This is a genomic window from Ensifer sp. LBL, from assembly GCF_050435225.1.
Lineage (GTDB): Bacteria > Pseudomonadota > Alphaproteobacteria > Rhizobiales > Rhizobiaceae > Ensifer.
In genome coordinates this window covers 625,415-706,983 of the sequence record NZ_JBNDJY010000005.1, presented here as the reverse complement: position 1 = coordinate 706,983, position 81,569 = coordinate 625,415, and the positions used below count along the sequence as shown (strand labels likewise).

65 protein-coding genes and 1 riboswitch (1 of these 66 cut by a window edge) are annotated in these 81,569 nt (G+C 62.7%); of the genes, 40 read left to right on the top strand and 25 right to left on the bottom strand.

Annotated elements, in window-relative coordinates:
* From OKW20_RS23180 to OKW20_RS23170, 3 genes are all read left to right on the top strand, one after another.
* Positions 1-3,722 (top strand): VCBS domain-containing protein (locus OKW20_RS23180; protein ID WP_429175776.1); only part of this gene is annotated, 3,722 nt, incomplete at its 5' end.
* Positions 3,723-3,794: 72 nt separating this feature from the next.
* Positions 3,795-4,160, top strand: coding sequence for a hypothetical protein (locus tag OKW20_RS23175; RefSeq protein WP_043612139.1), 366 nt, complete (start codon positions 3,795-3,797; stop codon positions 4,158-4,160).
* Positions 4,161-4,170: 10 nt separating this feature from the next.
* Entirely contained in the window at positions 4,171-5,388 is a 1,218-nt protein-coding gene (locus tag OKW20_RS23170; protein ID WP_429175773.1) for an ABC transporter substrate-binding protein, read from the top strand.
* Positions 5,389-5,480: 92 nt separating this feature from the next.
* Here the strand turns inward: OKW20_RS23170 and OKW20_RS23165 are convergent, their stop codons facing one another.
* The gene (locus OKW20_RS23165) at positions 5,481-6,227 is read right to left on the bottom strand and encodes a GNAT family N-acetyltransferase (RefSeq protein ID WP_429175770.1); all 747 of its coding nucleotides are present in this window, start codon (positions 6,225-6,227) and stop codon (positions 5,481-5,483) included.
* 186 nt (positions 6,228-6,413) lie between these two features.
* Here OKW20_RS23165 and OKW20_RS23160 point away from each other — a divergent pair, with 186 nt between their 5' ends.
* The 10 genes from OKW20_RS23160 (at position 6,414) to OKW20_RS23115 (ending at position 20,015) form a co-directional block, all read left to right on the top strand.
* A complete protein-coding gene (locus OKW20_RS23160; RefSeq protein WP_429175767.1) occupies positions 6,414-7,463 on the top strand; it encodes a LacI family DNA-binding transcriptional regulator in 1,050 nt (349 codons plus the stop codon).
* A 2-nt stretch (positions 7,464-7,465) separates the two neighbouring features.
* A complete protein-coding gene (locus tag OKW20_RS23155) occupies positions 7,466-8,431 on the top strand; it encodes an ABC transporter permease (RefSeq protein WP_429115093.1) in 966 nt (321 codons plus the stop codon).
* On the top strand, positions 8,431-9,333 hold the full coding sequence (locus OKW20_RS23150) for a carbohydrate ABC transporter permease (protein WP_291151043.1): 903 nt from the start codon (positions 8,431-8,433) through the stop codon (positions 9,331-9,333). The genes OKW20_RS23155 and OKW20_RS23150 overlap by 1 nt, the downstream gene beginning before the upstream one ends.
* Positions 9,334-9,382: 49 nt before the next feature.
* Positions 9,383-10,804, top strand: a complete 1,422-nt coding sequence (locus tag OKW20_RS23145; RefSeq protein ID WP_429175762.1) for an extracellular solute-binding protein — start codon at positions 9,383-9,385, stop codon at positions 10,802-10,804.
* Positions 10,794-11,999: an ADP-ribosylglycohydrolase family protein gene (locus OKW20_RS23140; protein ID WP_429175759.1), complete on the top strand. Its 1,206-nt coding sequence runs from the start codon at positions 10,794-10,796 to the stop codon at positions 11,997-11,999. Before OKW20_RS23145 ends, OKW20_RS23140 begins: the two co-directional genes overlap by 11 nt.
* 16 nt (positions 12,000-12,015) lie before the next feature.
* Positions 12,016-14,115 (top strand): ADP-ribosylglycohydrolase family protein, encoded by a 2,100-nt coding sequence (locus OKW20_RS23135; RefSeq protein ID WP_429175757.1) that lies wholly within the window; start codon positions 12,016-12,018, stop codon positions 14,113-14,115.
* Between the two features lie 27 nt (positions 14,116-14,142).
* Positions 14,143-15,192: an ABC transporter ATP-binding protein gene (locus OKW20_RS23130; protein WP_429175754.1), complete on the top strand. Its 1,050-nt coding sequence runs from the start codon at positions 14,143-14,145 to the stop codon at positions 15,190-15,192.
* Positions 15,189-16,406, top strand: coding sequence for a CaiB/BaiF CoA transferase family protein (locus OKW20_RS23125; RefSeq protein WP_429175751.1), 1,218 nt, complete (start codon positions 15,189-15,191; stop codon positions 16,404-16,406). Before OKW20_RS23130 ends, OKW20_RS23125 begins: the two co-directional genes overlap by 4 nt.
* Positions 16,403-17,248 carry an HpcH/HpaI aldolase/citrate lyase family protein gene (locus OKW20_RS23120; protein ID WP_429175747.1) on the top strand — a complete coding sequence of 282 codons (846 nt, stop codon included), beginning with the start codon at positions 16,403-16,405 and terminating at the stop codon, positions 17,246-17,248. The genes OKW20_RS23125 and OKW20_RS23120 overlap by 4 nt, the downstream gene beginning before the upstream one ends.
* Before the next feature lie 205 nt (positions 17,249-17,453).
* Entirely contained in the window at positions 17,454-20,015 is a 2,562-nt protein-coding gene (locus OKW20_RS23115; RefSeq protein WP_429175744.1) for an SH3 domain-containing protein, read from the top strand.
* A 188-nt stretch (positions 20,016-20,203) separates the two neighbouring features.
* Here OKW20_RS23115 and OKW20_RS23110 read toward each other — a convergent pair whose 3' ends face one another.
* On the bottom strand, positions 20,204-21,394 hold the full coding sequence (locus OKW20_RS23110) for a DUF882 domain-containing protein (RefSeq protein ID WP_429175742.1): 1,191 nt from the start codon (positions 21,392-21,394) through the stop codon (positions 20,204-20,206).
* A gap of 408 nt (positions 21,395-21,802) precedes the next feature.
* Here OKW20_RS23110 and OKW20_RS23105 point away from each other — a divergent pair, with 408 nt between their 5' ends.
* The gene (locus OKW20_RS23105; RefSeq protein ID WP_429175740.1) at positions 21,803-22,135 is read left to right on the top strand and encodes a hypothetical protein; all 333 of its coding nucleotides are present in this window, start codon (positions 21,803-21,805) and stop codon (positions 22,133-22,135) included.
* An 82-nt stretch (positions 22,136-22,217) separates the two neighbouring features.
* On the opposite strand, the gene OKW20_RS23100 is transcribed toward OKW20_RS23105, so the two are convergent.
* Complete coding sequence (locus OKW20_RS23100) at positions 22,218-22,340, bottom strand: hypothetical protein (RefSeq protein WP_256364273.1); 123 nt, start codon at positions 22,338-22,340, stop codon at positions 22,218-22,220.
* 262 nt (positions 22,341-22,602) lie between these two features.
* Between OKW20_RS23100 and OKW20_RS23095 the strand changes: the two genes are divergently transcribed.
* The 3 genes from OKW20_RS23095 to OKW20_RS23085 all read left to right on the top strand — a co-directional run bounded on the left by OKW20_RS23095 (position 22,603) and on the right by OKW20_RS23085 (position 25,674).
* Entirely contained in the window at positions 22,603-23,274 is a 672-nt protein-coding gene (locus OKW20_RS23095; RefSeq protein WP_043612112.1) for a response regulator transcription factor, read from the top strand.
* Positions 23,274-24,614 carry a sensor histidine kinase gene (locus OKW20_RS23090; protein ID WP_429175737.1) on the top strand — a complete coding sequence of 447 codons (1,341 nt, stop codon included), beginning with the start codon at positions 23,274-23,276 and terminating at the stop codon, positions 24,612-24,614. Before OKW20_RS23095 ends, OKW20_RS23090 begins: the two co-directional genes overlap by 1 nt.
* A gap of 220 nt (positions 24,615-24,834) precedes the next feature.
* Positions 24,835-25,674, top strand: coding sequence for a DUF3313 domain-containing protein (locus tag OKW20_RS23085; protein ID WP_429175834.1), 840 nt, complete (start codon positions 24,835-24,837; stop codon positions 25,672-25,674).
* A gap of 17 nt (positions 25,675-25,691) precedes the next feature.
* On the opposite strand, the gene OKW20_RS23080 is transcribed toward OKW20_RS23085, so the two are convergent.
* The 5 genes from OKW20_RS23080 to OKW20_RS23060 form a co-directional block, all read right to left on the bottom strand.
* A complete protein-coding gene (locus OKW20_RS23080; RefSeq protein ID WP_429175734.1) occupies positions 25,692-26,507 on the bottom strand; it encodes a carbohydrate ABC transporter permease in 816 nt (271 codons plus the stop codon).
* Complete coding sequence (locus tag OKW20_RS23075) at positions 26,504-27,448, bottom strand: carbohydrate ABC transporter permease (protein ID WP_429175730.1); 945 nt, start codon at positions 27,446-27,448, stop codon at positions 26,504-26,506. The genes OKW20_RS23080 and OKW20_RS23075 overlap by 4 nt, the downstream gene beginning before the upstream one ends.
* The gene (locus tag OKW20_RS23070; protein WP_429175728.1) at positions 27,445-28,476 is read right to left on the bottom strand and encodes an aldo/keto reductase; all 1,032 of its coding nucleotides are present in this window, start codon (positions 28,474-28,476) and stop codon (positions 27,445-27,447) included. The genes OKW20_RS23075 and OKW20_RS23070 overlap by 4 nt, the downstream gene beginning before the upstream one ends.
* Before the next feature lie 66 nt (positions 28,477-28,542).
* Entirely contained in the window at positions 28,543-29,883 is a 1,341-nt protein-coding gene (locus OKW20_RS23065) for an ABC transporter substrate-binding protein (RefSeq protein WP_429175725.1), read from the bottom strand.
* Positions 29,884-30,167: 284 nt separating this feature from the next.
* Positions 30,168-31,370: an MFS transporter gene (locus tag OKW20_RS23060; RefSeq protein ID WP_429175722.1), complete on the bottom strand. Its 1,203-nt coding sequence runs from the start codon at positions 31,368-31,370 to the stop codon at positions 30,168-30,170.
* 164 nt (positions 31,371-31,534) lie between these two features.
* On the opposite strand from OKW20_RS23060, the gene OKW20_RS23055 reads away from it, so the two are divergent.
* Both OKW20_RS23055 and OKW20_RS23050 read left to right on the top strand, forming a co-directional pair.
* Entirely contained in the window at positions 31,535-32,437 is a 903-nt protein-coding gene (locus OKW20_RS23055; protein ID WP_043612101.1) for a LysR family transcriptional regulator, read from the top strand.
* Positions 32,438-32,550: 113 nt separating this feature from the next.
* Positions 32,551-32,988, top strand: coding sequence for a winged helix-turn-helix transcriptional regulator (locus OKW20_RS23050; protein ID WP_429175718.1), 438 nt, complete (start codon positions 32,551-32,553; stop codon positions 32,986-32,988).
* 31 nt (positions 32,989-33,019) lie between these two features.
* On the opposite strand, the gene OKW20_RS23045 is transcribed toward OKW20_RS23050, so the two are convergent.
* From OKW20_RS23045 to OKW20_RS23020, 6 genes are all read right to left on the bottom strand, one after another.
* Complete coding sequence (locus OKW20_RS23045) at positions 33,020-33,649, bottom strand: flavodoxin family protein (RefSeq protein ID WP_429175716.1); 630 nt, start codon at positions 33,647-33,649, stop codon at positions 33,020-33,022.
* Between the two features lie 154 nt (positions 33,650-33,803).
* Entirely contained in the window at positions 33,804-34,286 is a 483-nt protein-coding gene (locus OKW20_RS23040; RefSeq protein WP_429175713.1) for a Rid family hydrolase, read from the bottom strand.
* A 50-nt stretch (positions 34,287-34,336) separates the two neighbouring features.
* Positions 34,337-34,927 (bottom strand): TetR/AcrR family transcriptional regulator, encoded by a 591-nt coding sequence (locus tag OKW20_RS23035; protein ID WP_429175710.1) that lies wholly within the window; start codon positions 34,925-34,927, stop codon positions 34,337-34,339.
* 168 nt (positions 34,928-35,095) lie between these two features.
* The gene (locus tag OKW20_RS23030) at positions 35,096-35,899 is read right to left on the bottom strand and encodes a GntR family transcriptional regulator (protein ID WP_429175708.1); all 804 of its coding nucleotides are present in this window, start codon (positions 35,897-35,899) and stop codon (positions 35,096-35,098) included.
* Positions 35,900-36,096: 197 nt separating this feature from the next.
* Positions 36,097-37,185, bottom strand: a complete 1,089-nt coding sequence (locus tag OKW20_RS23025; protein WP_429175705.1) for a porin — start codon at positions 37,183-37,185, stop codon at positions 36,097-36,099.
* 683 nt (positions 37,186-37,868) lie between these two features.
* Entirely contained in the window at positions 37,869-38,333 is a 465-nt protein-coding gene (locus OKW20_RS23020; protein WP_429175704.1) for a hypothetical protein, read from the bottom strand.
* A 306-nt stretch (positions 38,334-38,639) separates the two neighbouring features.
* On the opposite strand from OKW20_RS23020, the gene OKW20_RS23015 reads away from it, so the two are divergent.
* The gene (locus OKW20_RS23015) at positions 38,640-39,140 is read left to right on the top strand and encodes a DUF1801 domain-containing protein (protein WP_429175701.1); all 501 of its coding nucleotides are present in this window, start codon (positions 38,640-38,642) and stop codon (positions 39,138-39,140) included.
* Positions 39,141-39,212: 72 nt separating this feature from the next.
* Here the strand turns inward: OKW20_RS23015 and OKW20_RS23010 are convergent, their stop codons facing one another.
* Together OKW20_RS23010 and OKW20_RS23005 are read right to left on the bottom strand one after the other, a co-directional pair.
* Positions 39,213-40,601: a hypothetical protein gene (locus OKW20_RS23010; RefSeq protein ID WP_429175699.1), complete on the bottom strand. Its 1,389-nt coding sequence runs from the start codon at positions 40,599-40,601 to the stop codon at positions 39,213-39,215.
* Between the two features lie 285 nt (positions 40,602-40,886).
* Positions 40,887-41,588 (bottom strand): DUF899 domain-containing protein, encoded by a 702-nt coding sequence (locus OKW20_RS23005; RefSeq protein ID WP_429175696.1) that lies wholly within the window; start codon positions 41,586-41,588, stop codon positions 40,887-40,889.
* A gap of 173 nt (positions 41,589-41,761) precedes the next feature.
* On the opposite strand from OKW20_RS23005, the gene OKW20_RS23000 reads away from it, so the two are divergent.
* From OKW20_RS23000 to OKW20_RS22975, 6 genes are all read left to right on the top strand, one after another.
* On the top strand, positions 41,762-42,085 hold the full coding sequence (locus tag OKW20_RS23000; RefSeq protein WP_429115065.1) for an ArsR/SmtB family transcription factor: 324 nt from the start codon (positions 41,762-41,764) through the stop codon (positions 42,083-42,085).
* A gap of 192 nt (positions 42,086-42,277) precedes the next feature.
* A riboswitch (cobalamin riboswitch) is annotated at positions 42,278-42,470 on the top strand.
* A gap of 150 nt (positions 42,471-42,620) precedes the next feature.
* Complete coding sequence (locus OKW20_RS22995; protein ID WP_429175690.1) at positions 42,621-43,637, top strand: ABC transporter substrate-binding protein; 1,017 nt, start codon at positions 42,621-42,623, stop codon at positions 43,635-43,637.
* Positions 43,634-44,686, top strand: coding sequence for a FecCD family ABC transporter permease (locus OKW20_RS22990; RefSeq protein ID WP_429175684.1), 1,053 nt, complete (start codon positions 43,634-43,636; stop codon positions 44,684-44,686). The genes OKW20_RS22995 and OKW20_RS22990 overlap by 4 nt, the downstream gene beginning before the upstream one ends.
* Positions 44,683-45,444 carry an ABC transporter ATP-binding protein gene (locus OKW20_RS22985; RefSeq protein ID WP_043612076.1) on the top strand — a complete coding sequence of 254 codons (762 nt, stop codon included), beginning with the start codon at positions 44,683-44,685 and terminating at the stop codon, positions 45,442-45,444. Before OKW20_RS22990 ends, OKW20_RS22985 begins: the two co-directional genes overlap by 4 nt.
* 11 nt (positions 45,445-45,455) lie before the next feature.
* Positions 45,456-45,893 (top strand): pseudoazurin, encoded by a 438-nt coding sequence (locus OKW20_RS22980; RefSeq protein ID WP_429175681.1) that lies wholly within the window; start codon positions 45,456-45,458, stop codon positions 45,891-45,893.
* Positions 45,890-46,711 (top strand): class I SAM-dependent methyltransferase, encoded by an 822-nt coding sequence (locus OKW20_RS22975; RefSeq protein WP_429175674.1) that lies wholly within the window; start codon positions 45,890-45,892, stop codon positions 46,709-46,711. The genes OKW20_RS22980 and OKW20_RS22975 overlap by 4 nt, the downstream gene beginning before the upstream one ends.
* A 16-nt stretch (positions 46,712-46,727) precedes the next feature.
* Here the strand turns inward: OKW20_RS22975 and OKW20_RS22970 are convergent, their stop codons facing one another.
* The 3 genes from OKW20_RS22970 to OKW20_RS22960 all read right to left on the bottom strand — a co-directional run bounded on the left by OKW20_RS22970 (position 46,728) and on the right by OKW20_RS22960 (position 53,953).
* Positions 46,728-47,345 (bottom strand): ParB-like protein, encoded by a 618-nt coding sequence (locus OKW20_RS22970; RefSeq protein WP_043612072.1) that lies wholly within the window; start codon positions 47,343-47,345, stop codon positions 46,728-46,730.
* On the bottom strand, positions 47,342-48,967 hold the full coding sequence (locus OKW20_RS22965) for a SulP family inorganic anion transporter (RefSeq protein ID WP_429175671.1): 1,626 nt from the start codon (positions 48,965-48,967) through the stop codon (positions 47,342-47,344). The genes OKW20_RS22970 and OKW20_RS22965 overlap by 4 nt, the downstream gene beginning before the upstream one ends.
* 90 nt (positions 48,968-49,057) lie before the next feature.
* Positions 49,058-53,953 (bottom strand): putative Ig domain-containing protein, encoded by a 4,896-nt coding sequence (locus OKW20_RS22960; RefSeq protein WP_429175668.1) that lies wholly within the window; start codon positions 53,951-53,953, stop codon positions 49,058-49,060.
* A 709-nt stretch (positions 53,954-54,662) separates the two neighbouring features.
* On the opposite strand from OKW20_RS22960, the gene OKW20_RS22955 reads away from it, so the two are divergent.
* The 7 genes from OKW20_RS22955 (at position 54,663) to OKW20_RS22925 (ending at position 63,254) form a co-directional block, all read left to right on the top strand.
* Positions 54,663-55,556, top strand: coding sequence for a helix-turn-helix transcriptional regulator (locus OKW20_RS22955; RefSeq protein ID WP_429175832.1), 894 nt, complete (start codon positions 54,663-54,665; stop codon positions 55,554-55,556).
* A gap of 128 nt (positions 55,557-55,684) precedes the next feature.
* Complete coding sequence (locus OKW20_RS22950) at positions 55,685-57,799, top strand: carboxy terminal-processing peptidase (protein WP_429175666.1); 2,115 nt, start codon at positions 55,685-55,687, stop codon at positions 57,797-57,799.
* Positions 57,800-58,142: 343 nt separating this feature from the next.
* Positions 58,143-58,994 (top strand): AraC family transcriptional regulator, encoded by an 852-nt coding sequence (locus OKW20_RS22945; RefSeq protein ID WP_429175663.1) that lies wholly within the window; start codon positions 58,143-58,145, stop codon positions 58,992-58,994.
* Positions 58,991-59,413 carry a DUF1801 domain-containing protein gene (locus OKW20_RS22940; protein WP_429175660.1) on the top strand — a complete coding sequence of 141 codons (423 nt, stop codon included), beginning with the start codon at positions 58,991-58,993 and terminating at the stop codon, positions 59,411-59,413. Before OKW20_RS22945 ends, OKW20_RS22940 begins: the two co-directional genes overlap by 4 nt.
* 507 nt (positions 59,414-59,920) lie before the next feature.
* Positions 59,921-60,766 (top strand): DUF3313 domain-containing protein, encoded by an 846-nt coding sequence (locus tag OKW20_RS22935; RefSeq protein WP_429175829.1) that lies wholly within the window; start codon positions 59,921-59,923, stop codon positions 60,764-60,766.
* A 434-nt stretch (positions 60,767-61,200) separates the two neighbouring features.
* Positions 61,201-61,872, top strand: coding sequence for a response regulator transcription factor (locus tag OKW20_RS22930; protein ID WP_043612064.1), 672 nt, complete (start codon positions 61,201-61,203; stop codon positions 61,870-61,872).
* A complete protein-coding gene (locus OKW20_RS22925) occupies positions 61,869-63,254 on the top strand; it encodes a sensor histidine kinase (RefSeq protein ID WP_429175656.1) in 1,386 nt (461 codons plus the stop codon). Before OKW20_RS22930 ends, OKW20_RS22925 begins: the two co-directional genes overlap by 4 nt.
* Positions 63,255-63,301: 47 nt before the next feature.
* Here the strand turns inward: OKW20_RS22925 and OKW20_RS22920 are convergent, their stop codons facing one another.
* Positions 63,302-63,820: an RNA polymerase sigma factor gene (locus OKW20_RS22920; protein WP_429115052.1), complete on the bottom strand. Its 519-nt coding sequence runs from the start codon at positions 63,818-63,820 to the stop codon at positions 63,302-63,304.
* Entirely contained in the window at positions 63,817-64,026 is a 210-nt protein-coding gene (locus tag OKW20_RS22915; RefSeq protein ID WP_205239610.1) for a YgaP family membrane protein, read from the bottom strand. The genes OKW20_RS22920 and OKW20_RS22915 overlap by 4 nt, the downstream gene beginning before the upstream one ends.
* A gap of 177 nt (positions 64,027-64,203) precedes the next feature.
* On the opposite strand from OKW20_RS22915, the gene OKW20_RS22910 reads away from it, so the two are divergent.
* The gene (locus tag OKW20_RS22910; protein ID WP_429175652.1) at positions 64,204-65,595 is read left to right on the top strand and encodes a TolC family outer membrane protein; all 1,392 of its coding nucleotides are present in this window, start codon (positions 64,204-64,206) and stop codon (positions 65,593-65,595) included.
* 72 nt (positions 65,596-65,667) lie between these two features.
* Here OKW20_RS22910 and OKW20_RS22905 read toward each other — a convergent pair whose 3' ends face one another.
* Positions 65,668-66,117 carry a GFA family protein gene (locus OKW20_RS22905; RefSeq protein WP_429175650.1) on the bottom strand — a complete coding sequence of 150 codons (450 nt, stop codon included), beginning with the start codon at positions 66,115-66,117 and terminating at the stop codon, positions 65,668-65,670.
* A gap of 215 nt (positions 66,118-66,332) precedes the next feature.
* On the opposite strand from OKW20_RS22905, the gene OKW20_RS22900 reads away from it, so the two are divergent.
* Positions 66,333-66,725: a winged helix-turn-helix transcriptional regulator gene (locus OKW20_RS22900; protein WP_429175647.1), complete on the top strand. Its 393-nt coding sequence runs from the start codon at positions 66,333-66,335 to the stop codon at positions 66,723-66,725.
* Positions 66,726-66,882: 157 nt separating this feature from the next.
* Here the strand turns inward: OKW20_RS22900 and OKW20_RS22895 are convergent, their stop codons facing one another.
* Both OKW20_RS22895 and OKW20_RS22890 read right to left on the bottom strand, forming a co-directional pair.
* A complete protein-coding gene (locus tag OKW20_RS22895; RefSeq protein WP_043612058.1) occupies positions 66,883-67,182 on the bottom strand; it encodes a PRC-barrel domain-containing protein in 300 nt (99 codons plus the stop codon).
* Between the two features lie 138 nt (positions 67,183-67,320).
* Positions 67,321-68,343, bottom strand: a complete 1,023-nt coding sequence (locus OKW20_RS22890) for a LacI family DNA-binding transcriptional regulator (RefSeq protein ID WP_043612055.1) — start codon at positions 68,341-68,343, stop codon at positions 67,321-67,323.
* Between the two features lie 161 nt (positions 68,344-68,504).
* On the opposite strand from OKW20_RS22890, the gene OKW20_RS22885 reads away from it, so the two are divergent.
* From OKW20_RS22885 to OKW20_RS22870, 4 genes are all read left to right on the top strand, one after another.
* Positions 68,505-70,031 carry a sugar ABC transporter ATP-binding protein gene (locus OKW20_RS22885; RefSeq protein ID WP_429175642.1) on the top strand — a complete coding sequence of 509 codons (1,527 nt, stop codon included), beginning with the start codon at positions 68,505-68,507 and terminating at the stop codon, positions 70,029-70,031.
* Positions 70,032-70,104: 73 nt separating this feature from the next.
* Positions 70,105-71,115, top strand: a complete 1,011-nt coding sequence (locus OKW20_RS22880; protein WP_043612051.1) for an ABC transporter permease — start codon at positions 70,105-70,107, stop codon at positions 71,113-71,115.
* 63 nt (positions 71,116-71,178) lie between these two features.
* Positions 71,179-72,132 (top strand): substrate-binding domain-containing protein, encoded by a 954-nt coding sequence (locus tag OKW20_RS22875; RefSeq protein ID WP_043612049.1) that lies wholly within the window; start codon positions 71,179-71,181, stop codon positions 72,130-72,132.
* Between the two features lie 220 nt (positions 72,133-72,352).
* On the top strand, positions 72,353-72,838 hold the full coding sequence (locus OKW20_RS22870) for an NUDIX hydrolase (protein WP_429175638.1): 486 nt from the start codon (positions 72,353-72,355) through the stop codon (positions 72,836-72,838).
* Here OKW20_RS22870 and OKW20_RS22865 read toward each other — a convergent pair whose 3' ends face one another.
* Positions 72,839-76,849 carry an AAA family ATPase gene (locus OKW20_RS22865; RefSeq protein WP_429175635.1) on the bottom strand — a complete coding sequence of 1,337 codons (4,011 nt, stop codon included), beginning with the start codon at positions 76,847-76,849 and terminating at the stop codon, positions 72,839-72,841.
* Between the two features lie 315 nt (positions 76,850-77,164).
* Between OKW20_RS22865 and OKW20_RS22860 the strand changes: the two genes are divergently transcribed.
* Positions 77,165-81,569: the 5' portion of an alpha/beta fold hydrolase gene (locus OKW20_RS22860; RefSeq protein ID WP_429175632.1), read on the top strand. 1,352 nt of this gene lie beyond the right edge of the window; 4,405 of the gene's 5,757 nt are visible here — the first part of the coding sequence; the start codon lies at positions 77,165-77,167; the stop codon falls past the right edge of the window.

Below are 81,569 nucleotides of genomic sequence, written 5' to 3'. Positions count from 1 at the left end.
TCGATACGCTCGACACCCACAGCGCCAGCTTCAAGGCGAACGGCAACGGTTATCTCGGCAAGTTCTCGCTCGACCCGGTGAACCAGACGGCCAATACTGTCGCCTGGACCTTCAAGGTCGCCGACGGCGTCATCGACTCGCTGCAGGCCGGGCAAACACTGACGCAGACCTATGACGTCACCGTCGATGACGGTCATGGCGGCACGGCGACGCAGACGGTGACGATCGTGATCACCGGCACCAACGATGCGCCGATCATTACCTCGGGCGTGCAGAACGTGACGGTGACCGAGCGTGCTGACGGCGCGGACGGCGAGAATGCGGTGGTGCATGTTCAGGGCGGCACGGTGGCTTTTGCCGACGTCGATACGCTGGATGAGCATAGCGCCAGCTTCAAGGCGAACGGCGACGGCTATCTCGGCAAGTTCGCGCTCGACCCGGTGAACCAGGCCGGCAATTCGGTCGGTTGGACCTTCAAGGTCGCTGACGGTGTGATCGACTCACTCCAAGCTGGTCAGACGCTCACGCAGACCTATGAGGTGACCATCAACGATGGCCATGGCGGCACGGCAAAACAGACCGTGACGGTGGTGATCACCGGCACGAACGATGCCCCGGTCATTACCTCGGGTATTCAGAGCGGTGCGGTGACAGAGATCGCCGACAAGGCGACGGGTGAGAATACTGTGACGCATACACAGGGCGGCACGATCGGCTTTTCCGACGTCGACACACTGGATCAGCACAGCGCCAGCTTCAAGGCGAACGGCAACGGCTATCTCGGTACCTTCTCGCTCGGTTCGCTGAACCAGACAACCGACAAGGTCGGCTGGAACTTCCAGGTTGCCGACAACGTGCTGGACTCGCTGCAGGCCGGCCAGACGCTGACGCAGACCTATGACGTCACCGTCGACGACGGCAAGGGCGGTACCGCGACGCAGACGGTGACGATCACGATCACCGGTACCAACGATGCCCCGGTCATTACCTCGGGTATTCAGAGCGGTGCGGTGACGGAGATCGCCGACAAGGCGACGGGCGAGAATACGGCCACGCACACGCAGGGCGGCACGATCGGCTTTTCCGACGTCGATACGCTGGATGAGCACAGCGCCAGCTTCAAGGCGAACGGCAACGGTTACCTCGGCACTTTCGCGCTCGACCCGGTCAACCAGGCGGGCGACAAGATCAACTGGAGTTTTAATGTCGCCGACAGCGTGCTCGACTCGCTGCAGGTCGGTCAGACGCTGACGCAGACCTATGACGTCACCGTCGACGACGGCCAGGGCGGCAAGGCGACCCAGACCGTGACGATCACGATCACCGGCACCAACGACGCTCCGGTAATCACCTCGGTCGCACAAGGCGGTGCGGTGACCGAGATCGCCGACGGGGCGACAGGCGAGAATACGGCCACGCACACGCTGGGCGGCGCGGTAACTTTTGCCGATGTCGATACGCTGGACACGCACAACGCCAGCTTCACGGCGCAGGGCAACGGCTATCTAGGCACTTTCTCGCTCGGCTCGCTGAACCAGTCGAACGACTCGGTCGGCTGGAGTTTCAATGTCGCTGACAGCGTGCTGGACTCGCTGAATGCCGGCGAGACGCTGACGCAGAAGTACGATGTGACGATCGCTGACGGCCATGGTGGCACGGCGATACAGACGGTAACGATCACGATCACTGGCACTGATGATGGCGTCAGCGTCAACGGGCTGTCGTCCAGCGCCGAAGAGACGGTTTACGAGAAAAATCTCTCGGATGGCTCTTCGCCGAATGTGGCTGCACTCACGCAGACCGGCAGCTTCTCCGTGACGACGCCCGACGGGCTCGCCGGCCTGAAGATAAATGGAACTGCGGTCGTGACGGGGGGCGCCTACGCCGTGGGCTCTACGGTAGACACGGCACTCGGACTTCTGACGATCACCGGCTACACGCCGACGACGGTCAATGGCACGGTGACGGGCGCAACCTTCACCTATAGCTATCTGCTGCAGGACAACAGCTTGGGACATACTGCGGCTGGAGCCGACAGCGGGGTCTTCGATAACTTCGTCGTCGCGGTGACCGATGAAGATGGCTCGACGAGCAATGCCACGCTCAACATCCGGATCGTCGACGATGTCCCGACCATCCAATCCATCAGCAGTGCCTACATGGGCAACGGTACCGGCGCGCTGGAAGGTGTCATCAATGCGACGCCAGGCGCCGACGGCATCAAAATCTACAAGATCGACAGCGTCGGTGGGCTGCCGGCCGGCTGGACCACGACAGGAACGGGCACCGGACAGGTGCTGGTCAAGGACAGCCTTGGCGCCAGCATCTTCCGCCTGACGACCAATCCCGACGGCACCTATCAGCTGGAGCAATTGAAGGATCGCCCCGGGGAGGAAAAGACCGTCGACGGCAACAGCGAGATTTCCAATAAACCGCAGGAAGAATATGACTTCGGCTTTGCGGAATTCGAGGCACTCGCAAGGTCCGGAGGCTCCGATCCGAAGTTCAATGCCTATTCCGTCAAAGACGGAAACGAGTTTGGCATCGGCAACACCTCATTCACGGCCAACGAGAAATTCAGCATCACTCTGGAAGCCGACGTCACATCGTTTACACTTCAGCTCGGAAAGGTTCAGAGCGCCGGGACCATTGAGATCAAGGTCAGGGACGGCAACGGTGCGCTGATTGCCCTTCCCGATCCCATAACCGTGGCCAAGGGCCAGGAAAGTATAACGATAACCTCAAGCGTGCTTGGCAAGTTCGACTATATCGAGCTCGTCGGCAAGGGTGACATCGATCTCGCCTTCAAGCCGGTGTTCAGCTACGTCGAGTCGGCCACCAAGTCGGATTTGACACTCACCTTTGGAATTACCGGGCAAGACAAGGATGGGGATCTGTCGAACTCCTCAACGCTCACCTTTGTGTCCGATGGCTCTGGCAGCATCACGGGCAGCGCCGGGAACGATGTCATCCATGGCGGTGCCGGCGATGACAAGCTTTACGGCCTGGCGGGCAACGACATCATCTATGCAAGCGCCGGCGACGACGACATCGATGGCGGTGCAGGCACCGACCTGCTCAATTTCTCCGACGCGACGGGACCCGTCACGTTTACCCTGGTGCAAAGCAGTGGAGAGACCGACGCAGATCTGTCCAGTGTCGGTCTGGGCGAAGAAGACTACCGCAACATGGAAGGTGTCATCGGCTCGGACTTCAACGACAGGCTCTACGGAAGCGCCTATGGCGACATTCTGGCCGGCGGCGCGGGGAACGACACGCTTTCGGGCAATGGCGGGAATGACACGCTCTATGGCGATGCCGGCAACGACACGCTGATTGGCGGTTCGGGTGACGATATCCTCTATGGTGGCATGGGCGTCGACAGGCTGACCGGCGGGTCGGGCGACGATACCTTCGTGCTCGATGCAAGAGACCTTCAGCTCGACATCGCCGACGTCATCACAGACTACGACAGCAAGGACGATTTCGTCGATCTGTCCGCGCTGCTCGGCAATCTTCCGGCAAACACACAGCTGGATGGCGACTATGCCCAGGTGGTTCAGGACGGAAAGAACGCCAACCTGCAGGTGGATACCGACGGCAATGGCGGCAGCGACGGCTGGCATACGGTTGCCGTGCTGGAGAACTTCAATGTCTCGACGGACGTGGTGAAGGTCCTGTTCAACGATAACGGGACGAAAACGTCTCAAGACGTCCACTAACGCAAGGTCGATCTCGACAGTTCAGCGGTTCTCGGCAATCATCCGGGAACCGCACATTCAGGGGGAGCTTTCATGAGCAGAAGCATGCTGGCGGGGATAATGCTCGCACTGTTGCCCGTATCCAGTTTCGCGGCGGACCTTATCGGCGACTATGCGCCGGTGGCCCGGCAGTGCACCGAGATCAGCCAGTCCGCGCTGACGGTCGATCAGGACGTGGCGACGCTGACCAGGGAGGTCGTGTCGCGCATGGACGAGGCGATCGCTGTTGCTGACGATCCGCGCTGGATCGCCTCGACGCGACCGGCCTTCGTCTGGGCGTCGGAAACCAAGGTCGCCTGCGGCAAGGCCTACGGCTACCTGCAATCCAGCTGGCGCGACGAGGACTACATTGCCAAGTGCGATTGCTTCTACGCCAAAATGCGGCACTTCATGAATTGAGACAGCCTGTATGATCGACATGCCCCACGTTGTGGTTTCCCCGGCACGGCGCGTGTCGTCGTGCCGGCAATGGCTGGCACTCGGCGTGCTGGTGCTTAGCGTCCTTTCCGGCTGCCAGGGAGCTCCCTCCGCTCCTGAAGTGCTCGACGTCGAATCTCCACAGGCAAGGCATGCCCGGCGCGCGGCCGAGCATGCGGTGAAGCCGCAGGAGAGCTTCGGAAGCGGCGCAACACGCATCGGGCTCATCACGGCACTGATGGCGCCGTCGGGCGAAACGGTGCGCGAACGCGACATTCGCGACGGTGCGTCGCTCGCGGTGGACGAGGTGGGCGGTGGTCAACTTTCGCTGCTGGTCGAAAATACCGACGGCTCGCCGCAGCAAGTCCAGGACGCCGCCAAGCGTCTCGCCGGCCAGAATGCGGCGTTGATTGCGCTAACGGTTGCGGACGTGCCTGTCGGCACCGTCCGCCAGGGGCTTGGCGCTTCGCGCGCGCCGTTGCTGGCGTTGCGCGGCAACGGCGCCGAACGGCCGGCCGGCACCTTCGCCTTCGTTTCCGACCGCATCGACAGTGCTGTCGAGGGCGCGTCCTATGCTTTCGCCTCCGGCCGCAAGCGGCTGGTGGTGCTCTTGCCCGGCGATGTCTCGGCCGCCGAGCGGCAAAGGCTGGACCGCGGCCTGGCGGGCTATGGCATCAAGCCGACGCTCGTCGCCGCAACCGGTACGACCACATTTTCGAATGACGCCGCCGCCAAGGCGAAACTCAAGGACATCGATGCCGTTCTCCTGCTCGGGTCGGAAGGCGGCGAGGTCGCTGCGCTGTCGCAGCTCAAGGCCAACGGCTATCTGAAGCCGAACGCGATGGTCGTCGGAACGTCCGGTTGGACGAATACCGCCTACAAGCGACCCGAATTTGCCGGGAGCCACCTTTGTCTGTTCGGCCCGGAGAACGGCTCGCGGATGACGTCGCGCTTCCTCGATCGCTACGAGCGCGCGGCAAGTGCGGACGCGGCCTATGGGTTCGACGTCATCGCCCTTGCAGCCGGTCTCGTGCGGTCCCAGGGGGAGGGTGCCATCAACCAGGAAAGTATCCGCGCGCCGAACGGCTTTGTCGGTGCGGCCGCCACGTTCCGGTTCACACGCGACGGCTCGGTGCAGCGAACCTGCGCGATATATCAGGTGACCGCCGGCAGCGTGAAGCTTCTGGATCCTGCACCCCGCTCGTTCTGACGGGTCTTGCTCACTGAAAACGAATGCGGCGACGGTCGTGGTTGGCGTGGCGTCCTGGGGTAAGAGGCAGACGGGAGCGTAGCACTTAAGCTTCAGGATATCCGCAAGCTGGCGCCGCGTAGCCGCAGGCCGAGGCGGGCGGCGACGCGTTGCGATGAGACGTTGTCTCGATCGGTGCTGTAAAACAGGGTGCGGGAGCGAAGTGTCGGCAGCTGTGACCAGCCGGCCGTCGCAGCGGCGCCGAAACCCTGTCCCCGAAACGCCTTGGCGGTCACAAGTCCGAGTTCGGCCCCGGTATCGGCGAGCCGTGCCGCAAATGCCAGCGAGGCAACCTCGCCGTCGACGATGGCAGCGCACCAGGGCGTCCAGAAGTCGGCCACCTCGCGGAAGCCAAGGTCGAACCAGGCCTTGGGAATCCCGTCCGTCGCCCAGCTTCGCATCATCCCTGCGCCTTCTTCGGAGTCGCTGCCAGCGAGCCGTGCGTCGCCTCGATAAGGGGTGTCGTGCGGCAGCTCGAAGACAAGGCCGAAACTATGTTCGGCGGGTCCGTCACCACCAAGCAGCGACAGATAGCGCTCAAGGTGCACCGGCGTTTTGGGATGGACGAAGGGCGGTTCGGATGCGGCGAGCCCTTCGAGTTCCGCGACCAGACCGTCCGGCAGGTCCGCGCGTGTTGCGCACAGGTTTGTCTCCGCGCACCCGGCGAGCCAGAAGCGCGGGCCCGGCGTCTGATCCGGATCGTTCTCGCACACGATCCGCCCGTCGGGGCGTGTTCGAAACAATGTGTGGAAGTCTGTTTTCAGCCAATGGCTTGCTGGAATCATGAGGCGATTGTTCAATAGTTTCCCGCATCCGTCGAGCCTGTTCCAGAGAGCCCTGCAGGATGGATGCGCCGATCGGTGACGGCGGACCTTCAGTCCAGGCGGGATATTTCATGTCTTGCCAAAGTCCAAAATCTCATGGTAACGTTCCCACGAGCTTGAGGCCTGTCACATTTGATGATGGCTTCGGGCCCGGGAGGAAACATGAAGAACGGACCCCGGCAGCGGGCCACCATTATCGACGTCGCGGAACGGGCGGGGGTCTCGAAGAGCACGGTTGCGCGGGTTCTGGCCGGTTCTGCCAGCATTTCCGACGAGGCCCGCGATCGCGTGCTGAAGGCCGTTGCGGCCACCGGCTACGAGCGCAATCATCTGGCCGTCGGCATGCGCTCGGGGCGCAGCGGTCTGCTCGGCCTGGTCATTCCCGATATCACCAACCCCTTCTGGGCCGAAGTCGCCCGCGGCGCCCAGGATCGCGCCGCCAAGGACGACATTTCGCTCCTCGTCTTCTCGTCGGATTGGGACGCCGGCAAGGAAGCGACGCATCTGCGCGCCCTGCGTCGCGCCCGCGTCGATGGCGCGATCATCAACCCGGTCGCCGACAATTTCGATGATCTCGATCGCTTCGGCTTGCCCTTCGTCTTCATCGGGTCGAGCGCCGAGCGTTTCCCCGACACCTTGAGCGTCGGTTCGGACATTGCCCAGGCAGTCCGCCTCGGCATGGACATTCTCGTCGAGCGTGGACACTCGGCGCCGGCTCTGATGCTCGGTCCGCGGTCGCGTCTTGCACGCGCGCGGTTTCTGCGCGCCGTGCACGAGCATTGCGTGGCGCGCGACCTCGATCCCGACATCCTGCAGGTCGAAGAATCCGACTACACGGTCGAAGGCGGACGAAAGGCCATGGGGCGCTTGCTTGCCGGGCCGTGGAGAGGCAGCCGCGCCGTCTTCGTCGCCAACGATCTGATGGCGCTCGGCGCCATGATCGCCGTTCGCGAGGCAGGGCTTCGGTGTCCGGAGGATATTTCCATTCTCGGCTTCGATGGCATTCCGGCGGGAGCCTTCTCCTGGCCGGGGCTGACGACGATCGAAAAGCCTGGTCGGCAGATCGGCATTCGCGCGGTCGAATGCCTGCTCGATCAGATTGCCGGTCGCCCGGAGCACGGCCGGATTTTTCTGCCGTGCCGACTGGTCGAGCGCGGTTCGCTTGCCGATGTCTCGGCCTTGGCACCCGTGCGCGCGGCGGCAGGGAGGTAACAATGACCGTAAGCAACGATCTTGTAGCGGATGCAGCCATGCCACAAAGTGGGAACGTTCCCAAAGTCCACCGGCAAAGCTTCACGAAAAGCGTGCGGCAATGGTGGCCCTATTACCTGATGATGGCGCCGGGCCTGATCTTCTTCGTGATCTTCCATTACTTCCCGATCTGGGAAGCCAAGATCGCCTTCGAGCAGCTGCGCATCATTCCGCCGAACATCTGGGTCGGGATCAAGCATTTCCAGACGCTGTTCTCCTCGCCGATCTTCTGGCAGGTGCTGGCGAACACGCTGATCATCTCGACGATGAAGATCGTCTTCTTCTTCCCGATCCCGATCATCGTTGCGCTTTTGCTCAACGAGATTCGGGGCGGCGCTTTTCGCAAGTTCATCCAGTCGGCGATCTACCTGCCGCACTTCCTGTCCTGGGTCGTCATCGCCGGCGTGTTCATTGCCGTGCTCTCGCCAAGCGACGGTGCGGTCAACGATGTCATTGGTTTCTTCGGCCTGCAGCCCGTCTCCTTCATGACCGATACCGGTTCGATCCGCTGGGTCCTGGTCTTCTCGGAGATCTGGCGCTCCGCCGGCTGGGACAGCCTGCTTTATCTCGCCGCCATCATCGCCATCGACCAGGAACTCTATGACGCGGCCGAGATCGACGGTGCCAACCGCTGGCAGAAGATCCGCTACGTCACCATTCCGGGCATCGTGCCGACCATTGCGACACTCTTCATCCTGAATGCCGGCATGTTCCTGAACGCCGACCTCAATCAGGTGATCAACTTCTCCAACGACGTGGTGCGCGCCAAGATCGATATCATCGACACCTATGTCTACCGCATCGGCCTGCAGACCGGCGAATACTCGCTGGCAACGGCCGCGGGTCTCTTCAAGGCCCTGCTCGGCATGCTGATGATCGTCGCCGCCCACCTTCTCTCGAAACGTCTTACTGGCAAGGGGGTATGGTGATGGCCGCCCACAACGTTCGCAGAACGCCGCTCGAGCGGCTCGAATATGCGATCATCGTCTCGACGCTCATGTTCCTTGTCGTCCTGACGGTCCAGCCGCTCTTGAACCTGCTCGCCATCTCCTTTTCGGATCCGGGCAAGGTTGCCGGCATGAGCGGCTTGACGGTCGTCCCGAATGGTTTCTCGACCGAAGTCTGGAACCTGCTGATCAACAACTCCGCGGTCCAGCGTGGTCTCTTCAACTCGATCTTCATCACGCTGGTCAGCACCTTTCTTGGTGTCGTGCTGACGGCGCTGATGGCCTGGGCGCTTTCGCGTCCCGGTCTGCCCGGCCGGCGCATCATCTTCGTCTTCGTGCTCGTCACGATCGTCTTTGAGCCCGGCATCATCCCGGACTACTTCATCAACAAGCGCCTCGGTCTGCTCGACAGCTACTGGTCGCTGATCCTCTTCAAGGTCGTCAACGCCTGGTACCTGATCATTCTTGTACGCTTCTTCGAGGAAGTGCCGAAGGAACTGATCGAGGCGTCCGAACTCGATGGCGCCAATCCCTTCCAGATCTTCTGGTACGTGGCGCTGCCGCTCGCCAAGTCGGCGCTCGCGACCATCGCGCTCTTCTACTTCGTCTTCCATTGGAACGAGTTCTTCCGGGCGATGATCTACCTCAACGACCAGTCGAAGTGGCCGCTGCAGGTGGTGCTGCGCCAGTTCGTGGTCGAGGGCGACAAGCTCGCCATGGTCGGGGTCGTCGACAGCAACAACTACACCGGTGCGAGCCAGATCAATATTCGCGCGCTGAAGGCCGGCATGATCCTGCTGACCATCGCGCCGATCCTCGCGATCTACCCACTCATTCTGAAGTTCTTCACCAAGGGCACCATGAGCGGTGCGCTGAAGGGCTGATGATGCAGAACCCAGAGATAAAAGCCAAAGCATATTGGGAGGAACAAACATGCTTGGAAAACTGATCCTTGGCGCAACCACCGCCATGGCATTGATGGCGAGCGTTGCCATGCCCGCCTTCGCCGATCCGGTGACGATCCGGGTCGTCTCGAAAGACCTGACGACGAGCAATCCGGACGACGTCAAGCTGATGAAGGCTTATGAGGAAGCGCTGAAGGCCAAGGGCACGGACATCCATATCCAGGTCATCGACCTGCCGTCTTCGGGCTATGCCGACAAGCTCAGCGCCATGCTTTTGTCCGGCGATATCCCCGACCTCATCTATTTCCAGGGTGGCGACACCAAGATGGCCGAGCAGGGCGTGCTCGAGGACTGGAACAACTGGCTGCCGAAGACGACCTATCTGAAGGACGCGCTCTTCCCGCACAATGTCGAGCGGCTGAAGAACTACCCCTATCTGCTCTATGTCTACCCGCCGCGCATGCCACAGCCGGTGATCCGCACCGATTGGCTGGAAAAGTCTGGCGTTGCGGCGCCGAAGACGACCGACGACTACGTCTCGCTCTTCAAGGCGATCAAGGACGGTGACTTCGACGGCAATGGCAAGGCCGACAGCTACGGCGTGACCACCGCCGACAATACCCAGGAACTCGATGCCATCTTCAACCAGGCCTTCGGCGTGACCGGCACCTGGATGAAGAACGAGGCCGGCGAGTGGATCCATGCCCGCGTTTCAGCTGCGGAAAAGGCAAAGATCGGCTTCTACGCGTCGCTGCGTGAGCAGGGCCTCTACGATCCGGAATTCATCACCACCAAGTGGGACGTGAAGGAAGACAAGTTCTACTCCGGCCGTGCCGGCGTGATCTTCGGTTCCTCCGCGGAAGTCATCGACATCTATGGCGGCAAGATGCGCCAGGCCCATCCCGGTGTGAACCTGAGCCTGCTTTCGCCACCGAAGGGTCCTGGCGGCCAGGGCCTGATGGCGCTCGACGTCTCCAAGGAAGCGCGCGGTCTCGCGATCGCGACGACCTCCGAACACAAGGAAGAGGTCGTCAAGCTGCTCGACTTCATCGCCAGCCCCGAGGGCCAGGCGATCGAGCGGCTCGGCTTCGAGGGTGAGCAGTACACAAAGGACGGCGAAACCATCAAGCCGACCGACAAGCTCGCCACCTGGTATGCCCGTTTCCTCGTTGCCGCCAACTGGCAGCCACCGGTTCAGTGGCTCAGCGAAGCCGCGCAGCAATCGCTGAAGACGATCTCAGCCGACTTCAAGCCGGACAACGCGTTCGTCTGGCCTGCTGAATACGCCACCGACATCGACGCCACCGAAAACGTCTACCGGGCCTGGGTTTACAAGTTCGTTTCCGGCGAAGCCAAGATGGACCAGTGGGACCAGTTCGTTTCCGAGTGGAACGCCGCCGGCGGCGAGAAAATGACCGAATATGCAAGGACGGTTCTCAATGACAAATGATGCTCAAGGGCTCTCCCTCAAGGGACGGGTTCGGGCGCTTCTCTTTGGCGTCGCTTACGGCGACGCCATCGGGGCGCCGGTCGAAAAACTCTCCGCCGCGGAAATCCGCGAGCGCTATGGCCGGGTGGCGTCACTCGATACCGAGTGGCACCGCATGAAGCAGAGCGAGGCGGCCCGTAACGGCCGTGTGCGTGGCGGTGGCATCGTCACCGACGATACGCTGATGACCCTTTGCGTCATGTCGATCTACGACGACGTCAAGCGCCACCTCGATGCCTGGGACATGGCGTCGGGCATGGTGCGCGAGATCGCCTGGACGCCGCGCTGGGTGCCGGAACTGCAGCGCGAAACGATGCTGATCGAGCGTCTGTTCTACCCGGAGAAGTGGATCTTCCAGCGCCATCAGCTTTCGGGCTGCGACCCGCGCCAGGGCGGCGTCGGCAACATGGTGAACTGTGGTGCTGCGATGTATATCGCGCCGATCGGCGTCGCCAATGCCTGTGATCCGAAGGCGGCCTATGACGAGGCAATCGCCTTTGCCTCCGGCCACCAGCAGAGTTTCGGCCTGGAGGCTGCCGGCGTACTGGCAGCAGCAGTCGCTGCCGCTTTCGTGCCGGGCACCACGCTCGATGCGGTCATCGAAGAAACGCTGGCCGTGGCCAAGGACGGAACGCGTGACGCGATCGCCGATATCGTCGAGGCTGCGCGCTCATTGAAGGGTGCTGATCACGCCACTGTCGTCGCCGAATTCCACCGCATCATCGCGCGCTATTCGCCGATGGGCGACGACGTGCAGCACACGCCACAGAAGGCCGGCATTGCCACCGACGCCTACCAGCCGTCGCGTCTGCACGCGATCGAGGAACTGCCACTGGCGCTCGGCTTTGCCGTCGTCAATGACGGTGACTTCTACAAGTCGATCATCGACGGCATCAACTCCGGCCGCGACACGGACTCGATCGGCGTCATGGCCGGCGCGATCCTCGGCGCCATGTACGGCGAAAGCATTATCGACCGGGCCATGGTCTCCCAGCTCGACCGCGTCAACAAGCTCGATCTCTACCGATCGGCCGATGCCTTTACCGCAACGGTGACCGCAATCCAGGCAGCCGACCACAAACGCGAAACGGCGCGGGCCGCGGCGCGCGCGGACCTCTTTGCCGCTCCCGAGTTCACCCAGGTTTCCAGTCTCTAGAATTCGAAAGTATCCGATGCTCAGCACCACAGAAATCTTCGAGCGTATCTATTCCGGCTTTATCGGCAAGGCGATCGGCGTGCGCTTGGGCGCACCCGTCGAGCCGACGATCTGGAGCTATGAACGCATCCGGGACACCTATGGCGAGGTGACGGAATATCTGCGCGATTTCAAGAATTTCGCTGCCGACGACGACACCAACGGCCCGGTCTATTTCATCCGGGCGCTGCGCGACTACGGCCTCGGCGCCACCGCCGAAGAGGTCGGCAAGACCTGGCTGAACTATGCAGCCGAAGAACACGGCATGTACTGGTGGGGCGGCTTCGGCAACTCGACCGAGCATACCGCCTATCAGAACCTGCGTGCCGGCATCCCGGCGCCGCAATCCGGCTCGATCGCCCAGAACGGCACGACGGTTGCCGAACAGATCGGCGGCCAGATCTTCATCGATAGCTGGGGCTGGGTGCATCCGGCCGACCCGAAGAAGGCGGCCGAAGCCTCGGCGCTTGCGGCAAGTGTCGCCCATGACGGCGAGGGCTTGCATGGCGCCCGCTTCTGCGCCGCAGCCATCGCCCAGGCGTTTGTTGCCAAGAACATCGAGGACGTCATCGACACGGGTCTCGCGACAATCCCGGCCGACTCCCTCTATGCCAAGGTTTCCCGCGCGGTGCTTCGCTTCCACGAAGCCAACCGGAACGACTGGCGCGCCTGCCGTGACATGCTGACGGCGGATTGGGGCTATGACCGCTATCCCGGCGTCTGCCACATCATTCCGAATGCCGGCGTTTTGATCATGAGCCTGATCTACGGCCAGGGCGACCTGCCGCGCACCGTCGAGATCGCGACGATGGCCGGCTGGGACACGGACTGCAACGCCGGCAATGCCGGTGCGATCGTCGGCACTCTGCAGCAGGTGCAACCGGGCTGGGACAAGTACCGCAAGCCGATCAACGACTTCGTCGTCGCTTCGGGCGTGACGGGTACAGTCAACGTCGTCGACATTCCCTCCTTTGCCCGCGAGTTGACTGTGCTGGCGTTGCGCCTGCAGGGGCGGGAAGCTCCAGCACTCTGGGTCGAGGATTTCGAGCGCCGCGGCGTTCGCTTCGATTTCGACGCTCCGGGCGCCACCCATGGTTTCCGCACCGAGCCGTTCAACCAGATCGCCGTCAAGGCATCGGCGGAACGCCATACGGACAATGCCAAGGGATCGCTGGAGATCCTGCTCGACCGCCTCGAGCGCGGGCATGGTGGTCGCATCTTCTGGAAGCCCTTCTATCGCCGTTCCGACTTCGACGATGAACGCTACCGCCCGATGTTCACGCCGCTTGCCGATGACGGCCAGACGGTGTCGTTCAAACTCTGGCTCGACCCGTGGAACGGTGACGGCAACCTGCGCGTGGCCCCCTATGTCCGCCGCGCCATGAGCGGCACCATCCAGGAAACCGGCGCCTGGCACGTGCCGTCGGCGAGCGGCTGGCAGGACTACGCCTTCACCATCCCCGACGGCAATGGCGAGGCGGTCGACGAGGTCGGCATCCTGGTCGAGTATTTCGGCCGACTGAAGTTCCTCGGCCGGCTGTTCCTTGCGGACTTCTCCGTCTCCGGCAAGGGCCGCGCCGTCATCGACCCGGCGAAGGAAGCGCATGAATGGGGCGGCATCACCCGCTTCACCTGGAACCGCGGCCATTGGAGCCTGCAACAGGGTCGCATCCATGCCCATACGGCTACCGACGCGGACGCCTGGACGGGCAACGCCTATCTCCGCGACGTCAGCGTCAAGGCCGAGCTTCAGCCGCACTCAGGCGCTTCGCATCTGGTGGTGGCGCGGGCTCAGGGTACGAGCCGCTTTTATGCCGCCGGTTTTGAGAACGGCGAAGCCGTGATCCTGCTCGAAGACCACGGCACGAAAGTCCTCGCCCACGCCCCGTTCCGTATCGAATACGGCCGGAGCTATGCGATCGATCTCACGGTCGTTGGCGGCAAGCTGACGCTCACCATTGATGGCGAGCGGGTGCTTCAGGCTGATGATGCGACGCTACGCTACGGCATGGCTGGCCTTCGCATGGCGTCTGCTGGGCGCATGTCGATCGGCCGGCTCGAGGTTGCCGAGCGCTAACTGCGGGCGGAAAGAAAGGGAGGAAACATGTCCGAGATAGAGCTTAGAAGTGTCGGCAAGAGCTACGGCAGTGTTGCCGTGCTCAACGACATCTCGCTGGAAATGGGCGACGGTGAATTCGTCGTGCTCGTCGGCCCCTCGGGCTGCGGCAAGTCTACGCTGTTGCGCATGATCGCCGGGCTGGAGGATATTTCAGCCGGCGAGATCACCATCGGCGGCAAGGTCGTCAACGACATGCCGGCCAAGGAGCGCGACATCGCCATGGTCTTCCAGTCCTATGCGCTCTATCCGCACATGAAGGTCGCGGAGAACATGAGCTTCGCCTTGAAGCTCGCCGGCGCGCCGAAGGCGGAGATCGAGAAGCGGGTGACCCAGGCGGCCGAAATCCTCGGTCTGGAAAAGCTGCTCGACCGCCTGCCGCGCGAACTCTCCGGCGGCCAGCGTCAGCGTGTCGCCATGGGTCGCGCCATCGTGCGCGACCCGCGCGCCTTCCTCTTCGACGAACCTCTGTCGAACCTCGATGCCAAGCTGCGCGTGAAGATGCGCAGCGAAATCAAGAAGCTGCATCAGCGGCTGCGCCGCACGATGGTCTATGTCACCCACGACCAGACCGAGGCCATGACCATGGCCGACAAGATCGTGGTCATGAACGGCGGAAAGATCGAGCAGGCGGGCGCCCCGCTCGACCTCTACAACGATCCCGCCAACCTCTTCGTCGCCGGCTTCATCGGCTCGCCGGAGATCAACCTGATCGAGGCGATCTCCGAGGGTAAGACGGCCTTGACCCGGGATGGCGTCTCCTTGCCGCTCGGGCGAAAGGTGGAGGCGGGCAAGCGGGTCGTCTGCGGCATTCGCCCGCAACACATCACGCTTGGAACAACGGGCGTGCCGGGCCGCATCAGCCTGGTCGAGCCGACCGGCGAGGACCAGGAAATCGTCGTCGACATGGGCGGCCAGGATATCACGGTCGTCGTCCACGGCGGCAAGCTGCTTGCAGCCGGTCAGGACGTGACGCTGACGATCGATGCAGACAAGGTTCTGCTCTTCGACAAGGACACCGGGGAGCGCCTTCGATGAGCGGATTTGCGAAGCGACAGTTCGATCCCGATGCCAAGGGACCGCTTGCAGGCACGAGGGTCCTTGATCTTTCCCGGCTCGTTGCCGGCAACATGCTGTCGTTGCAACTGGCCGATGCCGGCGCCGACGTCATCAAGATCGAGCCGCCGGCAGGCGATCCGCTCCGCGACTGGAAGGACGATGGCCACTCGCTCTATTGGAAGACCTATAGCCGCAACAAGCGCTCCGTCGTTCTGAACCTCCGGCAGGAGGCGGCGATGACGGCGCTCTGGGCGCTGATCGATACGGCCGACGTCTTCATCGAGAACTTTCGGCCGGGAACGCTTGAGCGCATGGGGCTTTCGCCGGAAGCGCTGCACGACCGCAATCCCAACCTGATCATCGTGCGCATTTCCGGTTTCGGCCAGACGGGGCCTTACGCGCAGTTTCCGGGCTTTGGAACCATCATCGAAGGCATGAGCGGTTTTGCTTACCGTACCGGCTTTCCCGATCGCGAGCCCGTGCTGCCGCCGCTGGCGCTTGCCGACATGATCGCCGGTGTTTATGGCAGCTCGGCCACCGTGACCGCGCTGCTTGCGCGCGATCGCGGCTACGCAAAAGGGCAGGTTATCGACCTGTCGCTGCTGGAACCGATGTTCTCGGTGCTCGGGCCGGAGGCGGCGATCTATCAGACGACCGGCAAGATCAAGGAGCGCGTCGGAAGCGCCTCCAACACGGCCGCCCCACGCAACGTCTACCGCTGCCGCGACGGAAAGTATGTGGCACTGTCCGGATCGACGCCCCAGGTCGCACGGCGGATCTTCGAGATCATCGGCCGCGCCGACATGAACCAGGACCCGCGCTTTGCCACCAATTCGGAGCGCGTCAAAAACCGCGACCTGGTCGACGAGGCCGTTGGCGGTTGGTTTGCCCGGCATGACCATGACGAGGCGCTGAAGATCATGCGCGACGCCGGTGCGACGGTCGGGCCGATCTACAACATTGCAGACGCCGCGTCCGACCCCCATTTCGCCGAGCGCGAAATCATCGTCGATGTCGAGGACGCCGAGTTCGGCAGCCTGCCAATGCACAACATCGTTCCGCGGCTTTCCGAGACGCCGGGTGTCTGGCGGAGGCCTGCACCAGCGCTTGGGGAGCACACGGCCGAAGTTCTGGCTGAGGCGGGACTGGATAGCGGCGCGATCGCGACGATTGTCCAAGGGGAGGCCGCGTGAGGCTTCGCTCCCTTCTCTACGTCCCGGCCTCGTCCGAGACGTTCATCGCCAAGGCGCACGAGCGCGGCGCGGATGCGATCATCCTCGACCTGGAGGATTCCGTCGCCCTGGAGCAGAAGCAGGCCGCTAGGGATGGGCTGAAGGGCGCCGTGGCGCAGGTGGGACGCGGTGGCGCGACCGTCTTCGTCCGCATCAATTCGGCGCCGGAACTGCGCATGGCGGATGCAGAGGCCGCCTGCCTTGCCGGCGCCTTCGGCCTCTATGTCGCGAAAGCCCGGTCGCCGCAGGAGCTAGAGGATATTGCAGCGCATCTGGAGCCGATTGAGCAGCGGATCGGCCGGCCGCCGGTCGCCTTCGTGCCGCTCCTTGAGGATGCAGGCGCCGTTCTCGATGCGCGCGCGATTGCGCGCGTCAGCCGTGTGATCGGCCTTGCTGCCGGTGGCGAAGACATCGCGACCAGCATGGGCGCAGAACCCCTGCCAGACGTCTTGCGCCTTCCGAAACTGATGGTCCACCTTGCTGCCAAGGCGGAAGGAAAGCTCTCCTTCGGGATGCTTCTGACGGTTGCCGATTACAGGCGGCTGGATGCCTTGAAGGCAGCCGCTCGTGAGGCGAAGGCCCACGGATTTGACGGCGCGAGCTGTGTCCACCCGTCCGTGGTCCCAGTGCTGAACGAGGCCTACGCGCCGAGCCCAGAACGGATCGCCTGGGCAAAGACCGTGATCGACGCAGCGAAGACGGCTCAGGCAGACGGTCGTGGCGCCTTTGCGCTCAACGGCGTCATGGTCGATGCGCCGATCATCGAGCGCGCGCGTCATATTCTGCAACAGGCAGGTGGCTGAGTCCGGCCTGGCGGAAACGCAGCCACGATCGTGTGGTCTGCTGTCTTGCGGTTGCACCTGTCGCCGAATGTGCAATGATCCTGAAATTGTACGACTTTAACCGGCTGAAAACGCGGGACGCCTTTGTCGTCAAGGCCCGTTTTCAGTGGCACTCCGGCATGCAGGGATTTCGAACAGCTTAGACACCCAGGAAGGGAATGTGATCATGCGTAGACTTCTTGCGTACCTGACGATCGCTTCGTTCTTCTCAACTTCAGCCTTTGCAGATCCTGCCATCCTGACTGCAAACGTGAATTTCAGGGTGGGGCCGGGAACCGGATTTGACGCGATGCGCGTGATCCCCCAGGGCGAGGAAGTCGACATCAAGGAATGCGACGCAGAAGCCTCCTGGTGCGCCGTGAGTTATGTCGGGGCAAACGGCTTCGTGGCCGGCAAGTATCTCAACCAGTCCGATGCCACCGCGCCGGCCTGGCCAAGGATGTTCACCACCGAAAAGGGCGCGACGATCACGCTCTTCCAGCCGCAGATCACGTCCTGGAAGGATTTCAAGGAGCTCGAAGCCCTTGTCGCCACCGAGCTCAAACCATCCGCCGACGCCAAGCCGATCTATGGCATCATCGGGCTTTCGGCCAAGACCGTGGCCGACGAGGCAACGGAAAACGTCACGCTGACGGATGTGCGCACCACGCGGCTCGATTTTTCCGCCCTGGACCGGCAACAGCTTGCGGACCTTGCGCTCGACATCGGCAAGCTTGTCCCGACCGATCCGATCGTCGTGTCGCAGCAACGCCTGGCGGCAAGCCTTGCGGACTTCCAGCGCCTCGCCGATATCCCCGATATCAAGGCCGATCCGCCGCCGATCTTTGTCAGTGAAACGCCGGCCATCCTGGTGCAGACGGACGGCAAGCCGGTGATGGCTCCGGTCAAGGGTGTCGAGGGCCTCTCCTTCGTGGTCAACACGAACTGGGATCTCTTCAAGCTGGATCAGTCGGCAGACTACTATCTGCGGAGCGAAAAGAACTGGCTGACGTCGAAGGCCCTGGAGAGCGGTTGGGTTGCGGCGGCATCGGTGCCGGACGTCTTTTCCAAGCTGCCGGAGATCGACAACTGGAAAGGGGTAAAGGCTGCCCTTCCGCCCACGCCCTTCAGCGATAATCAGCTTCCGAAGGTCTTCTATTCGGAGAAGCCGGCGGAGCTTCTGATCTTTGAGGGAAAACCGGCCCTCGAACCGATCGCGGGTACGGGGCTGGATTGGGTATCCAACACGACCAGCTCGGTGTTTTTCCATCGGGCCAGCAAGACGTGGTACACGCTTCTGTCCGGACGGTGGTTTTCATCAACGTCGCTCGAAGGTCCCTGGACCTTTGCCACGCCTGATCTGCCAGATGATTTCGTGAACCTGCCCGACGACGCCTCCTACTCGGCCGTGCGCGCGTCGGTCCCCGGCACGTCCGAAAGCGCAATGGCGCGTCTGCGGGCGAGCATTCCGAAGCTCGCACGGGTTTCGACCGATGGATCGCTGAAGGTGGATGTGCACTACAATGGCGAGCCGAAGTTCGAGCCGATCGAAGGCACGTCGATGTTCTATGCCGTCAACGCCAACGAGCAGGTCATTAAGGTTGCGGACAAGTACTACGTTCTGAAAGACGGTATCTGGTTCGTCGGTGATACGCCGACCGGGCCCTTTGCCGTTGCCCGCGCCGTTGCCGATGAGATCTACACGATCCCATCGTCGTCTCCGGTCTATAACGCGACCTATGTCCGCATCTACGACACGGAGCCGGATGCCATCTGGTACGGCTACACGCTCGGCTATCTCTACACCTACCTTGCCTGGGACACCGTCGTCTGGGGCTCGGGCTGGTATTATCCGCCCTATTGGGACTATTACGACGACGATTGGCCCTATTATCCGCCGCCGATCAGCTACGGGTTCGGCGCCTCATACAACCCGGCCTACGGTACGTTCGGGCGCTATGGCTACGCCTATGGCCCGGAAAGGGGCCTGGTCTTCGGCGCCGCCTATAACCCAGTCACGGGCACACGGTTCCGCGGCGGTGCGGTGGCGGGTCCCGGCGGCGAGCGCGGTTTCATTTCTGCCTACAATCCACGCACGGGCAACGCGATGGTCGCGCGGGGCGGGCAGAATGTCTACGGCTCGTGGGGCAGTGTAGCCGTCAAGCACGGTGGTGAGTTCGCGCGCATCAGCGGCGGATCGACCGGCAGTGCCGGCGGCCTGCGCTGGCGAAATTCGGAAGGCGACAAGGGCTTCATCGTCGGCAGCAAGGGCGGTGACGTCTATGCCGGCCGAGATGGCAGCGTCTATCGCCGTCAGGACGGCCAATGGCAGAAGCACACGCCGGATGGCTGGCAACCGGTTCAGCGGCCGAACGGGGAAAACCTGCGCAATGCCGCCCAAGGCGCGATATCCAACCGGCCCCAAGCCGCACAGCGTATCCAGAACCGGGCCGAGACGAGAACGACACCGCGCCGCAGCCCGCAGGTTCGCCAACGGGCGCCGGATCATCTGTCCTTCGATCGTGCCGGACGGCAATTCGGCAACCAGAACGAACTCAGCCGCAATTATGGGCGGCTCTATCAGGAGTCCGGCCGGAACTTCCAGAGCTTTGACCGTGGTGGCGGTTACAGCGGCGGCGGTTTCCAGGGTGGCAACCGCGGCAGCTTCCACGGAGGAGGCGGGCGCGGCGGTGGAGCTGCCTTCCGCGGCGGCGGTGGCGGACGTGGCGGCGGCGGTCGCGGTCGCTGAGGAAACACGGCCGTTCCGACACGTTTTCCCGAGCGGCCGCGTTAGGCGCGGCAATGGCGGGTGCGGGGTCGCGCCTGCTCAGGCGAAGAACAGCGGCGTGATCATCGGATCGGCTGCCGGTGTGGCGCAGGCTTGGTGGTACGGCGGACCCGACCATCGAGCCTTGAGCGCTGACGATCGGTCCGGTATCAGCCGTCCGACCAGAAGCGCTCCTTGTTGAAGCTCTTGTCTTCCTTGCCGGCCGGGGACGTGCGCTTCGGAACGCGCGGCGTATCGTCGGCGCTTGCCACCGAAAGCTCCAGGTTTGCCGGAAGGGCCAGTCGCTCAAGCTCCTTGGCCGGTGCCAGTGCCCATTTGAAGAGCGCGGCGTCGCGAATTGTCCATTCGGCTTTTGCAGACGCCGGGCCGGTGAGGCTGCTTTCGCCTGCAGCCGGATGGCGCATCATGCCCACGCCAAGCGCGACCTTGAACGACGAGGAGGGAACGAAAGCCGAGACGTTCGTGGGAAGCGCGCGCTCAGGCGTGGGGGTGGGCGTAACGGTCGCGGCGGTCGCCGTGGCGCGCAGCGTCGGCAGCGGGACGCTGATCGCCGCAAGGTCGAAGAATGGCGACTTTTCGGCAGCTTCCTTCCGCATCGTCTGAAGCTCGAGGGCTTCTTCTCCGCGGCTCTTGCGGGTTGGAAGCATCGCGGTCAGTAGTGTGTTGTCGGAGGTTTCTCTGCCTTTGACTTTTGCCGGACCGGCGCTGTTTGCAGCGACGATCGAGGTTGCCTTGACCCGTCGCTTGTAGTCGGCCATCGCCTGGTCATAACCTGGCAAAGCCCCGCCGCTGGCGGGAAGATGGAGGGTTTTTCCGTTCGGGAAGACGCGGGCGAGTTCCTGGCGCGACATCCGCGGCCACGCGCGCACGTTTCCGACGTCGAGATGCACGAAGGGTGATCCTGACGTGGGGTAGTAGCCCACGCCGCCGACCTGCATCTGCATGGCGATTTCCCGCAGCCGGGTAAGCTTCACGCCCGGGATATAGAAATCCATCGCCTTACCCAGCATGTGCTGGCTGTTCTTGGCGACCCCGGTGCTGCGCGAGCGGCCGCGCAGCATGCTGTTGGTGGCCGGGGAACGGTAGGCCGAGACGACGTTGATGTAGTCCTTGCCGCCGGCGCGCTGATAGACCTCCCAGACGAGATCGAGGAGACGCGGGTCCATGCGGGCAGGCTCGTTCCTGCGCCAGTCGCGCAGGAAACGGTTGATCTGCGCCAGCCCCTTCTGGTCGTATTTGCCGTCCCGTTTGAAGGTGATCGTCGCGCGCTCGCCGGTGTGCGTGAAGAATAGCTTAAGCGACCGGACTTCTGCCGACGCCGCCGTGCTGGTGAACGCCATGGCGGACGCTGCAAGGGAGGTGACTGCGGCCGCTCGTGCGGCCCACCGGGCGATACGCTTGACGCCTCTGACGACGGCAGGCGAGGCAGGCTCTGGATACGCAGTTACAGGATACTCAGACACAGCGGCTTCCGATTCAAACGAGGTACAATCCACCGGCGGTCACGACCGGCGGCTCGGCTCTTCAACGGAGATTATGGTCAACAAAGGATTAAGAAGCGGTTGATGCGATTGGACGTGTTTCCCGGTGACGCATTTTTGGGATGCGACCGGATTTCAGGGCCTCGGCTTGCCCATGCCAGAACGGTCGCGTGAGGGTGTTGGGCCTTGTTTTCCGCAATCTATACATTAGTTACTATGAATGGATGAGTTGGTTGCACCGCGGTACTTGCATCGCCAAGGTGTCTCATGAAAAGCACGAAAGACGTCATTGCCGAACTGACCCGCGCCGCGCGCGATGTTCACATGCTGACGGAGGGCGAAAAGCTCCGTCTTGTCTCCCGGGCCTATGTCACGATCAAGGAAGGTTGGGAGCTGCTGGGGCAGCCCAATCGCATCGTGGAGTCAGCCGAAACGATGGACGTCATCCGCGCCGGGGGCATGCCGGTGCATCTCTACGACGACGAGATGCGGGCAATCCTCCAGGAGGCCGTCAAGGTCATCAAGCAGATCGAAGCGGCGATGGAAGCCAAGAATGCTCCGGCACCCGCGTCCGGCGAAGATACCAGCCAAGAGTCGTGAACGAGCCCGAAGCAATTCGTGCGGCGACGTTCTAATTGGCGAGTTCGGTCAAATGGCCGTCGGGGATCTGATCCGTGGCGCGCTACATCGCAATTCGATCGGACGTGAGGATCAGAATAATCGCCGGGCCCGCCAGGAAGGCGGCGAGAAAAAGGGCCGACAGGAACGAGCGCAGGAGGAAGCGCAGCAGGGGTCTGCGGGTCATCGGGCGGCCCGATACGCATTCCGCCGATTGACCGTTTGCAATTCCGTTGCGGAAGCGCACTCCGCTTTTGACGCCGTCATGCTTCCTGTTCCTTTCCGGTTCGTTGAAGGCCGCCCCTCTCGTGCAGATCTCGCGAGGGCGGCTCGACGCGTTTGCTAGGTCCCAACAATTGCAACAATGTTACGCTCGGCCGCCCCGTGGTTTCCGTAATGCTGCTGTAATTCTTGCGGCAGATTCGGAAGGCCGAAGCCATGGGGTGCCGATGCGGATATTGCTGATCGAAGACGAGAGGGAACTGGCGGCGGCGCTGGCTGTGGCGCTCAGCAAATATGGCATCGTCATCGACCATACGACCCATCTCGCCGACGCAGCCGAGCTTGCCCGTCAGAACGACTACGGCGCTATTCTTCTCGACCGCCGCTTGCCCGACGGCGAAGGGCTCAGCTTCATCCCGCAATTGCGGCGCATTGGCCAGGACGCGCCGATCATCGTCTTGACGGCGCGCAACGAGCCGATGGAGCGGGTTGAAGGCCTCGACATCGGGGCGGACGACTATCTCGGCAAGCCCTTTCTCGTCGAGGAACTGATGGCACGCCTGCGCGCCGTGTTGCGCCGTCCCGCGGCACTCGCTGAACTTGAGATCAAGGTCGGGCGCATGGCGCTCGATCCGCTGAACCTCACCGTGACCGTCGATGACGTGAAGCTCGACGTCCCGAGGCGCGAACTCTTCGTGCTCCAGGCGCTTGCCAGGCGCCGCGACAAGACCGTTCTTCGCTCGACGCTCGAAGCTGCCGTCTACAACTACGAAGAAGAGATCCAGTCGAACGCGATCGACGCCCACATTTCAAGGCTGCGCAAGCGGCTGGCCGATGCTGGCGCCGGCGTCTCGATCCACAACATCCGTGGGGTCGGCTACCTCCTGAAGGAAGAGTGATGATGGGCCAGGCGGCAAGACGCAATCCATCGCTCTGGTGGCGGCTCAGCTGGCAATTGAGCCTCGTGATCATCGCCGTCGTCGCCTCGGTGATCATTGGGCTCTGTATCTGGGCAACCACGGCCATGTCGCCGAACACGGCGATGGAAGGGACGGTCGTCTCGGTCGTGTCCGGTGCCGTAGGCCGGGGCAGCGATGGTGCAATGCAGCTTTCCGAAACCGAAGACCTGGCGGCGCTCAAGGCACAAAACGGTGCCTTGTGGTTCGTGGTCGCGACCACCAGCGGTGCCTTCGCCTCCCATGGGTCTATTCCGCCCGCCTATGCCGCACTGCCACAGGTAATCCACCTGTTCGACGAAGCCGATATCAGGGGAGCCGCAACCACCCGCGAGATTGCGACGATCGAAAACGCGAAGACGCCGGCTGGCGAAGTGCGGATCCTGTTTGGCGGCGTAGCGGACAAGGGCTGGGGCGCCCTGGCTCTCTTGGCCAAGGCCTACCCGATCTACCTGTCTTTGATCGCCAGTGCTCTCCCGGCGATTTTTCTTGCCGTTCCTCATATCGTCGGGCGTGCTCTCGCGACGGTGAGCGAGGTTGCCGACGAAGCATCGCGGATCGATCCTCGCCGCCACGGAACGCGCCTTCCGCTCGCGGGCATCCCGAACGAGGTCGCCCCGGTTCTGATCGCATTCAACGGCGCGCTTGAGCGCCTTGAGGACGAGTCCAAAAAGCGGCGGCGCTTCCTGATCGATGCGGCCCACGAACTGCGAACCCCCATTGCGATCATGCAGACGCGCATCGATGGCATGCCTGAGGGCCGGGAGAGAACACGCCTGATGGATGATGTCGCCCGGCTCGCCGAAACGGCAGAGCAGCTTCTGGACTTCGAGCGCAACGACCAGGCGCTCGTTCTGGACGAGCCGATGGATCTGGTCGATATCGCGCGATCGGCCGTCGCCGATCTCGCCCCGCTGGCGATCGCGGGAGGTTATCAGGTGTCATTCCACAGTGACGTGGAGACGCTTGCGCGAAAGGGCAACCCACCTGCCGTCTTGCGCGCGGTCAACAACCTCGTCCGAAACGCCATCGATCACGGCGGCAATGCCGGCCTGATTGCCGTCTCCGTCTCAAGCGATGGGCGCGTCGAGGTTTCCGACGAAGGACCTGGCATACCTGCCGAGCATCAGGAACTCGTTTTCGAGCCGTTTTACAGGGTTTCTCCCAAAGAAACGGGCGCGGGTCTTGGTTTGAGCCTCGTGAAGCAGGTGGTTTCCAACCACGGGGGCCGCGTCAGCCTCACGAGTACAGCGAACGGAACCAAGGTTGCCGTCCACCTCTGATCGGCGACAGGCTTCCACACTGCGTCAGCGTCACCCTTGCGCCCGGGCCCTCGCCACGACAGCTTTTCCCGGTGACAGCTCGAACCAGCTTGTAATTCTGTAGCAATTGTCCATCCCCAAGGTCGCCGTTGCATGCCAACGGAGATCATGGAAAGTGCTAAAAGTTTTTTTAATTCAATCGCTTAATAGGGTTTTCTCATCACTCGTCCCGGCCCGCGCGGTGGGCCTGGCAGGACTACTCTCGGTGGCCCTGGCCGGATGCCAATCGGTTCCGCTGAAGGAGGCGGGGACGCTGACCTCCTATAGCAAGCTCGGCCCGTCGAAAGGCATGGTGGCGAAGAAACGCCTCTACGTCGAGGGACAACGCCTGGCCGGCGTAAGAACCATCCGCATCGCGCCGACGATGTTTTCCCTTGCCGCCGCCTCCAAGATCAAGTCCGGTGCCGATCGCGACCTGGTCTCGAACGCTCTCGACCGCGCGCTCTGCGTCGCGCTCAGCGACAGATATCAGATGGTTTCCGCCGATCAGCCTGCTGATCTGACGGTTCGCTCCGTGGTCGCCGATATTGTTCCGACAGACAAGGCGCTCGCAGGGGTTTCGACGGCCGTGACCGTCGGCACCGGGTTCGTGCTCCCCGTCAGCGTGCCGCGATTGCCTGTAGGCCTCGGGGGCCTGGCCGTCGAGGCCGAAGCTGTCGATGCCGGTGGCGCGCAAATCGCTGCGATGCTTTGGGCGAGGGGCGCGAATTCGATCCTCGACAAGCCCCGTGTTTCCGAAGTCGGCGACGCCTATAGCTTTGCGACGAAATTCGCCAACGAATTTTCGCAGGTGCTGATTTCCGGCAAGGAACCGAAGGCCTTGGATATCTCGCTGCCAACCCGGCAGCGCGTGCAGTCCTGGTTGGGCGGCAAACCCAAATATGCCGCATGCGATGCCTTCGGGCGGGCGCCGGGTCTGGTCGGCGCGATCGCAGCCAAATACGGCGCACCGCCTCAATGGACCGACAAGAAGCCGAAAGCCGGGGCCGAGCAGGCGCTCAACCCTCCCATTGCCCGGTAGCTTGCCGCCGGCGCTCCCTACTTCACGCCGCCATGGGCAAGCCCGCTCACGAGGTAGCGTTGCATGAACAGCGCGACCAGATAAACCGGCGCGATGCCCGCCAGGGAAGCGGCTGCCATCTGGCCGAAATTCACCAGCCGGTCGCCCTGGAAGAGCGAGATGCCGACCGGCAAGGTCCGCGTGGCGTCGGAGAAGGTGAAGGCGGAAGCAAACAGGAACTCGTTGTAGGACAAGACCGTGACGATGATGAAGGTTGCGACGATCCCCGGCGCGATGATCGGCACGACGATCTGTAGCAGCGTGCGCAACGGACCGGCGCCGTCCATCGCCGCTGCCTGCTCGATTTCGATCGGCATGCGACGCAGGAACGGCATCAGCAACCAGAAGGCGACGGGCACGTTGGCGAAACCGTAGATGAGAACAAGCCCGGCGCGCGTATCGAGCAGTCCGGTTGTCTTCAGCAGGAAAAACAGCGGGATCAACGCCACGATCGGCGGGGCCATGTAGCTCGAGAGCGTAACGTCCGACAGCCACTTCCCACCGATCTTCAGCCGGAGGACGGCATAGGCCGACGGCAGCGCCAGTGCGATGGTGACCAGGCCCGAGACCAGCGACACGATCACGGAATTCAGAATGAACCGGAGGATGTTGGCCGCTTCGAAGGCCGCCGGCCAGTTCGTGAGCGTCGGCGCCGTCGGCCAGAAGCGGCCGTTGAGCACGTCGTCCTTCGTCTTCAAGGAAACCGCGATGAGATAGAGGAAGGGCAGGGCAAAGAAGCTGACGACCGGCGCTGCCGCAAGCCCGAGCCATAGATGTCGCGCGGCGGGTTTCATAGTTCGCGCCTTTCGAAGTGCTGGTGCAGTCGCACGACGGGCAAGGTCACAAGTCCGATGATCAACGCGTAGATCATCGTCTCGGCTGCGGCGCGGCCGACGTCGAACTGTTCGATCGCCCGCCGATAGATGGCAAAGCCGGCCGATGTCGTCGCAAAGCCGGGCCCGCCGAAGGTCAGGATGTAGACGAGGTCGAAGAGCTTGAACGACAAAATAAGTTTCAGCAGATAGATCGACGAAAGCGGTGCGGCGACCAGCGGCAGGGTGATGTGCCAGAAACGCTGCCAGCCATTGGCCCCGTCCACCATCGCCGCCTCGTGAACGCTCTCAGGCACCGTGGAAAGGGCCGCAAAACAGAGAATGACGATGAAGGGCGTCCATTGCCAGAGATCCGCTACGCCGATTGCCAGCCAGGCGAGCGTCGGGTGGCCGAGAAAGGAAATCGGCTCGGAGATCACGCCGTAGGTAATCAGGGTGCCGTTCAAGAGCCCGCCTGCCGGCGCGAAGATCAGCTTCCAGGCGATGCCGACCATGACGGGCGGGGTCATCAGCGGCAACAGCACGAGGCTCATCAGGAAGCGGCCGGCCTTCAACAGGGACGTGAAAAGCAGCGCGATCAGGAAGCCAAGCGCAAGCTGCACCAGCGAGGTCGCAAGCGCATAGGCGACGCTTCTGCCGATGGCTGCAAGGAAGATCGGATCCTGAAGCGCCGTTGCAAAGTGCTTGATTCCGACGAAGCCGCGGAACGGCTTTCCGAGCGTGCTCTTGCTGAAGGCGAGCGCCAGCAGAAAGACGGTCGGGTAAAGCGTCGTGACGACCAGCGCGACGAGGACCGGCGCGATCCAGGCGAGCCGACCGAGACGCGCCCGAAGGGCGTGGCTGCGCGCGGCGACACCGGCCGCACCGGCGGGTCCCAGCACCTCGACGGCAAAGGCGGTCATGCGGCCTCGGCCAGATCCGGGCGCGTCGGCCCGCTGCCGGCCCGGGTGGCAAGCAACATGTCCTCGATATCGTCGAGGTCGCGGGGGGTGAGCTCAAGGGTTGCCGCATCGATCCAGCCATCGATCTGCAGCGGTTCGCGCGCGCCGATGATGGCTCCGGTAACGCCGGGCCAGGAAATCGCCCAGGCGGCGGCGACCGCAGCGACCGTCGTTTCGTGCCGCGCGGCAATCGGCCTCAAGCCTTCGGTAAAAGCGAGGTTCCGGTGAAGCGCTTCGCCTGAAAATTCCTCGTCGCGCGATCGCCAGTCGTCCTGCGGAAGGGCTCGGGCGCGCGCCGGCGTAAAGGCGCCGGTGAGCAGGCCCGATTGCAGCGGGCTGTAGGCGATGACGCCGCTGCCATGCGCCTGCACCCAGGGCAGCTCTGCTCTGGCGAACTGGCGCTTGATCGCCGAAAAGGGCGGTTGCACGACATCGACGGGCGCGACCGTTGCCGCGCGCTCGAGAAGCGCCCGATCGTGGTTCGAAAGCCCGATGGCCCTAACCTTGCCCTCTTTCTTCAATTCGGCAAACGTCGCCCAATAGTCCTCGACCGGCGTGCCGTCATTGGCAGGCCAGTGCACCTGGTAGAGGTCGATGACGTCAACGCCGAGCCGCTTCAGGGAAGCCTCCAACTCGCGGCGAATGGACTGGGCATTGCCGATGCGGGCTGGAAGAGCGTTGCGGTTGTCCGGGTCCCAGATCAGCCCGGCCTTGGTGAAGATCAACGGACGTTCGGATCGCGGGATGGTCGAGAGCGCCTCGCGCACGATCTGTTCGGAATGGCCGAGGCCATAGACGGGTGCCGTGTCGATCCAGTTGATGCCGCGCTCGACCGCATGGCGGATGGCGGCGATCGACCGGGTATCGTCCTGGCTTCCCCATCCCCATCCCCAATCGGGGCCACCGATGGCCCAGGCGCCAAAGCCAACGGGCGTGATGTCGAAATCGGTTCGGCCGAGCCTGCGCTTCGGCAAGGATCTTGCACTCATGGTCTTTTGCCTCGTTGAAAGAAAGTGGCGGGGCGGCGCCGGGAGGAAGCGCCACCCCGCAAGCAATCAGCCGTTGGTCTCGATGATTTCGGTCCAGGCCTGGTGGGCGTCGGCGATCGCCTGTTCCGCGCTTTTGGTGCCGGCGAGCACCAGGGCCAGTTCGTCGGTCAATGCATTTTCGAGTTTCGGCGCGTAGACGGCGGTTGGCCAGGCCAGGCTGTTTTCCAATGCGCCATCATCGAGTAGCGGTTGCACCAGCGGCTGGAAGTCCTTGAACTTCTGCGATTTCAGCCCCGATTGGCGGTCCGGGTCGATGCCCGATCCGGTGAGCGCCAGAAGCTCCTGGTGGTAGTCCTTGCCGGTCGCAAACTTGATCAGATCCCAGGCGACATCCTTGTTCTTCGATCCGCTGGTGATCGCAAAGCCAAAGCCGGCATTGAAGGCGAGGCGGGGTGTCTTGTTGCTGCCGCCGACGGGAATGCGCGCCACGCCCCACTTGTCCACGATCTTCGAGCCCTTGGGATCCTGCGCATAGCCGCCGAGATCGGTCCAGAAGTCGATCTGCGCCGCCTTGCCGTTGAGAAAGGCTGGCAGCCCCTCTTCGAAGCGGGTTTCGAGTGGGGTCGGCAGCGCGTGGGGTGCCGACGCAAGAAGCGACTTCAGAGCCTCGACCGCCTCCGTGCTGTCGAGCGCCGAGGTGCCGTCCGCTTTCAGGAAGTTGCCGCCGAAGCCGGTGAGCCGGTTGGCGTAGGTGGACAGAATGATGACCGGGATCTTCGCGCCCAGAACCGCCGCACCATAGATCCCGTTCTTCGATTCCGCCTCGGTAATCACCCGAGCGTTCTCGTTGTATTCGTCCCAGGTGGCCGGCGCCTTCAGGCCGTAGCGGTCAAACAGCTCGCGGTTATAGAAAAGCAGATGGCTGTCACCGTCATAGGGCAAGCCATAACGGCGGCCGTCATGCAGCGTGTACTGGTCGTAGATGGTCGGGATGAAGTCTTCCGGCTGGATCTCGGCCTTGTCGCGCTCGATGAGATCGGTGACGTCCTCGATCACGCCATCGTCGGCCAGCTGCCCCTTGTAGGTATAGAAATAGTCGATGACGTCGAACTGGTTGGCGCCCGACTGCACGTCCAGCGTTGCCTTGACGCTGACCTGGTCGTAGGGCACCGCCGTGACGTTGACCTTGGCTCCGGTCAGTTTTTCGAAATCCTCGGCGATCTTCTTGCCCGTCACGACGTGCGGCTGGATGATCAGGAGATTGACCGTGCGGCCGGCATATTTGGTTCCGGATGCAAGCGCCGTCGAGGAGGCAAGCGGCGCGACGAAGGGCAGGGCGCCGGCAGCGGTGAGCGTTTTCAGCACACTGCGGCGGCGATACGCCTGGCTGAAAATGGAACTGTGCATGGGATCCTCCGTCGAAATCTGGGCTTAGCCAGCGTTGTCATCCTCGCGGGCGGAGCGGGTCCGGCTCACGTGTTGCCAGCATCATGGGCGAGAAGTCCCGATCATTACACATATAGTCTATGTGTTTTATGTATTATTGTGGAATGATTTTGCTGCTCTCTCCCCGTAGCTGGAGTAGGAATTTCTTCGAGAGATTGTCCGGCCCGCTGGAGCCGGGACGACAGCCGTCCCGGTCCACGCCGGCGGAAAGAATGCGATCCGCTCGCCAAGCCTCCGATGGTCCATCAGCCTTGGCCAGTGGCTGGACGTTTCGCTTTCAACACGAGCAGAATCCCGAGGGACGGCAGTATGCCCGCCAGGAGCAGGTTGGTGCCGAGATCGAACTGATCGACAATGCGCCCACCGGCAAAGGATCCGACGGCAATGGCGATGTTGAAGATCGCGACGAACAGCGCCGTTGCGACTTCGACGTCGGAGGGTGCCGACTTCATCATCCAGGTTTGCAAGGCGACCGAGACGCCGCCATAGGCGATGCCCCACAAGATGAGGACGATGATACCGCCAAGAGGCGAGTGTCCGAAAAGGGCAAAACCGACGAGGACGGCGGCAAGAGCTGTGGCAATGCATAGCAAGGTCGCGCCGGTGCGCCTGGCGGCGACGGGGCCGGCAACAAAGTTTCCGCCGATCCCGGCTGCTCCATAGGCAAACAGCATGAGCCCGACCCATTCTGTGCCGATGCCGGAAACAACTTCCAGAAGCGGACGTATGAAGGTGTAGGCCATGAAATGCCCTGCAACGAACAGGAACGTGATGGCCAGACCAAGCTGGATCCGGCGGTTCGAGAGCTGATTGCCGAACTGGCCGAGCCGGATGGCCTGATGGACAGGCAGAGCAGGCAAGGCGCAGAGATTGACCACGAGCACGATCCCGCAAAAGACCGCCATTGCGGCAAACGCGAAGCGCCAGCCCGCCGCATCACCTATCATGGCCCCGACCGGGACGCCAAGAACCGAAGCTGCCGCAACGCCGCCGAAAATGATCGCTGTCGCAACCCCAATCGATCGGCCCGACACCAGCCGTGGCGCAAGGCCTCCGGCAACGGCCCAGATGCCGCCCATGCAAAAGCCGACAAGGATGCGCGCTGCCAGAAGCAAGCCGATGGTGTTGGCGAGCGCCGAAACGATGTTCGCAACAGCTAGCAGCAGCAGAAGCGTGGTCAGGATGCGCCTTCTGTCGATCCTGCCGGCCACGAGCACGACGGTGGGCGCAAAGAGTGCGGCAAGCAGTGCCGGCAGCGAGAGCATCAGGCCGGCGGTCCCCATCGACGTTTGAAGGTCGTCTGCGATCGGCGTCATCAATCCGACGGGCAGCATCTCGGTCGTCACGACGCAGAAGGTCGCCAGGCCGGCGTTATAGACCGGCAGCCAATTTTCCCTCTTTGTGCCTCCCTTTGATTGCAGACCGTCGGTTTCTTCCTGGAGTTTCATTCGCTTGCCTCGTTCATTCGGGCGCGGGCCGCGATGTGGCGCCGCGCCCATCCCATGTCCCGTTGCCGGGACGTTGCGAGGCATTGTTTACTGTTTCCGAAAGTTGGATAAACTGTCGTGTCATGGAAACAAAAGGGACGATTCGTCCCCAATAGGATCTTGCGATGCTGGACCATCTCGGCGATGTGCGCGCCTTTGTTCGTGTCGCCGACGACCAGAGCTTCACCTTGGCGGCCGAGCGGCTCGGTCTTTCCCGTTCGGCGGTCGGCAAATGCGTCGCGCGTCTTGAAGACAATATGGCGACGCGGCTCATTCATAGGACGACCCGCAGCGTCAGCCTCACCGAAGAGGGCCGACTCTTCTACGAACATGCGATCAGGATCCTGTCGGAAGTGGACGACGCGGAGTCCGCCCTGGCACAGCGGCACCAGGCGCCAACAGGGCGCCTTCGCATCGACGTGCCGATCGCCCTCGGCAGGCTGCATATCCTGCCCGTTCTCCAGCGCTTCCTGAACAGCTGGCCCGAGGTGGACGCGGAGGTCTCGTTTTCGGATGAGTATCGCGACATCGTCGGCGACGGCATCGACGTTGCCGTTCGTATCGGCGGGCCGACCGACAGTCGCCTCGTGCGGCGGGTCCTGGCGTCGCACCGGCTCATAACCTGCGCTGCGCCTGACTATTTGCAGCAACGCGGAACGCCGCGCACGATCGACGAGCTGACGCGCCACGACAGGATCGGCTTCAAGCACGCAAGCGGACCAGTGCCGTGGCACTACAAGGTGGGCGGCGAAGACCGGGACGTCGGCGTTCAGGGAAACTTGCGTCTCGGAAACACCGAAGCCATTCGCGATGCTTGCCTCGCCGGAATGGGTGTTGCGCAACTGGGCGCATTCCTGGTGGGCCGCGACATCAGGGAAGGAAGGCTTGTGCCCTTACTCGAAGAATTCGAGCGCGACGAGCCGCCGGTTTGCGTCGTCTATCCGACGCGAAAGCATGTTTCTCCAAAAGTCCGCCTTTTCATCGAGGCCATTCGGGCGGAATGGGCGGCCGGTGCGCCCTGGGCATAACTCCGGACGCCGTCCTGCCTTCGGCTTTGCGGCTCGCAACTTGTGAGCCGCAATCGCGCGCACTACCTGTGAGGCGTGAAATGCGGCCGCCGCAACGGCATGTCCTTGAGGTGATGATGAAACTGCCCCCGCAAGCCGGCGCTCCGTCTGCAAGCAATCCCGACGTGTTCGACGCCTCCTGCTCGGCCCGGCACGCGCTCGAACTGATATCGACGAAATGGGCGATCCTCATCATGTCTGCGCTTGCGGCGGGTCCGATGCGCAATGGTGCGTTGCTGCGCAAGGTCGAAGGCATTTCGCAGAAGATGCTGACCCAGACGCTGAAGGACCTCGAGCGCAACGGGTTGGTGCAGCGTCACGATCAGCAGACGAACCCGCCGCATGTGGAATACAGCCTGAGCGCAGTCGGCCTGTCTCTCAGCGAAACGCTGATCAGCCTCGACCTATGGGCGGAGCGGAATTTTCCGGAGCTGGACCGCTTCCGGGAAAAATACGATACGGCCGCGAGCGAGGCAAAGGCAGCCAGGCGGCGCAAGATGCGCTTGCCGTAGCGAAAGGATATTGCGCGCCGCGCAAGGCGGCTCACGCCCAGACGCGGCCTGATCGCGGCGTGTCGATCTGGTAGTCGGAGGTGTGAGCGCTGAAGAAGGTCCGGCCGAAGTGGCGCGCTCGCGCGACCGGGTCGCTCGGATCGCGGTGTATGTCGCTGCGTGCGTTGCCATGGCCGTGCACCACGCCAACGAAGGTCGAGCGCGTGTAGCGGCTGAATTCCTGGAACTGATGCTGCGGACTGGACGAAACGGTGGGGTAGGTCTCTTCCGAGCTGAGGACGAGACCGATCCGTTTTCCGGTCATCTGCGCGACCACGGACGCCGATTGCGGATGCGACGCAGCGACGTAGCAGAACATTCGATCGAAGAAAGCCTTCAGTTGCGCAGAGACGCCATACCAGTAGATCGGGCTTGCGGCGATGAAGCCGTCAGCGGGTAGGTAGCAACCGAAGAACGCGCGCCGGAAACCGTCGTCGATCCCGCACTCGCCGTCGGGCATGCGACACTGGCGACAGTCTCGAAGCAGCCCCGACAGGATGTCGTCGGCCCGCACCGTCTCGACTTCGTGGCCCGCCTCGCGCAGGCCTTCGGCGACGGCATTCGCCATTGTCGCCGAGTTTCCGTCGCGTCGTGGGCTGGAGCAGAGAACCATTGCCTTCATCGATATCATCCTCAAACAGCGGGTAACCTGGAAAGTGAAACTCCAGGGCTTTGCTGCAGGCGTATCGGGCGCAGGGGCCGCCTTACAAGTACGCACCTTAGGGTGCCTATGTCGCGGGCACTCCCGCTCTTCCGCTATTCGGTTCGTGCCGATGCTAGGCCCGGCCTCCGCGTGAAAGCGGGGCAAAGGCGGTCGCCTTGATTTCCACCAAGCCGCCCTCCGGGTTCAATTCCGCGACGGCCAGCTCGACACATGCCGGGTAGGGCGCCGGGAAAAATTCGTCCCGGACCTCGGCGATCGTGGCGAGCTGCCCGCCCTTGTCGAGCGCCAGCCGATCGCTGCCGAACACATGGAACATCTGCAATTCCACAACATCGCCAAGACCCGCCTGAGACGCTTCCAACAGTTGCTCCATGAGCGTGAACACATGGCGCAGTTCGGTGCGGAATTGCTCGGCATCCATCGGCGTCGGCTGCCGGTTGCAGGCGACAATGCCCGACAGAAAAACAAAATCTCCGGCGCGCCGCGCCGGGGCGTAGTGGAATTGATCGACATCGTCCTTGAGCACGGCAGGCACGATGACCTGGCCTGTTGTTGTCGCATGGGTGTGAACGGTGACGATGTTTTGATCCTTCATGGTTTTCTCTTTCAGGATTGTTTGTGGCGTGCGCGCCTTACGGTCGTCCGTTATGAGAGCGCGACCATCGATGGGGCGATGAGGGCCTGCAATTCGTCCCTTGTGGCGCCGTCGCGCGCCTGCATCGAGAGGCCCTGCATGATCGTGGCGTAGTACCTGGCCAAAGCCTGGACGTCGGCCGATGGCGGTAGATCACCCTCGGCGACGCCGCGCCGCAGCCGGACAAGAATATGGTTTTCGGTCTCCTTGCGAATCTGTCTGAGAAGGTCGCGCAGCGGCAGGGAGTCGGTCTGGCAATTGACCACGCCGAGGATCAGCAGGCAGCCCGCCGATTGTGGCGCGCCGAGAGCCGCGTCGATGCTGGCCGATAGCATCGCAACGATCGCCTCGCGGGCCGTCTTACCAGCATCGAGTGCGCGCCGGGTGCCCGAACCGACGGTTTCGACATAAAGATCGACCGCCTCGCGAAAGGCTGCGTCCTTTGAGCCGAACGCGGCATAGAAGCTCGGAGGCGTAATCCCGAGCGCGGCAGTCAGGTCGTTGAGCTGGGTCGCCTCATAGCCCTTCGACCAGAACACTTCCATGATCAGGCGAAGCGCGTGATCGCGGTCAAAACTTCGCGGTCGTCCGCGGCTCGCCATGATGTCCGTCCGTCGTGATTTATGTAGTGATATTTATATAAATAGCGCTGCGCGGAAACAAGCGGACGCACGGATTTTATGTAGTCAGGATTATAGAATTTAGGCTCGAGCAAATGGCACGAAGGGGCCGCGGATGCGAGCGGGGTCGCCGCGTTCGCCCCATGGGGCTCAATTCAGGCCCAGGATCTCGCGCAGGTTCACATTCTCGCCATCGGACTGGGTGTCCAGCGAGGCTTTCAGTTGGCCTATCCGCTCGCGGACAAGGACAAGTGCGCCTGCCGCATCTCCATCCGTCAGGCGCGCGAGGATCTGCCGGGAGTAATCCGACTGCCTGCCTGCCGGTTGCACGCTCTGGTGAAGCGAAAGTGCGAGCGCGAGGCAGGAGGCGTTTCGTTCCCATTCTCGGGCAAGCGTCCCGTTGCCATGAACCAGGCAAAGCAGGCTTCCAAACTCGATGTCGAACCGGCGCAGAAGCCGGAAATCATGGGCTGCCTCGGCCTTTTCTTCCGCCTTGGCGTGTTGCGCGATCCGGTCGAACTGGGAGGCGGCGATGGATGCGTGGTTCGTCGCGATTTTCTGGACGACGAATGTCTGCAGCGCCTCGCTCATTTCAAGCATCTCGAAAGCCGATTGCAGCGATGGGGATGCGACGTAGGCGCCCTTGTTGGGCGGCAGGAACACCAGCCCGTCCTGTTCCATGATCATGAGAACCTTGCGCATGACCGTGCGGCTGATCCCGTAGATGTCACACATCACGAGCTCTTCCAGCTTGACCCCAGGCTTCAGCTTGCGGTCGATGATGGCGTTCCAAAGGTCAACGTGGATCTTCGCCTCGATGCCACTCAAGGATGCACTTTGCATCAATGCGGCATCTTCGCTCTGCAAGGCGGGAGAGAGGTAGTTGAACTTTGGCATCCGGGACCCGATTTCCGTAAGGCGTTCGATAAGCTTTACATGGTTCAGCAGCAGCAAATCAATCGCTGTCGGATGTATTGCGCCAAACTGTATCGATGGATTCCGATTGCGAGATGGGAGGAAGACTATCCCGGTGGCGTGGTTTCGGATCGAGAGAACGGGCCAAACACAGGAAGCCTTGCTGAAAGGTCCACGAAAATATGCCCGCAACCGATACAGATTGCGGGCATATTGTCGTCAGTTAATCTCTTCCGTTAGAAGCTACGCTGCAGGCGGACGAAGCCCGACACGTAGTCGTCGTTCTTGGACTTGCTGCCCTTGAAGGTGTCGTTGTAGTCGACCTTGACGTAATTTACGGTTGTACGGATATCAAGACCTTCGGTGATCTTGTAGTCTGCCGTGACGCCGACCTTCCAGGCATTGCCGTTGCCAAAGCTTTCGTTGGGCGATGCAGCGCCTCTCCAGGCCGCGTTGAAGAGAACGTTCCGGCGCAGATCGCCGAAATACTGAGCGCCGGGTGTGATCGCCAGCCTGTCGGTGACGTTGAGGCGATAGGAGGCCGCAACGCTCCACTTGGACGTGGACCAGTAGGAGTTCGGGTCCGACGACCAGACGGCAAAGCCCTGGAGCACGCCCGGGCCGAGATCCGCCGACACCAGGCCGCGGATGGCGCCCTGCTTCACCTCGGTGTCGTAACCGCCGAGCAGGTCGAAGGATGCGCCGCCGAGCGAGACCGAAACGATGCCTTCGACGCCAACCCCGTTGTTCTTCGAGGTTAGGCCTTCGAGCTCGTCGATGGCGATACCTGCCTGGAACGCGCCGGCGTCATAGGTGTAGGAGATCGAGTTGAAGACGGTCGTGTCGTTGCCGCTGATGTCGGTTTCGCCGTTCAGACCCTTGTCCCACCAGCTGGCGAAGTGGCCAGCACGCAAGCCCGCGAGCTGGATGTAGGCTTCGTCGAGCTTGAAGTTGTTGTGGGCGTCGTTGTCGGTATCGGCCTGAATGGCGATGTAGCTGGTGAGCGCGCCGTATTCCGTATCGTTCTTCGCCTCGAGGATCAGCTGCGCGCGGGCAAAAGCATCCCAGTCTGAAGTCGACTGCTTGCCTTCCCAGCGACCAGCGCTTTCGCGCGGACCGAAGTTCGTCTGGAAGCGTACATAACCGCCGATGCGCAGGCAGGTTTCGGTTCCGGGAATGTAGAAGAAGCCGGTGCCGAATGCGTCGCAGACACGGACATATTCCGTCGGCTCCGGTTCGGCCGCGATGATTGCGTCTGCCGCCTGGACGCTGGACGTCGCCGCGATCGCGGCAGCCGATCCCAAAAGTATGCTTTTCATCGTCATGGGAAAATCCCTCTCATTGTTCGATCAGGCAAGATGGCCGCATCACCCGATGTGGATCCGCGACCTACTTGCTTCGCGCTGTGGTTGTTGGCGCCACCCGATCTTCGGCTGGCCAGCGCATGCAATCGGGTATCACGATTTTACCAAAAGTGAATTCGTAAAGTTTATAATCTCAATTCAAAATTACAGCATGATCGATCCATATTGCAAAATTGCTACATATTAGCATTTCACCAGGCTGAATTCCGTTGGCGAGACGTTTGCTTTCATGATGGCTATGATCTCAATTGAGATTAATATTTTTATGTATTGACTTTGAATCGTGCGGTGTTAGAAAAACGCTGCCTTGAGAAGAAGGCGATCTCCAAGTGGTCAACGCCGCCAGTCCATCCCTGCGACTGGCGGCGTTCGCTTTTGGCTCCGCGGCAACGCGAATCGTCTCGCCTCGGCACGTTGCTGGAGCGGCGCAAGCGGGCGGCAGGGGACGGGCTCTGGCCATCGCCCGACGCTGCAGATCGACGAGGGCAGGCAGCAAGCGCTGCCGGAAAGATGGCGTCCGGTTTCCGCAACGGTTGTGCCGGTTCTAATCGGAGAGCTTCGGGATCGGGCAGGCGTTGTGCTGGTGGAGCGCGAACGCGCGGACACGACTGCAACCGCAGCCGTGTGGGCGGAAGCCGCCTTTTTCAGCCCAGGCGGGCTACGGCCATTCGGGCATGCTCATAAGGACTGTAGCACTCGGATCCCTGCAGGCGCGCGACGATGGCTATGGGATCCCAGATCGGCTTCGTTTGCGCCGTGAAAAGATCGGCAGACAGATGATGATCCTGTGCCTTGAAGTGGCCGTCGCGGACGCCGTTCTCGATGATACCTCCGACGATGCCCTGAAGCCGTCGGAGATGTTTGCGGGGGACCGGTCGATCGATGGCGAGAAGCAGGGCTTCGCGGCGAGGCGATGCGGCCGTCAACACGTGCAGGCTCAGGAAGTGCAGGCTGAGGCGGTGCTGGTCGAGAAGGTGGTCGACGAGCTTGTCCGGCGCTTCGACCGGTCGGCGCGCGTTCGCCGTTGCAACGGCAATCCGTTCTTTCAGCACCCTGAGAATGACGGCATCAAGGTGGTGTCCGGCGGTCAAGGTGTTGATGGAGAGCACGCTCGAGATCCCGAATGGTGGCTCGTGACGAGCCGCTGCTGCACATGTCCGGGATCGCAGGGATCCCGACCGTCTGCATGCCATGACCCTACGGCGATGGAGAGATGCCGTGCCGATTGCCAATACTTGGCGAAGCGTCTTGCGGATCGAGTTGCAGTCCGCAACGCAGCTGAAGCTGGAGGTTCATCCTTGACCAATGCATAGCTGGATGGCTATGTGTCGTGCATAGCCATTCGGGTATGGACTCCGTGACCGTGTCGGAGGATCCGACCCGCGACGAACTGACGGAAAAGTCGAGGTCCGCGCATGTCTGAGAAGAAAATCGGAAAGAACGCATCGAAAGCTGCTTCCGCTGCGCCAAGGGCAACGAGCGGACGCAAGACTCCGCCGACAAAGTCGGCCGATGGCGTAGTCCTCCTGACCGGCGGCAACCCGCAGATCGCCAAGGGCTATGGAGACGCCCCGATACAGCAATACATCGCTGCGATGCCGGGATGGAAAAGCGATCTGGGCAAACGTCTTGACCGGCTGATCGTTGAGGCCGTTCCCGGTGTCGAAAAGGCGGTCAAATGGAACTCTCCCTTTTATGGCATGGAAAAGGATGTCTGGTTCCTCGGCTTTCACTGCATGACGAAATACGTGAAGGTCGCTTTCTTCCGCGGCGCGCAGTTCAGCCCCATGCCGCCCGGCACGTCGAAACAGCCGGATGTGCGCTATCTCGACATCTATGAGGCCGACGAACTCGACGAGGCGCAGTTCCTGGACTGGGTCAAACAAGCCAGCGAGCTGCCGGGCGAAAACATGTAAAGCGTCGCCGCAGCGCGAATCCGCCGCCGCCCGGAATGGCCGGGCCCGGCTTGCTTCCCCACAAGCGGCACCTTAATCGGCGTTGCCCACCATGAGGACCTGCATGACTGTGGCCATTGCAGGGTCGGTGCCGGTGGCATAGTCGGCAAAGCTCGTCGAGCGCGGGATGTCCGGCTGAAGCGGGCCTGCCGGAACGTCATAGGCGTAATTCAGGAGGAAACAGGTCCTGATCTCCGACAGGCTGCATCCATGCTCCCAGTCGTGATAGGCCGTCGAATAGCGGATGGTGATCTTCGAGTTCGGCAAAACCGTGCGGCCGCCTTCACCCCAGAACTGCAGCCGGTCTCCCATCGGCTCGCCGACAAGAACTGTGCGCGTCCCGCCGAAATGCCTCAGGCGCGCCGCCGTGCTGATCGCCGCCGAAAAGGTGTTTGCGCTGGTCAGCACAAACAGCCGTCCGTCAGGCGGCAGGATGGCCGGGAGCCTTTGCGAGAAATCGGCGGTCAATTCGTAGTTACCGCCATTGTTGAACCGCAGATCGACGACTGCATTGCGTATGGGCTTTTTCTCCGCTTCATCCAGCATCTTGGCGAGCCCCTGCGACAGGCCTTCCGGCGCTCCATCCCTGATGCGGTTGATCTGGACATAGAGCAGATCGGGCAAGGGATAGTGGTGCCAATAATTGGCGTCGGGGCGCGTGAGATAGGCCGGCAGCGTGACGTCGTCGAGCACGTGCTGCCACCCGGCGTCGCGACCGGTCTGCGACAGGGGACTGAAATCGCGTCGAGGCCAGACATGGGCGTTCAACGGTTCCGGCGCGCCGGGCGTGGCAAGAAGAGGGATCTGCGCGACGTTTCCATCCTTTAGGCGGATGAGATAGGCGCTTTCCCGCGGGCTTTCGGCAAGGCCGGCTGCATGGAGCAATTCCGGCGAAATCGCGACATTCGGGACGAATTCCCTGGCGAGATTGGCGGGTCCGCCGAAATGGGGCCGCAGCGCATCGACAAAAGCCTCCGTCGCCCGTCCATTCACTTCAAGGATCTCTCCGCCCAGAAGGTGCGATTGGTCGCCTGTCGCTGCGATCACGAACAGGCCTTCGGCAAACCAGCCGAGCCGGATCGGAACCGCATTGAAACTGTGGCCACCGACGAGGCCGACGACGCTGGTGTGCCCATTGTCTGCGATGGCGACCGCCTTTGCTGCCGCCATCGCCAGGCCGGCGCGGTCGAGATCGTCGGCCCGTTGTTCGATCGCATCAAGGGAGCCCGTAAACGCTGCCTGGGCGGCTGGCGAGAAGCTTCGGTCAACCTCGATCAGGCGCCGCAGATGGGCAAGGTCCTGCCTGTTGCGTTCCAGTTGCGAGGCTGCGGCCGGAAAGTCGCTCCGGGGATAGGTCTTCAGCGTTGGGTAGAGAATGACGGCAAGCGGCGCGACCACCAGGAGAAGCAGGGCGGCCAACATGATCGATGCAATCCGAACGCGTCGCCGCCAAAACCTCTTGCCGCTCGGTGCCGGACCGTCCTTGCGGTTTTGCGTCGCGTTTCCCATCGATTGCCGCCCCCATCGGCGCGCCTCTTAGAAGCGCGATCCATCCCCACGTTCGGCGCTCCGTGCCGGGCCGGTGGCATCCCTTCACCATTGCCGCGATCCCTGTTCGGGTTCGCGGCAATGACGCAGGTCTGGCGATCGGCCAGACAAGACGTAGGAGCGGTGGCTCGACAATTCCATGTTCGCCGCCGCGGAAAATCAGAAGGCCGGTTCGGTCCCGTATTCGTCGTGCCGCCGGTTCCAGACATAGGGTTCTGTCTGCGGCCATCCCGCAGGAGAGGCTTCCCATGTTTCCTGTCGACCGTAGGGCGTCAGATCCAGATAGGTCCACATGCTGCCGAGATACTCCACGCCACGCGCACCGTTGAAATAGGTGCGGTAGATATGATCGCCGTCCCTGAGGAAGACGCTGACGCCATGGCGCTCGCTGGTCCTTGTCGGGTCATCCGGATCGGCGACCGTGGCTCCCATGTCGTGGTTGAAGTCGCTCGCCATGGAAGAGTACCAGACCGGGTGCTGCCACTGCATCCGGGCCTGGTATTTCTGCAGCGTCTCCAGCGGCGCGCGCGAAATCAGCACGATGGACGTATCGCGTGCGTTGAGATGCGCCGGATGGGTCATCGCGTCCACGACCCAGGAGCAGCCGTCGCAGCCCGCCTTCCATCCGGGCGCGAACATGAAGTGATAGACGATCAGTTGCCGCCGTCCGTCGAAGAGGTCGGCGAGGCTTACCGTGCCTTCGGGCCCCTCGAACGAATAGTCCTTGTCGATCCTGACCATCGGCAAGCGCCGGCGCTCGGCACTCACTTCATCGCGTGCGCGGGTGAGTGCCTTCTCCCTGGCAATCTGTTTTTCGAGTGCGGCTTGCCACTCGTCCATTGAAGCGATTTTAGGCAGCATTCTCAATCATCTCCCTTTGGGGCGGTTTGCTTGGAGGTGTCGGCGCAAGGCTGAACTCCGACCGACGGAGTCCAGCCATCAGGCTCGGTTGGAGTGCTCGCGAAAGCTCGCAAACCCGTCTCATCGGCGCCGTCTCCGTTGCGTCCGCTTTCAATATGTTGTAAAAACATAACGTGTCAAGCAAGCAGGACGAAGATCTGGTTTTCAAGGCATTGGCTCACCCGCGCAGGCGGGCGATGCTTGATCGTCTCAAGGGCGAGGCGCAGACCACGGGCATGCTCTGCGCGGCCTTTTCAGACATGGATCGCTGCACCGTGATGCAGCATCTGAACGTGCTGGAGGACGCCGACTTGATCATCGTCAGGCGGGCAGGACGCGAGCGCTGGAACTATCTCAATGCGCTGCCGATCAAGCACATTCACGACCGCTGGATCAGCGACTATGCCGCCCATGCCGTGGCCATTCTCGACAGGCTGAAGACTGGCCTCGAAGGGTAAGTCTGAAGATGGTGTGAATTACGGATCACTTAAACAGTATTCATTTGCGTATAGTTTTCGACAATCGGCAATGTTCTCCCTATTTGCGGGGAGTGATATTTAGTGAAATTACGAGACGCGAAAGAATTTCTACCTTTCTTGGCAAGTGGTTTCGAAAGCGCCGCTTTCATGCTTGCGCTCCACTCGTTCGTTGAGTAGTGAATTCTCGTCGGTTTCCGAAAGGAAATAACAGGGAATTCGCCGCGGCTCGCCGCGAAACGAAACTGCCCCCGCAACTGTAGGCGGCCAGTCCTCTCTCGAAAATGCCACTGGACGATGGTCCGGGAAGGCCGAGAGGGAGCCAAGACCCGTCAGTCAGGAGACCTACCGACACCTGTAACTGAACAAGCCGGGCGGGGTGTCCGGGGAGGTTGTCGATGTCGTTGGTCGCGCCACAAGTGCCGGCTGTCGATGTTCTCTTGAACATCGGTTCGATCATTGCGTCCTGGCTCGTCCCCTCCGATCCGCGCGATCAAAAGATCGGAGACAATGTGCCATGACCGCTTCGCGTTTCCTGCTTGCCGCCTCTGGCTTCGCCTTCTTCGCCACCGCCGCTGCTGCCGAACCCACCGCCTATCCGCTGACCCTGGACAATTGCGGCGAGGCGATCACCTTCGACAAGGCGCCGGCGACTTCGGCGACCGTCGGGCAGGCGGCAACCGAGGTTCTCTACTCGCTCGGCCTCGGCGACAAGGTTACGGGCACGTCGGTCTGGTTCAATGACGTGCTGCCGGAATTTGCCGAGGTCAATGCCAAGGTTCCGCGCCTGGCGGACAACGACCCGAGCTTTGAAAGCGTCGTCGCCAAGAAACCGGGGCTCGTCGCCGTGCAGTTCGTCTGGCACGTCGGCCCCGAAGGGATCGTTGCGACCCGAACCCAGTTCCACGAAGTGGGAATTCCGACCTATGTCCTTCCGGCCGACTGCGTCGCCAAGGACAACTCGGTGGGTGTGGACGGCACGCGCAGCGCGCTCTTCTCGACTGCCAGCATCCATCAGGGCGTGCGTGAACTCGCGCAGATCTTCGATGTTCAGGACAAAGGCGAGGCATTCGTCGCGGAACTCGCCAAGCGTGAGGCCAACGCCATCGAGCAGGCCAAGGCGCTCAATTTGAAGGATGTGTCCGCGGCCTTCTGGTTCTCCAGCGCGGAGATGGACATCGATCCCTATGTGGCCGGCCGGAAGGGAGCGCCTGCCTACATGATGGACAAGCTCGGCATCCGCAACGTGGTCGGCTCCGACGAGGAATGGCCGGTCGTCGGTTGGGAAACGATCGCCAAGGCCAACCCCACCATGATCGTCATCGCCAAGATGGATCGCCGGCGCTTTCCGGCCGACGACTACCTGAAGAAGATCGAGTTCCTGAAGACCGATCCGGTTGCCAGCCAGATGGACGCGGTGAAGAACAACCGCATCGTCGTCATGGATGCGCACGCGATGGACGCCACGATCAGAACGGTCGCCGGCATCGAAGTTCTCTCCGCTGCGCTTAAGGATTTCGGGTTGGCGAAGTGAAGACCGGCCTCTCGCGGCGCGCCCCTGCTTCCCGGCTTGGCCGGGCAGCCACGGGGACATTGGCTCTGTTTGCCGCCGTTCTTTCCGGAACCTGCATCGGCGAAACGCCGATACCCGTCTTGACGGTTCTCCAGACCTTGGCGAACAAGATTTTCGGCGCGACCTATGGGCTCGATCCCATCGATGTCGGGATCATCTGGAACTACCGCCTGCCGCGGGCGATCGTTGCCGCCTGCTGTGGGGCGGGCCTCGCGGTTTCGGGCATGGTGCTCCAGTCCCTCCTGCGCAACGCCCTGGCGGATCCCTATCTTCTCGGCATCTCCGCCGGCGCCTCGACCGGCGCAGTGGCCGTCACTGTCGCAGGCCTCGGCGCCGGCGCGGTCTCCATGTCGCTCGGCGCCTTTGTCGGTGCCGTGACAGCTTTCCTGATGGTGGCGATCCTCGCTCGTGCCGCCGGTGGCGGGGTCACCCTGCGCGGAACAGGGCAGATCGTGCTTGCCGGCATCGCCGGATCGCAACTCTTCAACGCGCTGACCTCTTTCATCATCACCAAGTCGGCCAATGCGGAGCAGGCGCGGGGCATCATGTTTTGGCTGCTCGGCAACCTCAGCGGTGCGCGGTGGCCGGACGTCTGGCTGGCCGTGCCCGTGGCCCTTGTCGGGCTCGGCGCCTGCATCTGGTATGCCCGTGCGCTCGACGCCTTTTCCTTCGGGGCGGAATCCGCCGCCTCGCTCGGCGTGCCCGTGCGGGTCGTCCAGGTGGTGCTGATCGGCCTTACCGCGCTGGTGACGGCCGTGATGGTCAGCATTGTCGGCTCCATCGGCTTCGTCGGGCTCGTGATACCGCATGCGGCCCGTTTCCTGGTTGGTGTGCGTCATGGCCGGCTCGGCCCGGCAACCGCCCTCATGGGGGCGGTCTTTCTGATCGCGGCGGATATCCTGTCGCGGACGATCGTTCCTGGCCAGGTGCTGCCGATCGGCGTGATCACCGCCCTGGTTGGGGCACCGGCCTTTGCCCTGATCCTTATCCGCGGGAGGCGCCGATCATGATCCTGGAAGCACGCGATCTCGGCTGGTCCGTCCGCGGCAAGGCGATCGTTTCCCATGTAGATCTCGCCGTGCGGCAGGGAGAGACACTCGGCCTTGTCGGCCCCAACGGCTCCGGCAAATCGACCTTGATGCGGCTGCTGGCCGGCATCGTCCGGTCGACGTCGGGCGAGGTGCGGATCAACGGGCAGATGCTGCACGCCATGCCACGCCGCCAGGCTGCCCAGTTGATCGCCTTCCTCGAGCAGCAAGCCGAGACGACGGAAGCGATCTCGGTTCGCGATGCGGTCGAACTTGGCCGCACGCCCTGGCTCACGCCGCTGCAGCCCTGGTCGGCCGAAGACGACCGGATTGTCAGGCAAGCGCTCGACGATACCGATATGGCGGGCTTCGAAAACCGTTCGTGGGCAACACTTTCCGGCGGGGAACGCCAGCGGGTTCACCTGGCGCGGGCCTTGGCGCAACAGCCGCAGGTCCTGTTGCTCGACGAGCCGACAAATCACCTGGATATCCAGCACCAGCTTTCGATCCTGAAGCTGGTGGCTGACCTGCCGATAACCTCCGTGGTCGCCTTGCACGATCTCAACCAGGCCTTTGGCTGCGACCGCGTCGGCATGATGTCCGCCGGCCGGCTGGTGGCGCTGGGGCCGCCGCGTGAAGTCCTGACCGTCGAACGGATCGCCGCCGTCTTCGGTGTTCGTGCGAGCATCGTCGTCGACCCCGAGGACGGAACCTCCATCTTCCGCTTTCATTCAGCCTAGCAAGGATTTACATGCGCGCGCTTCTCCTCGGATTGTCCCTGTTTCTCACCGCTTTCCAGTTCGCCCAAGCCGAAATGCACGAGGTGAAGATGCTCAACCGTAACGTTTCGGGACCGATGGTCTATGAGCCGGACTTCCTCCAGATCGCCCCCGGCGACACGGTGAAATTCATCGCTGCCACCAGCGGCCACAACGCGGCGACGGTCGACGGCATGGTTCCCGAAGGTACCGCTGGTTTCAAGGGCGGGATCAACGAGGAGATCGAGGTCACGCTCGACGCGGAGGGGTTCTACGGGATCAAGTGCTCGCCCCATTTTGCGATGGGAATGGTGATGGTGATCCGTGTCGGCGACGCGAAGGTCGACACAGGCTTTGCGGCGGCCAAGGTTCCGGCGCGGGCGCGCAAGCGGTTTGACGAAATCCTTGCCAGAAACGGTTTCGGAAAGTGACGAACGACACCGAAGAAGGGGCAGGGCGCGCGAATTTTCATCTGAAGGAAGCGATCCGCAGCTACTGGTCGGAGCGCGCGAGGACCTTCGATCTCGCTTTCGGCCACGGCATCCTGTCTGAAGCCGAGTTTTCCGCCTGGCAGGAACCGATCCGCGCCACCCTTGGCGTGAAGCCGCTGCGCGTGCTTGAACTTGCCTGCGGCACGGGCGAGGTCACAAGGCTCATCCACGATCTCGGTCACGAGGTTACGGCGCTGGACTTCTCCGAAGCGATGCTTTCCGTCGCCAGGGCGAAACACGCCGGGAAACCGCGGCTGCGTTTCATCCTTGCCGATGCCGAAAACACCATGGAGCCGGACGCGGCCTATGACGCGATCGTTTGTCGCCACCTCGTCTGGACGCTTACCGAGCCCGAGGCGACCTTCCGCGAGTGGCACCGGTTGCTGCGACCGGGTGGGAAGCTGGTGATCTATGACGGGGACTGGGCGAAGCCTTCTCCAATCGGGCGTCTCGCCGAACGCCTGGTGGCCTTGATCGACAGGTTTTCCGGGCCCGATCCCTATTACGACGGGTCGTTGAGCCAACGCCATGCCGAGATCATGCGTGCCCTGCCTTTCGGTCGCGGACTGCGGTTCGAGCAGCTTTCCGGTCTGTTGGAGGAGGCGGGCTTCAAAGGGATCGAGAAAATGTCCCATGCGCCGGTCGCCCGTGCCCAGCGCAAGTCGGCCAACCTGCGAAACTGCCTCCGCACCTTCGTCTACAGGCGCTTCATCCTGACCGCACATTCGTCGGCTGCGCGCCAGACCCCAGTGCCCTGAACCGCGAGGCGCCGGTTCAATCGGTGACGCCGCACCAACCCGGCAGGAAGCTGGCGGACTTGCCGTGGGCAAGATCGAGCGCGTCGTGCACGGCCTTATCGATGTCATTGGCGATGCGTTTTGCATCGATGCGCGAGCGCAGGAAGTTTGCCCACATGAACTCGCTGTAGGGCGTTGCGTCCTTGGCGTAACCGCCGGCGCGGCGGAGCGCGCCGGCAAGCGACCGGTAGGGATCGTCGACGAGGCCGGCGATCGTGCGCGGCAGGTCCTGGTGCGATCGCCGCAGGCCCTGTGCGTCGAACGGATACATCCAGTGACGGTGGTCCATGACCGACCAGAACTCGTCCTTGGACAGGTGGCTGAGATCGAACACGATGCTGGTCAGCACATGCGCGACGCCTTCCTCGTGCAGGGCGCGCACGAGATGATGATGGTCGACCAGATACGGTCGCTCCTTCGGGCCGAGCACGACCGGTACCATATGATGTCCCAGGAATTCCGCGCCATGCCGCTTGGCAGTCTTGCGCCATTCCCGTCGTTTTTCAGTGACTTCGAGGAAGCCGACGGTGATCTGGGTCGGGCGAAGTTCGGCGATGTCGATCGGTTGCAGTTGCGGCTCATAGTTTGGGGTCATCGAACGGCTCCGGGCAGGGACGCGGTCGTTTCGGGTTGGGAGGCGGCAGCTACGGCATCATCGACGCTGTAGCTGAGATAAGTGAGAAGCGGGGGAGCGGCCAGGGCGATCATGTCGCGGACCCGGTCATGCACCCGTGCATAATAGAGGTGCTTGCCCTGGGCGCGCACAAGCGTGTCGAATTCGATCAGCGCATCGAGCGCGGTGCTGTCGAGGTCGAAGCTTTCCTCGAGGCTGAGGATGACGGCGCGTGCTGTCTGGTCGTGGCCGATCCGTGCGGCCGTCTCGGTCAGGATGGCATCCGCATTGGCAAAGAACAGAGGTTGCGCCGGACGCCAGATGGCGATGCCCGGCATCGTTTGCGCGTCGGCGTGGCGGGCGATGTCGACGAAGTCATGGCCTTGTCCCAGGCGACCAAGGGAGGCGACATAGGGCGTGGCCAGCCTGTGCAGCAAGACGGCGAGCGAAAGCGCGACAGCAATGGTGATGCCGTTGACGACGCCGAAGGCGATGACCCCGACTGCCGCTGCCAGGGCGATGACAACGTCGTGTTTCAGTTTCCACAGCCGCAAAAGCGGCCGAGGATCGAGCGCATGCGCCAGGGCGGCAATGACGACGGCAGAAAGGACCGGCTCGGGAAGGCTCTGAAGCAGATCGGCGCCAAGGACGACGAGCAGCGCAAGGCCGACTGCGGCGACGAGCGCCGTCATTCGGGTTTGCGCACCAGCAGCCTCGGCCGCGGAGCCCGCCGAAAAACCGGCGCCGACGGGCATGCCCTGCGCGATGGCACAGGCGGCATTGGCAGCGCCGAGCGCCAGCAGTTCTCGATTGGCCGTCACGCTTTCGCCGTGACGCAATGAAAGCGACCGGATCGTGCCCCAGGATTCGGCAAAGAGGATGAGAACGAGCGGCAAGGTGTAGGGAACAAGCTGCCGGATCTGGCTCCATTCGACGAGCGAGAGCGACGGCAAGGTCATCGAGATCGACAACGGCCCGACCACCGCCACGCCGTGGCCCGCAAGGTCCAGCAGCCTGGAAGCCAGGATGCCGGCGCAAAGCACCAGAAAAGCGCCGGGAAGAAACGGAGCGCGCCGCAGCACGAGGAGGGCGGCAAGGGCCGCGACGCCGACGGCGATGCTCACCATGTTCCACCGGGGCAGCGCCGCAAAAAGCCCAGCGATCTGATGGACGATGTCGGTTACCGGCACCTCGATGCCGGTAACGGTAGGCAATTGCCTGACGATGATGGTGACCGCCAGCCCGAAGGCGAAGCCACGAAGAACGGGGCGGGAGATGAAGCTTGCGAGGTTTCCAAGCCGCAGCAGGGAGGCCGCGACGAAGAGCAGACCCGTCAGCGCCACCATCACCGTTACCAGTGCCATCTTGTCCGCCGTCGAACCGGGCAGCGCCGCGATCGTCGCCGCAAGAATGGCGGCCGACGACGATGTCGGGGACACGATGGCAAAACGGCTGCGGCCGAGGATGGAATAGGTCAGGCAACCGACGATAGCCGCGACGACGGCGTGCTGCGGTGGCAGGCCGGCGATACCGGCATAGGCAACAGCTTCGGGCAGCATCAATCCGGCGACGGACAGACCCGCGATCCAGTCCCTGTTGCCCACGCTCGTCGCAACCTTTCTCCTGCTGCCCGCCAGAGAATCTAGCGGATTGCCAGGCGAAATCCATAGCGCGCCCGGGGACGCCGCCCAGCGTCAAAACTGCCGGGAGGCCCTGGCGCGTCCGCCCACGGATTTCTCCCCGTCTTCGCCGACGTTGAGGAGCAGGCCGAGATCGAGCAGCCATAAATCGGCGGTTGCCAGCGAGATCCCCGCCGTCAGATTGCCGAACAGGCCGGAGCCGTCGAGCCCGGAATAGCCGGCCGTCGCGCCGAGCTTCGGCGTCAGCGTAGATCCGTTTTCGAGCAGGAAAGACCGTTCGATCTCGGCGCCGAGGCTTACCCGGAACTGCTCTTGGTCGAAGCCGTCGATGGTGATCCTGTCGCCGGCGCTGTTGTGCGCGGTGTAGTCGTCGACCGTTTCGGAGAAGTAGACGGCGCGCAGCTTCGGCGTCAGCACGGTTGATGGATCGAGATCCCACTGACCCTCGATCGCCGTGTCGATCATCCATCGCGTCGTGTCGAACGTGCCGTCCCAGAAGGCGGTGTCGATGTCGTTGGCCGAGCCGCCGTAGAGCAGGCTCGTATCCCAGAACACGCCTTTGCCGAGTTCCAGCGATGCATAGGGGCCGGCGAGCCAGCCGTTTCCCGTCAGTTCTGCATCGGCGTCGGTCGGGTCCGTCATCCGGTCGTAGTGGAAGGACAGGCCGACCAGCGCCTTTTCCGACAGCAGGTAGTCGGCGCCGACGTTGAGCATTGCGAAGCTGCCCCACTTGCCGTCGTTCTCGTCGCGGCTATGCGCCAGGAAAGCGAGATCGACCCAGGCATTGAAGGCCCTTGGCTGGGCGTCGGAGATGCCGTCGGCGGCATCCCGCGCGGCGTCGAGCTGCGCCAGGCTGGTGCTGAGGTTCGCGGTCATGCCGTCTTCGGACGGCGACATTCGCGCCGTGATCGTATCGGTCGCCCGCTCCATCTGGCGCCGTTCCAGGAGACCGGGAACAAAGATGCCTGTCGCAATGAGGTCTTGCCGGGTGGCGACAAAGCCCCGCACGAGGGCGTCGATATCTTCCGCCACCTGCTGTGCACCGAAGGAAAGATTGTAGGTGATGGTGCCGGTGTTCGAGACGCCGAGCGCACTGGTCAGGCGGTAACCCACCCTTGCCTTGCCGGAAAAGGCAGGGTTCGGCGTGAACTGCAGATACCATCCGACTGGTGTGCCGACCGGCCCGGCCTGCGCGAGCTGGCCACGAATGATCGCCGCCGTACCGGCGCTCGCCGGCTCGACGAAGCTTAGCTGCGCTTCGGTGAAAGGCCCGCCGGTTGCGCCGCGATTGAGGTAGACGTCGGCTGGCGTCGCGCCGGCTGGAACGTCGATCACCTTGTCGCCAACGGTGATCTCAGGCGGTGTGACCGTCAGTCTGTATGTCTCGGTTCCGGTCGCGCCGTTGCCGTCCTCCGCCCGGATCGAGAAGGCGTATTCGCCTTCGCTCCTGGGGCCAAGCGGTCCGGTCAGTTCACCGGTCGAGACGTTGAGGACCATGCCGTCAGGCAGTGCGCCCGACGCGATCCTGTAGAGCATCGGTGCCCGTCCACCCACGGCGGTGATCTGCTGGCGGTAATCTTCGCCGGCCATGGCATTGGCAAGACTTCCGCCAGCTGGCGTAAAGGTGAAGGCCGGCGCGCTCACGGTGATCGTCACCGTCGCCGCGGTGGATGTGCCGGCGGCGTTGCTTGCGGTGTAGGTGAAGCTGTCCGAACCGGAATAGTCGGCAGCCGGCGTGTAGCTGATCGTCGTTCCCGTGCCGCTTGCGGTGCCATGGGACGGTTGCGAAGCAACCGCAACGCTGTCGGCCGGATCGCCGGTGATGTTGAGCGGGATCGCATTGCCCGAGGATTTGGCTGCAACCGTTACGGAAACGGCATGGACGATCGGTGCACTGAGGGCCGGGACAATGGTCAGCGAATAGGCGGCTCCATCCGTTGCGCCATAGGCGTCAGTCGCGGCGATCGTAAACGCGTTGCTTCCGACCGCCGTCGGCGTGCCGGCCAACACGCCGGTTGCCCGATCGAGCGTCAGGCCGGCGGGAAGCGATCCTCCCGCAAGCGTGTAGCTATAGGGCGCCGACCCGCCGGAGGCGGTGATGGCCTGACTGTAGGCGACGTCGGTGGTGCCTCCGGGCAGCGCACCGGCGGCAGGGGTGAGAGCAACAACCGGAGAAGCTGCGGTCAGCGAATAGCTCGCCGTCGTCGATGCGCCGTAGGCGTCTGTCGCAGCGATTGTAAACGCGTTGCTTCCGGCCGCCGTCGGCGTGCCGGCCAACATGCCGGTTGCCCGATCGAGCGTCAGGCCGACGGGAAGGGATCCTCCCGCAAGCGTGTAGCTATAGGGAGCCGACCCGCCGGAGGCGGTGATGGCCTGGCTGTAGGCGACGCCGGTGGTACCCCCGGGCAGCGCACCGGCGGCAGGGGTGACAACGACAGTCGGAAACGTTGCGGTCAGCGAATAGCTCGCCGTCGTCGATGCGGCGTAGGCATCTGTCGCGGTCACCGTGAAGTTGGAGGTCCCGGTGGTCGTCGGGGTGCCGCTGAGCGCGCCGGTTGGACCGTCCAGCGTCAGGCCTGCCGGCAAATGTCCCGCCGAGACGACATAGCTATAGGGAGCCGACCCGCCCGAGGCGGATACGGTCTGGCTGTAGGCAGCGCCGATGGTGGCGCCCGGCAAGGCGCCGGCTGAGGGGCTGAGATCGATGGTCGGAAACGCGACGGCTATCGTATAGGCTGCAGACGCCGAGGCGGAGTAGGCATCCGTTACAGTGACGGTGAAACTGGTGCTCTCCGATGCGGATGGCGTGCCGCTGATGACGCCGGTTAACGGCTCGAGTGTCAGGCCTGCCGGCAGTCTTCCAGCCGTAATGGCGTAGTTATAGGGGCCCGATCCACCGGATGCGGATAGGCTAAGGCTGTAGGCGATCCCGGTCGTGGCGTCGGGCAGGGCGCTTGCTGCCGGCGAAACGACGATCGTCGGATAGGACACGTTCAGTGCGTAGGCCGCGCTGGTCGATGCGCTATAGGCATCGGTCGCGGTAAGGGTGAAACTCGAGTTGCCGATGGTTGTCGGTGTGCCGCTGAGCGTGGCTGTCGCCGCATCGAAGGTGACGCCCGTCGGAAGTGTCCCCGCCGTCAGCGCGTAGGTATAGGGCGCCGACCCACCGGAGGTGGAGATGATCTGGCTGTAGGCAACGCCGGTCTTTCCGCCTGGAAGGGTGCCGGCTGCGGGCGCCATGGCGATCGTCGGATGCGCGACCTCGACGGCGTAGGTTGCATTGTGAGGGCAACCATAGACATCAGTCATGTCGACGGTGAAATCGTATGTGCCTGCTCGTGTCGGTGTCCCGGTGAGAGTGTTGGTTGCATGGTCGAATGTCAGCCCTGGCGGCCAGGAGCTCGAGCTGATGGTGAATGCTCCAATCCCCGATCCCGAAGCGGAAATGTTTTGGCTGTAGGGAACGCCCGTGAGCGCGCCTGACAGAAGGCTCCCCCTTGAGGGGGTGAAGGAGACCGTCTGACAGACGATGGTCAGAGAATAGTTGGCTTCTCCGGTTGCGCCGTAGGCGTCGGTGGCCGTGATCCTGCTGTTGAAGGTGCCTGTTGCCGTCGCAACGCCGCTGAGCGTGCCGGTTGCCGGATCCAGCGAGATGCCGGGTGGCGGAGCGCCCGCGGTTATCTGGAACGTGTTAGGGGCCGTTCCGTTCGAGGCTGAAAAGCTCTGGCTGTAGGGCCGCCCGGCCACGCCGCCAGGAATGGGGCCCGGAGAGGGTGTCAGCTCAAGGGTCGGCCGTGTCACGGTGATAGAGACAGTCGCAGCCACCGAGGTTCCCGACAGGTTGGTGGCGGTGTAGGTGAAGCTGTCGCTTCCGGAATAACCCGCTGTCGGGGTATAGGCAATCGTGGCGCCCGAAACGCTTGTCGTTCCATGACTTGGGCTGGCGCCGATCGCCACGCTGTCGGGAACACCTCCGGTGATGTTCAGTGTGATCATGTTGGCCGACGAGTTCGCGGCGACGGTTGCCGAAACGGCGTTGGCGGTTGCCGGCGCAATATAGGTGTACTGATCCGCCGCCAGGGTCGCGCTTGTGCCGCTGGGGGTGGAGACCGTAACATCGTATGTACCGGCGGCATTGACGGGCGCTGTCGCGGTAATCGAGGTCGGGCTGGTCACCGTGAAGCTCGCTGCCGATGCTCCGAATCGGACTGCGGTTGCGCCGGTGAAGTCGGTGCCGGTCACGGTAACACGTGTGCCGCCGGCCGTCGGACCGCTTGCGGGGCTGACACCCGTCACTGTCGGCGGCGGCACGACAGTCAACGCGGCGTTGTTTGAGGCTGCAGTCGGCGTGCAGGCGCCAACGGCGATGACGCGATACATGTAGCCGCTCATGCCGCTCGTTGCGCCAGAAATGGTCAACGTGGCCGTAGTCGCGCCGGAATAGAGAGCGTTGTTGGAGATGCTGTTGAAGCCGGCCCCCTGGTCCACCTGCCATTGATAGCCCGTGGCACTGCTCGCCGTCGCACTGAAGGTGGTGTTGCCTCCGACCGGGATCGTCGACGCCGACGGCTGCCCGGTGATCCGCGGGCCACTGCGAACCGTGAGCGCTGCGGGATCGGATGTGGCGTCTGGCGAGGCAGAACCGGTTACGATCGCGCGATAGAGATAACCGTTCAAACCAGCCGTCGCAGCGGTGATCGTGAGGGTCGATGTCGTTGCGCCCGCATACTGCCCGCTGTTGCTGATATTCGCGAATCCGGCCCCCTGGTCCACCTGCCACTGAAAGCCGGTGGCGTTGGACGCGCCGACGCTGAAGATGGTGTTGGCGCCGGCACAGATCGTCGAAGCGGTCGGCTGTGCCGTAATCGAGGGGGGCGCCGCCGCTCGGGCGCGATCGGGAAGTGTGACGACCGACGAGACGGCCAGAAGAATGATCGTGGTCGCCGGCAAGAAGCGTCTTAACGCTGCTCTCAATTGGACGGATGCCTTTTTGGCGTGAACGCAAGGTGCCGCAAAAAGTCTGGACGCCCTGGCGCGCAGAAAACCTGCGGCGCATGACGATGCGCCGCTTGCCATGAAATGCATGCCGACCCCACTCACTCCCTCGCGGGAGTCCCCTCATTGGACGCCTCGTCCGCGTATCCGCGCATCGAGCCGCCCCGTTGCAAAAAAATCGGTCCGGGCGAGTCCCTCATCGCCCTTCGCCTGTCCGCCGCAGGCCGGAGCCTAGCAAAGGACCGCCCCGCAATACCGCGTGCCGCATCGCCGCGCTTCTCATTGAGCGCAGAGGCGAAACTTTGAGGCCACCCACGACGACAGGTGCGATTCCAGCCGCAATCGGTGGAAATCAAGGGGTGCAAGCCCGGGCAACGGCCGGTGATAGCCGGTCAACGCGGTATCAGCCCGAAAATGGTGCATTCGCACTTGGCTGGCGAGCGGGGGCTTGCGGCCCCCAAAGGCCTGTGGGGCATACCCCGGAGGTGATTTCGGGCGGCATCCTGCCGGCGCGGCGGGTCTCTTGATCTGGTTGCCGGCATCACGATAACAGTAGGGCCGCAGCCGGCCTGACTGGCGCTATCGGGGTGTGCGCCAGATCAACATGATTCGTTTCTCAACCGACGATATCGGCCCGGAAGACCGGTTCGATCAGTGGCGCGAAGTGCGCGGCAAGAGCCTTTTCGGCGTGACGATCGAGCTTGCTGCCGAGAAGCGTCGTGCCTTCAAGGGATCCTTCCAAGCGCATCGTGTCGGCAGCGCCATGACGTCGGAAATGCGCGCCTCGGCCTACCATGTCAGCCGGACCGAGGCAGACATCGCCCGCATCGCCGGCGACAGCCTCTGCATCGCCTTTCAGGTGAAGGGCGGGGGTCTTCTCGATACGGGAGGCGACCGCGTCCAGTCCTTCAAGGACGGTGACATGGCGATCAGCTATTCCGATCTGCCCTACCGCGCGACGCCGGGCGGTCATGACGAATTCCACTTCCGGGTGATCACGGTGCCGTTCGACAATGAGCTGATGCTCGGCGGGCAGACGCGCGACCTGCTTGCCACCCGGTTCACCGAGACCGCATACGCGCGGCCGTTTCGGGCGCTTTTCAACGCAATCAGCGAAAGGCATGCCCATTTGGCCAATCCTGACGCGGAGGTGGCCCATATCGCCAGGCTGGCGATCATGGCGCGCGGTCGGCTGGCGCCCGGCATGCCCGAAGTGCGCGCAGCCCTTCGTTCGGGCCTGCGCTATGCCGCCGAGGAGATCATGGCACGGGACAAGCACCAGCAGAAACTGACGCCGGCCAAGGTCGCGCTCGAGCTCGGTATTTCCGTGCGCCAGCTGCATGTCGTGTTCGAACACGCGGAATTGACCTTTGCCCGCACGCTGGCATCGATGCGGATTTCAGAGGCCCGGCGGCTTCTCGTCGAGCGGCCCGCCTTGTCTGTCACCGAGGTCGCCTATGCCTGCGGATTCGATAGTCTTGCAACGTTTTATCGACTTTTCGCGGGCGCTTACGGGATGGCGCCGGGCGAGTTCCGGGCGTCTGGCTCGCTCCATTAGGTCCGGTTAGAAGCTTGCCTTGCCGGGAGGCCGGCGCCGACACCGGATCAATCCGGTTGCCAAAAAGCCATAATTGCTTCACCTAGATCCTCTTTCGACACGCGGCATTAAGAACGGATCAACGCTGAATGCGCATTTCATACGTCTTCCTTGGTGCATTTCTTGCAATCGCGCCGGCCGCCTATGCCGACGTTGCCTCGCCTCCTGTTCTGGAGCCGCTGAAGCAGCAGGCACAGGCCGCGCAGTTGAGCGCAAAATTTCTGACGCGTTACAGCTACAAACCGGTTCCGCTCGACGACGCCCTGTCGGCCAAGATCATGGACAGCTTCATCGATTCTCTCGATCCGGATCGCGGGCTCTTCCTGCAGGCCGACATCGACAGTTTCAAGCCTGACCGCAACGAGATCGACGATGCCATCAAGCACAAGGACCTGAAGATCCCGTTTGCGATCTTCAACGTCTACGGCAAGCGTGTTGTCGACCGCATGAATTACGCGCGCGAGCTGCTGAAGCAGGACTTCGATTTCACGAAGCAGGAGGATTACTCCGTGCTGCGGGACAAGGCGCCTTGGCCGCAGTCGGAAGCTGAGAGCAACGAACTGTGGCGCAAGCGCGTGAAGAGCGACTGGCTTCGGTTGAAGCTCAGCGGCAAGACCGATGCCGCCATCCGCGAAACGCTCGACAAGCGCTATGCGAACGCGCTCGAGCGCGCTTACAAGTACAAGAGCGACGACGTCTTCCAGTCGTTCATGAACGCCTACACGACCGCGGTCGACCCGCACACGGACTATTTCGGCGCCAGCGCCTCGGCCGATTTCGATATTGCGATGAAGCTTTCGCTGGTCGGCATCGGCGCGGTGCTACAGGAGCGCGACGACTACACGACGATCCGCGAACTCGTGCCCGGCGGGCCGGCGCAGCTGTCCGGCAAGCTTGCGGTCGGAGACCGCATCACCGGCGTTGGGCAGGGCCACGATGGCCCGATAAAGGAAGTGGTCGGCACGCGCATCGATGAAGTCGTGCAACTGATCCGGGGTAAAAAGGGATCGGTCGTGCGTCTGGACGTGCTGCCGGCGGATGCCGGAGCAGATGCCTCCCATCGCATCATCACCCTGGTGCGCGACAAGATCAGCCTCGAAAAGCAGGCGGCGCAGAAGACCGTCCTGTCCGTGAAGGCGGGCGATGCCACGCGCAAGATCGGGGTGATCACCCTGCCGGCCTTCTACGAGGATTTCGAGGCCCGACGCAAGCGAGAGAAAGACTATCGCAGCGCAAGCCGCGACGTCGCAAAGCTTCTCGAAGAGTTGAAGCAGGAACAGGTCGACAGCGTGCTGATCGACGTGCGCAACAATGGCGGCGGTTCGCTGGACGAGGCGATTGCCCTGACCGGCCTGTTCATCGGCTCTGGTCCGGTCGTTCAGCAGCGTAGCAGCGACGGCAAGGTCGTGGTCTCAAGCTCGGAGTTTCCCGCGCCGATCTGGACGGGCCCCGTCGGGGTCCTGATCAACCGCGGCTCGGCGTCTGCCTCCGAAATCTTTGCCGCGGCGATCCAGGATTACGGTCGCGGTGTCGTCATCGGCGAACCCAGCTTCGGCAAGGGCACGGTTCAGACCGTCGTCGATCTCGACCAGATGGTTCGCAACAGCAAACCCGCATTCGGCGAACTCAAGGTGACGATCGCCCAGTTCTTCCGGGTCAATGGCGGCACCACGCAGCTGCACGGCGTAACGCCGGATATCAGCTTGCCTGGACTTTCCGACCCGACGCGCTTCGGCGAGACGAGCTACGACAATGCCCTGCCGTGGTCGGAGATCAAGCCGGCAGACTATGCGCCCGCCAACACCGTCACGGCGCTGCTGCCTACGCTGCAAGGTCGTCATGATGCCCGTGTCGCAAGCGACCCGGAATTCCAGCGCCTGCTGGAAGACATCGCCGACATCAAGGCGCAGCGTGAAAAGGGCACTGTCTCCCTCAACGAAGCCGAACGTCGCAAGGAGATGAAGGATCGCGAAGCGCGGCTCAAGTCTCGGCAGGGAAGCGACGCGGACGATGCCGGTGACGACGATGGCCTGAACGCCGACGAGCGCAGCTTGAGTGCCGATATCGCCATGGAGAAAGCCCGCAAGAACGTAAAGGATGTCCTGCTGACGGAGGCGACGGCCATTCTTGCCGATGAGGCGGATCTGCAGGAAGGCGAACTGAAGGCGGTCACGCAGCCACCGGCAAGCGCGACCGGAAAGTAATCTGCCCGGCCGATGGCCGCGGCGATGCGCAGGCACAAAAGGAAAGGCCGACAAAACATTCGTTTTGTCGGCCTTTTTGTTTCCTGCTTTGTCATGCGTTCAGCCGTTGCTGTTCCCTGGCATGAGCGCGTCAGTCTCTCTGCTGGATGGGCCGACCTGGGAGGCGCTCGAGTGTCTGGGCGAGGGAGGCTTCACCTCTATTGATTTGTACGACCGTCCTGTCTCTAAGTGAGGACATAGCCGCTCAACTCTCAGTATCGTTAGCCGTGTTTCATTTCCGCAGGATTTGCCTGCCCGTGCCGTGCAAGACTTTCTATGATTTCAAGCATGACAAGGGGCCCTTATGCGCAATCAGGAAAGTTACAACAAACGCCTCAACCGGGTCGTCGATTACGTCTATGCCCACCTTGAGGATGATCTTTCCTTCGATCGGCTGGCGGAAGTCGCTTGCCTTTCGCCCTATCACTGGAGCCGCATCTATTCGGCCATGCGCGGAGAAACCATTGTCGCGACGATCCGCAGGTTGAGGCTCCAGCGCGCTGCCGATCGGCTGGCCAATTCCGACCTCGAAATCGAAGCGGTCAGAGCGCGTGCCGGTTATAGCTCGACCGACACATTCGGGCGGGCTTTCAAGGGTGCCTTCGGCGTGAGCCCGGCCGCCTACCGTGAGGCAGGCTCGCACGCTGCCTTTAGGGCCGCACATGCTACCAGCGAGACAGATGCCTTCCCTGTCGTGATCGAGAGCTTGCCGGAACGCCGCTGCGCCGGAATCGATCACATCGGTTCCTACATGGAAATCGACCACGCCATGGGTCGGCTCTTTGCCGAGCTTGTCGACCGCCATTCCCTGCCGGCAGAGCCCGCCATGCTCGGAGTGTTCTTCGACGATCCCGATCTTGGACCCGAGGCGGAGTTGCATTCGTGCGCCTGCCTGCCTGTGGCAACCTCTGTCACGATCGATGCGCCACTGGTGGAGACGGTTCTGCGCGGCGGGCCATATGCGAAGTTGCGTTACAAGGGACCCTATGCCGATATGCGCGGCGCCTATCGGTGGCTTCTGGGCGTATGGCTGCCTGCATCTGGTTATGAGCCGGACGATGCGCCGATCTTCGAAGCCTATCTCAACGATCCGCGCGAAGTGCCGCAAAACGAACTGCGCACCGATATTCACCTGCCCCTCAAGGCCGTGTCATGAAGGTGCCACCTGTCCCTGGAGCCGTTGCCGAAGCGCTATCGCGCTACCCCGAACCGGTGCGAACGCGTCTGTTGGAGATCCGTGAGATTGTATTTTCGGTAGCCGCAGAAACGAAAGATATCGGCGCGCTCACCGAAACGCTCAAATGGGGCGAGCCGGCCTACCTCACCGAGGCAAGCAAGAGCGGGAGCACCATCAGGCTGGGCACCGCCAAATCGGCACCGGACAAATGCGCGGTGCTTTTCAACTGCAAAACAACGCTTGTTGAGACGTTCCGGGCCCATTTTGCCGATGACTTCGCATTCGAGGGCAATCGCGCCCTCATCGTGCCCGCGACGGGCGCTTTCTCGCGCGAGCCACTGATGCTCTGCTTGCGCGCGGCCTTGACCTATCATCGGTCGAAGGCCGGGTTTCTGTAAGAGGTAGTGTCGGTGGCTTCCTGCTGCCGACATGGATTCTCGCCGTCCGAGACATCCGACGCCCAGGATGGCGGGACGGTCATCAGTCCTGCCAGATGGGATCTGCTTGTGGTTTTGCGTTCGTGCCGCTGAGTTCCAAGTAAATCGAGCATGCACTCAGAAATAAGATGCTGAATACGATCAGCGTGCTAAAAAACATGAAGAGGTACATGAATATACTCCGGCTAAAAATCACTGTGCATCTTTGTCTTATTGCTCTCTTGCAGGAACATTACGCTGTCCGAGGGCTGATTTTCTGAATACTGGATATCGAATTCAGGTGGACGTCAGTTCGCTCGATCTGAATTCGTAATGTTTTCACAAGGTGCAAGGCCCCAATCGGCGCTCGTTTTCGACAACGAGGGTTTCGGGCAAATGACGTGTGGTGAGACGAAGAACAGCGGCAAGCTGGCTAGAAAAAGGGCCCATGCGGCGGGCGGTCGGGGGGTCGCAATACTGGTGCCGATCATGCTCGTGCTTGGGGGATGTACGACCGTTCCCCTGACGGAAGCAGGGACGCTGACTTCCTACAGCAACCTCAGCGCGCCCAAGGGGAAATTCGAAAAGAAAAGGGTCTACTTCAGCAAGGACGGCCTGAAGGACGTCAAGACCGTGAGCATCGCGCCGACGGCTTTGACCCCGGCTGCGCAAAAGCGTGTCGAGAAGCAGAAGGATCGCCTGCTTTTAACGAACGCGATCGACCGCGCGATTTGCATCACCATGAGCGAGAAGTATGAGATCGTCCCGTTCGGCACGCCCGCGGATCTGACGGTTCGAACGGCCGTTACGGACATCGTCCCGACCGAGCCGTCGGTCGCCGGCGCCGCCAAGGCGATTTCCATCGGCAGTTCGCTGGCTCTGCCGGTCGGCATACCGCGACTGCCCTTCGGGCTTGGTGGGCTCGCGGTCGAAGCGGAGGCCGTGGATCGAGACGGCAAGCAAAGGGCGGCGATCGTTTGGTCGAAGGGCGCCAACTCGTTTACAAGCGAAGCGCGCGTTTCGCCGGTTGGCGACGCCTACGACCTGGCCGGCGCGTTCGGCAAAGATTTCTCAAGAATGGTCGTCGCCGGCAAAGAACCCGGAAATTTCGATCTGCGCCTGCCGTCCGGCTACGACATTCGCACGTCGTTTGGCGGGAAACCGGGTTCTGCGATCTGCGAGAACTTCGGCCGTGCGCCGGGTGTCGTCGGCATGATCGGCGCCTCGATCGGCGCACCTCCGTCCTGGACGGACAAGGGAGGCAAGCTCCCCGTGACTGCGACAAATGTAGCTGTTTCTGCCGAAAAAACAAAGCCTTCCATTGGCAGCCGTTGAGGCGGACTGCACTTGCATCTCGTAACATTGTCACAAGGTGGCAGTGGGATCTAGGCACCCACAAGATGAGAAATAACCGAGGTCACTTTATGCGTCTTTTTATTGCAACAGGCCTGCTGATCGTGCTGGCGGGATGCGAAACCGTAGAATACAAAAACCGCTGTGCGGAGTACGGATTCGTGCCGGGAACCGATGCTTACGCCAATTGCGTGCAACGTCTTGATATGTCCGATGAACGCCGCAGAGGACGCGATTACGATCCTCCGGTGTATTCTTACGATTAATCCGCAGGGACGCCAGCTGTTTTAGAGAAAACTGTTTCAATTGGGCGACTGCGACATGACCTATGGCACGTTGTTTAGAGCTCTCTTTTGTTTCCTTCAAAAAAGCTTTGCGCCTTCAGAACTCAATTCTAGTCGATATTGGTAGGCAACATGCGAATTCTGATCGTAGAAGATGACCGTGAACTGGCGTCTTCGCTCAAGGCCATGCTGGAAGCCGCGATCGGGGTTGCGGACGTGTTTGAGACGCTTGCGGATGCCGAGGCGGCATTGCTTGCCTTCAAGTTCGATCTCATCGTCATCGACCGCAACCTTCCTGATGGTGACGGCCTTTCGCTGTTGCCGACGCTGCGGCAACTCCGCCCAAGGCCGGCGACGCTCGTTCTGACCGCATTGGACGATCCCATCGATATCGTGTCTGCGCTCGACAAGGGCGCAGACGAATATGTCGGCAAACCCTTCGAGCCGATGGAGCTGATTGCGCGGGCGCGCGCCGTGCTTCGCCGCTACAGCCTGGATGAGACCGGCTCCACGCAGTTCGGCAATCTGTCGTTCGATCTCGTCAACCGCTCCGCCATGATCGGTGAGAACGCACTGTGCGTGCCAAGGCGCGAACTCGCCGTTTTGGAAGCCCTGATCCGGCGAGCAGGCCGCGTCGTGCAGCGCGATAACCTGGAAGCTGCCGTCTACAACATCGATGAGGAGATCGAGTCCAACGTGCTCGATTCCCATGTCTCGCGGCTCCGCAAGCGGCTGCGTGAGGGCAACTGCAACGCAACGATCCGGACCATTCGCGGGATCGGCTACATGCTGGTGCAGGAATGATGAAACGTCAAAATTCGATCGCTTTTCCGGTGGCGACCGTGCTCGTTTTGGGCATGGTGCTGGTGATGGTGATCAGCACTGCACTCACCATCACGGTGTCCATGCTGATGGATGCGCAGAGCAGGAAACAGTTCGCACTCGACATCGTCGTCAAACTTCTGCAGGACGGAGTGAATTACGACCATACGGGGAAATTTGTTCTTGAGGTGGATGGGGTCATCGTCGAGAAGCTCCTCGAGCTCTCCAAAGAGCAACCCGAGTTCTGGTATTTTCTCAGTGACGGAAAGCAAACGATCGTACATGGCACCGTGCCGGAGACGGCGCGAAACATCATCGAAACCACCTCTCCTCAGGTCTTTTCCTCTCAGTTTTATTATAAGAAGGGCGATGAGCAGTTTCTGGGTCTGCGAAAACTGAGCGCAGAAGATCCCCCCAAACTGGCTGTTATCGGCGGAGTGACATTTTCGAACGCTGAAACGCTGCTCCTGATCCTGCGCGAAATTTGGCCGCAGGGGCTCTATCACCTTCTGGGTATTGTTCTCGTCGCCACGACCACGATTGCTGTCTTCGCGGTCAAGCGCACCATCGCAATCCCGGTAAAAAGGGTTGTCGATTCAGCCGAGCAGATCGATGGTCTGCCCGGTGGTCGCCGGATATCGGACCGCGACACGCCCGTAGAACTGAAGCCGATGGTGGCCGCGTTCAACAACGCGCTCAGTTGCATCGACAACGCGTTCGAAGCGCAGCGACACTTTCTTGCCAATGCATCCCACGAGCTGCGGACGCCGCTGACCAAGCTGCGATTGAAGCTCGACCTGGTGCAGGACCCGGAGGTGAGGGAGGTCCTCGTTCGCGACACGGCGCGCCTTGGGTCGATCGTCACGACATCCTTGCAGCTGGCGCGTCTGTCCGGCCAGGCATTGACTTTCACCATGATAGATCTCGCAGCCATTGCGCGCGCGGTCATTGCTGAACATGTGCCCTTGGCGATGAAGCAAGGCATGGAGATCGAGCTCAAGGCGGGCGGGCGGGTCATGGTCTCCGGTTCCGAGCCGGCTATCCGCGTGGCCCTCGATAATTTGATCGTCAATGCAATGCGACACGCACGCGGGACGGAGGTGCTCATGGTCGAGGTTCTCCAAGCCCGCATCGTGCGCGTCACCGACGAAGGACCGGGGATCCCGGCCGCGGAGCGCGAGAAAATGCTGAAACCGTTTGTGCGCGGGAACACCAACGCCGAGGGAACCGGCATGGGGCTGGCCATTGTTGCCCAGATCATGATGGCGCACGGCGGCTCCGTCGAACTCGCAGAAGCAGCGGCCGGCGGCCTGGTGGTAGATCTGGCGTTTCCGAAAATCGCGAAGGAGACCGTGGCAGCGTGACGTGCCTGGCTTTCCGGAGCTGACCACGCAGCAATCTTCCTGAGTGGTTAGCCCGCCAAATATTCTCGCAGAAGCAGGCGTGCGCGGTGCAGCCGCGCCTTCACCGCCTGTCGCGAAAGATGAAGCGTCGTGGCGATCTCGTCGATCGTCATCTCCTGGAGGTCGCGCATCAGAGCGACGTCTCGATACTGCTGGGGCAGAGCCTCGAACGCCGCTGCAAGATCGAGACGCAACACGTGTTCCGGCCGCTGCACCAGGCTTGTTTCAAGCGCGTCTTCATCGATGTCGGCGACCAAACCGCTGCGTCTGGCGAGCCTCAGGCACTCCCGCCGGACCACGCTGAACAACCAGTTCGACAGGGTCGCGAGTGCCCGGATTGCGCCGACATGGCGCGACAGAAGCCAGAGCGCCTCCTGCGTCGCATCGTCGACATCGGCAGTACGGCAAGTTGCCCGGGCGTAGCGGCGAATGTCAGGCTGGGTCCGCTCGAGCAGCCGGACGATCGCATTGCGATCGCCGTGGCGGGCGGCTTCGAACGTTTCGGTCGTCACCGCCTTGGTGTTCATGGCTTGCTCCGATCGTGGAGCCCGGCAACGGCGCAGGCCGGGCAGTAGCCGATGAGGCCGGTGAGGACGAAGGTGAGGGCCGATACGCCCACCAGGAGGGCGATCCAACCACTCAGGAAACTGTATGCCAGCACAGCGGCACCGATCCCAAGGCCAATCCGCACTGTCTGCTGCGCTCTACCGATATTCTTGCGAAAAAATGCCATGCAACACCTCCGATGCAAAACCGAGATCCGTCGTCTCAGTCATAAGAGGCGTCGAACCCGAAAAAGGATTCGCGGCGGCACGATATTTTTTCGCGAGGGGTCCGGCGGCGACAAATTCAAGCGGTGCCATCCCTGCCGATCCCGTCGGCCAAACGCCACTCGGTTGCTGGCCATCCCTTGACGCCGCCCGACGAGCGTCTGCGTGCCCTCGATCCGGATTGTCTCGCCTGCTGGCGGGCGATCCGGCGTCCCAACGGAGATTCCTGTTCGATGAAACGAATACTGGTGGCCCTGGTTGCAATGATTGCGCCGATTGCCATGGCTGAGGCTCATGCCGAGCCGCTTTCAAGTGCCCTGGCGAAGGCTTACCGCAACAACCCGACGCTCAATGCAGCGCGCGCCGGAGCACGGGCGAGCGCGTACGACATCGACATCGCCCGGTCGGCGATGCATCCGAAAATCACCTGGCGCAGTGGGATCGGCTACGATTCGAGCGCGGCCACCAATCGCGGCACGTTTGGCATCGTGCTCGACCAGACCCTCTTCGACGGACTGCAGACGACCAACAATGTCGAGGTCAACAAGGCGCGGCAGCGCGCCGCCGAGGAGAACACGCGCAACACAGAGCAAAACATCCTGTTCGAGGCGACCGAGGCCTATATGGACGTGGTGCTGGCGCGCCGCATCGTTGTGCTGCGCAAGCAGGACCTCGATTTCCTCAAGGAACTCAAGCGATCCGAGATCGCCCGCCACCAGGCCGGCGAACGCACCCGAACGAACATCGCGCAGGCCGAGGCGCGCCGCGCCGCGGCCGAGGCGGAACTGAGCCTCGCCCATGCCGAAGCCAAGCGCGTCCAGGCGACCTACAGGCAGATCATCGGCGACGAACCGGGCAAGCTCACGGGCGGAAAGGTCCCCGTGAAAATGCTGCCCGCCAACCTCGATAAGGCGCTGGCGATCGCCGCCAAGCAGCATCCCGCCCTTCTGGCGAAACGGCACCTCGCCGAAGGCGCCGTGTTCAATGTCGCCGTCAGCGAGGGAAAGCTCCTGCCGACCGTGAAGGGTTCGATCGGGATCGGCAGAGGCGAACGCAACAGCGCGATCGACGCAATGGCGTTCGACGGATCGGCGACCGAGCAAAAGGCGGGCATCGAACTCAAGGTACCCATCTATCAGAGAGGGAAGGTGGAGGCCGAGATACGGCGCTCGAAGGAAGACCTTGGCAAATCGAACATCACCGTCGACGTTCAGCACGCCGAAGTTCAGGCGAAGGCGGCCTCTGCCTGGGCGCAATACCAGGCAGCGCTTGCGACCGCGTCCGCCAACCGGGCATCCGTCAAGGCGGCAACAATGGCCAAGGACGGCATGATGGCAGAACAAGCAATCGGCCAGCGTACCCTCCTCGACGTGCTCCAAGCCCAAGCTGAATTGATCAAGGTCCAGGTAAAACTCGCCAATGCCGAGCGCGATACGGTGGTCGGAGGTTACCGAATCCTCTCCGCCATCGGCAAACTCGGCGCCAAGGACTTAGGGCTTGTGGCCCGACGGGCGGATACCGAGACGCGCTGAACGGCGCGCCGATGTTACGCCGCGGCCCTGGCCGCGGCGGACGGGCTGGACGCTTCTTTCTTAACCGGCCGCCTATCCAAATGTCTCGATACCCTCTGTCAGATCATACCAGCTGTGCCGGCGCGAGGCCCAGAAGATGGCGGCCGGTGGCGGGAAGTCCGGATCGGCAAAGCAGCCCGCGGAGATCACCACCGCGTCCGCCAGTGCCTCCGCCTCCATGTACACGAGCGTTCCGCATGTCGGGCAGAAGGTCTGGTCCACCCAGCGGCCGGCGTCGCTGCCGCGTCGCCACACCCGGCGTTCCCCTTCGATGGCGATGGACGCCCTGGAATACCGGGCGCGGTAGGCGAAGCCCGATCCCGTCGCGCGCTGGCATTCCAGGCACGCGCAGGCGTAGACGCGGGCAGGGGCGCCGCTCACGGTCACCTTCAGGCCACCGCAGGCACAGCTTGCCGTTCTCTTGCCAGCGCGTTCCGTCTCCTGCGGCCGTCCATTGTCTTGCAGGCGATCGCTTGTGGTCATGGGGCATACCTGGCCGAGGCCGGGAGTTCATCCAGCGGATAACTTGCTGCAAATATCCGGGCGCGCGCGGGGCCAGTGCGTCCATCGCCTGCAACACCTATATTGATCATGAACGACAACTCCGATTGAAAGCTGCCGTCTAATAGGAGCGGTTTTCGGAGCCTGTAAATTACGCACTTTAAAGTAAGCGGTAAGCCGGAAGTGGAGCATGACGCGTGAAACGGTTGCAGCAGGATGAATGTGGCTTTGCATCGGCGTTGAATGCCATCGGCGGCAAATGGAAGACGCTCATATTGTGGGAGGTCAACATCGAGCCGCGCCGGTTCGGCGAATTGCGACGGCTCCTCCCGGGGATCAGTGAAAAGGTGCTGACGCAGCAACTTCGCGAAATGGAAGCTGATTGCCTGGTTCGCCGCGAGGTTTTCCCGGGCGCCGTCCAAAGGGTCGAGTATTCGGTGACGGAGTTTGGCAAGAGCCTCAACGACGCGGTCACGGTCCTGTCGACGTGGGGCAAGGAACATGAGGCAAGGCTTGCCGCGAAGGGCGAAGGACGCGGCGACGTCGGTTCGCGGATCCTCGCCGACGATGAGACTGTTATCGTTGCGTAATGAGGAGGGTCGGTTCCCGCGGAGACCGCGCTGCGGGATGGAGTGTCCTGCCGTATGCGGCGGCCGGGGATGCATTTGACCGCCGCCACACTCTCTGTGCAACTCCACAGGCTGGAAAGCTCAGGTCTCCCTGCCAGGCCTCCGTGTAAGAACCACGCTACGAGTCGTAATGCTCGGGCATTTCCTTGAGTTGGTCCTTGGTCCACGTCGTCACGGCGTGGACGTCGCCGTCTTCGTCACGCATGAAATCGAGATCGGCAAGCGGCACGGCAACGGGTTTTGCGCCGATGCCCAGGAAGCCGCCGACGTCGATGATGACGGTGCTCGCCGTGCCGACGCCGTGGATGTGGTCGACCGTGCCGACCTTATCGTCGTCCGCTCCGTAAACGGTCGCCCCTTCCAAAATCGCCGGCGTCAGTTCGGTGGCTGCGAGGCGTACGTGACCTGTGTGATCCATCTTCGTTGCTCCTTTGACTTCACACGGGGAGAACCGATTTGAGCGCAAACGGTTCCATCGCGACGTCACAGGCGCGGGGGCAGTGGATCATCGTCGGAAGCCCGGGCAGCCGTTTTCAGAACGGATGGGAATGTCGCGTCATCGCCGTGCCGGCGGCGGGCCGACGGAGTTGCGGATCACCAGGTCGGGTCGCAGCAGGATTTCGGTTTCGGAGGCTGCGCGGTCCGAGAGCAACTCCAGAAGCAGCGCCATCGCGTGCTTGCCGATGGCGGTGCGGGGCTGGCGTATGGTCGTCAGCGAAGGCGTCATGAAACTCGCTTGCGGGACATCATCAAAGCCGGTGACGGAAAAGTCGTCGGGGATATCGTAGCCGCGGGCGCGCAGGCCAAGCGTCACGCCAAGCGCGGTCTGGTCGTTGACGCACATGAAGGCGGTCGGCAGGTCGTCGCGCATGAACAGCTGCTCGAGCGCCAGCCTGCCGCTTTCCACGGTCCCGTCGCCTTCCATGATCAGACGCCGATTGATGGCGATATCGGCTGCCGCAAGCCCGGCTTCATATCCCTGCCGCCGCCGACCATAGGCGAGGCGAGTGTTGGAATCGCCGATGAAGGCGATCCGCCGATGCCCTTCGGAGATGAGCAGGTCGACGACCTTACGCGCGCCCTCGACGTCATCGACCCCGACATAGGGGATGCCACCGTTGAAGACCGGCTCGAAGACGCCGACCGTCGGCGGCAGGCGGGCCGTCAGCGTCTGATGGCCAAAGGGAAGGATACCCGTAAACAGGATCATGCCCGCGGCCTGGTTGGAATTGAAGAACTTCAGATATTCGAGGCCACGCTGGGCGTCGTTCTGCGTATGGCCGATCAGCACGCCGTAACCATGGGCGCGCGCTTCGTTTTCGAGACCCACCAGAATGCTGGAGAAGTTCGGGTCGCCGATATCGGGCGCGACCACGAGGATCATGTTCGAGCGGCCGAGCCGTAGGCTGCGCGCCATCGCATTGGGCGTGTAGCCGGTGATCGCGATCGCCTGGTTGACCTTGAGGCGCGTCGATTTGGCAACCTTTTCCGGCATGTGGATGGCCCGCGATACGGTCGCGATCGACACCTCGGCGATGCGTGCGACGTCTTCAATGGTTGCGGGCTGGGAATTGGACACGCTTGGCCTCGGATTTGCTGCGTGGACGTTACACAGGTTCGCCCGACGGTCAAACGAAGAAGCCAAAAAAATTGTCGAGCAAGCACGATGTAAACCTTTACATCGGCGAGTGTAAAGGTTTACATCATTGAAATAGCGGTGGAGGCCGCAGGGAGGGGATAATGAGCACGGAGCATGTCGACGGGGCTCCCGTCGTGCTGTCGGCGCGCCGCATCAGCAAGTCGTTCAGCGGCGTGCAGGTGCTTTTCAGCGTCGATTTCGAGCTTCGCCAGGGCGAGATTCATGCGCTCATGGGCGAGAACGGCGCTGGCAAATCCACGCTGGTGAAGATCCTGTCGGGCTTCGAGCAGCCGACATCGGGAGAGATCCTTCTCGACGGCAAGTCGACGAAGCTGCCGGCCAATGGCGCGGCCGAAGCACTCGGCATCGTCATCATCCACCAGGAATTCAATCTCGCCGAACATCTGACCGTCACCGAGAGCCTGTTTCTCGGCCGCGAGGTAACCCGTTTCGGCGTGCTCGATCGCAAGTTCATGCGCGTCGAGACCCGTCGTGTGCTCGATCTCCTCGGTTCGCATGTCGATGAGAGCGCGATGATCGGGTCGCTGTCGATCGCCGAAAAGCAGATGGTCGAGATCGCCAAGGCCATCAGCCGCGATGCGCGCGTCGTGTTCATGGACGAGCCGACGGCTGTGTTGTCGCGCGAGGAGACGAACTTCCTGTTCCGATTGGTGCGCAAGTTGCGCGACAAGGGAACGAGCTTCGTCTTCGTGTCGCACAAGCTCGACGAGGTGATGGAACTGACCGATCGCGTGACGGTGCTGCGCGACGGCCAGTGGATCAAGACGTCGCCCACATCCATTCTCGACGGCGAGGCGATCGCCCAGCTGATGGTCGGGCGCGAACTATCGAGCCTCTATCCCGCCAAGAATGAGCCCGATGTCGACGAAGAGGTGGTTCTGCGGGTCGATGCCATTTCGACTGGCTATGTTCGCGACGCAAGCTTCGATGTCCGTCGCGGCGAAGTCCTTGGTTTTTCCGGCATGATCGGCTCGGGCCGGACGGAGCTGATGGAGGCGATTGTCGGGTTGCGTGCGCGCACGGCCGGCGAGGTGATGGTTCGCGGTGAGCCTGTGCCATCCGGCGACGTCCATGCGGCCAACAAGGCCGGTCTTGCCTATATGACGAAGGACCGCAAGGCCAAGGGTCTGCTGCTCAATGCCGGCATGATGGCGAACCTGACGCTGCAATCGCTTGGCCGTCATAGCCGTCTTGGCTATCTCGACCCCGGCAGCGAAGAGGCGGCCCTGGTCAAGGCGCGCCGTCGTTTCGACATTCGCGTGCGGGACGACAGGATCGTCGCCGGGCGCATGTCCGGCGGCAACCAGCAGAAGCTGCTTCTCGCCAAGGTCATGGAAACCGACCCGAGCATCATCATCATCGATGAGCCGACGCGGGGCATCGACGTCGGCACGAAACAGCAGATCTATCATTTCATTTCCGCGCTCGCCCGGGACGGTCGCTCGATCATCGTCGTCTCCTCGGAAATGCCGGAGATCATCGGTCTTTGCAGTCGCGTTGCGGTCATGCGGGAAGGCCATATCGCCGGCATTCTCGAAGGCGACGAGATCTCCGAACAGGAGATCATGCGTTACGCCGCAGGTTTGAAGAAAAAGACGGCGGCTTGAGCCGCGCCAACGGCGCGGCCGCCGGCAACGACAACAACAAGAATCCCGACAGATGGGGGAGGTTCGATTGGACATGAGCGTGAACCAGGAAGGCAGCCAGGAAGCCATCCGCCGCCGCAGCTGGCGTGACATCGATCTGAGGGCCGTGGCGCCGTTCGTTGCGCTGGCGTTGCTTCTCCTGGTCGGCGCGCTGGTCAATCCCAACTTCATCAGCATTACCAACCTTGCCAATGTCGCGACCCGAAGCGCCTTCATTGCCATTATCGCGGTCGGCGCGACCTTCGTGATTTCATCCGGGGATCTCGACCTTTCCGTTGGCGCTATGGTCGCCTTCATCGCCAGCCTGATGATCCTGTTCATGAACTCCGGCGTCATCGCCGATCCGGTGCTCATGCTCCTGGCGGCAATCCTCTTTGCCATCGTCGCCGGTGCACTCTGTGGCCTCACCAACGGTCTGATCACGACCGTCGGCAAGATCGAGCCCTTCATCGCCACACTCGGCACCATGGGCATCTATCGCGGGCTGACGACCTGGCTCTCGCAGGGCGGGGCGATCACGCTCAAGGAACCTGAGCTTCAGGAAATGTATCGGCCGGCCTATTTCGGCACGATCGCCGGTGTGCCGGTTCCGATCGTCGTCATCCTTGCGGTGACTGCTGTTGCCGCCTTTATCCTCTACCGTACGCGCTACGGCCGCCACGTCGTTGCCGTCGGCTCCAACCGCGACGTTGCCCGCTATTCGGGCATCTCCGTCAATCGCGTGCGCACCATCGCCTTCGTCATTCAAGGGCTCTGTGTGGCGGTCGCCGTTCTCCTCTACGTGCCGCGCCTCGGCTCGACTTCGGCGACGACAGGCATTCTGTGGGAGCTGCAGGCGATCACCGCCGTCGTTGTCGGCGGCACGGCGCTCAAAGGCGGTGCGGGCCGCGTCTGGGGCACGATCTGCGGCGCGTTCATCCTCGAGTTGGTCGGCAACATCATGCTGCTCTCCAACTTCATCAGCGAATACCTGATCGGTGCCATCCAGGGCGCGATCATCATCATTGCGATGCTCGTCCAGCGCTCGCTGGTGCGGAAGTCGTGAGACGGCCGGGTCTACAGGTCTCCCGGCCTTGAACAGGCTGACCTGAAATTTGGGAGGAACTTAATGAACAAGAAGCTATTCGGCCTGACCCTTGCGGCGATGACCGCCTTTGCCGGCGTGTCGCACGCGCAGGAGGAAAAGAAGGTAACCATCGGCGTGTCGATCCCGGCTGCCGACCATGGCTGGACGGCCGGTGTGGTGTTCCATGCCGAACGGGTTGCCAAGATCCTGATGGAGCGCAATCCCGGCCTGAACGTCATCGTCAAGACCTCGCCGGATCCTGCAAGCCAGGCCAACGCCGTGCAGGATCTGGAGACGCAGGGGATCGACGCGCTCGTCATCCTGCCGACCGATCCGGATCCGCTGGTCAACGCCATCAAGGAAGTGAAGGGCAAGGGGACCTTCGTCGCTCTCGTCGACCGTGCGCCGAGCGTCAACGACAACTCGGTGCGTGACCTCTACGTTGCCGGCAACAACCCGGCGCTTGGCCAGGTCGCCGGCGAATACATCAAGGCTACGACGCCGGAAGCTGAAGTCGTCGTCATCCGCGGCCTGCCGATCCCGATCGACCAGCAGCGCCAGGACGGCTTCGACAAGGGCATCGAAGGCTCCAAGGTCAAGGTTCTCGACCGCCAGTACGGCAACTGGAACCGCGACGACGCCTTCAAGGTCATGCAGGATTACCTGACCAAGTACCCGAAGATCGATGTTGTCTGGTGCCAGGACGACGACATGGCGGTCGGCGTGCTGCAGGCGATCGAGCAGGCCAAGCGCACCGACATCCAGTATGTCGTTGCCGGCGCCGGCTCGAAGGAAATGATCAAGAAGGTCATGGACGGCGACAAGATGATCCCGGTCGACGTGCTCTATCCGCCGGCAATGGTCGGCACGGCGCTCGAAATGACCGTCGCCAACTTCTACGGCCAGGTTCCGGTTCGCGGCGTCTACACGATCGATGCAACGCTCGTGACCAAGGACAATGCGAAGGACTTCTACTTCCCGGATTCGCCGTTCTGATTAAGCTTCGATGCGAAGGCGGCCCGCGATTTGCGGGCCGTCATCAGCTTCGCAAAGCCTGAAAATGTTGCCTCGCGGACTGCTGTCTTTCCGGCCGTTTAATTGCATTAGCGTCCTGTTGAATTTCACCCTCACTCGTCATAAAACTGTCACATAGCCGCCTGACCCTCACTTGGCCTCCAGTCAGTTCAATATGTGAACGATGATGCAAACATCCGCTGTGTCACGTCTGTCATCGGACGCGATTACCGTTTCCGACTCAGAGCCGGACGTCGTCGACCAGGCCGGTGCGATCTGCTTTCGCAAGGAAGCGGATGGGGACCGGTTTGAAGTGCTGCTCATTTGCGGCCGCACCACCGGGCTCTGGGGCATTCCCAAAGGGCACCTGGAATATGGCGAAGACACCCTTGGCGCTGCCGTCCGGGAGGCGTTCGAAGAGGCTGGCGTCATCGGAACGGCGTTGAACGACGAAATCGGCGGCTACACCTACAGCAAGGTTGGCAAGGCGGCCGTCTATCACGTCCAGGTTCACCTGATCGCCGTCGCGTCGATGGCGCCCGACTTTCCGGAAAAAGGTGCGCGCACGATGCGGTGGGTGCCGGCATCCCTGGCGGCGTCGCTTGTCGGGCAGCCCGGCCTTAGAACGCTCCTCGCCGAACGGCTGGGCGAGCTTGGAGACGACAACCTCGCGCGTTGCGCCGGCTAGTCACGTCCGGTCCCGCCTGCGGCGCAGTTCGGCGGCGATCATGGCCTCGTCGCGCCGAAGACTGAGGTGCTGCGCGGCCGCCATGCCGTCCTTCCACACGGACATCGCGCCCGTCTCCTTGCCCTCCAGCCAGAGTGATACGCCCGACCAAAGCGCAAGCTGCGGCGCGCCGATCGGGAAAGCTCGGGCATAACGTTTGAGCTCGCGCAGCGCCTGGCCCTCCCAGCGCGGCCATTCCTCGTAAGCATGGGCGAGCCCGGCTTCCCGGCCGCGCAAGAAAACCTCGGCGGCGCCGGAGATGCCGACCAAGGTGCTGTGGGACGAGGGCCGGCGCATCAATTTTACCAGTTGCAAGGTTTCGGCGGCCGCCTGGACACTCTCCGCATGCCGCCCCGTGCGCGCGAGCGCCAGCGCCAGCGCGCCCTTTGCCGATATCTGTGCCGCCAGATCGACCGAGCCGAGCATCGCCGAGGTGATCAGCCGGAGAATGTCGACGGCCTCGCGCGGCTGATCCGTGTGCAGCACGCACAACGCCTTGCAGCGCAACGCCCAGATTTCCTGCTGGATGTTGCCGGCATTCTGCGCGCGCGAGAGGAGGGCGGTCGTCGTCGGTTCGAGCGCGGCCTGCTCGCCGCGATAATAGAGCGACCAGAAGCGCATGCCCTGGGCATTGCACCACCGCAATTGATCGCCGGCCCGAAGGCAGAACTGCTGGCCCTGCTCCAGCCTTGCGTCCACCCCCGCCCATTCGCCGCGCCCGAGCTGCCAGAGCGCGTCGAGATTGCAGACATGCGCATGGATGGCGGTGTCTGCCAGTTCAGTGGCGATCCGCTCGGCCCTTTCCATGAAATAGCGGCACCCCGAGCGCCAGCCCATCATCCCGAAGCCGCAGCCGAGCTGCGAGGCGGCAACCGCCATTTCGATCGTCCGTCCGGTCCGTTCCGCGCGCGCCACCGCGCCGACGAGATTGCACATCCCGCGGGTGAAGCGCAGCTCGAAGTAATCCACCAGCGCTGCCTGGTTCAGGCAACGCGCCATTTCCCTCTCCCAGGACAACCGGTCCTCGCGGTGGGCAAGCTTCGCCGTTTCGGGCAGCATCTGCTGCACCGCAAGCCGCAGGCTGCGGGCGGCAAGCCGCATCAGGGTCGCGGACGAAGAGACAGGGACCGGTTGGCCGGCCGCCTTCAGCGCGTTCCTGACGGCAATGCCCTGTGCGTGAATGTCGCCGCGGCTGTAGTGTGCCTCGGCCAGTTTGCGCCGCCAGCGAACCGCCTGCAGCCGCTGTTCCGGTGTCCAGTCCTGCGGCTTCGGCTCGTGCGCCATGCAGATGCCGAGAAAGGACTCGACCTCCCGGAAGGCGCCGACCTGCAGGGCCCTGGCCGCCGCCAGATCCGCATATTTTACGACCTTCTCCTTGTTGTCCGCCGCCTCGAAATGCTGGACGAGAACGGCCAGGTCCCCACCCATCGCCTCGATGCGGCTGCGCTCCAGCCAGTGGGCGAGCGATGCGTGGAGACGGCTGCGCAGGTCGCCCGGCATCGATCCGTAGACCACGTCGCGCGTCTGGTCGTGGCGGAACTCGTAGCTTCCGGCTTGACCGAGCCGGCGCACCAGATGGGCATCGACCAGCCTTTCGACGGCGGAGCCGAGCCCCTCTGCGTTCAATTCGTCCTTCAGCAACGCCTCCAGCTCAGCGAAAGTGAACGAGCGCCCAATGACGGCCGCCGCCTTGATCACGTCCTGCGATATCGAGTCGAGACGATCGACCCGCTCCCGGATGACGCGCTCGACGCCCTCGAAATATTGCAGGTCCTCGAGCGGGCGGATCGAACGCCAGAGGCCGTCGCGCACGGCGATCAGGCCCTCGCTCTTCAGCGTCAGCGCGATTTCCTCGGCAAAGAAGGGGTTACCTCCGGCAAGGGCGGCGACCCTGCGCGCGAGTTCCTGTTGCGGCGGCACCTCGCCAAGCGTGCGCGATACGAGTTCGCAAACAGTGCTATCGTCGAGTTCTTCAAGTTCGAGGATGCGGTAGCGCCGGGCCGGCTCCTCGGCCTCGGTCCCGGTCTCGCCTGCCGCCTCGACCCGTCGGCGCAATTGCTTCAGATCCTCGGGCACCTCTTCGGAGCGCACGCAAAGCACCAGCAGCAGCGACGGCACGGAGCCGAGAACCCATTCGACCAGTCGCCAGGAGGCGGAATCCAGCCACTGGCTGTCTTCGAGTACGAGGGCGAACGGGCGAGGCGCCAGGACGCCGAGGATATCACCGAGCAGGCGCATGGTCGCATCGGCGCGGTGGGCGCCTTCCAGGTGGCGCGTTCCCTCGTTCTGCTCGATCTCCATCGCCAGCAGGTCGTTGAGGAGGGGCAGGCGGTCGGCGATCCATGGCGCCGTGCGGATGCGGGCAGTGATGCTTTCGAGCAGGACGAGGCCATCGCTTTCGGCGGGCAATCCCAAAAGCGTCTCAAGGACGCGCCGCCAGGCCAGAAGCGAGCTTCGCCGGTCGTCCCGTTCGGCAAGCGTCACGGCGATCGCAACGCCGGTTGCGTGAAGATTGTCGGTAAAGGTGGCCGCCAGCCTGCTCTTGCCGATGCCCGGTTCGCCCAGGATGACGACAAGGCGGCTCGAACCGCTGCGCGTCTCCTCGAAAGCATGCTGCAGGAAGGCAAGTTCCCGCTCGCGGCCGATCAGCGTTGTTGCGGGCAGGGCCCGCGACCGCGGTTCGAGGGGACGAAAGACTGGCGCCACGTCGCCCAGCCCCGCCAATTGGACGGTTCCGCGTTGCTCGAAATCGAAGGACGTCCGGCTTGCCCTTTCGGTCGGCGCATCGCACAGCACATCATTGGAGACGGTCGTGACGAGGCGCGCGGCGCGATTGACCGGCGTGCCGAGAACCATCAGCTGCCGACGGCGCGCGCTGCCGACGACGCGAAACAGGGCCTCGCCCGTCGCCACGCCGACCGAGACGGCAAGCCCCATCTCCGCGATGTGGCGACCGATGGCGCGGGCGGCATCCACGGCGCGGGCGGGGTCGTCGCGGTGAAACGTCCCGCGTGTCCCGAAAACACAGAGATAGACGAGCCCCTTGTCGTCGAAGAGCAGCTCGCCCGGCGGGCCGCCGCAGCGGTGCGAAATCGCCTGAAGCGTGGCGCAGAGGTTCTGGTGCCGGACGAGTGCCTGGGCATCCTGGTGCTGGAGACCGATGATCCGCACGAAAACGACGGACACCGGCCTGATCTCCGCAAGCGTGTCGAGCCGCGCATCGCGATGGAGATTGCCTTCGGCCGATGTTCTGAGGGAGGGGGGTTCTATTGCCGGCTTCGTCGGCGAGGGGCCAAGCAATTCCTGAAGCTGCATCGGAAGGAACGCGACGAGCCATTCGTGCGCGATTAGCGCGTGCGCTGGTGCGACGACGGGCGCATGCGTTTCGTCACCATCGGTCAGCGTCCTTGCCGCCTCTGGCGACAGAACGACTTCCCAGCGGTGGGCGAGTGTCTGTGCGCTTGCAGCCTGGACGACGGCATCGCCCCCAGCGACAAGGTTCCACACCGGCTGGCCGCCGATGGCAGCCGCCCAGAGTTGCCCGGCGCCGATGCCGATATGCAGCGTTGGCCCGATTTCGCCTGCGCCCGGGTCTCGCCGCTCGCGGCTCTCCTTGCAGATAGCCTCGGCGCACTCGGCCGCATTTTTGACCGCGCGCGCCAGACCCGTTTCGTCGGCGGGCCAATAGCCCAGCAGCGAGTCGCCCGCAAAGAGAAGGACTTCACCGCCGCGGTCGCAGATATGGTCGGCACAGCGCGCATAGGAAAGGCCGAGCAGCTTCGGGATCTGCACCAGCCCTTCCTTGCCGCGTCGCGCCAGTTGCTCGACGAGGGCCGTATAGCGCGACACGTCGACAAAGATCACGGCGGCCGGAAACTCGACCGCCGCCGGCCGCTCTCCGTCAGAGCCGTAAAGTCGGCCAAGCAGGTTCAGCGGCAAAAACCCTTCGAGCGATTTTGCGACCGTCTCCATGTTTCCTTCGCGCGGTGATTGATCACGAAATGCGCGAAACAGGGGCTCTCTTCGCGCAGAAGTGCATTTATCCCTCGCCGATTTGCTGACTCTCGCATATTATTTAGCAATCGCTAAGAGGGCTAGCCGACTTCGATAGATCGGCATTGGCGCAAACCGCACACGCTTCGGATTTTTGCATTCTTCCCGGATGTCGACGCCTCCTATTGGGGGCATCGAAAGACATGAGCCATCGCGGCTCGCACACCGAGTTCAGGCGTCAGACGCATCTTATGGAGAGCGTTATGTCCGATTGGAACTACGGATACCCGCCTCGTGCCCGAGACCAACGTCCGGGAGGCGACCATGGCCGGCGCTGATTTCGACAACACCTCGCACACAGCCTGGATTTCCCAGGGTTTCGAAAGGCTGGTCGACCGGGTTCGAAAGGCGCCGGCCGCACTCCACTTCGACGTCCTCATCGTCGGCAGTGGCTATGGCGGCGCGATCGCTGCCGCCACCATGGCCGGCCGCACGAAGGGGGGCGCCCCGGTCAAGGTCGGGGTGCTCGAGCGTGGCAAGGAGTATCTGCCGGGCTCGTTTCCGACGGGCCTTGCCGAGCTGCCCCGCCATATCCGTCGCGATCGTAACAAGGAGGGGCTGGTCGACGTACGGATCGGCCCGGAGGTCGTCACGGTGGTCGCAAACGGCGTCGGTGGCGGTTCGCTGATCAATGCCGGCGTCATGGAAGTTCCCGACGAGAACGTGTTTCACACGCGCTGGCCCGATGACCTCAAGGACCTGACGACCTGGCGGCAGTATTATGATCGTGCAAGCGAGCTTCTGGGTGGCACCGCAAACGGCGTCCCGAACTCCATCTCGAAACATCCCGACGGCATACCCCAGAAACACAAATCCTTCCGCAACATCGCAACGACGGGTTTTCGCGAGGCGGCGATTACGGTCGCGATGACCGACACGGTGAGCTCAGGAAATGTCAGGCTCAATAAATGCGTGCGCTGCGGCGACTGCGCGACGGGCTGCAATTTCGGCGCTAAGAACTCGCTCGACGTCAATCTGCTCGTCACGGCGCTAAGCAACGAGGCGGAGATCTTCAGCAGCGCGACCGTGCTCAGCGTCAAGCCGGACGGCGGCAACTGGATCGTCGATTGCGTCTATACCGACGCGGCCCTTCGCGGACGCGACCGCGAGGTGCTGCAGGTGCGCGCAGGCAAGGTGGTGCTGGCGGCGGGTACGCTCGGCTCGTTCGAAATCCTGAAGCGCTCACAGGCCAAGGGCCTCAGCCTCTCCGTGCATTTCGGCAATCACTGCTCGACCAATGGCGACATGCTGGTGACCGATTATGCCACATCAAATCCGGTCAATACCGTCTCGGACGAGGCCGTGCAGCCCTCCAAGCGTGCGATCGGTCCCACGATCACCGGCGTGCTCGATCTTCGAAAAACGGCCGGTGTTCTGATCGAGGAGCTCTCTGTTCCAGCGGGCCTGCGCCTCGCCTTTACCGAGATCTTTGCGACGCTCAACACGCTTCACGGCCTCGATCGGATCGACTGGTCGACGCATACGCGGGGCTTCCCGGACGATGATGCCTATGTGGCGCCGACCGGCAGGATAGAACATTCCGCCGTCTATGCCGTCATGGCCGATGACGGCGCCGCCGGGCGTATGGAACTGGATGCTTCGGCTTCCGACGACAACGACGGCACCGCGCGGATGCGCTGGGACGACCTGCCGTCCCTGCCGGTCTTCGACACCGAGATCGAGGCGCTGGCGCGGCTGGCGAAGAATACGGGCGGTCGCATCATCGCCAATCCCGTCTGGAAGCTTCTTCCAGCCAGCCTGAACTGGCTGCTGCAGAACAAGCGCGGTCCGCTCACGACCGTGCACCCGCTCGGCGGCTGCGTAATGGGCAACACCGGTGCGACGGGCGTCGTCGACCATCTGGGGCGCGTCTTCAAATCGGAATTGCCGAACGACTTCCACAATGGTCTTGTGGTTCTCGACGGCTCGATCATTCCGACGGCGCTTGGCACCAATCCGGCGCTCACCATCGCGGCAGTGGCCCTGCGCGCCTCGGAGACGCTCGCAGCAGCCTGGGGTTATGTCGCCCCGGCTCCTGCTGTGCCCGGCCTTGCCTTGGCTCGCCCGGTGTTTCGTGAAACCGATGCCGCCGCATCGGCCCCTGATGCCGATGCCGAGATCATCGAGCGCCTTGCCGGCCGGGTCAGGTTTTCGGCGGCCGGTGCAGCCGCTGAAACGAGAGTTGTCGAGCTCACGCTGCGTTTCAAACCGAAAGCATTGGCCGATCTGGCGCCAAGCAATGGCGGCGATGGAACTCTTGAAGTCGCGACCGATGCCACTGCGCCGCTGGCGCGGAGCATGATCCGCATCTTTCCTGCGGATCAGTGGGACAATCTCCATCAGACATGGGCGCCTGCCGGCCTGAAGGAGCAGAAGCTTGAGGCGATCGCCACCTTTACCGCGCCCCTGACCGGCAGCCTGCGGGTCCTTGAACGCCAGTCGACGTGGGTCGGCGGCAGGATCTGGCGTGCCGGCAAGGCCTGGGTGCTCAATCGCGGCCTGCGCGACAGCTATCAGGCGATCGTCGATGGCGACGGTGGGCCCGGCTTCCTTGAGCGCGTCCGCTCGGGTCTTGCCATCGCCAGCCGGTCCGGCGAAATCCGCGCCTTCGTCTATGATCTGAAGATCGGCACGCCGGACCCGATCACCGGCGGCATCTCCCTTTTGGGCGACCGGATCGTCGGCACCAAGCGCTTCACCTATGATCGGCGCTCCAATCCCTGGCGTCAGCTCATGGAGGTCGCGCTGGAGCAATTTCCGGGGTTGGAGACAGCGTCCGGCGGCCGCGTGCTGACACTCGACCTCGACTATCTCGCCCGTATCGGCGTGCCGCTCGTGCGCATCACGGAACAGCGCGACGGCGTCGCCGCGATCGGAGCGCTTCTGACTTTCCTCGGGTATTTTCTCCGGCTGCTGTTGGGCATGCATATCTGGAGTTTCCGTGCACCCGACAAGGACAAGGACCCGGCTAACGACGTGGTGGATTTCCGCCCGCCGGCGCAGTTGAAGATCAAGGGAGGCGGTACGGTCGCAGCGCAGCGACAGACGCTCGTCGTCGGAACGACCAAGCCTCAACTCGGCGGCCCGCCGGTTCTCGGGAAAGTCCTGCTGACCCGCTATCCCCATCCCGGCACGACGAAGCGGCCGCTGGTGATGATCCACGGATACAGCGCCGGCGGGACAACCTTTGCCCACCACGCCGTCAATCCCAACTTCGCCAGCCATTTCTGGAAGACGGGGCGTGAGGTCTGGATCGCCGACCTCAGAACCAGCCCGGCGCACCCGACCGCAAGTGCTGCCTGGAGCTTCGACGAAATTGGCAAGGAAGACGTGCCCTTGGTCTTGCGGACGATCACCACACAGACCGGCGCGCCGAAGCTCGACGTCATCGCCCATTGCATGGGCACGATGGTTTTCAGCATCGCCACGCTGGAGGGCAAGATTACCGATCTCGTCGATCGGGTGGCCTTCACACAGGTCGGTCCGCTGGTGGTCTTCACGCCCGCCAACATCTTCCGCGCCTATGCGGTGCGCTACCTTCTCGGCTTCCTGCCTGACAGCTACAGCTTCAATCCGGATAAACCGACGCTCGCCGACGACCTCTGGGACCGCGTGCTGTCGACGCTTCCTTACCCGGTCGAGGAATTCGACGTTGAAAACCCGGTTTGGCCCTGGAAGCGGACGCCGTGGACGAGGACCCGGCACCGGATGGACGCGCTCTATGGACGCGACTTCAACGTCGCCAACATGGAGCCGGAGATGCTGCGCTTCATCAACGAGCATTTCGGCGCGCTCAGCCTCAATACGGTTTCCACGACGGTGCATTTCGTGCGCAACGCCATGCTCACCGACTACAGGGGGCAAAACCGGCTGGTGTCGCGGGAACTCCTGCGGGATAATTGGAAATTCCCCACCTTCAGCGTCCACGGATCGGGCAACGGTCTGACGGATCCCGCGACCGTCGACCGCATGCGCCGCGTCTTCGACGATGCGGGGCGTGTCTACCTGGAACCCTATCTCAACCCGGGTGCCGGCCACCAGGACGCTCTTGTCGGAACGACGCGATACGCGACCTTGCAGAAGATCGAAGCATTTCTTGACAAGAACATAACGCAGCAGCCGGTCGCCGCGGCCACCACGATGACGGCCTACCCGCCCTGGATCGGGCCGATCATCACGGAGGAACTCGGCGACCTTGTCATTCGCCTCGGTTCGCTGCCAGCGCTCCGCCAGACCGAGGGCGTGATCATGTTGCGTGTCCAGCTAAGTGGGGACGATATTCTTCGCCCCGATGGCCTGCCCTGGGATCTGCCCTATGTCACCAGCCACATGATGGTCTACTGGTCGCCGGAGTTGCGTGACAATCGCTGGGACGCATTCAAGGCGCCGCTTCCAACGTCAATGCCGGGGTATGATCCGAACTATCCGGGAAACGCGTTGCTCGTCCTGCTCGCCTACGCGGAGGAAGATACTCTGGCGCCTCCCGGGGCGGTAAAAGCCCAATACTATGCACTAGCCAAGGACGGTGTCGTCTACCGAGCAGACCTTCGGCATTCGAACGCGAACCCGGAAGAGAGGCTGCAAGATTTGCGCTACGAGCGCTTCGAACAGATATCGAGCGCAATATCGGATGCGATGA

What these genes read in the sequence shown, in the direction of transcription:
- OKW20_RS23175 (WP_043612139.1), top strand. Translation starts at nt 3,795, where the DNA reads ATGAGCAGAAGCATGCTGGCGGGGATAATGCTCGCACTGTTGCCCGTA.
- OKW20_RS23170 (WP_429175773.1), top strand. Translation starts at nt 4,171, where the DNA reads ATGATCGACATGCCCCACGTTGTGGTTTCCCCGGCACGGCGCGTGTCG.
- OKW20_RS23160 (WP_429175767.1), top strand. Translation starts at nt 6,414, where the DNA reads ATGAAGAACGGACCCCGGCAGCGGGCCACCATTATCGACGTCGCGGAA.
- OKW20_RS23155 (WP_429115093.1), top strand. Translation starts at nt 7,466, where the DNA reads ATGACCGTAAGCAACGATCTTGTAGCGGATGCAGCCATGCCACAAAGT.
- OKW20_RS23150 (WP_291151043.1), top strand. Translation starts at nt 8,431, where the DNA reads ATGGCCGCCCACAACGTTCGCAGAACGCCGCTCGAGCGGCTCGAATAT.
- OKW20_RS23145 (WP_429175762.1), top strand. Translation starts at nt 9,383, where the DNA reads ATGCTTGGAAAACTGATCCTTGGCGCAACCACCGCCATGGCATTGATG.
- OKW20_RS23140 (WP_429175759.1), top strand. Translation starts at nt 10,794, where the DNA reads ATGACAAATGATGCTCAAGGGCTCTCCCTCAAGGGACGGGTTCGGGCG.
- OKW20_RS23135 (WP_429175757.1), top strand. Translation starts at nt 12,016, where the DNA reads ATGCTCAGCACCACAGAAATCTTCGAGCGTATCTATTCCGGCTTTATC.
- OKW20_RS23130 (WP_429175754.1), top strand. Translation starts at nt 14,143, where the DNA reads ATGTCCGAGATAGAGCTTAGAAGTGTCGGCAAGAGCTACGGCAGTGTT.
- OKW20_RS23125 (WP_429175751.1), top strand. Translation starts at nt 15,189, where the DNA reads ATGAGCGGATTTGCGAAGCGACAGTTCGATCCCGATGCCAAGGGACCG.
- OKW20_RS23115 (WP_429175744.1), top strand. Translation starts at nt 17,454, where the DNA reads ATGCGTAGACTTCTTGCGTACCTGACGATCGCTTCGTTCTTCTCAACT.
- OKW20_RS23110 (WP_429175742.1), bottom strand. Translation starts at nt 21,394, where the DNA reads ATGGCGTTCACCAGCACGGCGGCGTCGGCAGAAGTCCGGTCGCTTAAG.
- OKW20_RS23105 (WP_429175740.1), top strand. Translation starts at nt 21,803, where the DNA reads ATGAAAAGCACGAAAGACGTCATTGCCGAACTGACCCGCGCCGCGCGC.
- OKW20_RS23100 (WP_256364273.1), bottom strand. Translation starts at nt 22,340, where the DNA reads ATGACCCGCAGACCCCTGCTGCGCTTCCTCCTGCGCTCGTTCCTGTCG.
- OKW20_RS23095 (WP_043612112.1), top strand. Translation starts at nt 22,603, where the DNA reads ATGCGGATATTGCTGATCGAAGACGAGAGGGAACTGGCGGCGGCGCTG.
- OKW20_RS23090 (WP_429175737.1), top strand. Translation starts at nt 23,274, where the DNA reads ATGATGGGCCAGGCGGCAAGACGCAATCCATCGCTCTGGTGGCGGCTC.
- OKW20_RS23080 (WP_429175734.1), bottom strand. Translation starts at nt 26,507, where the DNA reads ATGAAACCCGCCGCGCGACATCTATGGCTCGGGCTTGCGGCAGCGCCG.
- OKW20_RS23075 (WP_429175730.1), bottom strand. Translation starts at nt 27,448, where the DNA reads ATGACCGCCTTTGCCGTCGAGGTGCTGGGACCCGCCGGTGCGGCCGGT.
- OKW20_RS23070 (WP_429175728.1), bottom strand. Translation starts at nt 28,476, where the DNA reads ATGAGTGCAAGATCCTTGCCGAAGCGCAGGCTCGGCCGAACCGATTTC.
- OKW20_RS23065 (WP_429175725.1), bottom strand. Translation starts at nt 29,883, where the DNA reads ATGCACAGTTCCATTTTCAGCCAGGCGTATCGCCGCCGCAGTGTGCTG.
- OKW20_RS23060 (WP_429175722.1), bottom strand. Translation starts at nt 31,370, where the DNA reads ATGAAACTCCAGGAAGAAACCGACGGTCTGCAATCAAAGGGAGGCACA.
- OKW20_RS23055 (WP_043612101.1), top strand. Translation starts at nt 31,535, where the DNA reads ATGCTGGACCATCTCGGCGATGTGCGCGCCTTTGTTCGTGTCGCCGAC.
- OKW20_RS23050 (WP_429175718.1), top strand. Translation starts at nt 32,551, where the DNA reads ATGATGAAACTGCCCCCGCAAGCCGGCGCTCCGTCTGCAAGCAATCCC.
- OKW20_RS23045 (WP_429175716.1), bottom strand. Translation starts at nt 33,649, where the DNA reads ATGAAGGCAATGGTTCTCTGCTCCAGCCCACGACGCGACGGAAACTCG.
- OKW20_RS23040 (WP_429175713.1), bottom strand. Translation starts at nt 34,286, where the DNA reads ATGAAGGATCAAAACATCGTCACCGTTCACACCCATGCGACAACAACA.
- OKW20_RS23035 (WP_429175710.1), bottom strand. Translation starts at nt 34,927, where the DNA reads ATGGCGAGCCGCGGACGACCGCGAAGTTTTGACCGCGATCACGCGCTT.
- OKW20_RS23025 (WP_429175705.1), bottom strand. Translation starts at nt 37,185, where the DNA reads ATGACGATGAAAAGCATACTTTTGGGATCGGCTGCCGCGATCGCGGCG.
- OKW20_RS23015 (WP_429175701.1), top strand. Translation starts at nt 38,640, where the DNA reads ATGTCTGAGAAGAAAATCGGAAAGAACGCATCGAAAGCTGCTTCCGCT.
- OKW20_RS23010 (WP_429175699.1), bottom strand. Translation starts at nt 40,601, where the DNA reads ATGTTGGCCGCCCTGCTTCTCCTGGTGGTCGCGCCGCTTGCCGTCATT.
- OKW20_RS23005 (WP_429175696.1), bottom strand. Translation starts at nt 41,588, where the DNA reads ATGCTGCCTAAAATCGCTTCAATGGACGAGTGGCAAGCCGCACTCGAA.
- OKW20_RS22995 (WP_429175690.1), top strand. Translation starts at nt 42,621, where the DNA reads ATGACCGCTTCGCGTTTCCTGCTTGCCGCCTCTGGCTTCGCCTTCTTC.
- OKW20_RS22985 (WP_043612076.1), top strand. Translation starts at nt 44,683, where the DNA reads ATGATCCTGGAAGCACGCGATCTCGGCTGGTCCGTCCGCGGCAAGGCG.
- OKW20_RS22980 (WP_429175681.1), top strand. Translation starts at nt 45,456, where the DNA reads ATGCGCGCGCTTCTCCTCGGATTGTCCCTGTTTCTCACCGCTTTCCAG.
- OKW20_RS22970 (WP_043612072.1), bottom strand. Translation starts at nt 47,345, where the DNA reads ATGACCCCAAACTATGAGCCGCAACTGCAACCGATCGACATCGCCGAA.
- OKW20_RS22950 (WP_429175666.1), top strand. Translation starts at nt 55,685, where the DNA reads ATGCGCATTTCATACGTCTTCCTTGGTGCATTTCTTGCAATCGCGCCG.
- OKW20_RS22945 (WP_429175663.1), top strand. Translation starts at nt 58,143, where the DNA reads ATGCGCAATCAGGAAAGTTACAACAAACGCCTCAACCGGGTCGTCGAT.
- OKW20_RS22940 (WP_429175660.1), top strand. Translation starts at nt 58,991, where the DNA reads ATGAAGGTGCCACCTGTCCCTGGAGCCGTTGCCGAAGCGCTATCGCGC.
- OKW20_RS22935 (WP_429175829.1), top strand. Translation starts at nt 59,921, where the DNA reads ATGCTCGTGCTTGGGGGATGTACGACCGTTCCCCTGACGGAAGCAGGG.
- OKW20_RS22930 (WP_043612064.1), top strand. Translation starts at nt 61,201, where the DNA reads ATGCGAATTCTGATCGTAGAAGATGACCGTGAACTGGCGTCTTCGCTC.
- OKW20_RS22925 (WP_429175656.1), top strand. Translation starts at nt 61,869, where the DNA reads ATGATGAAACGTCAAAATTCGATCGCTTTTCCGGTGGCGACCGTGCTC.
- OKW20_RS22920 (WP_429115052.1), bottom strand. Translation starts at nt 63,820, where the DNA reads ATGAACACCAAGGCGGTGACGACCGAAACGTTCGAAGCCGCCCGCCAC.
- OKW20_RS22915 (WP_205239610.1), bottom strand. Translation starts at nt 64,026, where the DNA reads ATGGCATTTTTTCGCAAGAATATCGGTAGAGCGCAGCAGACAGTGCGG.
- OKW20_RS22905 (WP_429175650.1), bottom strand. Translation starts at nt 66,117, where the DNA reads ATGACCACAAGCGATCGCCTGCAAGACAATGGACGGCCGCAGGAGACG.
- OKW20_RS22895 (WP_043612058.1), bottom strand. Translation starts at nt 67,182, where the DNA reads ATGGATCACACAGGTCACGTACGCCTCGCAGCCACCGAACTGACGCCG.
- OKW20_RS22885 (WP_429175642.1), top strand. Translation starts at nt 68,505, where the DNA reads ATGAGCACGGAGCATGTCGACGGGGCTCCCGTCGTGCTGTCGGCGCGC.
- OKW20_RS22880 (WP_043612051.1), top strand. Translation starts at nt 70,105, where the DNA reads ATGAGCGTGAACCAGGAAGGCAGCCAGGAAGCCATCCGCCGCCGCAGC.
- OKW20_RS22875 (WP_043612049.1), top strand. Translation starts at nt 71,179, where the DNA reads ATGAACAAGAAGCTATTCGGCCTGACCCTTGCGGCGATGACCGCCTTT.
- OKW20_RS22865 (WP_429175635.1), bottom strand. Translation starts at nt 76,849, where the DNA reads ATGGAGACGGTCGCAAAATCGCTCGAAGGGTTTTTGCCGCTGAACCTG.